Here is a 97,087-nt window from a genome sequence, read left to right on the forward strand (position 1 = left end):
CGGGCCGGGCGGCCACATGACGGCGCCCGCAGCCGCACACGACCCGGTAAAGATCATGCTGGGTCACCCCGACCCGGACCGGGGTGAGATCGTGGGACTGGTGTGAGCGGGCAACCCCGGCCGCCGCACCCTCGGCCAGCAACGCCCCACAGTCACAGGCCCCGACCGGGAAATGCGCCTCCACCCGGTCCGGGACCTCCCGCCACGCCAACGTCCGCCCGTCCTGCCCCGGCTGCTTCCCGCGCTTCTTCATCCCACCCCCAACGGCACGGCGCTCCGCCCGGTTCGGCCCAACCCGACCTGGCAGCACCCCGTCCGACGACGGCGGCAACGACGAGTTCCCCGAATTCCGCGAACCCGCCCGCCTCAACCGATCCACCTCGGCCGCCAGCTCCTCGACCCGACGTTCCTGCCCAGCCAGCAGCTCATCCCGCTCGGCGATCCCGGCCCGCAACTGCTCGATCACGCCCGCCTGCGCCACCACGAGAGCGACCAGCTCCTCGCGTGACATCTCCTCCGGCGGCACCCAGCCACACCACCACACCCCGAACGCACCGTCACGGGCAACACACTCGAACAGCGAACAACATCCACACCCGACTCCAACACCAACCACTCACCGCAAGATCACGCAACCACGTGAATGTTTACAACCATGATCGCTGTGACCAGCCGGATGGCCGGCACCGGCGCCTCCGCCGGCCCTCCCCCGCCGGCCATCAGAGCTTCCCGCCTTCACGACCGGCCACGAGAGAATCACGGTCAAGATCGCCACGGCGACCCATCTGGATCGCCGTCCGAGCGGTCACAATCAGTTCAGATCGCTCACCAAGCCGTGTGGATGTCGAACGAGCCTCACCCGGGGTACACAAGAAGTGTTCACATTGCCGCACAGAGCCACAACCACCGAGATCGCCCGGGCTGCCCTCCCGCCTCACGCCCTCGCGCGGCGGAGCATCGGTTCGGCCACCGAGGCGCCCGACAGCGGGGCCGAGCGGAAGACCAGCGTTCTCGCCACCGCAGATTCCGCCGACGTGCCCATGAGACGCGGCGCCACGCCTCGAAACCATGGCCGCGGTTCGTGACACCTCTTCCGAAAGCCTCGGATATGCATGATGCATATTTGCCACCGTGGGGGCAAGAATGGTTCTGGCTTCGGGAAGTGAGCGACAGGGGCCGGGCAGGAGTGGACGGGAGTCAGATGATCGGGTGGCGCCGGGTTACGGAAGACGACTTTCCGTTGTTGGGGACGTGGCTGGAGCAACCGCACGTCGCCCGCTGGTGGAACCACGAGACCACGCCCGAGGCCGTCCGGCGTGACTTCGGCCCGACGGCCCGCGGCGAGGAGCCGGCACAGGACTTCCTCGCGCTGCTGGACGATCAGCCGTTCGGCCTGGTGCAACGATGTCGTCTGATCGACTACTCGGAGTACCTCGACGAGTTGAGACCAGTCATCGAGGTGCCTGTGGGCGCGATGAGCCTCGACTATCTCATCGGCGACCGCGGCCAGACCGGGCGCGGCCTCGGACCTGCCATGCTCACGTCAATGGTCGCCAGGACGTGGTCCGACCATCCCGAATCCGACTGTGTGATTGTTCCGGTGGTCGCGGCGAACCGGGCGTCCTGGCGAGCGCTGGAAAAGGCCCGCTTCCGCCGGGCCGCCCAGGGGCACCTCACCCCGGACAACCCAATTGACGATCCGCTGCATTACGTTTACCGGCTGGACCGCGAAGTCTGAAAGCCCGTCATGCCGACAGGCCGCTGCCCGCCGGGCCGAAAGGCTCAGCGGGCAGCGGCCGTGGCATATCGTCAGCGAAAATCAGTAGCGGGCGCCGGCCGCCGAGCGGTTACGCGAGCGCCGACGCAGACGTCGGAGACCTCGGGCAGCCGACCGGTCGGCCGCGTTCACGTCATGCCGGGCCTCACCGCGGAGCCTGCGCAGCACCTTCATCGTGACCTCCTCGAGCTGTCTGTCGTCCAACCGGCGGCCGTTGCGCCGGCATGGTTCGCAACGTGCCCGTCATGTCGGCCTTAACACGCCAACCTCCGACGAGATTCGAAACGGCGGTCGCGCGGCTCGGCGGCTCAGCGGTCGGGGAGCAGGTCTGCGGGGGGCGGGCCGAAGCGTCCGCGGACGAAGTCGACGAGCCCCCGCAGGCGTCCTCTGGGATGCCAGTAGGGGCCGCGGCGGGATGGGGCCACCGCGCCGGCGGCGAGCTGCCACAGGGCGATACAGAAGCGGATGAACGTGTGGTAGCGACCCGAGTGATCCCGGACCAGCAGCAGGGTGTTGCGCAGCTGCAGGTAGTCGATGGCCGCGGAGGTCGAACTGATGTGTGGGTTCTTCACCATCGCGCCCCGGACAAGGCCGCATTCCCAGCCGGCGTCGCGGGCACGCAGAGCCAGGTCGGCCTCCTCGCAGTAGGCGAAGTAGCGCTCGTCGAAGACACCGATCTCGTCGAGGCAGGCGCGGCGGGCGAACATCAGCGTGCCGTGCGGGTGGCCGGCGGGCTCCCAGCCCTCGTGGACACGCGCCGGGATGAGGATGCCACCGAAGTACGGGTCGGTGACCGGTGTGGCGCCGTCGCCCACATCGGCGCAGGCCAGACCCGCCCGCGGTCGTTGGGCGAGGGCCGCCAGGATGCCGCTGAGGCAGCTCGGCGCGGGCAGCGCGTCGTGGGGCGCCAGGACCACCCACTCACCGGCGGTCGGGTCCTCGAGGAACCGGCGGTAGCCGATGTTCGCGGCCGGGCCGAATCCCACGTTGCCGCCGGCGGGCACCACCGTGACATCGTCGGCCTCGACCGGTGGCACCGTCGCCGAGCCGTTGTCGACGACGGTGATGACGACGGGGACGTCCTGGGCGCGAAAGGCGTCGATCGTGTCCACCAGCCGCTCGGGCTGGTTTCGGTACACGAGGACGACCGGAAGGGGCTGCACATCCACAGTGCTATCGCGGCGGGCGCTACCGGGGCGCCCTGATGTGCGCGGGCTGCTCGACGGTGCGGGCCAGGATGCCCAGCGTCGCCCGCAGGCCCGCCTCGGGGATCACCGGGAAGATCCCCTTCCCCCGATACGCCTCGTCGATCTCGCTCCAGTCGTAGTACGACGTGACCAGAGTGCCGGACTCGACGGGCTGCAGTTGGTAGCCGTACAGGTGCCGCAGCGGTGGATTGACGATCCCGCCGCCGATCGTCCACTCGAGGAGGGCGTCCGACTCGAACTTGGTGATCTTCACCGTGACGTCGTACTTGCCGAGGGGATAGTCGTTGAGCGACTCCCGGTCCATGTGGACGACAAACGTGTCACCCACCTGGGTCACTCGCTGCCCCTGGGTGGACTGCAACATTCCTGAACTGTCGATCGCGACATGTCCCGCCGGATCGGTCAGCACCGCGAAAATCACGTCGGGCGTCGCCGCGACCGTGCGCTGTACCTCGAACCGTTCAACCGTCGTCATGCCGGGCATCCTCGCATCGCGGGGTGCCCGGGCGCCAACGCGCCGGGACATCCGGCCGGCACGGCCCATCGCGGCCGCGCCGGCTGATTCCACCCGTTGCCAGTCGGGGCTGGCCGCCTTCACGGCGGGACCCCGGAAGTGGCCCCGATCTCGGGCCACCGCGCTGGTGTCAGCGGGAGCCAGCGGCTCCCTGGAGGACACGCAGGCCGGGCTTGCTGCTCCGCTGCGCCCCGCTCCGCTGCGCCGGAACCGCGATCTGGGCGGCCCGCTCGCTGTTGGCGCGCAGGACGATCGTGGCCATCTCCTGGCGGGCGGACGGCGACAGGTCGGGGTCGGCGAACAGCAGTGCGATCTCACGGCGCTGGGCACGCAGGGCACGCTGGGTACGGAACGCGGCGAACGCCTCCCGCAGCGAGGAAGCGGAATTCTGGTGGGCGCTCATAAGAAACTCCTTCAGTCACAACCGGGGAGGACGGGCCACTGTCATCTCCCACCGTCATTCTGCACCCGGAAGGACCACTACGGGGTGACCGGACAACGTGATGTGGACTGCAGTCCGGCGCATTCGTCGACCTATATGAGCTGGCCCACAGTAATGGCGCTCACAATCCCGCCTGAACGGTAACCGCGGTCACACGATGTTCCCTCGCTATTGCCGTTCCACGTAGCGGCCGTCACATTCCCATGGCCGCGGCCGATGCCGCATCCCTCCCACCACCCCGCATGCCCCGGCGCACCAGCCACCACCAGATGCCCATGTGACGCACAGCACCCACCGTCGCACCCCGCCGTCCATCCTCCGCCGTACGCCGCACGCGAAATCGGGTGCGTCGGCGATATGTCCGAAGAACGGTCGGGCACCCGAGGAACAGCCGGGTTCCGTCAGAATGTCACCGGAAGGCTTTGCAGACCGTATACGACGGTGTCGGCCCGGAAAACCACGTCCTCGAAGGGTATGGCGAGCGCGAGGTCGGGGAAACGGCGCAACAACGCCGGCAGGCCGATGCGCAGCTCCATCCGGGCCAGCGGCGCACCGAGGCAGTGGTGGCGACCGAAACCAAAGGCGACATGACCGATGGCTCCCCGGGTGATGTCGAGGCGGTCGGGATCGTCGATGAAGGCCGGGTCCCGGTTGGCCGCGGCCAGCGAAACCACGAGGGGGTCTTCGGGCGCCACCTCCCGTCCGCCGAACGTCGCACCCGCGTCGCGAGCGATACGCGGGACGGCGGCGTGCACGATCGACAGCCAGCGCAGCAGTTCCTCCACCGCGGGCAGGGTCATCGCGGGATCGTCACGCACGGCGGCGAGCTGCTCGGGGTGGCGCAGCAGCGCCAGCGTGCCGAGGGCGAACATGTTCGCGGTCGTCTCGTGCCCGGCGATCAGCAGCAGGTTCGCGGCTCCGACCAGTTCGGCGGTGCTCAGCTCGTCGCCATGTTCACGGACCAGCATGCTCAGGGTGTCCTCCCCCGGCTCACGGCGAGCCCGCTCGACCAGGGTGGCCATGTAGGCCCGGCTCTCGGCCAGCACCGCGAACCGCTCGTCGACGGGCAGGGTCACATCGGTCTGACGGGCGGCGCGCTGGTGGAAGGCGTCCCGGTCGGCGTAGGGCACGCCGAGCAGCTCGCAGATCACCAGGGACGGCACCGCGAGCGCGAAGGTGGGCACCAGATCCACGGGACTCCCGGCCCGCTCGACGTCGTCGAGGGCATCCTCGATGATCTCGGTGACCCGCGCCTGGAGCCGCCGCATCCGGGCGCCGGTGAACTCCGGGGTGAGCATGCGGCGCAACCGGGTGTGGTCGGGTGGATTGAGGACGAGCAGGTTGCCGACCCGAAGGTCAGCCAGGGTGGCCACATGCGGGCCACCGGCGGCGGTGGCATCGGTGGCACTGGCGGGGGACACGAGGAAACCACCGGGGAAGCTGCCGAACCGGTCGGCGTCTCCAAGGATGGCCCGGACCTCGTCGTAGCGGGTCACGATCCGCGCGTTCAGCCCGAAGGGGGTGGTCACCGGAAGCAGCCGCCCCTCCCGTTGAGCTTCGAGGAGCTCCTGACCGGGCCCGAACAGCGTCCGCCGCATGTACTCGGGGGTCGTCCACACATCCGTCATGATCCATCCAAATAGTCACGGAGGGCATGTACTCTGTCGACGTTTAGTCAGCGTAGCATCGACGGCGGCGCCTCGATCACTCCCGCCGTCCAACCCCCGCGGCTCGACCTGGTACGCCTTCCATGAGCATCCGTGGACAGCGGGCCAGCCCGACCCGGCGAAGCACGGCGACACGGTGCGAGGACGGCACGGCGCGAGGACGGCACGGCGGCCCGCCCCTCCCCCGCCGACGGCAGCCGGGGAAGACACCGGCCGCTCGACCAGAAAGTGCGCGATTCCGGGAACTGTCGTCACACTCGGCTGGCCGGGGGTATACCCGCACCAGAGACGGACACGGGACCGGAACGAAGCCGGCGCGATAATGCCATGATATCCATCAGGGCAACATCCGCGGACAACGGCAGCAGGCACCGCCAGCTGCCCCGACGACCGCGGGCTAGACTTCCTGAAAGCCAATATAAAAGACTTTGAAAGCGGCGAGAAAATAGCAGAGGTGTGGCCGAGTTGTCAATAGAGGATCTGGATTCCGAGCAGGCCTACGTCTCGGCTCTCTACGATCGGCTTGACGCTCTGCGTCGGCGTGCCTCGACGCGGCTGCGTGGGGTTCTGCTGCGCTCCGAGAGCCTGCCGCGGGCCCGGTTCGAGCGTGAGGTCGCCAGTGCCGACTGCGCCGCCACCCTGGCGCGGCTGCGGGCCGCCGAGATCGGCCTGTGCTTTGGCCGGCTGGATTTCGACGGCGGCGAACGCCGCTATGTCGGCCGGATGGGCATCTTCGACGACGATGCCGACTACGAGCCGCTCCTGATCGACTGGCGGACTCCGGCGGCCCGGCCGTTCTACGCGGCGACCGGGGCCGAGCGCCTTGGCGTGCGCCGACGCCGGCACATCGCCACCCGGCAGCGCGCGGTGACCGGTGTGGAGGACGACATCTTCGAGATGGCCGACTCCCCTGGTCCGGACGCACCTGGTCCGGACGCACCTGGTTCCCACGTCGGCGCCGACGGCGACTCCCCCGATCGGGCCGCCCCGCTGACCGGCGAGCCGGGGCTGTTCGCCACCCTCAACGCCGCCCGCACCGGCCGCATGAGTGACATCGTCGCGACCATCCAGGCCGAGCAGGATCGCATCATCCGGTCGGATCAGCGGGGTGTCCTGGTCGTGCAGGGCGGGCCGGGGACGGGGAAGACCGCCGTGGCCCTGCACCGGGCCGCCTATCTGCTCTACACCCACCGGGAGAAGCTGGCCCGCAGTGGGGTGCTCGTGCTCGGGCCGCATCCGGCGTTCCTGCGTTACATCGAGAACGTGCTGCCTTCCCTCGGGGAGACCAGCGTGGTCAGCGCGACGGTCGACGCGCTCTATCCGGGGGTGGCGGCGCGCCGCCTGGAGGATGCGGCCACCGCCGAGCTCAAGGGACGGGCCGCGCTCGCCGAGATCCTCGCCGCGACCGTGCGCCACCGCCAGCGGCTGCCGCAGGGTCACACCCTGGAGATCCACACCGAGGAGCGGCTGCTCCTGCTCGAACGGTCCACCTGCGAACGCGCCCGGGCGCTCGCCCGGGAGTCCGGTGAGCTGCACAACGACGCCCGACCACTGTTCGTGCGAGCGGTGATCGAGGCGCTGGCCCGTCAGGTCGCGGACGGCTACGCCGCCGAGACGATCACCGCGGCGGTGCTGGAGGCCGACCCGGAGGCGCTCGACCTGCTCGCCCCCGCCGGGTCGGGTGGTTCGAGCCTGCTCGACGACGAGGACCTCGCCCAGTTGCGCCGTGAGCTGCGCGGCGATCCGGCCGTGCGGACCGTCCTCGACGAACTGTGGCCGGCGCTGACCCCCGAGCAGCTCGTCGCCGAGCTGTTCGCCGACCCGGGCACGCTCGCCGCGGTCGCACCGCAGCTGTCCGCCCAGCAGCGTCAGTTGTTGCACCGGCCCCTGGCCGAGGACGACGCCGACGGCAACGACTGGCTACGCGAGCTGCGCGCCGTGACCGACGGTGACGCTGGCAGCGGCGGCGGGGCCGACCTCGAGCCCGACAACGACCGGGACGCGGACGGCCAGGCCGGCGGCGAGGACTCGGGCGTGCCCGCGCGGCCGAGGCCGGTCGGTGGGTGGAGCGCGGCGGACATCCCGCTGCTGGACGAGGCCGCCGAGCTGATCGGCGACGACGACCAGGCGGCGAAGGCGGCCGCGTTGCGCGAACGCGTGGCCCGGGTCGCCTACGCCCAGGGTGTGCTCGACATCCTCTCCCGGGACATCGAGGACGACCCGGAGATCATGATGGCCGTCGACCTGATCGACGCCGGCCGACTCGCCGAGCGGCACGAGGACGCCGATCCGCGCACGATCGCGCAGCGGGCACTCGCCGATCGGACCTGGGTGTTCGGGCATGTGGTCGTCGACGAGGCGCAGGAGCTGTCCGAGATGGCGTGGCGGATGGTGATGCGCCGCTGTCCGACCCGCTCGATGACGATCGTCGGTGACGTCGCGCAGACCAGCGACCCGGCTGGCACCACGTCCTGGGACCGGGTTCTGGCGCCCTACCCGGCGGCGGGCACGCCCGCCCGCTGGGAGACCCTGACGGTGAACTACCGGACGCCGGCGGAGATCATGGCGGTGGCCGTGGACGTGCTGGCGACCCTGTCTCCCCCGCAGGAACCACCGCGCTCGGTGCGTACGGTCGGGCATCACCCGTGGCGGCTGCGCGTCGCCGACGAGGATCTCGGCCCGCAGGTGGCCCGATCCGTCGTCCGCGAGCTGGAACGTCTGGCCCTCCGCACCCGGGACGTCGCCCCGACAGCCCCCGACGCCGCGTCCGCGTCCGCGTCGAAGGCCGGTGGGGCTGGCGCGTCGGCATCCGGCGGGACGGGTGGAGCGGGTGGGGCTGGCGGGGCGGGGCGGGTGGCGGTGCTGGTGCCGACGTCGAGGCTGGCGGAGGTGACCGCCGCGGTCCGCACGGTCGTGCCCGAGGTGGATGCCGGGCCGCGGGCGAGGCTGACCGCCGCGGTCGTGGTGCTCGGGGTGCGGGAGGCCAAGGGGCTGGAGTTCGACACGGTCCTGGTGGTCGACCCGGACGCGGTGCTCGCCGAGTCGCCACGCGGTGCCCATGACCTGTATGTCGCGCTCACCCGGGCGACCCACCACCTCGGTGTGCTGCACACCGGCGACATCCCGCCGATGCTCGCCCGACTCGTCCCCAGAGCGGGGTGACGGGACGGGCGAGGGCGGGATGGACCCGTTGCCCGCGGTGGGCCTGGACCAGGGCCTAGCCCAGGGCCTGCAGCCGGGGCGGGGTCAGCGGGGTGTGCGCGTCCGCCGGGTCGACGAACCGGCCGCTGACCTGGTCGAGCACGGAGATGCGGGCATCGGCGATGTCGAAGTACATGCCGACCAGGCGTAGCGAGCCGGCTTCCAGGGCGCGGCGCACGGTCGGCTGCTCGCGCAGGTTCTCCAGCTGCTGGGCGACGTTGGCCCGGCCGAGCCGTTCGACGGGCGCCAGGTGTTCGGTGCCGGGCGGCGGGGTGCGTGTCAGCGACGCCGCGGCGTGCGCCAGCCAGCCGGCGAGCGCGGAGTCGAGCGGACCGGACCCGGCCAGCAGCGCCTTCATCGCGCCGCAGGACGAGTGCCCGCACACGACGATCGCCGGTACCTGCAGTACCTCCACGGCGTAGTCCACCGCCGCGGTGACGGACAGTTCGGTGGAGAACGGCACGCTGGGCGGTGGCCCGGTCGCGGCGCCGATGCCCACCCCGGCGGCCATGCCGCGCCCACGGGCCATGCCCGTCCCGTGCCCGGCGGGCCGTCCGATGATGAGCTGCGAGGCTGCGCCGGACGACGCGGCCGCGCTGCGCGGCACGATGTTGCCGACGTTGCGCACCGTGAACAGGTCACCTGGGCCGCTGCTGGTGAGAATGTTCGGCACGATCCGCGAGTCGGCACAGGTCAGGAACAGCGCGCCGGGCTGTTGCGCGGCAGCGAGACCGTCGAAGGTGTCCCGCAGCAGGGGGGCCGCCCGGCGGTGGAACTCCCGAACCCCGACCATGATCGTCCCGACGTGGTCGAGTTCGGCCTGCGCCTGGGCACCGGAGGGCACCTGGTCCTCGGCGGGCGGCGCGCCGGTCGTGCCCGCGGCGGCTCCCGCCGCGTCGGTCTCCGACGTGGTCCGGGTACCGGTCAGGCTGGTGGACGAGGCGGTGGTCACCGACCCGGCCGACGTACCGCTCGCCGCCGGGACGTCCGCGGTGGAGGAGCTGTTCTGGGCGGAGGGGGCGTCCTGGGTGGAGGGGCTGTCCTGCCACTGTGACCAGGGGGCGAACCAGCGGGGCAGGTGGGGGACGACCGAACGACGGCGCTGGCTCAGGTCGGCGCGACCCAGCCAGACCCGACCGATCTCGTCGATCTGGACGGAGCCACCGGATGCCTCGTGGTTGGCGCACCAGCCGCGAAGGTGGTCGTAGACGGCGTGGTCAAGGTAGTCGACGATGAGCTCGATCGACACCGGGGCACCGGCGGGAATCCGGGCGAGGACCCGGGCAAGGCGTGGCAGCGCGAGGAAGCTGAGCGTCCCCTCGACCTCCACCTGCCACAGCTCACCGTCACGGCGCAGGTGCACGCTGGACCACAGCACCCGGCGCAGCACCAGCACGAGCGCGGTGAGCAGACCGAGACCCACCCCCTTGAGCAGGTCCAGGCCGACGACACCGGCCAGGGTCACCGCGTAGACCGGCAGTTCCCCGTGGCGGCGGACGTGGCGCAGGTGGGAGATGTTGACCAGCCGCATGCCGACGACCACCAGCAGCCCGGCGAGAGCCGCCAGCGGAATCCACTCGACGGCGAAACCGAGGAACAGCGCGAAGCCGAGCATCCAGACGCCGTGCAGGATCGCCGAGGAGCGGGTGCGGGCACCGGCGGCGACGTTCGTCGAGCTGCGCACGATGACGCCGGTGACCGGCAGACCACCGATGACACCGGAGAGCAGGTTGGCCGAACCCTGGCCGATGAGTTCGCGATCAAGGTTGACCCGGGGGCCGCGCCAGCCGCGGGAGGTGGCCAGCTGATCCACGGCCACCGCGGACAGCAACGACTCGACGCTGGCCACGATCGCGACGGTGACGATCCCCAGGATCACCCCGGACCAGTCGTGATCGGGCAGCTCGGGCAGGGCGACCGCGTCGAACAGCGAGGCGGGAAGGTCGACGCGGGGCACGTCGAAGCCGGCGATCCCGGCGAAGGCGGTACCCACGACGACCGCGACCAGGTAGGCGGGCATCCGCCGCAGGGCGCCGGGCACCGCCTCCGGCAGCCGTGGCCAGAGCAGGATCACGGCGATGGTCACCAGGCCGACCACGGTCGCGCCACTGTGCGGATCGAGGATCGCCCGCGGGATGTCCTTGATGTTCTCCCAGGCATGGCTCTCGGCCGTCCCGCCGAGCACCACGTGGATCTGGCCGAGCACGATCGTCAGACCGATACCGCCGAGCATGCCGTGCACGATCGCGGGCGACACGGCCAGGGATGCTCGCGCGACCCGGCCGAGGCCGAGCAGAATCTGCAGCAGGCCCGCGGCGGCCGTGATCAGGCAGGTGGTCCGCCAGCCGTAGCTGTTGATCAGGTTGGCGACGATGACGGTCAGACCCGCGGCCGGGCCGCTGACCTGCAACGGGGCACCGCCAAGCGCACCGGCGACGATGCCGCCGACCACCGCGGCCAGCAGGCCGGCGGCCACGGGTGCGCCCGAGGCCACCGCGATGCCGAGGGAAAGTGGCAGCGCGACGACGAACACGACCAGCGAAGCCTGAAGGTCAGGGCGCCAGGACGCGCGTACGCCCGGCGGCGAGTGGTTCTGCCGCGACGGGTTCGACGCGGGCAGGGGTTTCCCGGGCGGCGTCGCCGGTGGGATGGGTGAACTCACGTCATCTCCTCGCGATCGGGGCTCAAGGAAGCGAATCGGTGGGATGGCCTGGAACGGCGCCGATCAGGCGGTCATGGTCTGATCACACGGTGGCACCGCTGATCGACCGCTGGTCGCCCGCCTCGTCTCCACCTTTCCGCCACCTGCGGTGACGGATGTCGCACCCTGTTGAACGAACCGATCGGCCAACAAGTTTCGATGCGTGAGGACTAATGGTCGCCGCGTAATCATTCGACCGCATCGGCCAGCTTCGTCCCAGGACCCATCCGGCCGAAAATACCGGACAAAAACGACTATAAACGCAGAAACCATCGCCTCCCTGGTGTGGGCCGATGGACCCGTGTGCGCGCGGCCGCCCTGACGGTTCCGTCGGAGCCGGGTCGTACCGTCCACGAAGGTGCGGGATAGCCCGATGTTCCGCATATCCTGATGCCCGTCCTACTTTGCGTAGCATCACGATCGCCCAGCCACGATCCCGCAGCCCCGACTCCGCGGCCACGACCACTCGGCCACGTTCGCGTGGTCAGCCGGCGCGGAGCCCCTCTGCCTCGGGGGAGACGCACTGTCCCGCATGCATCGGCGCGCCCGACCGGCGTCGCGCCGCGCGCCCGGTGGCCGCCTGGTCCTGGCACTGCTGATGGCCGGTTTCTCCCTGCTGTTGTCCGTCTGGGTGGGCAGCAACGCGCCGGGGTTCGGACCGGACGAACCGGCCAACTTCATCAAGGAGGTCGGCGCCGGCACCGGCCAGTGGACGGGCGTCGCGGGCCGACTGGCGCATCCGGCGTTCGGCGACCAGCCCGGTGCGCCGGAGCGCATCGACTGGATCAACCGCAACAGTCGGGTGTTCGAGCTACCGGCCGGCGTCGACCCGGGCGCCGCCCACTTCTCCTGCGACCTGTTCCACAACGACCGTTCCGTCCGCTGCCTGGACCGGCCGCCCACCCGGGCGCCGGCCACCCGGGCGTTGAGCTACGTCGGCACCTACGAGCCGTATGTGTATGCCGTCCCCGGGGCGGCGATGGCGCGCACCCACACCGCGCGGGCCGCGCTCTACACCGGACGGGCGGTGACGGCCGCCCTCGTCGCCCTGCTGCTCGCGGTCGCGCTCGGCGCCGCCTGGGACCGCCGGGCCGGGCCGGTGTCGCTGTCCGGCGTGCTGCTGGCCGCGTCCCCGATGGTGCTGTTCCTCGGCTCGGTGCTCGGCACGAACGGCCTCGAGATCGCCGGCACGCTCGCTCTGTGTTCCCTTGCGCTGCGGATGGGTCGGGCGGGCGCCGCGCCCCTGTGGACGTGGCCGGCGGCGGGTCTCGTCGGGGCGCTGGTGGCGCTGTCGCGGCCCACCGGCCCCGCCTGGGTGCTGCTCGCGGCCGTGGTCGGCGGTGTGCTCGCCGCCGGCCGCCCCCAGCACCGGGCGGGCCGGGAGGGCAGGGAGGGCCGGGAGGGCCGGCACGCCCGACCCGCGGTGGGCTGGGCGGCGGCCTGGCCGGTGCTCTGGCGCTCGCTCGCGCTCGCGCCGGCGGCCGTGGGCATCGTGGCGACGCTGCTGTGGGAACGCGCCGTGCAGCCGCATCCGGGCATCCACCGTCCGGTGGTCATCGAAGGACTGCACCGGCTCGGTTTCGACGCCCAGGCCTGGGTGCGCCAGTGGGTGGGGGTGTTCGGCTGGGCGAGCCTGCCGATGCCGGACTTCGCCTACTGGATGTGGTGGGTCGGCGCGCTCGTCCTCGTCGGGCTGGCCGTCGCGCTCGGGTCGCGGCGGACCCGGGTCGGGCTGGCGCTGGTCCTGGTGGGCGCGGCGGCGGTGGCCGTCGGCCTGGACGTGCTCGTCCTGCGCCAGACCCGTTTCCCGGTGTACGGGCGCTATCTGCTGCCGCTGGCGCTGCTGGTGCCGCTGGTCGCCGGGGAGATCGTCACCCGCCACGCCGACCGGCTGGCGCCCTGGGCCCGCCAGAGCCTGCGGATCACGGTGCCCTCGCTGGTCACCGCGGTGCACCTGGTGGCGCTGTGGGCCAATGGACGTCGCTATGCCGTCAGTGTCAACGGCCCACGGTGGTACGTCGACTCCGCCCAGTGGACGCCGCCAGGTGGCTGGTCACTGTGGGGCGCGCTGGCCGGCGCCGGCGCCGCCTGCATCCTCGGTGCCGTCCTGGCCGGTTCCCTGACCGGGCGGTCACCCACACCTCATCCACCGGACGGAGCCGCGCGCGTCAGCGGACCTGTTCGGTAGGCCGGATCAGCAGTTCGTTGATGGCCACCCGGCGTGGCCGGGTCACGATGTAGGCGACGCCGTCCGCGATGTCCTCGGCCACCAGACTCTCCACCCCGGCGAACGCCGAGCGGGCGTACTCACGGATCTCGGGACGCAGGTGGTCGGTGAGTTCGGTGGTGACCGCGCCCGGCTCGACGACACTGACCCGCACGTGCCGGGCGGTGATCTCCTGGCGCAACGCCTCGGTGAACGCGTTCACGCCGAACTTGGTCAGGTTGTAGATGCCGCTCATCGACATCGCCCGCCGGCCCGCGACCGAGCTGATGTTGACCAGGTCCGCGACCTCCCGGGGGCCCGTCTCGGCCGCGGCGACCAGATGCGGCAACGCCGCGTGCGAGACGTACAGCAACCCCTGCAGGTTCAGGGAGATCATCCGGTCCCACTCGCTGGTGGGCGCGTCGAGGATAGGCCCGAGCAGCATCACCCCCGCGTTGTTGACGACCGTGTCAAGCCGGCCGAGTTCGGCCACGGCCCGTTCGACCGCGCCGATCGCCTCCTCCTGCTCGGTGAGGTCGGCGGCGAGCGCGATCGCCCGCCCGCCGTCCGCCTCGATCTCGCCGACAAGCCGCTCAAGCCGGTCCTTACGCCGGGCGACCAGCGCGACGGCCGCCCCCTGCCGTGCCAGTTCCCGCCCGGTCGCGGCTCCGATACCGCTGCTCGCGCCGGTCACCAACGCCACGGTCCCGCTCAGCGTCCCCGCCGAGCCGGTTCCCGTCGCATTGCTCCCCACCGTGCTGGCCCCCACCGTGTTGGCCCGAGCCGGATGTGCCTCTGTCATGGTGCGCCCTTTCGCTGTAACGAGAGATCGGACGGCGACGGGCCCACTCGTCCGCCCTGTCCGCTCGCCGCACGCTATGACTTCGAGCGCACCCGAGGTCAAAGAAGATCGTGCTCCAACGACGCGGCCGCGTTCGCGGTGCCCGGCCCTATGCCGCACCGGTTCCGTCGTCCACGGCTGCCCCGTCGGCCGAGCCCTGCCATTCACGCAGGTTCTGCACGACCTCTTCGTAGAAACGCTCGAGCGTTTCTACGACGGAGGTCACGAAGGTTCCCTTGCCCACGCCTCGTTTGGTTCCCAGCGGCGCGCTCAGCGAGCCCCGGAAAGCCCGGATGTCACGCGCCGAGTCGGAGATCATGATTTCGGGTTTCTGTCGCACGAGCGCCAGCAGTTCCGCGCGTACCGCATCCCGCGCGCCAGTTTCGAAGGACTCGAGCCGAAGGTTGCCGTTGGCCTCGCCCAGTTGCCTCAGGATCCAACGGACCCTTGTCATCGGACGGCCCTGCCGGGGAGCCTCGACGGTGACCGAACACACCACCCGTCCAGCCCGTAGATCAGCGCTGACCACCAACGGCGCCACCGCACCGGGAATCCGCAGGGTCGCCGACAGGGTCCCGGTTCGACACAGCTCGTCGGCCAGGGCCTGACGGCGGCTCAGCGCGTCCGAGCGGCGGCCGGACTGGGGCATCGCCTCCACCCCGAGCAGACCACCGAGGTGCAGGCACAGGAAGTGCGCCAGCTGATCGAACCGGCCGGCCACCGCGGACAGCCCGCGGTCGGAGGGACGAAGGGTGCCCGCCGCGACGCTGTCCCGCACCGTCACCCAGGTGGGGCCCATGTCCTCGAAGGTCTGGGCGCCGGAACGTCCGTGCTCGAGATAGCGCAGGAACTCGGCGAGGATGTACCCCTGGGTTCGGTCGGCCACCATGTCGTTCTCCAGCAGGAGCTGGCAGCGAAACCGGATGTCAGCCCAGGAGAGATGGTGCACCGCCACCTTTTTGGTCCGGCGGCCGTCGATACCGACCGGGTGCCGCTCGTCCGCGGTGGTGATCAGGTTGGATATCGTGATCACGGCATCGAACTGCTGGTCGCGTGCGATGTCGAGGTAGGCGCCGACCTGCTCGGCCGTAAGCTCACCCGAACCCGTCTTCACCTCGACCAGCGCGGTCCAGGTCCGCTGCCCCCGCGTGACCCGGATCAGGCCGTCCGGAATGTAGGGACGTTCCTCGAGATTGAACGGGACCTCGAGGAACGTTTCGATCTGGCCGGCCGGCGCGCCGAACCGGGTCGTCAGGGAACGACCGAACTCGCGTACCGCGCCAAGGGTGGCCAGCAGCGCGGAGGTCGCCCGACGTTCCTGTTCGGCGGCCCCGCCGATACCCGCGACCGGGAAGAGCCGGGCGGCCTGCCACTGCGATTCCGTCTCCACCGCCAGGGCACGCCGCCCCCTCGACGCGGACAGGCGCCGCGCCGCCACCCGCTTTCTGGTGGTGACCGCGTGTGCGCGTCGGACGCCCGTGGCCTGACGGCCCGACCCGGCCGTCCCGGATGCCGCGCCCACACCGTCCGCCGCGCCGGCTCCGCTCCTGGCCGCGGGCGATGCCACCGTCGGCCCGGACGTCTCCGCGGTCGTACCCCGCGGATCCCGCGGATCGGTGCCACCCGTCAGGTCGCCCGCCACGACGGACCCGGCGGGTGTTGTCCCACCGGCACTGTTCGCGTTCGCATCGACCGGACCCGGGCGACCCGCCCCGGTGTCCGTGGTCTCGCCGATGGTGGCGTCATCGTCGAGACCCGCGGCGGGATCCGTGTCGTCCGCGTCGACCTCGACGCCGTATTCGGTGACGAGGGTCCCGAGCCCGCTGTCGTAGCCCTGGCCCACAGCCCGGAACTTCCACTGACCGGCGCGGCGATAGACCTCCCCGAGAACGAAGGCCGTCTCCTGTTGTGTCGCGGCGACGTCAAACCGCAGCAGTTCGACCGCGTCCGATCCCCGGAGCAGGCGAAGACCCAGGTACTTCAGGTCCGCCAACGAACCCAGATCGCCATCCAGGCTCGCCGCCAGCAGGACTCGTTCGACACTGTCCGGAACATCGTCCATATCGAGATCAATGATGTCCGTGTACACGACGGACTCATCGTCGGGCGTACGCGTCTTACCCCGTAGGCGAACCGCGCCGCCGGCACCCGACGGCTGGTTGTAGAAGATCAGATCATCGTTGGAACGCACCCTACCGTCATCGCCGAGAAGCAGCACACTGACATCGGCGTCAAGTGGTTGTTCCGGGCCGGCCGCCCACTCGAGGATGACCGAGATGGAACCAAGATCGTCGGCCAACGCACTGAGGACAACATTTTCCCCCTTGTGCATGGCCGCGGTTGTCGCAGCGCACATGACAGGACCATATCGCTGGTGAACAACGAGGTACCGGCCGCCAACCGGCGGTGATCCGCCGGGACGGTGGCGTCAGCGGGTGCGGCGGGCCTCGATGAGAAAGCGGGTGGCGCGGGCGGTGAACGGGCCAGTGTCACGGATCTGGCGGTGCAGGTCGACGAGGCGCTCGCGGTAACGGTCGACGGTGAAGCCGGGCACGATCCAGATCACCATGCGCAGGAAGTAGATGACGGCGCCGACGTCGCGGAACTCGGTGTGCAGGGTCTCGGCGCGCAGGTCGACGACGTCGAGCCCGCTGGCCCGCGCGGCGGCGCGCGCCGCGGCGGGATCGCGCCGGTGACGCACCCGCGCCGGCTGCGGGCCGAGGAAGAACTCGGTCAGCTCGGCCACGCTGGCCGGCCCGACCTGCTGGGACAGGTAGCTTCCGCCTGGTCGCAGCACCCGGGCGATGTCCGGCCAGCAGGTGGCCACGGGATGCCGACTCACCACGAGGTCGAAGGTGGCATCGGCGAACGGCAGGCCGCGGTCCCCATCCGCCGCCACCACGGCGACCCCACGCGGACGGAGCAGCGCGGCGGCGCGGGCGATGTTCGGCGGCCAGGACTCCACCGCCGCCGTGCGCCGGGCGAGTCGCGGCACGGACGCGAGGACTTCTCCCCCGCCGGTCTGCACGTCGAGCGCCGTGTCGGCCTGAGCCATCCGCTGCCCCAGCAACCGGGCGTAGCCCCAGGACGGTCGTTGCTCGCTCGCCCGACCCTCCAGCCAGGAGAAGTCCCAGCCCTGCACCGGGGCGGCCGCCGCCTGCGTCACCAGGTCGTCGAACCCGGTCTCCCGCGGTGCGGCTCCCGCGCGCCCATCGATCGCCACCGCTTCATCGTCCCAGCGCCGCCCTCCCCCGCCCACCGAATTTCCGTGCGCCCGCAAGGCCCACGCGGCGGCGCACCCACACCGCGGGACGTGCGCGCCCGCGGCGGTTTCCCACCGCGTGGGACGGACGCGGTCGTTCAGGTGCCGCGTAGGGCGGCGATCACCGGGGCGAAGGACTCCAGGGCTGGCTGCAGGATGGTGATGTAGGTGATGCCGAACCGGTCGCGCAGCTGCCGTATCTGCGCGGTGATCTGCTCGACGCTGCCGACCAGCAGGGTCGGGACGGTGGCGCGCTCGGCGGCGCTCAGGTGCGGCATGCGCCCGGCCCGCGCGGCCAGGGCCGCCTCCCGGTCGTCGGTGATCTGCACGTCCTGCACCAGCAGGTTGCGTTCGATCACACCGGCCCGCGCCCCGGCGGCCCGCTCGAAGAAGGCGACCCGTTCGGCGAACCCGTCCGCGGTCAGAATCCGGAAGGCGCTCGGATCGTCCGGGGCCGGCGCCGCGCCGGTGAAGGCCACGATGTCGGCGCGCTCGCCGGCGAGTGTGAGCAACCGGTTGCCGTTGCCACCGATCAGCAGCGGCACCCGCGGCTGCGTCGGGCGCGGCGCGACCCCGGGGTCGGCCAGCCGGGCGTAGACAGTGTCGACAACGGCCACGAGACGGTCCAGCCGGTCGCGGGCGGTGCCGTACGCGAGCCCCGCGGTTTCGAACTCCTCGGCCACATAGCCCGCGCCGATGCCGAGCTCGAACCGCCCACCGGTCAGCACATCCGTGGACGCGACCTCCCGGGCCAGCAGCGCGGGGTTGTGAAACGCCGCGTTCAGAACGAAGGTGCCCAGCCGCAGATCCGCGGTGGCACCCGCGGCGACCAGCGTGGGAAACGGCGCCGGAAAGCCCAGATGGTCGGGTACGAGCAGAACGTCGTAGTCGAGCTCGGCGACCCGCCGAGCCAGTGCCGCCACCTCGAGCGGCCCCGTGAGCTCCATGACGTTCAACCCGAACCGGAACGGCCGCTCGCTCATCCAACCTCCTCGGGTTGTCCTCCTCGGATCGTCCTCCTCGGATTATCTGATCTTGATCCTACCGATCGGCTGTGACACTTCCGGACGGCCGTGGCGTCCAGCCACGGTGTTGGATGGCAGTGTGCCCGCACGCAGCCATACCCTCCCGCCGACATGGGCGGGGCCGTCTGCCCGGGCCGTCCGACCTGCACGAACGCCGGAGGTAGCCCCACTCGCCCGGGCGGCGGGCGAGCGCCGAGAAGCGCGTGGTCCGCGCGGGACGTGGGGTCGCCGAAAAGCATCGGGCCCGCGGGCGGTGGCCGCGGCGGTCGCCGTCGCGGCGATCCCGATCGGACTGGCCGAGATGCTGCACTGGCGGGCGTCCCGGCGGTTGTACGGGGAGCACGCCCGCCTCCGGCGCGGGGAGCGTGGGGCGCAGGTCGTGCTGGTGCTGGGCTTTCCGGCGACACGGCACGGTGAGCTGCATCCGTTGCAGCGATGGCGTACCGAGATGGGGGTCCGATCGCTGCGCGCGGGCGCGGACAGTCGACTGATCTTCAGCGGCGGTGGACCGCCGGGCATACCCACCGAGGCCGAGACGATGGCGGCGTACGCGCGTGACGTCCTCGGGGTGCCCGCGGCTCAGATCCTGGTGGAGACGGCGGCGACCAGCACCTGGGAGAACGTCGGCTTCTCGGTGCCGTGGCTGGAGTCGGCGCGCACCATCGCGATCGTCTCGGACCCGCTGCACGCCGCCCGTGGACGTCGCTACCTGCACCGGCAGCGTCCCGACCTCGCCGCCCGGCTGGTCCCGGCGGACGACTACCGGCCGTTCGAACGGCTGCGGCTGAAGGTGCCGACCGCGGTCTACGCCGTGACCCGTCCTGCGATGCGTCGTCTGCGGGCCCGGCTCTCGGGGACGCCCCTCGCCGCGCGGGAGGTCGCCGGCGGCACCGCCGCCGTTGCCGGGCAGGAGGGAAAACCGATCGCGGCGGCCGAGCCCGGTTCGTAGAGTTACCCCATGGCGTCACCGCAGGACTCCGCCCGTCTCGACACGTGGATCTGGTGCGTGCGGCTGACGAAGACCCGCTCGCAGGCCACCATCGCCTGCCGGGCCGGGCACGTGAAACTCAACGGTGAGCGGGCGAAGCCCGCCCACCTGGTGCACCCCGGGGACGAGATCCGCGTGCGGCTGGCCGGCCGGGAACGCGTCGTCGTCATCACCCGGGTGCTGCGCCAGCGGGTCGGCCCGCCCGTCGCCGCCGAGTGCTACACCGACCACAGCCCGCCCGTCGTACGGGACGCGACGGCCCCGGTCGCCCTGCGCGACCGGGGCGCCGGCCGTCCCACCAAACGGGACCGCCGCGCATGGGAACGTCTACATGGCACCGGCACCGGCGCACCACCTCGCTGATCCCGCACTCACCCTCGGCGGGGCGAGGTCATCTGTCGACGCCCACGGTGGGGACGCTGACCTCCGGCACGCCAGCGGACGAGACACCGGCGGCGCCGCGGACGAGATGCTGGGCGGCGCGGACCAGGCGGGCGTCGCTGACGGAGTCGTCGTCGTGGCGCAGCGGGCGGACGAAGGCGTGCAGGGCGGTGAAGAAGAGCAGCGCGGTGGCCTCGACGTCGTCGACGCGGTAGGCACCGGCGGCGACGCCGGCGTGCAGCAGGCCGCCGATCACCTCGACCAGGTGCTGGTGGGCGGCCTTGTGGCCGGAGGAGCCAGGGCCGCGTGGGTCGGCGATCTCGCCGGGCAGGTGCTGGAACAACGATCCGCCGTGGGTGGATCCGCCGGTGAAGTGCTCGAAGCAGACCAGGACCATCGCGTCGAGTTTGCCGGGCCAGTCGGCGCGGGCGGCGGCCGCGGCGCTGACGCGGGCGGCGAACTCGCGGGAGGCCTTCTCCTGCAGGGCGAACACGAGCCCTTCCTTGGAAGGGAAGTACTGGTAGAACAGCCCCTTCGACACGCCGGCACTGCGGGTGATGTCATCGAGCGTGGTGGCGCTGTAGCCCTTGGTCGCGAACAGCTCCGAGCCCGCGGCCATCAGCTGCGACCTGCGTTCGTCGGCCGACCGGTACCTGGACACGCCACCTCCCAGAACGTTGAACCTACCGCCCGGGAACCTGCGACGAACCCGGATGGGACACGACTCGTGGACGCCGCCCCAGGCCGCACGACCGCGCCGGGCACCCTCGAGTCGTCCACATCCTAACGCCATCGACTGACCGTCAGTCAGTGCATTGACCGACGGTCAGTCGATCCCTACGCTGGTTCCGACACCGCCCGCCACGGCACCGGCCAGACCACGGCATCAGCCAGACCACGGCATCGGCGAGAACGCGGGTGCCGGCCAGGCACGGCGACGGACAACAGCGAAACCGGGGAGATCCATGGAACGGAAATGGTGGACGCTGCTCGTCGTCTGCAGCGCCACGTTCATGTTGCTGCTGGACGTGACGATCGTGATCGTCGCCCTGCCGGAGATCCAGACCGGACTGCATGCCGGTTTCGCGGATGTGCAGTGGGTCATCGATGCCTACGCGCTGACCCTGGCGTCGCTGTTGTTGACCGCAGGTTCACTCGCAGACCTGTATGGACGGCGGCTGCTGTTCACCGTCGGATTCGGTATCTTCACCCTTGGGTCACTGCTGTGCGGGGTGTCCCAGTCGGCGCTGATGCTGATTGTCTCCCGGGGAGTGCAGGGTGTCGGTGGCGCGATTCTGTTCGCCACGTCGCTGGCCCTGCTGGCACATAGTTTCCGAGGCCGCGACCGGGGGGTGGCGTTCGGCATCTGGGGAGCGGTCACCGGTATCGCGACCTCGCTGGGGCCGATCCTCGGTGGGCTGATCATCACGGGTATCAGCTGGCGGGGCATCTTCCTGGTGAACGTGCCGATCGGCGTCGCCGCGATCGCGTTGACGCTGCGGAAGGTGGAGGAGTCCCGTCCGCCGGTGGCCCATCGGCCGGACTGGGCCGGATTCGCCACACTCACCGCGGGCCTGGTGGGGCTGGTCTACGGGCTCATCCGCGCCGGCGAGGCCGGGTGGACGGAGACGGCGGTACTGGCCTGCATCATCGGCGGGGCGGTGATGATCGTGGTGTTCGCGTTGGTGGAGAAGCGGGTTGCCCACCCGATGTTCGATCTTTCACTGCTGCGCACGCCCACGTTCCTCGGCGGATCGGTCGCGGCGATGGCGATCAACGGCTCGCTGTACGCGATGTTCGTCTACCTGGTGCTTTTCCTGCAGAACGACCTGGGCTATTCGGCGCTGGGCACCGGTCTTCGGATGCTCGTGATCAGTGTGGTGGCGCTGGTCGCCTCGACCGCCGCGGGCCGGTTGAGCGGCGTGGTGCCCACCAGGTTCCTCGTCGGCCCGGGTCTGCTGCTCACCGGCGCCGGTCTGCTGCTGATGACCGGGCTGGACGCCGGCAGCGACTGGACGCATCTCGTTCCCGGTTTCCTGGTCGCCGGATTCGGCAGTGGGATGGTGAATCCGCCGCTGGCGTCCACCGCCGTGGGAGTCGTTCCGCCGGCTCGCACGGGAATGGCGTCCGGTGCGAACACGACCTTCCGCCAGATCGGCATGGCGGTCAGTATCGCCGCCCTCGGGTCGATTTTCTCCGCGCGGCTCACCAGCGGCATCAACGACACGTTGGACACCGTCCCGGCGCTGCGCGGTCAGGGTGAGCGCATCGCCGACAGCCTGCGCCAGGGAGAGGCCGACAGCCTGTTCGCGAACACGGCCCCGAACAGCCGTGCGGCGCTGGGCAACGCGATCCATTCCGGTTTCGCCGATGCGATCAACGACCTGCTGATCGTCGCCGGCGGCATCGCGCTCGTCGGCGGGGTTCTCGCCCTGGCCCTCATCCGTCGCAAGGACTTCATCAACCAGGCACCGCCGTCCGGCCAGCCCACCGGCTCGGTTCCCACCGCGGGGCCGCAACCCGACGGACCGGCCCAGCCTGCCGTCCAGGCACAGCCAGGCGCGCGGGCACAGCCAGGCGCGCAGCCGCCGGCCGCCGCGCCGCGGCTCGGCGGCTGAGCCGCGGGTGGACGTCCCCGAAGCCGACCTGACGGCGCTCGTGGCGGCCCTGCGCGCGGCGCCGCCACGAGCCGGTCACGTGCGGGTCCTCGCCCTCGACGGACGCTCCGGCGCCGGCAAGACCACCCTCGCTGGCCGGTTGGGCCGGCTGCTGGCCGCACCGTGCGTGAGCCTCGAGGATCTCTACGGCGGCTGGGACGGCCTCGCCGCCGGCATCGAACGGCTGGTCGCTGACGTCCTCGTCCCGCTCGCCGCCGGCGGCACGCCCCGCGTCCCCCGCTACGACTGGACGGCGCGGGCCTGGCGGGAACCGCGTCCACTGTCGGTGGACGGGGGGCTGCTCGTCGTCGAGGGAGTCGGGGCCGGTGCGCGGGCGGCGGCACCGTACCTGAGCCTGCTGGTCTGGTTGGAGGCGTCTACCGCGCTGCGTCGCACCCGCGCCCTCGCCCGCGACGGGGACGTCCACGTCGGGCACTGGGACACCTGGGCCGCCCAGGAAGCCGCACTGCTCGTCCAGGACGACACCCGCTCCCGCGCCGACATCATCCTGCGTACCGACACCGACTCGCCGCACGCCGGCCTCCCTGACGCCTGACACCGACACCGGGCTCCCCGGACGTCACACGCCGGGCGCCTCGGGCCACGGGCGCGGGTACCGGATCGCCACCCCCCGCGCGGGCCAGCCCGGGCGGGGGGTCAGTCGCAAGGACCTGGGCGGGCGGGCCGTAGGTCCCTGGGCAGGGCGGCCGACCAGGCCGAGGATCGCAGAGGAGGATTACAGGGCTGCGGTGACCATGGGGCTGCGGTGACCATGGGGCTGCGGTGACCATGGTGGATGGCGGACAGGAGGCCAGGCGATGCCGACGACCGACGACTGGCCGTCGCGCCCCGCGCATCCCGACCACCGCACCGACCACGAGGTCGGCCCGCACACCACGGAGGCGGTCTCCCCACCCGCGGAGCATCCCGGCGGGCCCGGCAGGGCGGGCGGGGGCGGGGCGAAGGCGGCTCCGGGTGAGCTGATCTTTCCGGCGGTCGCCCGGCTCGAACTTGACGAACTGCTGGCCCAGCTGGTCGACCGGGCGCAGGACGTGCTGGCCACCCAGGGTCGGCTGCGCGGGCTGCTGCGGGCGAACCGCATGATCACCGCGGACCTCAGCCTCGACGTGGTGCTGCGGCGCATCGTGGAGTCCGCCTGCGAGCTCGTCGACGCCCGTTACGGGGCCCTCGGGGTGATCGCCCGCGACGGCCATCTGGAGCAGTTCATCCACGTGGGCATGGACCCGGGTGTGGTCGAGGCGATCGGGCGCACCCCCCGGGGCGACGGTGTGCTGGGGCTGCTCATCGCCGAGCCGGCGACGGTCCGTCTCGACGACATCGCCGATCATCCTGGTGCGGTGGGCTTCCCGGCGGGTCATCCGCCGATGGAGGGGTTCCTCGGCGTCCCGATCCGCGTGCGCAACGAGATCTTCGGCAATCTGTACCTGACCGAGAAACGCGGCGGGCGGGTGTTCACCACCGAGGACGAGGAGCTCGTGCAGGCCCTGGCCGCCAACGCCGGGGTGGCCATCGACAACGCCCGGCTGTTCGGCGAGACACAGCACCGCCAGCTGTGGTCGCAGGCGTCCGCGGACATCACCCGGCATCTGCTCGCCGACGGCGAGGACCCGCTGGAGCTGATCGTCGCGCGGGCGGGCGCCGTCGCCCGCGCGGACACCACCGCGCTCGCGCTGTGCGATCCGGCGGCCGGAGCGCTCACCTACGACGTCGCCGGCGGACATGACGCGGACCTGCTGCGCACCCGGCAGGTCCTGATGGACGCGTCACTGGCCGGCCAGGCGGTGCGCAACCGGGCGCCGCTGGTCGCCGCGGACGTACGCACGCTCGGCGGGTCGGAACTCGACGCCCTCGACATCGGCCCGATCATGATCGTGCCGCTGATCGCCAGCCAGGTCACGTCCGGGGCGCTGGTGCTGGGTCGCCGACGTGGCAGCGGCCTGTTCACCGACGAGGATCTGGAGCTCGCCGCCGCCTTCGCCGCCCATGTCGCGCTCGCGCTGGAGCTGGCCCGCTCCCGCGCCGCCCGCGGGCGACTGTCGTTGCTGGAGGACCGCGACCGGATCGCCCGGGACCTGCACGACCATGTGATGCAACGGCTGTTCGCGGTGGCGATGGGCCTACAGGGTCTGGCCGCGAGCGAGGAACGCTCCGAACGCGCCGAGCGGATGAACACCTACGTCGAGGATCTCGACGAGACCGTCCGGGAGATCCGCCAGACCATCTTCGAACTACGGGGACGTTCCACCCCGGCCACCGGCAGCGGCCTGCGCGCGAGGATCCTCGGCATCATCGACGACATGGCGGACGCGTTCGGCTTCACCCCCCGGCTGCATCTGGACGGCCCGGTCGACAGCGCGATCGACGCGACCGTCGGTGACCATCTGACCGCCGTGGTGCGCGAGACCCTGTCCAACGCCGCCCGGCACGCCGCCGCCCACACCGTCGAGGTGACCGTGCGGGCGGCGGACGGGCAGGTCACCGTCGATGTCGTGGACGACGGCGTCGGCCTCGGGGAGACCACCCGGCGCAGTGGCCTGGCGAACCTGCGCAGCCGGGCCGAGGGCCTCGGTGGCACGTTTCGCCTGGACTGCCCGCCCGGTGGCGGCACCCGGGTGCACTGGTCCGTGCCCACCGGCTGACCGCACCACCTGACCGCAGCGCCGCCCCAGGTGGGCACCCCCGGAGACGGTCCGAATGGCCGACTCCGGGGCGCCTGGCCGGGGTGGTTGTCAAGACCCGTCGGGGCCGGTGCATCGTGTCCGTTACGCGGAAAGAATGGCGCACCCCCAATGGGAGTCTTCCGCCCATACGTGTTACTTTCCGCACTACGTCGGACCCTGCCCGCAGGGTCCCTCGAGGAAAGGCGGGATGTGACCACACCGCAGCTGCAGCGTGACACGCGAGTACTTCCACCCCGGTTGGATCCACGGGGTTCCGGGCCGGGCCGGGCCGGTCGACCCGCCCCGGGCGGAGGGCGTCCACCCAGGCGTCGACGCGGCCTGGTGGCGGCTCTCGCGTTCCTGTCCTGCTGCGTACTGCTGGTCACCGTCGGCGGATGGGCGACCTACTCGTGGATCAACGGGAAGGTGAGCCGGATCGACCTCGGCCTGGGGTCCTCGAACGGATCGGGTGGCGTCAACAAGGCGAACTACCTGATCGTGGGCACCGACAGCCGGGAGGGCACCGGCGGCGCGTACGGCGACGTCGAGGGGCAGCGCTCCGACACGACGATCCTCGCGCACCTTGACGAGAACGGCACCACGACCATGATCTCGTTTCCGCGGGACATGTACGTCACGATTCCCGAATACACCGACTCGAACGGCAAGCACTATTCCACCCGTAAGGACAAGTTCAACTCGGCGATCTCCTCGGGTGGCCCGGCGCTGCTGGTCAAGACCGTGCAGAGCCTGACCGGCATGGAGGTCGACCACTACATCTCGATGGACCTCCAGGGATTCAAGAAGATCACCGATGCGATCGGTGGCGTCGAGGTGTGCATCAAGCCGTTCACCGGTCCGGCGCAGCGCTTCCAGGACGACAACGGCCGCTGGCGCACGAGCACGAACACCAACGACCCCATGAGCGGCTTCCGGGGCGGCCCGGGAACCGTCCAGGTCAACGGCGACCAGGCGCTGGCCTTCGTCCGCCAGCGCCATGGTCTGCCGGCCGGCGACACCGACCGCATCGCCCGTCAGCAGCAGTTCATCGGCGCCATGTTCCACAAGATCATGAGCGGTGACACGCTGACGAACCCGGTCAAGAGCCAGCGTCTGGTGTCCGCCGCCGCGGGTGCGCTCACCCTCGACGAACACACCGACCTGACCGATCTGCCGGCCCTGGCGACCCGCATCCGCGGGCTGACCAACGGCGGCATCAAGATGCAGACCGTGCCCACCCACGCGCCGACCCGGGCCGAGGGCGCCGTCGACGATCTCGGCGACATCCTGCTGCACGGCAACCGCGCCTCGGTGCAGTTCTACCGCCCGGACGACCTCGCCCGCCTCGTCAGCCCGCTGGGTGGTCATGTCGAAGGCGCCACTGTCAGCGACGATTCCGGTGCCGCCGGCCCGGCGCTCAGCCCCGGCGCCACCGCGTCACCGTCCCAGGTCCGCGTCTCGGTCTACAACGGCTCCTCGCGCGCCGGGCTCGCCGCGAAGGTCACGACCCAGCTGACCGCCAAGGGCTTCCGCGCCCGCAACGCCGGCAACGCCTCGGTGCTGACCCACGAGACGTCCCGGGTCAGCTACGGCCCCGGTCAGGAGGCCGAGGCACGCACCGTGGCCGCCGCCGTGCCGGGCGCGGGGCTGATCGCCGACTCGTCCATCACCGGTGTCCAGCTCGTCCTGGGCTCCGACTTCACCGCCGTCGTGACCCCGACCCTCACACCCGCCCCCGCCCCCGCCCCCGCGCCCGGGACCGCTGGCGGTTCCGCCGGCGCTGGTGCTGGTGCTGGTGCGACCACCGGCGCCAGCGCGGCACCGGATGGCGCCGGCGCTCCCGCCGACCCGCCGGACGCTCCGTCCTGCACCTACTGATCGCGCCCTGATCGCGGCGCCCGGGCCCGGCCGTCCGACCGGCTGGTCACCCGGTCGGCGCTCGACGTCTCAGCCCAGGCCGGCGGCCGCGGGGGGAACCTCGGAGGGGGCGAAGACCCGGCCGCGTTCGGCGGCGGTGTGCAGGGTGAGGACGCCGTCGCGCCACACCGGGCGGACGTGGTTGCGGGTGCGCAACAGGTCCGAACGTCGGGGCGCGGCCTGGCCGACCGGGGCGACCACCCGGCCGACGGCGGTCTGACCGAGCACCGTCTCGACGGACACCGTGCCGCGCAGCCGGCTGACTCCCGGGTACACCACCGCCCGGCCGCCCTGACGCTCGGTGTGGTCGGCGACGGCCTGGGCGGCGCCGTCCGCGAGGATCGGTGGGCCGATGCGCTCGGCCGCCGTGGCCACCCCCACCGGGCCGGCGATGAGGGCCTCCACCTCGACGAAGCCGGTCAGGGCCAGATCGGCCGCCGCGGCACCGAGGCCACGGCCCAGCCCCGCCGCGGCCCTTCTGGCCGCCGTCAGCTCGGCGGCGGCCAGGTCACCGGCGAGGTAGGCCACCCGGCGCCAGGACGCCCGGTCCTGCCAGTCCCGGGGCAGGGCGAACGACAGTGCGACGTGACCGGTGCCCGCCCCGACCGTGTGGGTGCAGGCGACGGTGTCGGCGGGCAGGTCCAGAGCCTCGACCAGCCGGTGCACGAGCAGGTCGGCGTCATGCAGGGTGACACAGCCGGCGTCCACGCCGACGATCAGCGGGCCCCGGGCCGGGCCGGGCGTCGCACCCGTGGCAGTCCCCGCGCCCGCGCCCGCACTCGCACTCGCACTCGCGGCTGGTCCTGGTCCGCCCATCTCGATCCCTTCACTGACGTTCTGCCGGACACGGCCATCCGGTGCGCCGAGCCGAGGGTGGCAGCGCGGCGTGAACGGCCGGTCAACATCTGCGGGCCAGCTTGCTCCAGCCACGCCTTTTATAGTCAGAATTGGCTGGTAAGAGGATCGCAGCTAGCCCTTTACGGTGATGTCTCTACCCCCGTTCGGTTACCCAACGGCTCACCCCGGCCGCCGCCGGCAACCGTCGATGTCACGGCGACGCGCGCCGGACGATCGCCTCGCCGCGGTGCCGACCCCCGCGACCGCGACTGCCTGCGCAGCGGCGCCGCGGCACCCGGGCCACCCTGCGGTGTCACCCACCTCAGGCTCGCATCCGCCGCCCGCCCCGGCCAGGAACTCGCCAGGCCAGGTCGCCATCCACATCGCCCCCTCCAGAAAGCGTCCGCCAGGCCAGCGCGGATGTCATCCTCGCAGCAAACAAAAGCACCGGAACACCACCACCGACGGGCCCGGTGGCCGCACCATCCGGCCCACTCGACCAGCGCGGGGGCTGCATTGTGCCACGTGCGGCGCGGAAAGTTCGGGGACCAGGTGGCCGTAGTCGACGGACTTCCGGCCCTTCCCGAAACCCCTCCGGTCAGGGACAATTTCGTGGGTCATTGACCGGCCGCCGCCACCAGGTGTTCTCGCCCACATTCCAGGATTTTCACCGGGATGAACCATCCCCAGGTGAGACACACTGCCGGGGCGGCCCACCATCACCTGGCCATGACCAGGTCATGGCCTTCGTGGTGGCATCGTGCTCGAACAACCAGAAAAGGATGTACGCGTGAGCGACACTGCGACACCCGACCAGCCCCTGCACGTGCAGGGTCGGGAGGCGGTCATCGCCGCCTCGGCCGACGCGGTCTGGCGGGACGGCGCACCGCCGGACTACCACCTGTCCCATCAGGACATGCCGGCGCAACGCACCTCGCAGCACGCGCCCGGTTCCCTCGCGGACATCGTCGAGCGAGTCGTCCAGGTGTTCGAGATGGAGCTGTCGCACAAGAAGAATCCCGCCGACTGGGTCAGCATGGTGGCGGACAAGGTCGTGATCAGCGTCAACGGCGGGCAGCCCGTCGGTAGCGCGGAACTGGCCGAGCGGGGCAGCTACAACGTCCTGATCGGGGAGAACCCGTACTACTCGGCCGAGCAGGAGACGTTCGAGTCGTCCCATGACGTGTTCCACGAGGCGTTCCCGGGCGGTTTCTTCTGGGAGGTGCTGGAGGTCTACTCGCCGCCGCCCACGATCACGTTCAAGTGGCGGCACTGGGGGACGTTCAGCGGGCCGTACAAGGGGGTGGAGCCGACCGGTGAGCGCATCGAGATGTTCGGCATCACCGTCGCGAAGGTGACCGACGACCTGCGAATCACCGAAACACACCACTACTACGACAACACCGACTTCCTCGGTCAGCTCGCCCGCGGCCAGCTCACACCGAACCCCCACGCGCACGGCTGACCAGCCGCTGAGCATCCGCCGACCGGCCGCTGAGTGCCCGCTGACGATCCGCTCAGCAGGTCCTGGCCGGGTGGCGGGCGCCGGGGCCGACCCGGCTCCCAGCCTGCGGCGGCCCCGGGGCTTCGCCGTCCTCGGGGGCGGGTATGCGCCCTGCCATGAGGCGCCCGAGCAGCGCCCCTGACCAGGCCAGAATCGGCGGCGGCCGGGTTCGGTGGTTCATCCGGGCACTACCGCTGCTGATGCTCGGGCTGATCTCGGGGCTGCAGCTGGCCAACCGGGAGTGGACCGTGCTGGAGCTGGCGGTTCTCGCCCCGATGCTCGCCGCCACCTTCGCCGGACCGGCGCTGACCGCGCTCTACGGCGTGCTGGCGGTGCTCGACGGGCTCCTGCTCGGCCTGCATGACGGCCTGTTCGAGCAGAACGGCGGCGGACCGCCGGCGCAGGCCGTCCGGCTCGGCGGGGTGGCCCTGGGCGGGGTGCTCGCGGTGCTGGCGAGCCGCTACAACACCCGCAGGGAGACGAAACTGGCGAACGTCAGCCGGGTCGCCGAGGTGGCCCAGCAGTCGATCCTCACCCCGCTGGCCCCGTCGGCGGGGCCGTTACGCCTCGCCGTCCGATATGCCAGCGCCACCGCCGAGGCACGCGTCGGCGGTGATCTCTACGAGGTGCTGGACACCCCGTGGGGCACCCGTCTGATCATCGGGGACGTGCGGGGCAAGGGGCTGGACGCGGTTCGGGTCGCCAGCCGGGTGCTCGGCTGCTTCCGGTTGGCCGCCCGCCAGGTGGACGACCTGTTCGACCTGCTCACCGCCCTGGACGCCGAAGCCGCCACGGTCTGCGGGCTGGACGACTTCGTCACCGCCGTCGTCGGCCAGGTCGACGACGATCGGCTCACCCTGGTCAACGCCGGCCATCCCGACCCGCTGCTGGTGCGCGCGGGCCGTGTCCGTCCGATGGAGGTCGCGATCCGCCTGCCACCGCTGGCGCTGCTGGCCGGCGCGAACAACGAGGTGACGATCATGCTGCGCCCCGGCGACCGGATGCTCTTCTACACCGACGGCGTCAGCGAGGCCCGACACCCCGCCACCGGCGAGTTCTTCCCGTTGCAGGCACAGGTGCAGGCCGCCTTCGCCGGGCGCGGCGGCCGCGATCTGGACGACTCGCTGGCCGATCTCGCCCGGCGCGTCCGCGCCTGGACGCATGACACCCTCAGCGACGATGTGGCGCTGCTGGCGGTCGAGCTCGCCCCGACTCCGCCGGGACCGCCGACGCCCCCGGGCCCGTCGGGCCCGTCGGCTCCGGCGGGACCGTTGTGACCGCTTCGGCCGCTTCGGCCGCTTCGGCCGGGTCGGTGGCGGTCCGGGCGTGCACGACGGCGGAGCGCACCTGCTTGTTCCTGGCGAGCCGTTCGTCCAGTTCACCGCGGAAGGCCTCGAGCCGCCTGATCTTGTCGCTGACCTCGCCGCGTAGCCGCTCGTAGGTCTGCTGCGCCTCGATCAGCAGCCGCATCCGGTCGCCGTCGTCGGAGGTGGCCCGGTATTCGACCCGGACCTGGACGAGCCGGTCCTCGCTGGCCAGGATCAGCCGGATCTCGTCCAGGTTGAAGCCGAGCAACGTCTGGAGTTCCCGGATGCGGCGGACCCGGTCAAGGTCCTCCTCGGCGTAGAGCCGGTTGCCCCCGGCGGTCCGTCCGGACGGGGTGATCAGGCCCATCTCCTGGTAGTAACGCAGCGCCCGGATGGACACGCCGAGCTCCTGGGCGGCCTGCCCGATCCCGCGCAGATCCCGCCCCGGTCCGGACGGCGTGGTCGCCGCCGCTGACCGGGCCGGCGTTGAGGTTGTCGCGTCCGGCGCCGTGCCTGTGTCACCCACCCGGCGATTGTTCCGCACCGCGCCGCGCGACGACGCGGTCACGGTGTCACCCGAGGGCAACGGCACGGTCTCACCGCCCGCGGGAGGTGTCGGGGGCCGTGGAGCGCAGCAGCCCGCCGGCCCCGTCCTCGAGGGAGGCGACGTCACCGACGTCGGCCAGGGCCAGCCCCACACCCTCGTGGACGACCGAACCCTCCTCGCTGGCCGAACCCTCCTGGCTGGCCGAACCGCCCGCGGCGGAGCGTCGTGCGGTGTCGGGGCCACGCAGCCAGGACAGGGCGGCGGCGAGCAGGCAGATCGCGGCGGCGAAGCCGAAGGCCAGGTGCAGGCCGTCGCCGAACGGGCCGGCGATGAGGTTGGGGAAGAAGGTGTGGCCGGTGAGGAAGTCCGCCCTGTCCGGGGGCAGGGAGTTCAGGACGTCCGGGCCGAGCACCTGCCGGGTGGGGTTGAAGCCGAGGAAGGCGGCGAACAGGCTGCCGATCGGCGGCAGGTCCGCGGCCTGGTGCGCCGCGGTGGGGTCGACGCCCTGGCCGACCAGCCCGGAGAACATCGACCCGGGTAGCGAGGACGCCAGCCCCAGCGCGATGATCGTGAAGAACACGCCGATCGACAGGACGCTGGCGGCGTTCTGGAAGGTGTTCAGCATGCCGGCGCCGGCGCCACGCCCGTCCGCGGGCAGCGAACCCATCACGGCGCTGGTGTTCGGCGCGGCGAACAGGCCCATCGTGAGGCCCATCAGCAGCAGAACCGCGGCGAACGCGACATAGTTGAAGTCGATCGGCAGCACGTCGAACAGCAGGAACGCGGCGGCCATCAGGACGAGCCCCAGGGTGGCGAACGGGCGGGCACCGAAACGGTCGGAGAGGCGTCCGGCCAGCGGCCCGGCGAGCAGGAAACCGACCGTCAGCGGAATCATGTAGATGCCGGCCCACAGCGGGGTCCGCTCGAAGCTGTAACCGTGCAGCGGCAGCCAGATCCCCTGCAGCCAGATGATCAGCATGAACTGCAGACCACCGCGGGCGAGCGAACTGAGCAGTCCGGTGAGACTGCCCATCAGGAAGCCACGGCGGCGGAACAGGTCCAGTCGGAACATCGGGTCCGGCGAGCGCAGTTCGATGAACACGAAGCCGACCAGCACCGCGAGCCCACCGAACATGCAGATCAGCACGAACGGCTTCGTCCAGCCCATCGTGTGCCCGCCGTAGGGCTGCAGGCCGTAGATGATGCCGGTGAGGATCGCGATCAGACCCACGGCGAAGGTGATGTTGCCGGCCCAGTCGATACGGGCGGGATGGCGTTCTCCGTTGTCCTTGAGCTTCAGGTAGGCCCAGACCGTCCCGAACACCCCGAACGGCACCGACACCAGGAACACCAGGTGCCATTCCACCGGGGCGAGCAGACCGCCGATGAGCAGCCCGAGGAAGGACCCGCCGATCGCCGCGACACCGTTGATACCGAGCGCGAGACCGCGTTCGTTCTCCGGGAAGGCGTCGGTGATGATCGCGCTCGAGTTGGCGTAGAGGAACGCGCCGCCCACACCCTGCCCGACCCGCATGATGATGATCCACAGGGCGGCGGTGGTGCCGTGCATCCACGTCACCGCCAGCAGGATCGAGAACACCGTGAAGATCGCGAAGCCGAGGTTGTACATCCGGACCCGGCCGTACATGTCGCCGACCCGCCCGAGACTGACCACCAGCACCGCGGTGACCAGCAGGAATCCCATCAGGATCCACAGGAAGTAGGACGTGTTCCCCGGCGCCAACGGGTCGATCCTGATCCCCCGGAAGATGTCCGGCAGCGCGATGAGCAGGATCGACGAGTTGATCGTCGCCATCAGGATGCCGACTGTCGTGTTCGACAGCGCGATCCACTTGTAGTTGCCGCTGCCGCTCGCCGCGGCGGAGTCGGGAGTCGTCACGGCACGGACGCTAGCCCCTCCATCTCACGTCAGCGGTAGATGTGACGGAATTCATCGCACCCGATCGCCGTGTGCTGACATCTTTGGGTGGTTCCGCCACCTTCATCCGGGATGTCATGACAACTGTCATGGTCAACCGGTGACGGTCATGACTGGGGCGAAGCATCACCGCCGAGGAAGATCGTGGTCATGACCAGTGACCCTTACGCGGTGGGCGGGCCGTCCGGCGTGGTGGCGTCGAGTGTGGCGCTGCGTGGCGTGCGCAAGCGGTACGGCGGCGTCCAGGCCGTCGACGGCGTGGACCTCACCATCGCCGCCGGTGAGATCGTGGCGCTGCTCGGGCCCAACGGCGCCGGCAAGTCCACCACGATCGACATGCTGCTGGGCCTGACCCGCCCGGACGACGGTGAGGTGCGGCTGTTCGACCGAAGCCCCCGCCAGGCCTGCGTCGCCGGCAGGGTCGGCGCGATGCTGCAGAACGGCGGCCTGCTCCCGGAGATCACCGTCGGCCGGATGCTCGCGTCGGTGCGCGACCTGTACCCGAACGCCCTGACCGTGGACGACGTGCTGGCCCGCGCCGGCGTGACCGACCTCGCCGGCGCCCGCACCGACCGGCTCTCCGGCGGGCAGCGCCAGCGGATCCGCTTCGCCCTCGCCCTGCTGCCCGACCCCGACCTCATCGTCCTGGACGAACCGACGGCCGCCATGGACGTGGAGAGCCGCCGCGCCTTCTGGTCGTCGATGCGCGCCTGGGCCGCCACCGGACGCACCGTCCTGTTCGCCACGCACTACCTCGAGGAGGCCGACGACTTCGCCGACCGCATCGTCCTGCTGCGCCGCGGCCGGGTCATCGCGGACGGCCCCACCACCGAGGTGAAGGCCCTCGTCGGTGGACGCGGCATCCGCGCGACCCTGCCCGGCCTGGACGCCGCCGCGCTGTCGGCGCTCGCCGCCCTGCCCGGTGTCGCCCGGGTCGAGCACCGCGGCGAATCGATCGCCCTGACCTGCCCCGACAGCGACAGCGCCCTGCGCGCCCTGCTCACCGCCTTTCCCACCGCCCGCGACCTCGAAGTGGTCGGCGCCGGCCTCGAGGACGCCTTCGTCGCCCTCACCACCGACCTCCCCACCGACATCCCCACCCCCGCTGACCCCGAGGGCCGCACATCCCGCACTGACCGCGCAGCCGCCGCGGGCCCCGCGGACCGGACGGAGGCATACCGATGACCGCCGGTGAGATGTACGGCCAGGCCCAGGCGGACGAGCCGGATGTGGCGTGGAGCGCCACGGCGCCGGCGCTGACCACCTATCTGCGCTACGTCCGCACGGAGGTGCGGCGGGCGTGGCGCAACCCGCGGGTGCTCATCTTCATGCTGGTGCTGCCGATCATCCTGTTCGCGGCGTTCAGCTCGTCCAGCGGTGATGATCGGCTCGGTGGACTCACCGTCGCGCCCTACATCATGATCAGCATGGCGTCCTTCGGGGCGATGAACGCGGTGCTCGGGACGGCCGGGCGGATCTCGCTGGAACGGTCGATCGGGTGGAACCGGCAGCTGCGGCTCACCGCACTGTCCGGCCCGCAGTACGTGCTCGGCAAGCTCGGGGTCGGGTTCAGCCTCGCGGTGCTGCCGATCGTGGCGGTCTACGTCGCGGGCGCGTCGATGCGGGGCGTCCACCTGTCGGTCGGGACCTACGTCGGTGCGGGCGTGTCGATCCTGCTCGGCCTGGTGCCCCTGGGTGCCTTCGCGATCTGGCTGGGCTATCTCGTCCGGCCGGAGAACATGCAGGCCATCATCGGTGGACTGTTCAGTCTGCTGGCCCTGGCCGGCGGGATCTGGGTGCCAGTGGAGAACTTCCCCGACTGGCTGGCCGATATCGTGAAACTGCTGCCGATGTTCTGGTCGGCGCAGGCCGGCCGGGCGGTGCTCGAGGGCGGCTGGGTCGGCGCACGCGGCCTGATCACCCTGGTGGTGTGGACGCTGCTGCTCGGCGCCGCCGCCGGGCGGGCCTACCTGCGCGACCAGCTGCGCACCTGATGCCACCCCGAGCCACCGGCGGCGCGCCCGGCAGATCCGACGCGCCGGGCACGTCCGGCACATCTGGTGGGCTCGGCACATCCGGCGGGCTCGGTGGGCTTGGCGCGCGCGGCGGGGAGGCGGCGATGACGATGGGTGACGGGCTGCGCCGCTGGCTGTTCTCGCCCGTGCCGGTGCCCCGCCCGGGCGAGCGCGGGATGGGTGCCTGGCGCTGGCGGCGGGTCGGCGGCGTCTTCCTCATCTACCTCGGTTACGCCGTCAGCGACATGACCACGCTGCACGACGACGCCGCCACCGTCGTCTTCGGCTGCGTCGTGCTGACCGGATTCAGCGCCGTCTACCTGTGGGCGCTGCCGCTGGCCGTCTTCGAGGGCCGCCGGGGCTACCGTTACCCGCTGATCCTCGGGATGACCGCCTGCATCGCCGTCTACCTGCCGATCGTCGGTGGCGGCGGCCTGGTCATGACCGTCTACCTCGCCGTCGCGCTCACCCTGCTGCTGCGTCCGGTCGTGTCCATCCCGCTGGTGGTCGCGATCGCCGCCGTCGACACCTGGCTGCCCGCGCACATCGCCTGGTGGCAGGTCACCGGCCCGCAGTGGTCGACGTCCACACCGGTGCTGTTCGCCGCGATCGCCATGCACGGCCTCCGCGCCGGCACCCGTAACCAGGCCGAACTGCGCCGCGCCAACCAGGAGATCGAACGCCTCGCCAAGGAGCAGGAACGCCTGCGGATCGCCCGTGACCTGCACGACCTGCTCGGCCATGCGCTCACCACCATCACGGTCAAGGCCGAACTCGCCTCGAAGCTCGCCGCCCGCGACCCCACCCGCGCCGCCGACGAGATGGCCCAGGTCGCCACCCTCGGCCGCCAGGCCCTCGCCGACGTGCGCGCCACCGTCGCCGGCTACCGCGAGGTCAGCCTCGTCACCGAACTCGCCGCCGCCCGCCAGGTGCTCGCCGCCGCCGGCATCCGCGCCCAGCTCCCCGCCTCCGGTGACGAGGTCCCCGGCCAGCTGCGGGAACTGTTCGGCTGGGTGGTCCGCGAAGGTGTCACCAACGCGGTCCGCCACTCCGGCGCCGACCACCTGCGGGTCACCCTGGGCCCCTGCTCCATCGAGATCGCCGACGACGGCCGCGGCCGATCCCACGGCCCACCCACGTCCCGCGGGACGCCCACGTCCGGTGGGATCGTTCGCGCGGGTACGGGGCTCGCGGGCCTGACCGAACGGGTCCGGGCCGCCGGCGGGCAGCTGCGGGCAGGGCCTGCGCATCCGGGCGAACCGCGGCCCGGCTTCCGGCTGCGCGTCGACGTCGACACCATGGACGTCGACACCGTGGACGTCGACACCATGGACGTCGACACCGTGGACGTCGACACCATGGACGTCGACACCGTGGACGTCGACACCATGGTGGTCGACGCCATGGACGTCGGCGCCGCGATGGTCGGCCCTGTCGCGGGCCAGCCCGTCCACGTCCAGCCCGTCGAGCTCCAGCTCGAGGATGTGGTCACGAGTCGTCAGGAGCGGGGGAACCCGGGATGATCAAGGTGTTGCTGGCGGATGACCAGCATCTCGTGCGGGGAGCGCTCGCGGCGTTGCTGGCGCTCGAGGAGGACATCGAGGTCGTCGGCCAGGTCGGCCGCGGCGACGAGGTGGTAGCGCAGGTCACAGCGCTGCATCCGGATGTCGTCCTGATGGACGTCGAGATGCCCGGCATCGACGGCCTCGCCGCCGCCGCGGCCGTGCGCGCCACCGCGCCCCACACCCAGGTGCTCGTGGTGACCACCTTCGGCCGCACCGGCTACCTGCGCCGCGCCATGGAGGCCGGCGCGCTCGGCTTCGTGGTCAAGGACGCGCCGGCGGAGGCCCTCGCCGACGCCATCCGCCGGGTCGCCCGCGGCGAACGCGTCGTCGACCCGACCCTGGCCGCCGCCACCCTCGCCGGCGGTGCCAGTCCCCTGACCGGACGTGAACGTGACGTCCTGGTCGCCGCCCGCGACGGCGCCACGGTCGCCGACATCGCCGGACGCCTCTTCCTCTCCGAGGGCACCGTGCGCAACTACCTCTCCGCCGTGATCGCGAAGACCAGCACCCGCAACCGCATGGAGGCCCTGCGCACCGCCGAAGAGGCCGGCTGGCTCTGACCCCTCCCCCACCGACGACCACCAGGCGCCGCGACAGGCTGGGTGCGGGGGCGCCAGGGGGTGTCCGGGAGGCGACGGACGATTGCCACGGCGAAGGGTGGGCATGATCCTCGGACTTCTGACCCGCGTCGAGCGGACGATCACGAGGGGGCGCCATGTTGCTCGCCGAGGAACTGTTGCTGCTGGCACTTGACCCGGAGCGCGGCACGGCGGTGAACAGTTCCCGCTCGCCGCTGAACGTCGCGCTCGGCGGTGCGCTGGTCGCGGAACTCGGGTTGGACGGGCTCGTCGTCGAGGACGGGCGGCGCCTCGCCCCGGCGGGTCCCGCGCCGAGCCATCCGCTGCTCGCGGACGCGCATTCCCTGCTCGGCACGCTGCGTGGCCGCCGCGCCGCCGACCAGCTGCGTCGGATGGACAAGGGGCTCGGCGGGGCGTGGTCGCGGGTGGTCGACGGACTGGTGGAGGAAGGGGTGCTGGGACGGCGACGGGACCGGGTGCTGCTGGTACCGGTCACGCGCCATCCGGTGCTGTATCCCAAGGCCCGGGACGAGGTCGTCGAGCGGATGCGGGCGGCGGCGGCCAGCGACTGGCCGCTCGACCCGCGCACGGCGACGGTGCTCGCGCTGTCGGGGCCATCCCGGCTGTTGGAGGTGGTCGCGCCGGCGCGTGCCGACCGCAGGCAGGCCAAGGAGCGGATCAGAACGGCGACGGACCAGACGCCGATCGCGCCCATCGTGCGCAAGGTCATCCAGGAGGCCCAGCAGGCGGCGGCCCCCGGCGCCCCCCCCCCCGCCCCCCCCCCCCCCCCCCGGAGCCACCTCCGGCTGAGACCACGACCCGAGACCACGGTCGTGCTACATCGAGGCGCGCAGGTCGTCGGCGACACACCACGATGATCCCCTAGGGTGACGGGCTGAGTACTGCACGAAACAGCCCTCGACGGGGAGACGCCGGATGATGTCCGCACGCGATTCAATGGCCACGAAGCGCCATCCCGATGGTCGGGTGCGGGAGCCGCAGGCCGGTGTCCGAGGTGGGGCGCTGGCCGCCCGGATCGCCGCCGCCGCCGTCCTCGGCGCCCAGATCGTCGCGTTCCTGCTGGTCGGAACGTATGCCCGCCGCGATCCGCAGCTGTGGGGGCTGCCGTTCTTCTACTGGTACACGCTGCTGTGGCTACCCGTGGGCGCGATCACCATGGCGGCCTGCGTCTGGCTGCTGGGACGCTTCCCCGCCCACCCCGACCAGGGGGCGGCCCAGGCCACCAGGCCCGGCCGGCCCGGGCCGGCCCGTCGGCTGGGCGAACATCCCCACCACGACCGGGCCGTGCTCGCCGAGCAGCGCGGGCGGGACGCCGCGGACGGACAGGACCGGTGAGCGCCCTCGAAGCGGGATCGGCGCCGGCCGTGGCCACGGCGACGAAGGTGATGGCAGCGGCCGTGGCCGCGGCGGACGCGCAGCCGGGGGCGACGTTTCACGGGGAGCAGTTCGCCGTGTTCGCGGTGTTGTTCGCCGTGGTCGTGGTGCTCGGCTTCTGGGCGTCACGGTGGCGGCGCGGTGGGAAGGAACTCAACAGCCTGGACGAGTGGGGGCTGGGCGGACGGCGGTTCGGCGGGTTCGTCGCGTGGTTCCTGATCGGCGGGGACGTGTTCACCGCGTACACGTTCGTGGCGGTGCCAGGGGCGATGTACGCGTCGGGGGCGGTGTCCGGGTGGTATGCCGTCGCCTTCACCACGATGATCTGGCCGATCTTCTTCGTGGTCATGCCACGCCTGTGGGACGTCTCGCGCCGCCATGGCTATGTGACGCCGGCGGATCTCGTCCGTGGCCGGTACGGCTCGCAGACCCTGGCGCTCGCGGTCGCCGTCACCGGGGTGGTCGCGACCATGCCGTACATCGCGTTGCAGCTGGTCGGGATGCAGGCGGTGCTCGAGGTGATGGGGGTCGGGGCGGGGGCGACCAGCGGGTTCGTCCGGGACCTGCCGGTGATCGTCGCGTTCGGTGTGCTGGCCGTGTGCACCTACACGGCGGGGCTGCGGGCACCGGCGCTGCTCGCGTTCGTCAAGGATTTCCTGATCTATCTGGTGGTGGCGGTGGCCATCGTGGTGCTCCCCCACCGCTTCGGCGGATTCGGGCACATCTTCGACGCGGCCCAGCACAAGTTCGACACGGCGAACGCGGCCGCCGTCGCCGCCGGACGCAAGCCGAGCGCCACCCTCATCCCGGGTTCGAAGGACCTGCTCGCCTATGCCACGCTCGCCCTCGGTTCGGCGATGGCGCTGTTCCTCTACCCGCATTCGATCACCGGGGTGCTGTCGACCCGCTCCCGGAACGTGATTCGGCGCAACGCCGTCGTCCTGCCGCTGTACGCGGTGCTGCTGGCTTTCATCGCACTGCTCGGATATGTCGCGATCGCCGCCGGGGTGCACACCACGAACCCGAGGCTCGCGATTCCGCTGCTGTTCGACCACGAGTTCCCCGCCTGGTTCGCCGGGGTGGCGTTCGCGGCGATCGCCGTCGGCGCGCTCGTACCGGCGGCCATCATGTCGATCGCCGCGGCGAACCTGTTCACCCGCACCATCTACGTCGGGTATCTGCGCCGGGAGGCGTCCGCCGCCGAACAGACCCGGGTGTCGAAGGTCGCCTCGCTGCTGGTGAAGTTCGGCGCGCTGGTGTTCGTCCTTGGCCTTGACACCCAGAACTCGATCAACCTGCAACTCCTCGGCGGCGTGTGGATGCTGCAGACCTTCCCCGCCGTCGTCCTCGGCCTGTGGCGCCCCCGCCTGCACCGCTACGCGCTGCTCACCGGCTGGGCGGTTGGCATGACCTACGGCACCGTGCAGGCCTACCACCAGCACAGCCTGGTCGCGAAGCACTTCGGCGGCGCGCTGGCCGTGGTCCCGGGCCTGGGCCGCACCGGCTACATCGCCCTGACCGCCTTCACCCTCAACCTGGCCATCGCCATCGCCGGCACCCTGCTGCTCCGCGCCCTGCGCGTCCCCAACGGCCAGGACCTCACCTTGGCCCCCACCCCCACCGTGGACGACCATCCCACGCGCCCCGGCACCCTGGTGGGCGCCCAGGCGTCGCCGCGGACCGCCGCCCCGCTCCCAGCCGCCATTCCCACCACCCGGCCCGGCCAGCCCACGACCGTCATCCGCCCCGCCAGCACCCCGCCTTCCGCCGCGGGCACCACCCACCACACCGGCGACCGAGAGCAACCCGACCAGTAGCCCGCCACCCAGACCAGCGTGGCCTGCGCCATCCCACCCTTCAGAGCCCACGCCCGGCCGATCCGACCCGTGGATGGTGGCTGTCCGCGACCGGATGGGCGCCGCGCACACTGGAGGTGAGGGCCGGCCCGCTGGCTGGCGCGCACAGGGGGAGGACGGGCATGGCCGCGGTGGAGGACAGGAGCGCATCCGACGGCCTGGCACTCGACGATCGGCTGGTCGGGGACGCGCAGGCGATGGCGGACGACCTCGTGGGGCTGCGTCGACGGCTGCACCGGGAGCCGGAGATCGGGCTGGCGCTGCCCCGCACGCAGGAGAAGGTGCTCGCCGCACTCGACGGGCTGCCTCTGGAGATCACCCTCGGTCGGGATCTGACCTCGGTGACCGCCGTCCTGCGCGGCGGCGCGCTCGCCCCGGACGAGGCGCCGGTGGTGTTGCTGCGTGGCGACATGGATGCGCTGCCGGTGCAGGAGGGGACGGGGCTCGCGGGGGCGTCCGGTGTGGCGGGGGTGATGCATGCCTGCGGGCATGATCTGCACACGGCGATGCTGGTGGGGGCGGCCCGGTTGCTGTGTGCGCACCGGGAGCGACTCGCCGGCGATGTGGTGCTCATGTTCCAGCCGGGCGAGGAGGGCTGGGAGGGCGCGCAGCACATGATCGACGAGGGTGTGCTGGTGGCGGCGGGACGGCCGGTGACGGCGGCGTACGCGCTGCACGTGTTCTCCGGGGTGCTGCCGGCTGGCAGCTTCGGGGCGCGGGCGGGGGCGATCACGTCCGCGTCGGCGATGCTGCGGGTGCAGGTGCGGGGGCAGGGTGGGCACGGGTCGATGCCGCATCTGGCCGCCGATCCGGTGACGGCGGCGGCCGAGATGGTGCTCGGGCTGCAGACGATGGTGACCCGGCAGTTCGACGTGTTCGACCCGGTGGTGATCACCGTGGGGGTGCTGCGGGCGGGGACGCGGCGCACGGTCATCCCGGACGAGGCGATGTTCGAGGCGACGGTGCGGACGTTCACCCCGGCGACCGCCGACCGGGTGGAGGTCTGCGCGCGGCGGCTGCTGGCCGGGATCGCCGCGGCGCACGGCGTCGAGGTGGACGTGGCGTTCGTGCCCGAACGGCCGGCGACGGTCAACGATCCGGTGCGGGCGGCCCTGGCCGCGCGGGCGGTCACGGAGACGTTCGGCGCCCAGCGTTACGTGGAGCTGGCCCATCCGCTGGCCTGCTCGGAGGACTTCTCCCGGGTCCTCGCGCACGTGCCGGGCAGTCTGATCGCCCTGGGCGCCACCCCGCCCGGTGTCGATCCGCGCACGGCGCCGATGAACCACAGCCCCCGCGCACAGTTCGACGAGGCTGTCCTGCCCGACGGCGCCGCGCTGTACGCGGAACTCGCCCTGCGCACCCTCGGCGCCACCGCCACCAGTGCCGCCAGCAGCGGCAACGGCATTGTGGGCACCGGCGGCTGACCTGGGAACGGCTCGGACGGCGCGCCGGTACACCCGGAAAAGGGCTGCGGCCATGCCATCATGAGACGGTCGCCGCTCTTGCTGTACGGGCCGGCGAAAAACCGTTGACAGCCGACCACCGACGAATAAGGAAGACAGATTGAACGATCAGGTGATCTCCCTGGTCCGGGACTATCTGGTCGCCTATCCCAGGGAGGCCGAGACGCTGGCCCCGCTGCTCGAGCTAGCGGCCACCGATGTGCCCGTCACCTCCCGCGGCACCCTGCCTGGCCACGTGACCTGCGGGGCGATCGCGGTGGACATGACCTACCGGGTGCTGCAGATCCACCACCGGGTGCTGGACCGCTGGCTGTTCCCCGGCGGGCACGTCGAGGCCGAGGACGAAACCCTCGAGGCCGCGGCACTGCGGGAGCTCTCCGAGGAGACCGGTGTGCAGCCCAGCGCCGTCCGGCCACTACGCGGTCTGCCCATGGACATCGACGTGCACACAATTCCCGAGAACGCGACCCGCGCCGAACCGGAACACACCCATTACGACTTCCAGTTCGTTTTCCAGATACAGCGGTCAACCGGGCCGGGAACGGTGGACCTGCGCCTCGACGAGGTCATCGACCACCGCTGGATTCCCGTCTCCGACCTGCACCATCCCGCCAGCCGACGCATCACCGCCATGCTCGCCGGCTGAGCGCCCACCCGGCGGCCACACCACCGACCAGCCGACGCCGATACCGACCTCGGCCTACCGTGCCTCGGCGTGCGGCGCCTCGGCCCGCGCGCCTCAGCCGGTGGTGAAGGCGGTGGCGTGCTCGGCGGCCCAGTCGGCGAAGGTCAGGGACGGGCGGCCGAGGATGGCCGGCACGACATCGTGCACGGGAGCCGGGATGCCGTCGGTCGCGGCCTGGTAGCCGAGCAACGTGTCGGCGAGACCGGGCCAGGCGCCCGCGCCCATCGCGGCGAGCATCCGCTCCTTCGCCTGCGCCGGTGACTCGACCGCGAGCTGCACGGGACGACCGATGGCCACGGCGATCAGCTCGAGCTGATGCCGCCGGGTCAACGACGCGGGACCGGTCATCGCGTGGATGGCGCCGTCATGCCCGGGCGTGAGCAGCGCGGCGGCGGACACCGCGGCGATGTCACGCTCGTGGACCGGCGCCGAGTGCGACTCGGGATACGCCTCCCACACCGGCTGGTTGGCCCGGATCGCCGCCGCCCAGCCGAGCGCGTTGGTCGCGAACGTGCCGGGGCGCACGAACGTCCAGGAAAGACCGCTGGCGGCGATCGCCTCCTCCACCGCGGTGTGCCGCCGGGTCAGCACGTTCTGCTCACCACCCGGCCCGGCCGCCCGCTGCGCCGACAACGACGACAGCAGCACGATCCGCTCCACCTTCGACGCCAGCGCCGCCGCCAGGAACCCGTCGATACCGGCGGGCTCCGCGTACAGGAACACCGCACGCACACCCTCGAGCGCGGCCGGCACCGTCTCGGGTCGAGCCAGATCGAGCGGGACGACCGGCACCTCGCCGACCCCGGCCACCCGCCCCGGCTCACGACTGGCGATGCGCGGCGCCTCACCCGCGGCGACCAGTTCCCGCACCAGTGCCCGGGCCACTGCGCCGCGCCCACCCGTTACCAGAATCGTCATGGCATGCAGCCTTCCATCGACCTCTGACAGTTTTCTCCGGCCGCGGCTCTCTCCGTCCGCGGGCCGGCGCGCGACGTGACGCCCGCACGTGCCAGCGTGGCAGTTGATGTCCACTTCAGGTCAACGGACACGGACCGGCAGCCAGGACACGCCGGCCCCTGTCTGCACCCCGCTCCCACCAGCTTCCGCCGACGCGGGGGGCACCACCGGGCTGGCAACTACCTCTCATATCCGATTGAACTCTCCTTTGACGGTCATAACGGACGGACGTCCGAGAAGCCTCGGGGTCGAGGAGATGATCTGGTGGGTGTCCGCAAGGTGCGCAAGGTTGTCGATCGCGGTCGGGAGGTCGTGCAGCCGTCGGTCCGGGTGATCCGGCCGGGGCTCGCGGGCTTCCGGAAGTTCCTGATGCGCGGGAACGTCATCGACCTGGCCGTCGCGGTGATCATCGGTACGGCGTTCACCGCGGTGGTCAGGGCGATGGTCGACGATCTGCTCACGCCGCTGATCGCCGCGGTCGGTGGGAAACCGGACTTCGCCAACCTGTCGTTCACGATCCATCACAGCAGGTTCCGCTACGGACTGTTCCTCAACAGCCTGGTGACCTTCCTGTTCGTGGCCTCGACGGTGTACTTCGTCGTGGTCCTGCCGATGACCAGGGCGGCCAAGCTGCGCAGGCGCGGCAGGTCCGAGCCCGAGGCGACACCGGTGATCAGTGACGAGGCCCGGCTGCTCGCCGAGATCCGGGACCTGCTCACCACCACCGCGACCCCCCAGACCACGCGGGCCGCCCAGGTCACCCGCGTCCCCGAGCCCGCCTCGTCCATCGGATCCGGGGAGGGGCAGCGGGCACGCGGCGGAATCGGCGAGGATGGGTAGGTGTCGCATCCGTTGGACAATCCCGTTCGGGCCGCACTGCTCGGGCCGCAGGCGCATCTCGCCGAGGGTCACGGCGCGGTCCTGCGTTTCCCGCCCGACGTCTGCCCCTTCCTCGGCCTGCCGGACGAACCGGACCTCGCCGCCTGGCATGACGCCGCGCACCTGCTCGGCCCCGGCGCCCTGATCCTCTACACCCTGGACGCGACGCCACCCCCGGGCTGGGAGGTCAACGACATCGGCGCCGGGGTGCAGATGATCGACGTCTCGATGCGGGCGGCGCCCGATCCCGAGGCCGTCCGGCTCACCGCGGCCGACGTTCCCGAGATGCTCGACCTGGTGGCCCGCGCCAAGCCCGGCCCGTTCCTGCCCCGCACCATCGAGATGGGCACCTATCTGGGTATTCGCCAGGGCGGCACGCTGGTGGCGATGGCCGGTGAGCGGATGCATCCACCGGGGTGGACGGAGATCAGCGCCGTGTGCACCGATCCCGCCCAGCGGGGCCAGGGGCTCGCGGGCCGGCTGGTCCGCGCGGTCGCCGCCGGCATCCGGGCCCGCGGCGAACGTCCGTTCCTGCACACCCTGGCCGACAACACCAACGCGATCCGGCTGTACGAGCGGCTCGGTTTCGAGATCCGCCGCACCGTCGCCTTCCGCGCCGTCCGCATCCCCGTCGGCGCACCGGCGCCACGTCCCAGCGAGGCGGACGAGCCGGTCGCCTGAGCCCGGCCACGCCCGCCCGGACGGGCCGGCCAGCGCCGCCCCGCGGGTAACGCTGCCACGCGGGTGGCGCGGTGGTGGCCCACGGACGGGTCCAACCGTGCCGGACAGCCCGGGTGGTGGACGACCATCGGCCCCTGACCGGTGGGCCGGTCCCGCCTTACGGTCGAACCGGACGTCGTCGAACGGCCCCACCGCCCCACCGCCCCGCCGTCCTGGCGCGAGGCGGCGTGGCGCCGGTCGGCGTCGGGGGTGGTGCGGATGCCCACCCAGCGGACGAGGGGAACACGCGATGACATCGGCGAACGCGGGCGGACGCGGTACCACGGCGAGCAACGGCGAGATCATCACGAGTGGTCGGGACAGTACGGCCGTCACCCTCGACCATGCCGGCGGTGGGGTCCTGCCGACCTCGACCTGCCTGTGGCTGCTCTCCGGGGAGCAGGTGGGGCGGGTGGCGTTCCGCGCGAACGGCGAGATCCTCGTGCTGCCGGTCAACTACGTGCTCGACGGCGACGCGATCGCGTTCCGCACGGCGACCGGGTCGAAGCTCGCCGTGGCCCTCGACGAGGACGCGGTCGGCTTCGAGGTCGACGGGCATGACGCGGCGGCCCGCGCCGGCTGGAGCGTTCTGATCAACGGGCGTGCGGTGCAGGTCAAGGACCCCGACACCCTGGCCCGGCTCGAGGCCACCGGACTCACCCCCTGGGCGGACCGGATCGATCATCCGCACTGGGTGCGAATCCACCCCGAGACGATGACCGGACGCGTCGTCGCGCACTCCTAGCCTCCTGGGTAAAACCGCAGAAAGCGGACGATCATGGGCACTTTCGGTGGTTTGTCAGAACAGGGACGTACCCGCACCCCGTTCGCTCCCATCCGCCCGATCCGGTTCCGGATGGACGGCCGGATTCACCCATCAGAATCCGCTGACCGCTGACACCACTTCCACGCCGGGCGACGATAGCGCCCGGCCGCTCCGATCCCTCGGCGGGTATCCGCCGATGTCCGAGCCGCCCGCCGCGGCGCCGCCCGCGGTACGCGCGTCCCGGCACCGCGCTCCGCGATGCGCGCACCTCGCCCGACGGCTCCCCCGTGCCCGCCCGGGCGGCCCGGGTCACCCGCGGGACGCACCACGGCCCGCATCTCACACCCGCGCGACATCCGCGCGCCGCGACTCGTCCGCCACCACCCACGCGCCACGGACCACCCATCGAACACCATGGAACATCCACCCAACGCCACCCGCCCACCTTCCACCCGGTATGGACCCACGGTTCACCCACCGTGTCGAGGTGGGCCCCGGTCGGGTTTCCTGGCCCGCGGACGTCACCCGTGCAGACACCGCCAGGTCAGCCGCCCGCTCAGGCCGCTTCGACGAGCATGCGCGAACCGGATTTCGGAGCACGGAACGCCCACAGAAACATAACAACACAAAGGGCATTCCACGCGAATCTCCGGCCGCGAACCGACATCGTCGAACGACGGCCAGCGACCGGCCCGTACCCCTTGCCCGCGCACCACGCGGCACTTTCTCCGCATACCTCCCGGCACCTTGTGCAAAATTTTGTTCGGCCATTCACGGTGCTTCTCGCACCATGCTGTCCGCATTGCCGGTACCGACGGTTCGGCGCCGTGTTGGCCGGCCGCACCCCATCGTCGCCGGATAACCCGCTGACGGGCCTTCGCGAGTTCGGTATACCGCCGTCGGAAACGGGCCGTCCACAGCCATGGCCATACTCGGACCTGGCTGGGATCCGCACCGCCACCCGTCCCACATGGCACCGCTTCGCGCCTGACCGGCACCGCTCCCGAACGGCCGGACGCCAGCCAGGCGGCCCAGAAGCGCCAGAGCGCGCCGACTGGACCCGATGGTCAGACGTCCATGCCCACCGGGCATGGAGACCGTGACGGTACAGCCAGGGGCCCTGCTCGGGCTACGCCGTCCACCACTGGGCATCCACCGGACGGGATTCGGTCCCAGGTGAGCCCCGACCGGCGGGCGCGGGCCGCGCGCACCGTGGACGCACGCCGGATTCCCGTGCAGACGACCGGGCGTATGCCGACTGCCGAATGAATGCGCATCCGCCGTCCGCCGATACTCCCGGGCAGCGAATTACAATCCAGTTCCAGGTCACCGGCAATCCGCCGGCCGATGGTGGCGGCGTCCGGCTCGCACATCCGGGCAGGTCGAGCGGGAGTCGCCGTTGGGGGGACCATCCCACGGTTCATCGGCGGTCGGCGTCTGTTCTCGCACATCGCCGGTTCGGCCATTGACGAAACGACCGGAGCGCGGGATAACCTTTTCGATGTAGCCGACCGCGGTGGACCGGCGATGCACGCTCAACCGGAAGGAGTGGGAGTGCCAGGACGCCCACTTCTGCGGCGGGCCGGTCCAGCCGCGGTCACCCACAAAGGTGGTGTACGGCTGATCTTAAGTCCGGTCCCCGGACGAATCCGCCGGCAGGGCTACGACGGCCTGCCGGCGGCAGGCGGCCAAAGGGGCCGGGTACTCCGGAGTGGACAGGGAGAGGAGCACGATGGCCCCAGTGGTATCGGATCCAGCAGCGATTCATGCCCGCCCGCCGCGGGCGATGAGCGCCGCCGGCTTCGACCGAGCGTCGGGTCCACTGACCGCTGACGAGCTGCCGACCGACGCACGATCCCAGAAGGAGCGGGTCCGACTGGCCCAGCTCGAACTGCTCGAGCTCAGCGCCCAGCTCACCACACCGCACCTACGACGGCGGATCCTGCGCATCTACTCGCTGCTGCGCACCGAGCCGACCGCGCCGACCCCCGCCAAGCCACCGCCCTTCCGACTCACCCTGCGGGAGATGGAAGTGCTCACGCTGGTGGCGACGGGCTGTTCCAACGGCGAGGCCGCCGAGCAGCTCACCATCCAGGCCGAGACCGTGAAAACCTACATGCGCAGCATCATGCGCAAAATGGGCGTGCGCAACCGAACCGCGGCCGTGCACACCGCCCGCCAGATCGGCCTCCTCGACTGAACCACGGCTGGGTCCCTGAACCACGGCTGGGTCCCGGCCGCGCGCACGCTCCGGCACACCCTCCATGCCGGATCGTCCACCACCACGCACCCTCGCACCCGGACCGCCCGCGCACTCACCACCCCGGCCAGGCGCGGGCGCTCCGGCGCGGCGCGGGCGAGCCCTCGCCCGCTCACCCGAGTCACCCCGGCCGCGTGAGGCGGCCTCCCTGGACCAGGCGGAGCCGTCTGGTCCAGGGGGAACCCGGTCTAGTCCAGGGGGGTGAGGCCGAGGTGCTCGCGCAGGGTCGAGCCGGTGTACTCGGTGCGGAACACCCCCCACTCCTGTAGCAGCGGCACGACCGTGTCGGCGAACTCGTCCAACCCGCCGGGGGTGATGTGCGGGACGAGGATGAAGCCGTCGCTGGCATCCGACTGGACGAAATGGTTGATCGTCTGCGCGACCGTGTGCGGTGAGCCGACGAACTGCTGGCGGCCGCTGACCTCGATCACCACCTCCCGCAGCGAGAGCTTCTTGGCCTCGGCGAGTTCCCGCCAGGCCCGCACCGTCGCGACCCGGTCATCGAACATCCGCACGCTCGCCCGCCCCTTGGAGACGGTGTTCTCCCCGGGCAGCGGGTCGACCGACGGGAGCGGTCCCTCCGGGTCGAAGCTGGTCAGGTCCCGGTTCCAGAGCTGCTCGGCGTACATGATCGCGGTGGCGCCGCTGACCTGCTGGCGGCGGATCAGCGCGGCCCGCTCGCGTGCCTCGGCGTCGGTGTCGGCCAGGACGAACGTGGCCGCCGGCAGGACGACCAGATCCCGCGGCGAACGGCCGTACCTGGCCAGCCGACCCTTGATGTCGGCGTAGAACTCCTGGCCCGCCTCGAACGCGCTGTGCCGGCTGAAGATCGCGTCGGCGCTCGCGGCGGCGAACTCCCGTCCGGCGTCGGAGTCACCCGCCTGGAAGATCACCGGACGGCCCTGGGGGCTGCGCGGGACGTTGAAGTGACCCTCGATGTCGAAGAACGCGTCGTGACGCGAGAAGGCCCCCGGCCCGGGTTCGCGCAGGAACCGTCCCGCGCTGGCGTCGGCGAGCACCTCGTCGCGCCGCCAGGAGTCGAACAGTTCCAGCGCCGTGCTCAGGAAGCTGCGGGCCCGCTCGTAGCGGTCGGACTCCGCCAGGTAGCCGCCGCGGCGGAAGTTCTCACCGGTGAACGCGTCCCAGGAGGTGACGACGTTCCACGCCGCCCGTCCGGCCGACAGGTGGTCCAGGCTCGCGAACTGGCGGGCCACCTCGTACGGTTCGTTGAACGTCGAGTTGATGGTGCCGGCGAGCCCGAGATGCTCGGTGACGGCGGCGAGCGCGGCGAGCACGGTGAAGGTGTCCGGTCGGCCCATGACATCAAGGTCGTGGATGCGGCCGTTCTGCTCCCGCAGCCGCAGCCCCTCGGCGAGGAAGAAGAAGTCGAAGCGGGCCCGCTCCGCGGTACGGGCCAGGTGCACGAACGAGTCGAACTCGATCTGGCTGCCGGCGGCGGGATCGGCCCACACCGTCGTGTTGTTCACCCCGGGGAAGTGCGCCGCCAGATGGATCTGCTTGGTCGGCCGGCTCATGAGGGTCCTCCGCGGTCGGTCGTGGGTGACTACCGGACGGCCGGTCAGCCCCGGCCAGGCGGGCGGACGCGGGGTGGCGCGCCAGCCCGGAACGACCGGGCCCAGCCCGGACGGCGAGACGCCATCGTGGACGGCGTGGACCCGCGCCCCTGCGATCAGTGGCGACAGCGGCTGGTGGAGGTTCGGCAGTAGTCGATGCAACGGCGGCACGTCAGAACGGCGGAGGCGCGCACACATTCGACTCTGCGAGGCCGTCCGGATACGGTCAACCCCTCCCCCTGTGAGCTGTGCCACGGGGAAAACCCGGATGAGCATCGCTCCGCATCCCACCTGACCTGCGGTTAATTCACCCAGGCCACATCAATATGTGAGATGTGACACTTGGACTGCCGGTTGGCGGGGTGGGTGCCGCCGTGTTTCGGTTCGTGCATGCCGGCTCTGCCGCCGCTCGTCCAGCGACGCCACATCGACCTGCTCCTGGTCGCGGCCTCGCTGTGTCCCGGCGGTCACCCCGGCCACGCCGGCCGCTGAGGCCCGCGGCTTCCCCGCGCACGTCGTCCACCCGGTACGTCGTCCCACCCGGTACGTCGTCCACACCCAAAGCGGCGTGGCCGCCAGGACGCGCCTGGTTCGGGCGCCGCCGCAGCACGTCCACTCGAACGCCGCGTCGTGCCGTGCCCCGGTGTGTCCGCGGCGTGGACCCGCCTGGAGGCGAGATGACCACCAGCACCGACACCCTGCTCGACAACGCCACCCACTACGCGCAGGTCTTCACCGCCGGCGAGCTGCCGCTGCCCCCGAGGCTCGGCGTCGCCGTCGTGGCCTGCATGGACGCCCGGCTCAACGTCTACGGTCTGCTCGGCCTCCAGGAGGGGGACGCGCACGTCATCCGCAACGCCGGCGGTGCGGTCACCGACGACGAGATCCGCTCGCTGGCGATCAGCCAGCGCCTGCTCGGCACCCGCGAGATCATCCTGATCCACCACACCGACTGCGGCATGCTGACCTTCACCGACGAGCAGTTCAAGGCGCAGATCGCCGAGGACACCGGCATCCGCCCGGCCTGGTCCGTCGAGACCTTCACCAACCTCGAGGACGACGTCCGCCAGTCGATCGCGCGCATCACGGCCAGCCCCTTCATCCCGCACCGGGACAAGGTCCGCGGCTTCGTCTACTCGGTCGAGAAGGGCACCCTGACCGAGGTGCGCTGACCCCCACCCCGCGCTGCCGACGCACGTGTCAGAACCGCGGGCAGGGGCCGCGGGCAGGGCCGCGCGACATCCGTCCTCGTCGGTCATTCGATCGAGGCGCGGCGTCGCGCGGCCTATACTTGTCCAATGAGTGAGACGTCAATCTCATATTCTGAGACACAGATCTGGGATCCTTCGACCTACGACGCGCAGCGCCGTCGGCTCGTCCCGTCCTTCGACCTGCTCTACGGCACAGTCGGCGAGCTGGTCGCCCACGCCGACGAGGTCCGGGCCACCGCCGTCGGCCAGATCCCGGACCAGGCCGACGGCGCGGAACGCGAGGCGCCCGGCCCCGTGGTGCTCGATCTCGGCTGCGGCACCGGGCTGCTGGCCGCCGCTGTCCTCGAGGCCGCACCCACCGCCCGGCTGCACCTGTTCGACGGTGCCGCGCCGATGCTGGCCAGGGCGAAGGCCCGGCTGGCGGCCGACCGCGTCGTGGGAGTGACGGCGGGCGACCTCACCGGCGCCCTGCCGGCCGGTCCGTTCGACGCGGTCGTGTCAGCCCTGGCCATCCACCACCTCGACGACGGCGGCAAAGTCGACCTGTTCCGGCGGATCGCCCAGGTGCTGCGTCCGGGCGGGCTGTTCGTCAACCTCGAGCAGGTCGACGGCCCGGTGCCGGCGCTCACCCGGTTGTACGAAGGCCGCCATGAGCGGTTCGCCCGGGCCGCCGGCTCGGACGACGCCGAATGGCAGGCGGCCCTGGGCCGGATGGCCTTCGACCGGTGCGCTCCGCTGGCCGACCAGCTCACCTGGCTCGCCGACGCCGGCTTCGCCCCGGTCGACTGCGTGGTACGCGACGGCCGGTTCGCCGTCTACGCCGGCTGGCGCGCCTGAGCCGCACACCCCGCCGCGGAACTCAGGTGCGGGAAGTGATCAGGGTGCCGCGGCAAGGAGGCTCTGCGCCCCTGGTGCCACCGGCGATCGCGGTGGCACCAGGGGTTGCGGTGGCACCAGAGGTCGCGGTGGCACCGTCGATGGAGGTGGCAGCGGGGGCAGCGGACGACCGAGAGCGACGGCGACATCCCGGCGCAGGCCGGGAAGCAGGGCGAACAGGGCGTCACCGGGGCAGGCCGTCCCCATCCAGTCCCGATGCCCACTGATCGTCGGGATCTGCCGACGCGCGCCGCTGGTCGGGTTGATGTAGGTGGCCATACCGGTCGGGTCAAGCTGATGCCTGCCGGCGAGCGCGAGCAGCACCAGCGCGAGCGACCGCCGCGCCTGCGGCGTCGGCGGACGCGTACGCAGGTCACCCATCAACGCCACCCCGATGTTCCCGGCGTTGTTCCCCTGCACATGCGCGCCGGTGACCGCCCGACCATCGGCTTCGTAGACCGGGACGGTGTCGGCTCCCGACCTGCGCCCCTCGTAGACGGCACCGGCGTTGTCGATGAGCAGGTGGTACCCGATGTCGGCCCAGCCCCGGTCCTTCGTGTGCCCGCGGTAGATGGCCCGCACCGACGCGGCCGGGTCGGCGTCGTTCACCGCGATAGCCGTGTGATGAACGGTGATCACCTGTCCGGGTGCGAACTCCACCGGCCACGGCTGGCCCGTACGCCGGTTGATCCGCCACGATTCATCGGCGCCCCAGCCGGCCCGTGGGACGTAGCGCACCCCTGCCACCCCGGAGGGCACCACCGCCGCTCCAGCCACCACCGCCCCGGCCCCGGCCGCCCCCACCCCGGCCGCCTCGGCCCGGGTGGGCACCAGGCCGAACGTGGCGGCGAGCATCCCACCGGTTCCGGCACCGGCGAGACGTAGTGCGGCCCGGCGACTCAACCCAGACCGGTTCGAACTGATGGACAGATCAGCCACGATGCATCCTCCGAGCCACAGGATGGAAAGTGGGCACGCTACGTCACCGAGTCGCTCGCTTTCGGCGACGACACTCGGCAGCCATGCCTTCGCACGTCACACCTTTGCGCGGCGCCGCCCGTCGACCATGGTGACTTTCCGTGACAGCCCTGTCCGGGCATTCTCTTGCCGGGGCATGTCCGGGCCCGCGGCGGATGTCCTCTCCACACGCGGCCTGAGCGACAGTCGTGTGCTCGCGGCCGCCGCACCGCGGCCGGAGACCTTCGTGGACGGCGGGCTAGCTGTACGAGTCCGCCTCGATGATCAGGCGGGGGTCGGTGCCGGGCGACGCGGGGGCACCAGGGTGGCCGGGGGCGGCGGACCGCTCGAAGATGAAACCTCGGGCACCGGCGATCGCCGGAGGTGGCGTGGCTTCGCCATCGCCGTCTGGACGCGGGTGAAAATGCCAGGTCAGGGAGCCGTCCCGAGTGGACGGACCGCCCATCGGTGGCTGCCGGCGACGTCGCCGGTAGCTGATCTCCATCGTCGGTCGGGTACCGCCGCGCTCCCGGCGACCACCCGCCCTGGGATCGCCCACCACCACATAGCGGCCAACGGCGGAATCGCCGCGCGGCCAACGTCCGGCGTCGGTCGTCCCGACCTCGTTGTGGCCACGGACTCCGCCGGGAGCCCGACCGATTCCGGTGGCTGACCCGACACCGGGCGCACCAACCTGAGACCCGTCACCGACAGTGATACCCGCTGAGGTCGTGATACCCGCCGCGGTCGTGGGACCAGCCGAGATCGCAAGACCAGCGGACGCCACGGGAAGGGCGGACGTCACTCGACCAGCGGGCAGCGCGGGAAGCGCGACCGGCCCGGCCAAGGATGCCGCCTCGGCCGGGTGGGTGGGCCCGTCCTCGGTGTGGCTGCGGCGGCGGACGGTGTCCGCGGGCAGGCCGTAGGGGGCCCGGCGGCGCGCCTCGCCGCGGACGCGGCCGCCGACGGGGCGCGGGGCGGCGAGGCCGGGCGGGCCGGCGGGTACGGAGGCGCCGGGCATCCCGAAGGCGAAGGAGGCTCCGTGGGGGCCGGACGTCGGCGCGGGGGTGTCGTAGGGGCGTCCGCGGGGCTCGTCGGCGTTCTCACGCAGGCCGAAGCGGTCGTGCAGGCGGCGCAGGGGGGCGGGGGCCCACCAGTTGTACCTGCCGGCCAGGGCCATGAACGCCGGCACCAGGATCGCGCGCACGACGGTCACGTCCAGGGTGATGGCGATGGTGAGGCCCACCCCGACCAGTTTGATCATGCTGATGTGCGAGGTGGACAGGGCCACCATCACCACGACCAGGGCCAGCGCGACGCTGGTGATCAGTGGGCCGGTGGCACCGAGGCCGACGGCGACGGCCTCGGTGTTGTCGTCGGTGCGCTGGTACTCCTCCCGGATGCGGGCGAGCAGGAAGATCTCGTAATCCATGCTCAGCCCGAACGCGATGAAGAACATGAGTACCGGACTGGTCATCTCCAACGACCCGGACACCTGGAAGTCACCGACCAGCCAGCGCAGATGGCCGTCCTGGAAGATGAACGTCAGCAGTCCGATGGTGGCCGCCAGGTTCAGCGTGTTGAGCAGCATCGCCTTGATCGGGAGCAGCAGGCTGCCGGTGAACAGGAACAGCAGGACGAACGTCGCGACCATCACGATGGCGAACGCGGCGGGCAGGCTGCGCAGGATCGTGCGCGAGGTGTCGAGGAAATGCGGCGCGAGGCCACCCATCAGGATCGCGAAGGGGGCGGGTGTCGCCTGGATCGCGCGCACGAGCGCCCGGGCCCCGTCGGAGACCGGGGACGTGTCGGTCTGCCACACCGACAGCCACGCGCCACCGTGGATGCCGACATAGCCCACCTGGGCGGTGGGCGCCGCGGCCGTGACCATCTTGCCCTGCATGAACGCGCCGGTGACGGTGTCGATCCGGGCGACACCGGGCAGGGTGGACAGCCGCCGGGCGTAGTCGGAGAGCTTCGCCGCGTTGGCCGGGTCGCGGGCGTCCAGCCCGGGCACGACGACCGGGATCTGACAGGGCAGGCAGGCCACGAACTCGGTGCGCATCGCGTCGTTGACGACATGGGATTCGGAGGCCGCGGGCAGCACCGTGTCGTCGGCGAGGGACAGGTTCAGACCACGCAACGGCAGCGCGCACAGCAACAGGATCAGCACCGCCGCCCCACCGAAGACCACCGGTCGGGCCAGCACCCGCCGGGCCAGCGCCGTCCAGCCACGGCCGGCCCCGGACAGCTCCGCCGACCCGCTGGCGTGCCGGCCCTGGACCTGGGCCTGCGCTCGGGCCAGGCGGCGGGCCCGGCGCCGCCTGGCGAAGCCGGAGCCGGCGATCATCGCGCGGATGTCGCCGCGGTCGAGCCGGTCGCCGAGCACCATCAACGCGGCCGGCAGCACCAGCAGCGCCGCGACCTCGGAGGTGATGACGACGATGCCACCGGCGAAGGCGAACGAACGCAGGTAGTCCAGCGGGAAGGCGAGCGCGGCGGTCAGCGACAGCGCCACCGTCATCCCGGAGAAGAACACCGTGCGTCCGGCGGTCTCCAGGGTGCGCCGCAGCGCCGCGCCGGGGAACAGACCTCTGGCCTGTTCCTCTCGAAACCGTCTCAGGATGAACAGGCTGTAGTCGACGGCGAGCCCGAAGCCCAGTGCCGTCGTCAGGTTCACCGAGAACACCGAGATGTCGGTGACCGTCCCCGCCAGCCGCAGCAGGGCAAGACTGGACACCACCGCGACCACGCCGACGAGCACCGGCAGCAGCGCCGCCGCGACCGTCCCGAACGCGTAGAGCAGCACCAGGAACACCAGCGGCGCCGCCGACAGTTCGCCGCGCTCAAGGTCGGCCCGGCTGTGCTCGGTGACATCACGCATGACGGCGGGGGCACCCCCGAACCGCACCTGGACACCGGGGCCGATGTGCGCGTACCGCTTGTGCAGCGCCTCGAGGCGATCCTGGATGTGGTCCTCGGTGCCGGTGAGGCGGAACACGATCAGCGCCGACCGGCCGGCCCTGGAGCGCAGCAGTGGATTACCGGAGATCCCGTTGCCCGGCCAGTAGGAGGCGACCGAGGTGACGTCCTGCTCGGCGGCGATCTGCCCGGTGAGCTCCCGGCCGAGATGGTTCGGGGTCGGCCCGTCGATGCCCTCCTCGGCGGTGACCAGGACGCCGATGTTCGGCGGCGCGTCCGGGAACTCCTCGTCCAGCAACTGCTCGGCACGGGTGGACGGGTCGGACTTCGCGTAGAAACCGCCGGTGGCCAACTGGTGGTAGACGCCGGCGTTCCACGGCAGCAGCACCACGACCAGCAGGCAGGCGGCGGCCAGCAGCCGACCACGGTGCAGGACCGCGATGTCCGCCGCCATCGTGAACATGGAGCGCCGCCGGACCGGCACACCCGCCATCGTGGCCATGGTCGCCATGACCCGTTCCGGGGAGGTGTGGCCGCCTCGGGCCGCCCGTCCCATCCGCCCGCCACGCCCGGTCTGGCCCAGTCGCCTGACCGGCACGGTCCGTCCCGTCACCCCGGACGCCTCGATCCGCCCCGGCTGCTGTGCCCGTCCGGACGGCTGTGCCCGTCCGGACGGCTGTGCCCGTCCGGACGGTTCGGGGATGACGAGGGGCTCGGTGTGGATGGACGCGTGGTCCGGCGCCATGCCGTCCGCGACAGGCGAACGCGTCACCGGCGCGGACGCCTCCCGATCGATGGTCTCTCGATCGGCTCGGGGTTCGCGCTGCGACGCGGAATCGGCGAACAACGGCATGACGCTCCCTTCGAGCAGCCCCGCCTCCGTGGATGTCCTCGTGGGCGGTGCGGTTCAGACACCGTCGCCGATCGCTGCGCCGACGAGCAGCGCGGCGCGACATGAAACATCCCGGGTCGCATTTCGACGCTAGACCCGCACGACCAGCCCGAACCTGAAATACCCCCGTTTGAGGGAGGTAACAGGTGGGGTCCGCCGACCCGGGGCAATCAGTGTCCGGAAATCCCCCGGCAACAGGGAGGACGGCCGAGGGAGCTCAGGCCGACCGGCGTATCACTGGCGGGAGGTAATACCGGCGGGGCAATCTCGAAGGTGGTACGGCAATGCTCGGTACCCGTGCACCGCGCGGTCCGGTCGCACATGATCGGCGACACTGACGCGCGTTCCGCCCGGGATGTGGCCGGCGTTACGGTACAACCGACCTCCGAGCGGCGGTTCACCTGACCGGTTGACCACCGGGCGAAAAGCACGGTCCTGGTCGGGCCGGTTCCTACCCGGGCCAGATGTCGAAAGTCTCGACTGTAATCCGGCTCATGGCCCGGTCGAATCCTTCCGGAAACCCCGCAGGAACTTCCGGAACAGCGTCGGCGCAGGAACTTCATCGGTTCCCGCCGACGAACGGGACGTCCCCGCGCCGCCGGCGAATGCGCGCCGCGGCGTGGGGAGGACAGCGGGGTCGGTGCGGCGGAGCGGGTCGCACCGGCCCCGTGCTTGTCCACGCCGGGGGCGTAACGGCCCTGGCCGTGCGGTACCCCCGGCACTTCACTGATCTCCCGCGCGTCCGCGGGTCACCGTGTGCCGCCCGACGCCGCCATCGACGGGCCACAGTCATCGTCGCGACCGGGCCAGCTGAGCCGGACGGCGGGCACCACGGCGGGCCGGTCGGCCCGCGGCGGCACGGACACCGAGGTCATCCGAGCGGCGGGCCTGGTAGCGAGAGGGACACCAGCCTGGAACGGACACCGTGCGTAACAGCGGGCACGGAACCGGGCTGGGTCACGTACGTCCTGGGTCAGGTACCGGGTTGGGTCACGTACCGGACTGGGTCACGTACCGGACTGGGAGTTGTACGGAGGCGGGTGGCCGGCGTGACTCGAACCCGCGCGTTCGGATGTCGGAACAGCTTTGGTCCGGCACCCGAATGCGCGGGGCGCGCCCCGCCGGCTCCACACCGTTGTGTCCGCTCTCCACCAATCCGTTGATCAACCCATCGATCACGGCTGGTGACGGCCGGTCTGGCAGATCAGCCTGTCACGGCTGGCCCGCCCAGCAGCGGCCAAGCCGCTGTCAGGGCAGCATGCCCAGCTGGCGCGCGGCGTGCACGGCGGCCGTGCGGTTGCGAACACCCAGCTTGCGCATGATGCTGCGGAGATAGGCCTTCACCGTCTCCGGTGAGACCGTCAGCCGCCGGGCGGTCTCGACGTTGGACAGGCCGAGTGCCACCTGTGACAACACCTCGAGCTCACGCGGAGTGAGTGCGAGTCGACCGCCGACCTTCGTGTCCTGATCGAGCAGGCCACGCAGCAGCTCCGAGACGCCGCCGATCCGACCCCGAAGCAGCGGGTCGGCCACGTGCTCGGTGACCTCCTGTAGCTCCCGATAGGCCAGGCGCAGACTTTCCTGCGGCTGACCGGGTGAGCGCGGCAGCGGTACCGCGCCCACCGGGCGTGCGGCGGTGAGCGGACGACGCCCTGGTGGCATCGCCTGCGCCATCGCATCCCCGTGTGTGGCAGCTACACCCAGCTCACGTTCCATCAGACGAGCCGTCGCAATGGCCGCACGAACGGCGGCCTCGGTGAACGGAACCTCTGTCCGCATGGCTCCATAGAGCACGGCCACAACCGCGCCCCCCATGCTGACCGGAACCGCGAGAATTGCTCCGAACTCACTGCCCTCGAACGGAACGGCAGTCGAGCGAAGAACCCTTCTCGTCGCCGCCGGGTCGTTGATGACGACCGGGCGACTGTGTCGCACCACCTGACCGCCGATTCCCGTACCCGGTGGGACGGAGACACCGAGCAGACCGCTCGGTGCTGGCCCGTCCACGTTGGTGACGGTCAATCGGCCGGAATGCGGTGCAACTATTCCACCGAATGTGAGATGGGCTCCCGATGAAGCGCGCAGCCGGGCGAGTGCCCGCGGCAGTACCGTCTGCACGCGACTTGGGGCCGACACGTCCACTGTCACGAGCGTCCCCTTCCCCGACTTGGTTAGATCGAGCGAATCGTAGCACCCGTTTTACGTTAAGCACAGATAAGTGCACAAACGGCATGCCGGCAAAATTCGTGCGAGGGGGGTTGCCATCGAGCGCGTAACAGGCTACTCAACCAGGCATCGGGATCATCATCGGACCCCTGCGGAGCGACCCGAGGGCTCCGGCCCCGATTCCGACTCCAGCTCCAGCCCCGGCAGCGTCTCCTGCTTCGGCCGCGCCCCCGACACCGGCGGCGTCTGCCGCCGCGCTGACGCGAGCGGTGGGGACGCGAGCGGTCGCGGTCGCTGTTCGGGGTCAGGCTCGCACAGCGCCGGGGGCGCAGGCACAGCCGGGGGTTCGATCCACGGGTCAGCACGGTGTTCGACCGGTGGGACCGACGGGGACGCGTCGCTGATCGCCATCGCGCGCAGACGCGCGAGCCCCGCGAGCAGCCGCAGCTCAGCGATGCTGCGCGGCGCGCTGTCCAGCAGCGCCGGCGACATCACCAGCACCGCGAGCACCTGGGCCCGCGACAGCGCCACGTTGAGCCGGTTGCGGGAGAGCAGGAAGTCCAGCCCACGTGGTGCCTCGGCGGCGCTGGACGTGGTCAGGGAGGTGATCACGACCGGGGCCTCCTGGCCCTGGAAGCGGTCGACGGTGCCGACCCGCACCCCGGTGAGTCCGGCGGCGCGCAGCGCCTGTCCGATCGCCCGGACCTGCCGGTTGTACGGGGCGACGACCAGGACGTCCGCCGGTGCCAGTGGGCGCCGGTGCGCACCGTCGACGAAGGTGCGTCCGACCAGGTCGGCCACTCGTACGCAGACCGCGTCGGCCTCGGCGTCGCAGCGTGTGGTGGCCCCCTCATGGGCGACGTCGACCAGGTGCAGACCGGGGGCGACCCCCTCCACCGCCCGTCCGGCAGCCACCGGATGGGCGTGCAACCGTCCGTTGTAGGCCAACGCCGACACCGGCGCGCAGACCGCGGGGTGCAGCCGCCGGGTACGGTCGAGGAAGTAGCCGAACTCCGGGGGCAGGATCTCGTTCTCCCCGAGCTGGCCAGGCCCGCCGTCGTCGCGGCCAAGCAGATGCGACAGCGCGGAGGCGTCCGCCCCGTCGGGGTGGATACCCGCCACCACCTGCGGCAACTGCTGCGGGTCGCCGAGCAGCACCAGGTTGCGTGCCGCCCCGGCGACCGCGAGGGTGTCGGCCAGCGCGAACTGGCCGGCCTCGTCGATGATCAGCACGTCGAACGGCTCGGCCGCCAGCTGCGGATTGGCGAACGCCCAGGCCGTGTCGCCGACGAGATGGCCCCGCGGGTGCTCCCGCCGCCAGGCCACCAGTGCCTTGAGGTCCCGCGGCACGTCCCACGGCGGTGTGTCCGGGCGCTGCGAGGCGGATCGTTTCGCCTTCTTGGCCGCCGGCAGCCGGGTGCCGGGCACCGGCCCGGCGTCCTCGAGGGCGGCGAGCATGGCGTTCTCGATGGCCTTGTGGCTGGTCGAGCAGATGCCCACCGACGCGCCCCGCGCGACGAGATCACGGATGAGACGCCCGGCCAGGTAGGTCTTGCCGGCCCCAGGCGGGCCCTGGACGGCCAGATAGGACCGGTCGAGGGTGCTGACCGCGGCGAGCACCGCCGCCACCTGGTCGTCGCCGTGGGCGGCGGCGTCCGGCAGCGGTCCGCCGCGTCCACGGCGGCGGGGCGGCACCCGGCGCAGCAGGTCGAGGCCGGCCTCGGCGGGCAGCGCGGGCAGGGTCGCCGCGACCCGCTCGGCCAGCAGACGGATGGCCGCGGGTTTGGGCCTGGGTGACACCGGATCACCGGGTAGCACCGCCAGCGGCATCGCCCGGGTGGTCCGATCGGGGGGTGCGCTCTCGAGCAGGACCAGTTCGTTCGGCGCGGCCAGTTCCACGGTCGCACCGCTGGTCACGCCCAGCGCACCGGGTGGCCCCGGGTAGAGCAGACGGACCTTGTCCCCCCGCTCGAACGGGTGCGGGCGGCGCGGGTCGATCCGGGCGCGCAGCTCGCGGCGGGCCCTGCTGCGCCGCCCGGACGGCTCATCCCAGTCCGCGTCGACCTGCCAGCCGGTCGGCACACTGCAGTCATCGGCGGACTCCAGGGTCTCCCGGTCGGCCGCCAACGCGGCGAAGTACGTCCACCAGGCCGGCTTGTTCTCCCGCCGGTGGTAGCCGACGGCGGCGGCCAGCAGGGCCCGGGCCCGTTCGTCGTCCGACCACCTCGCCTGGTCCACCGACAGGCCCGCGAGCAGGGCGTTCACCACGGCCTCGGCCTCGGCCTCACCGTCGAGGGTGGCCTGCCCCGGCAGCTGCGTGTCGGCGTCGTCCACCGCCGCGGGAGCGGTCGCGGCGCGTTCGGCGGCGGACTCGTCCTGGTGGGCGGGCACCCCCGCGGCCTGTCGCCGCGCCAACAACCAGCGGTGCAGCCGGTGGGTGGAGACACAGTCCACCCGGTTGTAGTCCGCGATCTCGGCGAGCAGCCGCTCGGCCTGCGCGTTCTCGCCCGCGGCCCGGTGCGCCAGGACCGACTCGTACGCGACGATGCTGTCCGCCGCGGTGGTGACCGCCGCCGTGCGCGCCCCCGGGTAGAACAGCGGCTCCAGGTACTTGATCGAGTAGGACGGTTGCGACACCCGCAGGCTGCGCCGGACCACCGTGTGCAGGTCGACCAGGCGATGGGCCCGCAGCAGCTCGTCGACCTGGTGTTCCCGGGTGCCGTGGCGGGCGGCCAGGCGGCGCAGCGCGTTCGGTTCGTACGGCGCGTAGTGGTAGATGTGGGCGCGCGGATGATCCCGCAACCGGGCCGTCGTCCAGTCGACGAACTCCTCCAGCGCGCGCCGTTCGCCGGCGCGGTCGTGCGCCCAGAACGTCCGGAACTCCTCCCCCACCTGGTCCGTCCCGTCCGGGTGGGCGGACTCGTGCGGCTGCCGCGTCCCGTCCGGCCTTCGCACGCCGTCCGGGTGGGCGGACTCGTTCGGGGGATGGGTGAGGGTCACGGCTCCGAAGAGGTACTCCAGGCCGGATGCCTCCAACGCGTACGGATCACCTTCCATATCGAAGTAGATGTCGCCCGGGTCCGGCGCCGGCAGCATCGCGAGACCCGCGACGTCGACCATCCGCACGCTCACCGTGCCGAGTGGATCCTCCGTGCTGCGCGACGCGTCCTGGGCGGACTGCAACTCCGCCTGCAGCCGCAGCCCGGCGAACGTGGTCGTGGAGATCTCCGCGGGACGCCGCTCGTCGGCGGCGACCGCCAGCTCCTCGACGGTGGTGATCCCCACACCGCGCAACGCCTGCCGCTGCTGCCCGCGCAGGCCCGCGACCAGGGACAGATCGCGGGCCTGTGCCCGGCCGGTGGCGCAGTGCCCGTTGAAGGCGCAGCTCGCGCACTGCGGCCGGGCCTGCGCCCAGCTTGGCGCGGGCACCCGCGCCGGCCGGTCCAGCCGCGCCGTCAGCCGGGCCCGCGCGTGCGTCACCAGCGGCGCGAAGTCATCCACCCGCAACGATCGCACCAGCCCCGCCGCCACGTCCGGTCGGCTGCCTGGATGGACTCGGCTGCCTGGATGGACTCGGCTGCCTGGATGGACTCGGCTGCCTGGATGGACGAGGTGCATCAGGTGCGGGACGGGGACGCCGACCGAGGGCAGCGCGAGCGCGTACGCGGCGAGCTGCAGCACCGCGGCGGGCGTGGCCGCGCGGGCGAGCTTGGCGTCGACCGGCTCGTAGCGGCCGGGCTCGGCCGGACCACGACTCGCCCCGGTGGACGGGTCCAGATGCGCGGCGATCAGGAAGTCGGGGCGGCCCTGGAAGCTCCCGTCGAACAGAACCCCCTGGTAGACGACCGGGACGCCGCGGGCAAGCGCCGCACGGGTCCGGGTGAGGGCGGTGGCCAGGCCCTCCGCCGTCGGTACCGGCCGGGGGATCTCCACCACCGCGTCCACGCCGAACGTCCGGCGCAGATGACCAAGCCATCGCCGTTCGTGCGCCTCCCCGTGGCGCACCGCGGTGCGATCGGGTGGGCTCAGCCGCACCACCCCGGCGTCCGGGCCGGTCCCGCCGTCCGGGGCCACCCCGGAGCCCCCCGGGGTGGCCTGGTCGGCCTCGGCGGTCAGGCGGCCGTCCGCCATCGCCTGGGTGAGCTCCGTGCGGTGTCCGCATTCGACGACGTCCACGAGGTCACCCGCGGAGATGATCCAACGGCCGTCGAGCCTGTACACCGCACCCTCCCCGTCCGCTCCCGCGCGGGCCGCCAGGCGCGACCCGGGCTAGAGACTGTCACCGGTCAGCCATCGGCCACGCCGGGGGTCCGTCCGGGCCAGGGCGCGGGGAGACGGCCGGAGCGACCGGCACCTTCGGGCCAGGATCCGCGGTCATGATGTGACACGGCGACATCCTCCCATCGGGCCACTTCTATCGGGTGTTCCTGCCCGGGCGAACCGCGCGGGCGGCAGAAAGAACTGTGTGTGGCTCTCGCCACAACCCACTTCCGAGCCCCCCGCGTGCGACATGACATTGCGACTTGATGTGACATTGCGACCAGGTTTACCCGAATCGGTGCGTAACGCGCGGAGACCGTTCGGTATTACGATGAACACAAAGGTCTACGGGAGGCACGGCGTGCGCAGCATCGATCGCCTGCTGCATCCGCGGGTCGTCGCCGTCGTCGGGGCGAGCCGCGAGCCGGGCACGGTTGGTCACGAAGTGTTCCGTCGCCTGGTGGCCAGCGGCTTCACCGGCACCGTCTATCCGGTCAACGCCGCGGCGAGTCACGTCGCGTCCGTGTACGCCTACCAGGATCTCGCCGATGTACCCGAACGGGTCGATCTGGTCGTGATCGCGGTGCCGGCGCCGCGGGTCGCGGCGGTCCTGCGCACCTGTGCCGCGCGGGGGGTGCGGTCGGTGATCGTGGTCTCCTCCGGTTTCGCCGACGGCGGCCCCGCGGGGCAGGTGCTGCTGGCCGAGGTGTGTCAGATCGCCCGTGACGCCGGCATCCGTCTGCTCGGCCCGAACGCGATGGGTGTCATCAACACCGCGTCCACCTCGCGTCTGCACGCGACGTTCGCCGTGGGTAACCCCCCGCCGGGGCGGGTCGGCGCCTTCACCCAGTCCGGCGCGCTGGCCGGCACCTTCCTCACCGACGCGGCACGCCGGGCGATCGGGTTCTCCACCTTCGTCTCCGCCGGCGACCGGTCGGACGTCTCGACCAACGACCTGCTCGAGTACTGGCAGACCGACCCACGTACCGAGCTCGTCCTGCTGCACCTGCAGAACTTCGGTAACCCGCGCCGGTTCGCCCGGATCACCCGCCGGCTCGGGCGGACCAAGCCGGTGGTGGCGCTCAAAAGCGGCCAGGACTCCTCGGGCGGTGCCGCCGACGCGCTGTTCGCCGGCACCGGGGTGATCCGGGTCGACACCCTCAACCAGCTGTTCGACACCGCGGCGCTGCTGGCCCATCAGCCGCTGCCGGCCGGGCGGCGGGTCGGCGTGGTGGGTACGTCCAGCGCGTTGGCGGCGCTGGCCACCGACGCCTGCCACAGCTACTCGCTGGCGGTGCCTGGCCTGTCCGCGACGACCCGCGCGGCGCTCGCGCGGATCGTCGGCCATGACGGCGCCGACAATCCCGTCGACCTCGGCCCGCTCGCCGACCCCGACCGGTTCGACGCGGCGCTGCGCCTGGTGGCCGGCAGCGGCGAGGTCGACGCGCTGCTCACCCTGGTCACCCCGCATGCCCAGGTCGACCGGCTCGGCGCGGCCGTGCTGACCGCCTCCCGCGATCATGGACTGCCGGTGCTGGCCTCCTACCTGGGTCAGGACGGCATGCCGGCGCCCCTGGCCGTTCCCGACGCGGTGGGTTCACCCGGACGCGGCTCGGTGCCGTCCTACTCGTCGCCGGAGTCCGCGGCGCTGGCACTCTCCCGCGCCGCCGATCACGCCGCCTGGCGGGCCCGGGCGCAGGGCCAGGTCCCGTCGCTGTCCGGCATCGACACCGCGCACGCCCGCGCCGTGACCGCCCGCGCCGTGACCGGGCACGCCGTGGTCGACGACGCGTGGCTCCCGGAGCCGGTGGTGCACAGCCTGCTCGCCGACGTCGGCCTGCGGCTCTGGCCCAGCACCCGGGTCGCCGACGCCGACTCGGCGCTCGCCGCCGCGCACCGGGTCGGCTGGCCGGTCGCCATCAAGATCGCCGAGGAGCGGTTCCGCAGCCGCCTGGACGTCGGCGCCGTGCAGCTCGGGGTGGGTGACCCCGCCGAACTCACCGCCGCCTGGCAGGCCGTGCGCGCCGCGGTCGGCCCCGGCGACATGCTCGTCCAACCGATGGCACCGGGCGGCGTGTCCACCGTCGTGCGGATGCACCACGATCCCAACGTCGGCCCGCTGGTGTCGCTGCGCCTCGGTGGCGCCGTGGCCGACCTGCTCACCGACCCCGTCGCCCGCACCCTGCCGCTGACCGACGCCGATGCCGCCGAGCTCATCGCCGCCGTGCGCGGCAGCGTGCTGCTGCTCGGCGGCTCCGGCGCGCCCGCCGCCGACACCGACGCCCTCGCCGACCTGCTGCACCGGGTCGCCCGGCTCGCCGACGACGTCCCGCGGATCACCGAGATCCTGCTCGACCCGGTACTCGTGGGCCGACGTGGCGTGGTGCTGCTCCACGCCGGCATCCGCCTCGCCCCACCAGTGGACGCGCCACCGCCAGCGACAGCGGTAACAGCACCGGCGACAGCGGCGGCGGGTGACAGCGCGGCCGGCTAGCCCGGTACGTTCGTAGTATGACGGCACGCCAGCGGATCGCGTTCCAGGGTGAGCGGGGCGCGAACTCCCACATCGCCTGCCGGGACGTGTACCCCGACTTCGACGCGGTTCCCTACCCGACCTTCGACGAGTGCTTCTCCGCGCTCGAGGAGCAGGCGGTGGACCTCGCGATGATCCCGGTGGAGAACTCCACCGCCGGCCGGGTCGCCGACATCCACCTGCTGCTGCCGCGCCCCACCGTGCACATCATCGGCGAGTACTTCCTGCCGATCCGCCACCAGCTGCTCGGTCTCGTCGGCGCCACCCTGGACGACATCAAGACCGTGCACAGTCACCCGCAGGCCCTCGCGCAGTGCCGGGCGGGGCTGCGCGCGCTGGGGCTGGTCGCTGTCACCGCCGGTGACACCGCCGGTGCCGCCCGCGAGATCGCCGAGGCGGGCGACCCGAGCCGGGCCGCGATCGCCTCCCGGCTGGCCGCCGAGGCGTACGGCCTCGAGGTCCTGCGCGCCGACCTCGAGGACGAGGCGCACAACACCACCCGCTTCCTCATCCTGTCGACCGAGAACCTGCGCGCCGCCGCCGGTATCGGCCCGCTGGTCACGACGTTCGTGTTCAAGGTGCACAACCGGCCGTCCGCGCTCTACAAGGCGCTCGGCGGGTTCGCCACCGGCGGCGTCAACATGACGAAGCTGGAGAGCTACATGGTGGGCGGCCACTTCGTCGCCACCCAGTTCCTCGCCGACATCGAGGGCAGCCCGGAGGACCCCGCGGTCGCGCAGGCCTTCGAGGAACTGTCGTTCTACGCCGACCACCGCATCCTCGGCGTCTACCGGGCCAGCCGTTACCGCGAGCGTCAGCGCCTCGAGCCCGCCCCGGTGGCCATGGCCGCCGCGCCCGAGGTCGCTCCGTACGCCGCGAACCGTCCCGCCGTGGACCGCCTCGCCGTGGACCGTCCCGCTCTGGACCGCCCCGCCGCGTCCCGGTGACCGCGCCGACCGCGCCGCCTCGGCCCGGGCCGGCACTGCGCATCCGACTGCCGCAGGTCGCGCCGTCCATGCGGGAGTTCCTCGCCACCGAGGCCGGTGGCGCGGTGCTGCTGCTGGTCGCCGCCGTCATCGCGCTGATCTGGGCGAACTCGCCCTGGTCACACGGGTACGAAGCACTGTGGACGGCGACCGCCCAGGTGCGTCTCGGCGACGCCGACCTCACCCTGAGCCTGCACCACTGGGTCAACGACGGGGCGATGGCGCTGTTCTTCACCGTCGTCGGTCTGGAGATCAGCCGCGAGTTCACCGCCGGTGAGCTGCGCGACCGGCGCATCGCCGCCGTCCCCGCTCTCGGTGCGATCGGCGGGCTGACCCTGCCCGCCGTCATCTACCTGCTGTTCAACCCCTCCGGGCCGGCGGCGCACGGGTGGGGCATCCCGATGTCCACCGACACCGCGTTCGTCATCGGCATCCTGGCGCTGTTCGGACCCGCCTGCCCGGACCGGCTGCGACTGTTCCTGCTCACCCTCGCCATCGTGGACGACATCGGCGCCATCACCGTCGTCGGGATCTTCTACACCGAGCACGTCCGGTTCGGGGCGCTCGCCCTCGCCGGTGGGCTGGTGCTGGTCATGCTGGTACTGCGCTGGCTCGGCGTGTGGCGGCTGCTGCCGTACGCGCTGGTCGCCGTCGTGCTCTGGGGTGCGATCCACGCCTCCGGGGTGCACGCCACCCTCGCCGGGGTGATCACCGGGCTGCTGATTCCCGCTGTCCCGCCCCGACCCGACCAGGCGGCGCAGGTGCCGGTGTACGTGCGGGCGCTGGCCGAGGAGTCGAACGCCGCCCGGGCGAGCCTCGCCGTGATCGCGGCGAAGGCCACCGTGTCGGCGAACGAACGGCTGCAACGGGTGCTGCATCCGTTCAGCGCGTTCGTCGTCGTTCCCCTGTTCGGTCTGGCCAACGCCGGGGTGCACCTGGACGAGCACACCCTGCGGGCGGCGGCGTCGTCCCCGGTGACCTGGGGGGTGACGCTCGCACTGCTGCTCGGCAACGCGGTCGGCATCACCGTGGCGAGCCTGGCGGCGATGCGCACCGGCCTCGGCCAGCTGCCCGGGCAGGTCCGCTACGGCCATCTGGTCGGCGCGGCCACCCTGGCCGGGATCGGCTTCACGATCTCGCTGTTCATCACCGAGCTCGCGTTCACCGACACCGAGCTGCGCGACCAGGCGAAGATCGGCATCCTGGCCGGTTCGTTCAGCGCCGCCGTGCTCGGCACCATCCTGTTGCGCACACTCGGCGAACGGATGCCGCTGTGCTCACCGCTGACCGACGAGCCGGTGCCGACGCTGCCCCCACGCCCCTGGCGCCCACCGACACCTTTTCTCCCACCACTGCCACCCCCGGCTTCGACCCAGCCCTCAGGTGCGACGTAGCCCGCGGCTTCGACGCATCGTGTCCTGGCCGGCGCCCCTACCCGCGACGCCGCCGACGCTGACCTGACGGTGCGCGACGCAGCGACAGGGCCATCGCCTTACGCAGCGGGGCGATCTCCGCCCGACCCCGGTACGGCGTGCCGCCCAGGAAGATACTCGGCGTTCCCCGCACCCCCTGCTCGATGGCGAGGCCGTAGTCGGCCTCGACCGCGTCGCCGTAGGGCTGGGCCGCGTCGCCGATCACCAGGTCGCCGTCCACACCGAGCGCACCCGCGTAGGCCCGCAGGAACTTGTCGGCCAGCCGGTCCTGCCCGGCGAACAGCCGGTCGTGCATCTCCCAGAACTGCCCCTGGGCCCCGGCGGCCTCCGCCGCGAGCGCCGCCGTCAGCGCGTACGGATGGACGTCATACACCGGAAAATGGCGGAACACCAGCCGAACCTGCCCGTCGGAGGTGTCCACCAGCTCCCGCAGCACCGGCGCCGCCTGCGCACAGTACGGACACTCGAAGTCCCCGTACTCCACCACCAGGATCGGCGCGTCCGCCGGCCCGTACCCGTGCCGACACGGCGCGGTGTCCACCGCGACGACCACCGCACCCGACCCGCCCGCACCGGCGGCGCCCCCTGCCGGGCCGTTCGTACCGCCTGCGCCGTTCGTCCCGGCTCTACCGGATGCACTGGCTGTACCGGCTGTACCGGCTGAACGTCCAGGAACCAGCTTCACACCAGCGATTATGCCGCCCGCCCGCGTCCCGGCCCCTGCCACGACCAGCTCCCGTGACCGCCGCTACCAGCCATCTGTGACTCTCAGTAGCGGACCCTCCGGGCTCGGGCCGCCGTCGGGCCCTCGGGGTGAGGGAGAATCGGTGGTATGAGCTCCCAGGACGGCGACCCCGCCACGACCACGGGCGCCTCGGACGCCGCGACGCCGGTGTGGGATCTCAACGCCGATCTCGGCGAGGGGTTCGGGGTGTGGCGACTCACCGAGGACGACGCGCTGCTCCCGCTGGTCACCAGCGCGAACGTGGCCTGCGGCTTCCATGCCGGGGACCCTTCGACGATGCGGCGGGTGTGCGAACGGGCCGTCGAACACGGGGTGCGCATCGGTGCGCAGGTCAGCTACCGCGACCTGGCCGGTTTCGGGCGCCGCGCCATCGACATGGACCCCACCGACCTGCGTGACGACCTCACCTACCAGCTCGGCGCGCTGGACGCGTTCGCCCGCATCGCCGGCGACCGGGTGCGCTACGTCAAACCACACGGTGCGCTCTACAACCGGGTGGTGGCGGACGAGGAGCAGGCCGCGGCGGTCGTCGAGGCGGTCCACGGATACGACCCGGGTCTGCCCGTGCTCGGCCTGCCCGGATCGGCGCTGCTACGCCGGGCCGCGGCGGCCGGACTGCCCTGTGTCGGCGAGGCGTTCGCCGACCGGGCCTACACCGACGCCGGCACCCTGGTCTCCCGGCGCGAACCCGGTGCTGTCCTGCACGACCCCGAAGCCGTGATCCACCGCACGGTGCGACTCGCGACGACCGGCACCCTGGACTCCGCGCACGGCGTCCCGGTACGGGTGGCGGCCAGGTCGATCTGCGTGCACGGCGACACCCCCGGCGCCGTCGACCTCATCCGACGCCTGCGCACCGCGCTCCACGAGGCCGGAGTCACCGTGGTGCCGTTCTGCTGACCGCGCCGCGCCTGCCCGAACCACATCGCCGATGTCGTCTGGGGGCCCCATGCGGGTACTGACCTGCGGCGCGGACGCGCTGCTCGTGGAGGTCGCCGATCTGGACGCGGCCGGCCAGCTCTACGCGCACCTTCGGACGGCACCCCCACCGGGCGTCGTCGCGCTCGTCCCAGCAGCCCGCACCGTCCTGGTCCGCTTCGACCCGACTCGCACCGACCTCCACCGCCTACGCCGCCTGCTCGCCGACCCGCCGCCGCCCACCACCACCACCACCACCCGCGTTGGCACTGGGCCGTCCGATGCGGTGCGCCTGGACGGGGCGGCGGGCGAGGCCGGGGACCTGCCGACGGTCACGGTGCCCGTCCGCTATGACGGGCCGGACCTCGCCGAGGTCGCGCGCCTGAGCGGGCTGACCCCCGCGCAGGTGATCGACCGGCACATCCGCGGCACGCATCGGGTGGCGTTCTGCGGTTTCGCCCCCGGTTTCGCCTATGTCTCGGGGCTCGACCCCGACCTGCACCTGCCGCGGCGCGACTCACCGCGCACCCGCGTCCCCGCCGGTGCGGTCGCGATCGCCGACCAGTTCACCGGTATCTACCCTCGGACGTCACCGGGCGGCTGGCATCTGATCGGACGAACCGACCTGGCCGTCTTCGACCTTGACCGCGAGCAGCCCGCGCTGCTCCCCCCGGGCACCCCCGTCCGCTTCGTCGCCGTGGACCTCCCTGCCACCACCCTCGCCGCCCCCGTCCCCCCCACCACCGCCGTCCCCGTGGATGACTCAAGGGCCGCGAGTACGGGGTCGACCGGGGTGGGGATCGCGCGGGCGAGGTCGGCGACGATCACCGTGGTCTCGCCCGGTCCGCTCGCCACCATCCAGGATCTCGGCCGGACCGGCCTCGCGCATCTGGGCGTCACCGCGGCGGGCGCGCTCGATCGTCCCAGCCTGCGCCTGGCCAATCGGCTGGTCGGTAACCGGGCGTCCGCCGCCGGCATCGAGTGCACCTACGGCGGTCTGGTGGTCACCTTCGACACGTCCGGACTGATCGCCGTCACCGGTGCGCCCTGCCCCATGACCCTCGCCGGACGAGCGATCGGCATGAACAGTCCCGTCGAGGTGCCCGCCGGCGCCCAGCTGCGCATCGGCCCGCCCGGGCAGGACGCGCGCACGGGCGGCCTCGCGGATCCGCGGGCGGCCGGCGTGCGGACGTACCTGGCGATCCGCGGCGGTCTGGACGTACCACCCGTGCTCGGCTCCCGCTCCCGGGACACCCTCGCCGGACTCGGACCAGCTCCCCTGGCGGCCGGCGACGTACTCCCCCTCGGTCCCGCGCACGCCGCGCCACCGGTGGTCGACCTGGCGCCGCAGGCCCGCTACCGGGCCACACCGACACTTCGCGTCATCCCCGGTCCGCGTGACGACTGGTTCACCCCTGATGCTCTGGCCACCCTGTGGGCGTCCACCTACGAGGTCAGCGCGGACAGCGACCGCATCGGCATCCGGCTGCGGGGACCCGCCCTGGCTCGGCATGTCACCGGCGAACTACCGTCGGAGGGCATGGTCGTCGGCGGCATCCAGATCCCCCCGGACGGCCAGCCGGTCGTGTTCCTCGCCGACCATCCGGTCACCGGCGGCTACCCGGTGATCGGCGTTCTCACCCCGGACGACCTTCCCCTGGCCGCCCAGTGTCGTCCGGGCCAGCACCTGCGCTTCACCCGCGCTCAGTGAGGAGCGCGATGCCGATGACGGCGGTGACCGAAAGCACCCGTGTTCTCGTCCTGCGCAGTGGCGCCGTCCTGATCCACGGCCTGACCGTCGGGCGTCGCTCCTGGACGATCGCTCGGGTAGACCTCTGACTCCGCGATGGCCGCCGGGACATCCCCGGTGGGCCCCTGCGCACCCCGCGCGCCATACGGCTGCGCCCCCTGATCCGCGTGGCCCTGGGTGGCATACGGCTGCGCGCCCTGACCGGTGTAGCCCTGGGTGCCGTATGGCTGCGCGCCCTGGTCGGCGTAACCCTGGGTGCCGTACGGCTGCGCCCCCTGGTCGGTATAGCCCTGGGTGCCGTACTGCTGCGCGCCCTGGTCGGTATAGCCCTGGGTGCCGTACTGCTGCGCGCCCTGGTCGGCGTATGGCTGCGCGCCCTGACCGGTGTAGCCCTGGGAGGCGCCGTAGCCCTGGGCGCCGTAGGCCTGGTTGGGGTCGTAGCTCTGGGCGTCGCGGTCCGCGGCTTCACGCTGGGTGCGTTGCAGGCGGCGTTCACGGTGCTGGCGGGCGGCGGCGACATCGCGCACGCCGCGCACGCTGAGCCGCCCCCAGGCGGTCGCACCGAGGAACACGATCACCGCGCCGAGACCGTAGAAGAAGGTCAGCCACTCGAAGGCCTGGCGCACCGAACCGCCGCGTGGGAAGCCCAGCGCACCCAGATGCAGGGGGCCGGCGAGGGTCGGACCGACGATGAACCAGGTGCCGGCCGCGATGGCGAGCCAGGCGCCCAGGGCCGCGGTGGCGCGGTTGGCGCTCAGCAGCAGCAGGAGTCCGCCGGCGAAGGCCGCGAGGCCAGGCAGCAGCTCCAGCCAGAAACGTGCCGAGCTCCACGTCCAGGCGGAATCCTGGGTGAAGCCGAAGTCGAAGGCCGGGCCGATGAACGGGATCAGCGCCCCCCAGATCCCAAGCAGCATCAGCAGCACTCCGCTGAGCGCCCCACGGCTACGCGGGATGCGCCATCTGCCCAGGCCTCGGCTACCTGTGTCGGTGACCGGTGCGGCCATAACCCGCTCCCTCCCTGCGCTGGTGGTGGCGGTGGCTGTGACGCCAGGCCATATCAGCAGGGTGCCCCGCAGGAACGGACCAAACCAGCAGGTCAGAGACGATGTGGCGGCGGACGGCGAACCCGAATAACGATCATGGACGGAGGGTGCGAACCAGTCGCGACAGCCGACGACCACATATCACGGACCATATTTAAGTGATATATATCACACAAATAATCGAACCTGATGACCGCATGGCCATCGCCGCACGTCGCGTGCGGGTTTCGCCACCGTAGCCACCCGATCATTCCGGGGTGAACTACGCCTGTTAGCATAAACAGCCCTCAGGGTCCACCGTTATAGTGATCTTCACCGGAACGATCGTCGCGCGCTGCCGCTGGAGGACCGCTCATGGTCGATGTCCGCTCGATTGCCGCGCGGCCGCCCGTCGCCACCGCCCGCGGGGGCAAGCTGGTTGCGCCTCCCTCCGCGCAGGTGGAAGCACCGCTGCCGGCGAGGGCGCCGCTGCCAGTGGGGGCGTCACCGATCGGGCGGCAGGTCCGGGTGCCGAAGACCGCCGAGCTCGTGGCCGGCCAGCTGCGGCGCCGGATCATCCGGGGCGAACTCGCCGAAGGTGACGCGCTGCCCCCCGAGCCGACGTTGATGACGCAGTTCGGGGTGTCGCGGCCCACGTTGCGCGAGGCGTTCCGGGTCCTCGAGGCGGAGGCGCTGATCTCCGTGCGCCGAGGAGCACACGGTGGGGCGCGGGTGCATGCGCCGAGTCCGGCGGTGGCCGCCCGTTACGCCGGGCTCGTCCTCGAGCATCGAGGTGCGACCCTGGGTGACGTCCACCAGGCCAGCGGTGTTCTCGAGCCGCCGTGCGCCGCCCAGCTCGCCGAACGCCGCGACCCCACGGACGCGGCGGAACTGCGCCGCTGCCTGGCCCAGGCCGACGCCGCCGTCGACTGCGATGCCCTCGCCGCGGCCCAGGCCGAGTTCCACCTCACACTGGTCCGGCTCACCGGCAACCACTCGCTGGCCCTCGTCACGGACATGCTGCAGCACCTGGTCGAGATCGCCAACGCGCAGCAGGCCACCCATCCCGTCGGTCCCGAACCGCACGCCGACGCCACCCGTGTGACGCACGCGCGGCTCATCGAGCTGATCGAGGCCGGAGACGCCGCGGCGGCGGCCGACCACTGGCGCTCCCATCTGGCCGCGCCGGAGCACGCCATCCCCGGCGGTCCCGCCGACAGCTGCCTGCTCGACCTCCTCGGCTGATCGCGGCCCCCGCGGGCGATCAGCTCACGGGACGGTGGGCGGCGGGCCAGACCGTCCACTGGGTGACGGGCATCGCTGGCCGCCAACCGGTGAACCCACCTACCGGCGAGGCGCGGCTCACCGCGAGCCGGACCAGTTCCCCACCACAACGCGCGTACCACTGGGCGAGCACGGTCTCCGACTCGAGAGTGACCGCGTTGACGACGAGCCGGCGACGGTCCCGGCGACCCCGGCCACCGCCCTCGTCGCGGTCATGGTCCTCGTTGTTGTCGGCGTGCAGGGCGGTCCAACAGGCCTCGAGCACGCCGGGGGCGCTCACTCCGCCACCCACGAAGATCGCGTCCGGGGTGGGCAGGGCGGCCAGGTCCCGCGGGGCACGTCCGTCCACGACACGCAGGTGCGGGACGCCGAGCCGGGCCGCGTTGCGCCGAATCCGCTCGGCTCGCTCCGGTCGCGGCTCGATCGCGATCGCCCGCGCGTGGGCGTGTGTGCGCAGCCACTCGATCGCGACGCTGCCGCTGCCCGCACCCACATCCCACAGCAGTTCGCCCGGCGCGGGGGCGAGCCGGGCGAGGGTCAGCGCACGGATCTCCCACTTGGTGATCTGCCCGTCATGCTCGAACGCGTCATCCGGGAGCCCCGGTACTCGGGGAAGGTACCTACCGTCCGGTTCCAGCACGGCCTCGACCGCGATGATGTTGAGATCCGCCACCGCGGCGGAGTCGGCGCTGGCCCAGTGACGCGCGCCGGCCACCTGACGGTCCTCGTCGGACGCGCCAAGCCGGGACAGCACCGTCAACGCGCTGGCGCCGTATCCGCTGTCGACCAGCAGCGCCGCCACCGCCGCCGGTGTCGATCGATCGGCGCTGAGGACCAGCATCCGCCGCCCCGGTGCGAGGACGAGTCGGAGCTGATCCAGGGCGCGGCCGACGACGCTGACCACGTCGACGTCCTGCGACGCCCAGCCCAGCCGCGCGCACGCCAGGCTGACCGACGACGGATGCGCCACCACCCGCACCCGCGCCGCCCCCAGCAGCCGTACCAGTGTCACCCCGATGCCGTAGTACATCGGATCGCCGCTGGCCAGTACGCACACCCCGCCGGGCGCGGCCCCCTCGACATGCTCCGCCAGCAGCCCCGGCAGCGCCGGCAGCAACGGCGAGGGCCATTCGATCCGCCGAGCACCGGGCGGCAGTCCGTCATCGGTCACCGAGGTGGACGTCCGCACGGGCAGGTCGGCGAGCTGGCGGCGGGATCCGAACACGACCGGCGCCACCCGTAGCACCCCGCGCGCCTCAGGCGACAGCCCGGCCCAGCCGTCCGCCCCGATACCGACGACGGTCACGCTCCCTCGCGGAACAGCCCCGTGCGGAACAGCCCCGTGCGGATCCGAACGTCGCGGCTCCGCACGCGCAGGGGTGGACACAACACGCCACAGTAGCCGGGCCGGCGGGCAGCCACGATCCATCGACGCGGACGGGCGGAGGTGGACGGAGGGCCGGCGGTGAGCGGCGGTGGGTGTGATGGCGCAACCGCAGGCCGCGGGCGGTGTCTTCCGGGAGGATGCTGGGGTGAGCCTGAGCCTGTTTCCCCCGCTGGACATCGATCATGACGCTCCGTCGGTGCGGGTGGGTGATGTCGTGCTGTCACGTGCCGAGCTGTTCGGCGCGGCCGGAGCCGTCGCCCGCCGGGTCGCCGGTGCGTCCGCGGCGGCGGTGTACGGGGAGGCGTCGGCGGCCACGATCGTGGCGATCCTCGGCTGTCTGCTGGCCGGGGTGCCGGCGGTTCCCGTCCCACCGGATTCGGGGCCGCGGGAGCGGGAGCACTTCCTTCGCGACAGCGGCGCGGTGCTGATGCTGGGCGACCCGCCCTGGGCGGACCTGCCGGTGCCGGTGATCCCCGTCGACGTGCGTGCCCGCGCCGACTTCGCCGCGCCGAACCCGACCGTGGACCAGTCGGCGGGCGGGTCTTCGGCGGCCCCGCCAGCGCTGGTTCTCTACACGTCAGGGACGACGGGCGCGCCCAAGGGGGTCATGGTGCCCGCGGCCGCGATCGCCGCCGATCTCGACGCGCTCGCCGACGCCTGGGCGTGGACGCCGCAGGACACCCTCGTCCACGGCCTGCCGATCTTCCATGTCCATGGGCTGGTGCTCGGGGTGTTCGGGCCGCTGCGGGTCGGGAGCCGGCTCATCCACACGGTGCGCCCGACACCGACGGCATACGCGGCGGCGGGGGGCAGCCTGTACTTCGGTGTGCCGACGGTGTGGTCGAGGGTCTGCGAGGATCCGAGCAGCGCGCGGGCGCTGCGGGCGGCGAGGCTGCTCGTCTCGGGGAGCGCGCCCCTGCCCGTGCCGGTGATCGAGCGGATGCGGGAACTCACCGGCGTCGCGCCGGTCGAGCGGTACGGCATGACCGAGACGCTGATCACCACCAGTGCCCGGTGTGCGCACCCGGCTCGTCGACGACGAGACGGGCGAGCCGCTGCCGCACGACGCGCACAGCATCGGCGAACTGCAGATCCAGGGCTCGACCCTGTTCGACGGCTACCTCAACCGTCCGGAGGCCACCGCCGGCTCCTTCACCGCGGACGGCTGGTTCCGCACCGGGGACGCCGCCGTGATCGACGCCGACGGTAACCATCGCATCGTCGGACGACGCTCCACCGACCTGATCAAGTCCGGTGGTTACCGGATCGGCGCCGGTGAGGTCGAAGCGGTGTTGCTGGCGCATCCGGCGGTCCGGGAGGCGGCGGTGGTCGGGCTGCCGGATGCCGATCTCGGCCAGCGCATCGCCGCGTTCGTCGTGGCGGCCGGCGGCGAGGCGGGTGGCGAGGAGGGTGGCGAGGTCGCCCCCGAACGCGCCGAACTCGTCGACTTCGTCGCCCGGGAGCTGTCGGTGCACAAACGGCCGCGGGAGATCTACTTCGTCGCGGAGCTGCCCCGTAACGCGATCGGCAAGGTCCGCAAGTCGGCGCTGACCCCGCCGTCCACCACCTGAGCCACCGTCGACCGGCGGTCGGCCGGCCGGCGGTCGGCCGACCCGCTGCTGGACGCGGCGAGACGCCGGTAGAACGGGCTGGTCGCCATCAGTTCGTCGTGCGAGCCCTGGGCGCGGACCCGTCCGGCGTCCAGGACGACGATGTGGTCGGCGGCCCGGACGGTGGAGATACGGTGCGCGATGACCAGCAGGGCTCGTTCGGCGGCGATCCGGCGCATCACCCGCGTCAGGGCGTGTTCGTTGACGCTGTCAAGCTGCGAGGTCGGTTCGTCGAGCAGGAGCACGGCGGGGCGCGGGAGCAGCGCGCGGGCGATCGCGACGCGCTGACGTTCGCCGCCGGAGAGCAGGACACCGTGGTCACCGACGGGTGTGGCGAGCCCGTCGGGTAGCCGGGCGACCAGGTCGCGCAGGCCGGCCGCGGCGACGACCTCGTCGACATCCGCCTCGGTGGCCTCCGGCGCGGCGTAGGTGATGTTGTCCCGCAGGGTGCCGTGCAACACCGGTGTGCTCTGTTCGACGAGGTTGACCCGGGCGCGGGCGCGGTGGCGCGGGATCGAGCGGACGTCGTGCCCGTCCACCAGCAACTGACCGGCATCCGGCTCGTAGAACCGTTCGACCAGTTCAAGGATGGTGGACTTGCCCGCCCCGGACGGTCCGACGAGGGCCACCTGTCCGCACCGCGGCACCTCGAACGACACCCCGCGCAGCACCGGTTGCGTTCCGTAGGCGAACCAGACGTCCCGCAGCTCCAACGCCAGCGCGGACGAATCCGCGTCCACCCTGGTGGGACGGCCCACGGTCGTGGGACGGTTCGGGCGGGCGGGCGGCCTGGGCACCGTGGTCCAGCCCGACAGTGCCGTGGCTGGCGCGGCCCGCTTCGGCGCGCGCACGGCGACGGTGCTCAGGGGGCCGATCTCGGTGGGCTCGTCGGTCTCCCGCGGCAGGGTGAACACCGCGTTGACCCGGCTCAGCGCGCCGAGTCCGCGTTGGATGGTCGCGGCGGACTCGACCAGCTGGCCCAGCGGCATCACCAGGTAGGTGGCGTACAGCAGGAACGCGACCAGGCTGCCCAGCGTCGCCGACCCGCGGGCCACCAGCACCCCGCCGACGAGCAGGACGACGAGCACGCTGCCCTGCACCGCGAGCTGCATCGCCGGCGCGATGATCGAGTCCAGCGTCGCCATCCGCAGACCGGCCTGGTAGGCGGAGTCGGCGTGCGCGCCGATGCGGGCGGCCTCGCGGCCCTCCGCCTGGTTCGCCCGGACGGTGCGCACCGCGGTCAGGGCGCGTTCGAGGTCGGCCGTCATCGCGCCGACGCTGGCCTGGCCGCGTTCGGACACCGACCGGATGCGTGACAACGCGGCCAGCACGACCGTCCCGGCGACCAGGACGACCGCGAGGACCAGCAGGAACAGCCAGGCGTTGAGCCAGACCATCAGCGCGATCGCGCCGACGACGCCGATGGTGCTCGTGACGAGCGCGGTGAAGCTGAAGGCGACCGCCTCACGTACCACGGTCGTATCGGTGTTCGCCCGAGAGATCAGGTCACCCATCCGGCGGGTGTCGAGCACCCTGATCCGCAGCCGCAGCACCTGGTCGATCAGGCGTTGCCGCAGGCTGAGCAGAATCGACTGGCCGGTGCGTTCCAGCAGGTAGTGCCCGGCGGTGTCGGCGATCGCCTGCCCGACGAACAGGCCGAGCAGCGCACCGATGACCCACAGCGGTATGCCGCCGGCCTGGGCGTCGTCGATCACCCGCATCACCAGCAGCGGCTGGAGCACACCGATCCCGGTGCCGATGATCGTCAGCCCCGTGGCCACCCCGATCGGACGGCCATGCCCGCGCAGCAGCACCCACAGCTCCCCCAGCCCGCCGCGCATCAGCTCACCTCGCTGTGACCGGCGGCCCGGCCGACGCTCAGCAGGGTGCGCAGATACCCCGGCGGGACGGACTCGCCGACCATGACGCCGTCCACCTCGACCCAGGCGTGCGCGGCGAACGGGGCGAGCGAACGCACCCCCACGCACCAGGTCGGCACGGTTCCGGACAGCCGGCACATCAGCATCGTCGCGATCGAACGGGGCACGCAGCCGCGGGCACCGCGGCAGGTCAGGCTCACCGCCATCACCGCCTGGCGGGCCGCGAGGGCCTGGTCGTAGTCGGCGGGCCGGGCGCCGCGGGCCAGCCGGGCCAGTACCCGGCGGATGCGCGCGGGCTGCTGGGTGGCGAGCACCCGTGCCGCGCCGACGGCCACCCTCGCACCGACCCACCGCAGCGGACCGAGGGTGACCTCCGGACGTTCCAGGGTCATCGGCGTGCTCATCGGTGTCGCCGTAGCCTCGAGCGCAGCCTCGCCCCGGGACCTGTGGCGGAACGAGGCCGGTCCCCGCTCGGACGCGCGTGGTCGCTGCTGGGACGCGACGGCCGGGCCGTCGCGGGCCGGGTCGTTCGGCTGGCCGGGGGGCGCCGCGGCCGTCCCCCGGCCATGCCGTCGCCGACCGGACGTTCCCCCGCCGCGGGACCAGGCAGCTCGACGTCGCGGTGGTCGTCGGCGTCGTCGATCAGGCCGACGTCGGTGAGCTGCGCCAGCAGGCCCTCCACGTCCCGGCGGGCGGTGTCCGGGTCGACATCGCCCGTGGCGCACAACCGCCGGGTCGCGGCCGTCACGTCCCCACCGGCCAGTAACATCCCCAGGACGAGATCGCCGGACGGGTTGAGCGTCCAGTACTGCCCGTTGTTGGTGTGCAGCAACACCGCGCCGTACTCGGTCGGCGCCCGTACGACGTCGGAACGCAACCTCACCATGTCGGCTCCCCCCCGGTCGGTCAGCTGGCGGCCTGGGCACGTAGCCAGGCGTCGGTGGCGATGGTCGGCTGCAACGCCTCGGCCCGATGGTCGGGGACGGCCCCGGCGCGGCACGCCTGGCGCAGCAGGTCCACCTCGATCAGCCCGAGTTCGGCCAGCGGCGACTCGTCGCACAGCTTCACCAGCGCGCCACGGTTGGCGCGCAGTCCCTGGTCCTCCTCGGTCGAGGCGTCCGCCTTGGTCCGCCGACGCAGGCATTCGGCCGGCACCACCGGGCGCATCGCCTCCTTGAGCAGCGGCTTGTACTCCCAGGGCGAGGCGCGCAGCTCGGGCCGCACCGCCAGCGCCGCGTACACGACCCGCTCGTCGTAGAACGGCGCGGCCAACGGCGGTCCCGTGGCCTGCGCGATCTGGTCGAAGCCGCGGAACACCGCGGCGCCGGCCCGCAGCGTGAACAGGTCGAGGTGCCCGGCCCGCGTCTCGGCCAGAGGCAGGGCCTGCTCGGCCGCTGTCGCGAAGGCCCGCGCGACGAGTTCGAGGGCGTCCGCGGTGAGCCAGCCTGGCACCACCGGCGGCGACGTCCAGTCCAGCGCCGTGACATACGGCCAGGTCCGTCGTCCGACCGGCGGGGTCGGGTAGCCCGCCCGGGCGGCGTTCAGCACGCGGGACATGTCGCGCAGGCAGTCGCGGTAGCCGCGGCCGCGCATCATCCGCAGGCTCGCCGCCCACGGCCAACCCTCCTGGGCCCGGTAGCCCCGCAGCTGACGCAGCGCCAGCGTCGGGCGACGCCGCAGCAGGGCCGGCAGATGGTTCGGTGTCCCGCCCACCAGTTCGTCGCCGCCGAAACCGGTCAGGTGCAGCCGGGGCGCGTACAGCGCGAGCCGATCAAGCCCGGCCAGCAGCTTCGCCCGGTCGACGAGGCCGACGAACGGTCGGTCGGTGGCGGGGCCGGGTTCGCCGACGCGGTCGTAGACCAGCGGCAGGTCGGCGGCGGGCAGGGTCTCCCGGGTCAGGTTCGGCAGGGACGCGGCCAGGCGCGCGGCCCACACCGGATCATCATCGCCGGGATCGCGGGCGAGGCCGGTCAGGGCGACGATGTCGGCCGGCCCGCGAGCCGCCAGCGCGCACACCGCACTCGAGTCCAGGCCGCCGGAAAGGTCGGCGCTGACGGTCCGGCCCCCCGCGACCCGTACCGCCACCGCCTCGGCCAGCGCCGTACGCAGCACCGCCGCGCCCTCCGCGCGGGAACGCACCGCGGCCGGCGCCCGCCACCAGCGAGCCGTGCGCGACCGGCCGTCGCGGTCGATGCAGAGATACTCCTGTGGCGCCACGGCTGTCACACCGGTGAACGCCACCAGGTCGTCGAGCGGATGCGGCGGGGACGGGTCGAGCAGCGCCAACGCCAGCACCATGCGATCGAGTCCGGCCCCGCACAGCCCGGCCAGCACATCGGCGCGGTCCGCGGCCAGCAGGTCGGCACCGACCCGCGCGGTGAAGATCCGCCGGGTGCCGCTCGCCGTTCCCTGGAGGCGCTGCTGCCCGTCGATCTCGGCGATCAGATGGTAGTCACCGGCGATCTCGCGGCCAAGGTCGAGACTGTGCACGTCGCGCGCGGCGACCAGCAGCCCCAGCAACCGGGCGGGCCGCACCGCCGCGTAGCCGACCAGCGCGACCTGGCGGCGGCCGGCCATGACACTGACCATGGCCGCCGCCGGCCACTCCCCGACGATCCAGGGTCGACCTGAGCGGTGTCGCACCATCTGATGCGCCCCCGCTGGCATCGCCACCCGCTCACGGTCGGGCAGGACGACGAACCAGCAGGCCGGACGGCGCAGCGATGCGGATGTCGTCACCTCGCGCTCCGCCGCGCTCAGAAGAAGAATCCGCCGGCGACGAATCCCCCGCCACCGCCGAATCCCGCCCCGCCGAAACCACCTCCACCGTCACAGCCGCCACCGCAGCCGTAGGAGTAGCCGAAGCGGCGGTAGAAGTAGTCGTGCCCCCAGCCCCAACGGCCCCGGGTGACCTCCGTGAACCGGCCGGCGGTTGACAGCCGCGGGTGCTCGTAGGCCTGCTCACAGATCTGATCATGGTTCGGCTCGTACGTTCGCTCGTGGGTGACAGTCATGTCCGTTACCCCTTCCCGATGCGTGTTTCCCCCGATGTCCCACGCGAAGGGGTGCCCCGGACGGGTTCAGCGCCGGTTCACCGTGGCGACCGGAGCCGTGTCGCTGGGCGATGCGGACTCCAGCACCTGCCGGTGGACGCGGCGCAGCTCCGCACCAGGCTCGATGCCCAGTTCGGTGACCAGCCGGCGGTACACCTCCCGGTACTCGTGCAGCGCCTCGGCCCGCCGCCCGGTGCGTTCCAGGGCGGTCAGCAGCTGCGCCCACAACCGTTCCCGAGTGGGAAACTCGACGGTCAGCGCCCGCAGCGCCGGCAGGACCGCATCGGTCTCGCCGAGGGCCAGGCGCGCGTCGATGAGCTCCTCGCGGGCCGCCCAGCGCGCCTCGTCCAGACGCAGGCTCTCCGCGCCGCCCACCTCCGCCGGCAGCTCGTCGAACGCGTTGCCGCGCCACCAGCCCAGGGCCTGCTCGAACAGTTCCGCGGCCGGACGCCACCGGCCCTCACGCGCCTCCTGGCGACCCGCGGCGACGTCCCGATCGAAGCGCAGCACGTCGAACTCGTCCGCGTCGACGAGCAGCCGGTACTCCCCCGGCCGGCTTTCGATCCGTCCCGGCCCGACGGGACGACGCAGCACCGATGCCCGCGGCCCGACCACCGTGACCGCCTCCCGTTCCTCGGCGACACCGCCCGGCGGTGGCAGGGTGTGCCGCAGCTCCGAGAGATAGGTCTTGATGTTGCCCATCGCCGAGCGAGGCGGCGCGTCCTGCCACAGGGCCAGCCGCAGCTGTTCGACGGACGTCCAGCGCCCCGGGTGCACCAGCATGGCCAGCAGCAGCACCCGTTTCTTCTGCTGGTCGACGCGTATCCGCTCGCCCGAGGCCCGCCACACCTCCAACGGCCCGAGCGCGGCGAACAGCATCCCGACCCCCGGCTCCGCCTGTCCACCGGCACGGGTGTCACCACGGTCGCCCACCCGACCCGCTGGCCGGGCCGCGGACCCGAGGGCCCAACCGTTCCTGGGCACCGGACCGTTCCCCGACGCCGGACTTCCGCGCAGCGCCGGGCTGCTCGTGGGCGCCGAGCTACCGCCCGACGCCCACCTGCCACCGTCGACCATGATGATCCTCGTCGGTCGGAGACCCTCCGTAAACGGACGATCCACACCGGACGGACCCCGCTGTCGCGCCATCGCCCGGGGACCGGCGGCCCCGCTGGGCCGGTGCAGGAATACCCAGCCTGGACGTGGGGTAGTCCATCACCGACACCGGATCAGCCCAGGTCCGAGCCCAGGTCCGAGCCCAGGTCCGAGCCCAGGTCCGAGCCCAGGCCCGAGCGGGAGGTCCGGACGCGGCGTCCGGATCTAGAGTCCGAGTCGGGCCCGGGTCTGCGGACCGACCACGCCGTCGGCGATCAGGCCATGCTTGAGCTGGTAGTCCTTGACCATGTGGTTGGTCTGGTAGCCGAACTGGCCGTCCACGGCGATCGGGTAGCCGAGGTTCGCCAGCCGCTGCTGGATCTGCCGGACGTCCAGGCGGAAGCCCCGTCCGCTGGCCAGCGACGGGTAACCGCTCGTCGTCGCGGCCACCGACGTGGCCGTCGACGCCTTCGGTGACGGCGTGTAGGCAATGGTGCGGACGCTCAGCCCGCCGGACACCGCCGCCGCGGCCGAGGCGCCGCGGGACTGGAACCGGGCGTACATGCCATTGGTGTACGTGCTCCAGGCCCGAACCCCCTGGTTGACGCAGACCGTGCGCGCCGCCCAGGCGTTGGTGCTCGGGTCGTACAGGTTGCGCCCACCGACCCAGCCGCCGTGTGCCCGCATGTTGATCTGCCACAGACCGCGGGAGTCCTCACCGACGGTGGCGTGCGCGTAGGGGTTGCCGCCGGACTCGGCCAGGGCCACCGCGACCCAGGTCCCCAGCGACGCTCCGCCGCAGCCCGCCAGGCCCGCGTTCGCCGCCAGCCGGGCGATCTGCACATCCGAGACCGTGCTGGTCGTCGCCGCGCTGGCCGGGTTCGCCGTGGCGAGCATGCTCGCGCCCGCGCCGAGCACCCCGATCGCCGCGACGGTGGCGCCGCGACGCCGGTTCGAAGCCTTCCGATGCTTTCCCTTGGCCATTCTCTGACATCTCGTTTCGGTGTCGTGGAGCACGGTGGTGGAAATAGAGTTCGACTTCCATCGGAAGCCAGCCGGACGGCTTCACCGCCCATCAATGGGCAGCACTGAACATCGGGCTGGTATGAGCCCTAAATGGAAACAGAAAAGGCTGTGGACGAGTGCTTTCGTGACAGGTTCCAGCCCGCATCGCACTCGCAAGGGAAATCCCGCACCGACTACGGCGACCGCCAACGACGACGACGGAGCGGTCAGGACTCCGGTTCGACCCCGGTTCGAGGTCGGTTCGAGGTCACAGCGACGCGGCGAAAGGGCCAGCCCCGTTCCTCCCGGCCCGGCCGCCAACCAGCCCGACCGGAATCCGGCTGAGGACACAGGTGGCGGCCAGGAACCCGAAACGCGGCCGACTGGACGGCCGACGGTCAGCGCACGCGACTACGCGCTCGCCACTGGCCGTGCCACCAGGAATGCTGCGGCACCGACAGTGTCGCGGCGCACCGGAGCGTGGATCACTCGTCCGGGATAACGGACCGACGTCAGGCGCGGCGCGTCAGGCCAATGCGCACAGCGGCATCATGGCCGGCCCCGCACGCGTCGACCCAGGCGTATGGATGGTGGAGAATCCCGGTATCCGGGCATGCCTGATCCTTCCCGTACGCCTACGGAGTTAGCTGTCGGGTGCGGGCCGGGAAGCCCGGTCATCCGCGCACGGATGACTTAACCCCGAGGGCGACCAGCGACTCTGGTCACCCGGTGGAACCTGGTTCCCCCGCTTCTGCCCTGAATGGTCTGGAGGGAGCTTCGAACCGTGGGCAGAACTCGGCGTCGGCTCGAAGCTTGCGTGGTGCTCCGCCACCGTAGCGAACTACTCAGGGTAGTGACAAGTACCAGTTCGGCCCGAAACTGGCCACCCAGTCGTGACGTTCCGTGCAGAGAGCTGCGACACAGCAACAATCAGACATCGATTCGGGCGGCTCTTCGCCCACCGCACCAGAAATACTCGCCCGAGTGACAGCCGGCCACGCCCCAGACGCGACAGACGGGCCCGCCCCCAGCGCCCAGGACCCGAGGGTTCGCCACACTCCGCGGCAGGTCACCGAAGCGGGCCACAACGCCCGATCATGACACGACACCAGATCTTGACATCGGACCTCGACTCTTCACCGCACCCAAGAAGATCAGATCAAGGCACACCGAACGGCGAACGGCGGCCCGCGGCGGACAACTGTCCGTCCGTGGGCCGCCGTCGGTGTGCGAGAGCAGCAGTCATGCCCGTACTGGTTCAGCACGTGCGGTGGATCAGTGCCAGCCGTGGATCCGTGCCAGCCGTGGATCCGTGCCACCCGTGGATCGCAGGTGGCACGGATCGGGTTCGCGGCAGAGCCGCGAGGCCCGGTCAGGCCGCGGCACCGGCCATGGCGGTGCAGCTGTCCATGCACGACCGGCAGGCCCGGGCAAGCCGGGTGAGCTGCGCGTCGCGCGGCATCTTCTCGCACATGTCGGCGGTGGCGCCGCAGATGCGTGCGCACATCGCGCACATGTCAGCACGCATCGGCGACATACGGCACATCATGTCGGCGCAGGTCCGGGTGATGGCGGCGCAGTCCATCATCAGACGCAGGTCCGCGGCGTCCATCATCGAGCCGGGCATGTCCATACAGTACGAGATTGTCTCCTCGCATAGGGTTGAGCACGACATGCACTCATCAATGGCCTTGCGCATGGTCTCGCTGATTTTCTCGGCGTGCTGCATGGGACACCTCCGATATGCGGGCGGCAACACTGGCGCCGCCTCGGAAACCCGCCGCTGGCGGGTGTTCGGGCATCCCTGACGATAGCTCTGGTCAACGAAACCGCATCCCGGGCCGGCGACATTTCCGGCCCGATGGAATCGGGGCTGAAAAGTGGTGGAAAACGATGATCTGACTGCGGAGGTCAGCAGGCTCGGGCCAGCGCCGGTGGCAGTCGAGGATGCGCGAGCACGGGCCGTCCGGCGGTGAAGACGCCGCGCACGAAGTCCCGGCGTTCGAACAGGCTCAGGTCACCCGGATCCGTGTCCAGAACGATCGCGTCGAACACGTTGCCGGGGGCGAGCCGGCCGCGCCGCCCGCCCGTCCCACCCTGGCCGGACCCGACCACACCGTGATCCGGTGCGTCCGGCGCCGGCGACTCTGCATACGGCCAGCCATGACCCGGGGAGCACAGTGTGGCGCCGTTGCTGGTGGCGGCGAGCAGGGCTTCCGGCGGGGTCAGGCCGGCCCGGCGTAGATGGCTGATCTCGGCGAGGTTGCCGCCGTGCCGGCTGCGGTGGCGGGCGTCGCTGCCGAGGGCGATGCGCACCCCGGCCGCACGGGCCACCGCGATGGTCTCGGTGAGTGCGGCGGCGGTCGACTCGGCGCGTTCCACGGCCCAGCCAGGAAGCACACCTGTGCGGGCAAGGGCTGCGAGGTCCAGATAGGAGGACAGGGTCGGGACCAGCGTCACCCCACGGGCGGCCATCGCGGCGGCGGCCCGTTCACCCAGACCGATCCCGTGCTCGATGGAACGCGCCCCCGCGGCGACCGCGGCCTCGACCGCCCGCGCGCCCAGAGCGTGCATCATCACCGGCCGACCGTAACGGCCGGCCTCGGCGACCGCGGCGGCCAACTCGGCCGGGGCGAACGGCAACTCGGTGAAGCCGGGTCGGGTGGACATCACCCCGCCACTGGCGTAGATCATCACCCAGTCGGCGCCGGCACGTAGCACCCCGCGCACAGCGGTGGGCAGGTCACCGGCGACGCTCGCGCTGTGCGCCGGACGGTCCGGGTAGACAGGACCGAGCACATCCTGGGTGGACTCGAGGCCCGGCCCGAGGATGGCGCCGTCGCCGTGACGCCCGTTGCGGCTCAGCGCCACCACCGACACGCCGAGTCTCGGCCCGGGGACGGTGCCCGCGGCGAGCGCGTCACGCACCCCGGCGTCGGCCCCACCGGCATCGCGCACCCAGGTCACCCCGGCCCGCAACGTTGCCCGCAGGGCCTCGGCGGTCTGCAGGAACCTGGTGGACAGCGGCGCCGTGACCAGTTCGAACGGATCATAGGTGGACTGGGTGAGGTGCGCGTGGCAGTCGACCACGCCGGGCATGACGAACAATCCGCGCGCGTCGACGTCGATCGCCTCGGGGTCGATCGGCAGGGCACGGCCGACGGCCCGCACGATCCCGTCACGCACCGCGAGGTCGCAGGGCTCGCTGAAGCGTCCCGTCCGGTCCAGCACATGGCACTCACGCAGGGTGAACGCCCGCCCGCCGCGCCCTTCGCGCCGCGGAACGACGTCCGCACCGGGGGCGGTCTCCGTACCGGAGACGGAGTCAGTACCGGAGACGGAGTCAGTACCGGAGACGGAGTCAGTACCGGGGGTGGAGTCAGTGCCGGGGGCGGTACCGGTGCCGGGGGCGGTCTCGCCGCCGAGGTCACGGGACTCCGAGGAACGCGGAGGCGTCGCGGATGCGGGAGTCGACGGCGGGGTCGAGGATGAGGACGCACGAGATTCGGACAAGGCAGCGCCGTTCCTGCTGGGTGGAATGGACGACCGTGGTCGCCGACCGGAGGAACCCGTGGCGACGGTGTGCCGCGGACCGACGGTGCTCTCCACGACCGGGAGGACCGAAAGCCAGGACTGCCCACCGAAAGGCGGGACGATCCGCAGGCGGGACGGCCCGCGACCGCGATGGTCAGCGGGCGTACGGAACCGCGGGGGTCAGCGGGGACAGGCCGCCGTGCACACCCGGCAGGTGTCGATATGACGGCGGTGGGTGAGCGCACGAGCCAGGTCCACCCGCGACCGCGGCATCACCGTGGCCAGCGACCTGCCCATGATCCCCATGCCTCCCGCCGGCGACCCAGGGGCGACACTCGCCCGACCTCACGGTAACCAATGCCCGGCAGCGACGCAAAGCCGTCGACGCACCGGCCGTCGACCAGGTGCGTCTTCTGTCGTCCACCGTGGGCGGGCGGGGACACCCGTCCGATCGGGATCTGGATCACTGGGGGTGACAACGATCGGGGTAGCTGGTCAGACTGGACCTGATGACCACATCACCGCCTCCCCGGCGACCAGTCGCGCGATCCCGCGACGCGCTGGGCCGGCCGTTGCCACCGGGCGTCGTCGGTGTCGCGCCGTTGGAGCTGCCCGACACGCTGCCGGCGCCAGCCGCGCTCGCCGCTGCCCAGCATCTGCTCGACACCGGTCTGCCGTTCCAGGCGCACGAGGTGCTCGAGGCGTCCTGGAAGGCCGCCGAGGACGACGACCGGGGACTGTGGCGGGCGCTCACCCAGCTGGCCGTGGGGCTGACCCAGCTGGCCCGGGGCAACGTCCCGGGCGGCGTCGCGGTGCTCGCCCGCGCCGCCGAGGGCCTCACCCCCTATGTCGGGCGGCACCCGCACGGGGTGGATGCCGCCGCGCTCATCGACTGGTGCGAGCGGACCGCCCGCGCCGCCGTCCAGAGCCGCGCGGCGACCACGGCTTCGGCTTCGGCTTCGGCGGCTGACTCTCGCTCGGTAACGGTTGCGCTGCGTCCACCTCGACTGGTGGGGTGAGTCCACAAAGGCGCTGCGACCGGATCAGTCCTGTGAACGTACCCACCGGAATTCTCACGCACTGACACTCGTTGGTCAGTCAAGAGCGCCGGAGGTAAGTGGGCGACCGGCCCCCGGCGGCCTGGGCGATCCGAGGAGATCCGATGGAAGACGCAGTCATCGTCGACGCGGTCCGCACGGCATCGGGGCGGGGCAAGCCGGGCGGAGCGCTCAACGCGCTGCATCCGGCGCAGCTGCTGGCCACCGTGCTCAGCTCCCTGGTCAGCCGCAACGATCTCGACCCGGCACTGGTCGATGACGTCATCGCCGGCTGTGTGGGTCAGATCGGCGAGCAGTCGTCGAACATCGCCCGCACCGCGGTGCTGTCCGCCGGCTTCCCCGAGACGGTGCCCGCCACGACCGTCGACCGGCAGTGCGGTTCGAGTCAGCAGGCCGCCCACTTCGCCGCCCAGGGCGTGATCGCCGGGGCCTATGACGTGGTCATCGCCTGCGGTGTGGAGTCGATGAGCCGGGTGCCGATGGGTTCGTCGGTCGCCGGCCAGGACGCCGAAGGTCCCGGGCTGCGAGCCCGCTACCCCGAGGGGCTCGCCTCCCAGGGGATCGGCGCGGAACTGATCGCTGCCCGCTGGAAGCTCGACCGCGACGAGCTGGACACCTTCGCCGCGCGCTCGCACGAACTCGCCGCCGCCGCGACGGCCGCCGGCGACTTCACACGTGAGATCATCCCCGTCCCGCTGCCGCAGGCCGACGGGAGCGTCCACTCCCACCTGGTCGACGAGACCGTGCGGGCCGGGACCACCGTGGCCAGGCTGGGGTCGCTGCGGCCGTCGTTCCACACCGAGGCCTGGGCGCGACGGTTCCCCGAGATCGGCTGGAACATCACCCCGGGCAACGCCTCCCCGCTGACCGACGGGGCGTCCGCCGTCCTGATCATGAGTGCGTCGAAGGCGGCGGAACTCGGCCTGCGCCCCCGCGCCCGCTTCCACGCGTTCGCCCTCGCCGGGGATGACCCGCTGCTCATGCTCACCGCCCCCATCCCCGCCACCCGCAGAATCCTCGCGCGCACCGGACTGTCCCTGGACGACATCGACGCCTACGAGGTGAACGAGGCCTTCGCGCCGGTCCCACTGGCCTGGGCCCGTGAGCTGGGCGCCGACCCGGCCCGGCTCAACCCCCGCGGCGGCGCCATCGCGCTCGGCCACGCCCTGGGCGGCTCGGGCACCCGCCTGCTCGCCACCCTGGTGAACCACCTGGAGGCCACCGGCGGACGCTACGGACTACAGACGATGTGCGAGGGCGGGGGCATGGCCAACGCCACCATCATCGAGCGCCTCTGACCGCATCCCCACCCGCGGTCAGCCGGTGAGCGCGGTGACGGACAGCTGCTGGACGGATGTCGAGGCGCAGGCCGACGTGTCCGACAGGGGCTGGCGCAGCGCCGTGTGCGATCCGGGCGGGTAGACCCGCAGCGCCGTCACCGCGGTGATCTGCCCGGCGTCCAGGCATCCTTCCTGGATGCCCGGGTGGACGATGCGCAGGACGGCGGACGCGGACCCACCCGGGGCCAGGCTCACCGTCGTCGCGGCGGCGCCGGTGCGGGTCGCGGCGGCGCCGACCTGCGCCCCCGCGGCGTCCAGGTACGACACGCCGGGGAAACCCCGCAGCGCACAGGTCACGGTGCCGGTGTTGGTCAGCACGAGCCGCTCGTAGGTACTGCCGGCCGCACCCTCCGGGTCGGCGACCCGCAGTGACAGCGCCGAGGCCGGGCAGATCCCGGACGATCCGGCGCCCGGGGCCGGCACCGTCGCGTTCGAGACCGGCGCCGTCGGGTTCGTGGCCGCGGGCGGGTTCGTAGCCGGAGCGGTCGAGGCCGCCGCGGTGGCCGTCGCGGGCGGCGGTGAGGTGCTCACAGCGGGCGGGCCGCCGGCCGGCGCGATCGTCGTCGCGGCGGGTCCGGCGTCCGAGGCGCATCCCGCGAGCGCGCCGACCGCCAACGCGCCGACCGCCGCCAGCATCATCGCCCGACCCGCCAGCGTCCCCCCGGCCGGCCGCTCGATCGCCCGTCCCTCCCACGCACGACGGTGCCGCCGGGACGGTTGTCCTGACCGCGACCCCTCCTCCCCGGCACCGTCGCGCTCCCCGGCACGGTCGCGCCGGTCAGGTCGGGGGTGCTGATCCGGCGGAGCCTGCTGGCCAGGGCTGTGCGGCTGGCCAGGGCTGTGCGGCTGGCCAGGGCTGTGCGGCTGGTGCCCGTACATGGCGACCTCCCCAGTCCGGCACCGGCAAGCGGGCGATGCCGGGGTACTCGGACGGCGCCGCGTCGATGCTGCGACGCCACCGCTGGCAACGACTTTCCGTTCTCGTCCTCGTCCTACGGCCGCTGTCCTCTATCCCCTGCCCAAAGTCACGATGCGTGACACCCGATCGGTGGGCTGGCCCGCGCCGCGGGATGGGGCTGGCCCGATCGAGTGATCCACCTTCGTGGCCGGCCGGTGCCGCGGTCGTCGGCGTGGCGGCGGACCGTGCTGCTGGACGACATGTCCACACCGTGATCTTTTACCGATGGGCGGCACGGGTATGGACCGTCCGGCAACGACGGGTCATCGTGAAACGAACGGGCCAGCCGGCGCGTTGATACCCCGGATACGGGGTATGGCCTGCGCCAGGTCGTCCCGCACCGACCGGAAGGGATCATGACAGACTCCGCCGACGCCGGATGTAGTTCCGGCCGACCCACGTACGCGCCGACGGGGGTCGACCGTTGATCGAGGCGCTCTTGCTGATAGCCGGGTTGGCGCTTGTCGCCGCCTGTGGGATCTTCGTCGCCGCCGAATTCGCCCTCGTCACGGCCGACCGGCCCTCCATCGAGCGGGCCGCCGAACGCGGCGAACGCGGGGCCCGCGGGGTGCTGGCCGCCCTGCGCAGCCTGTCCACCCAGCTCTCGGGTGCCCAGCTGGGCATCACCGTGACGAACCTGGCCATCGGTTTCCTCACCGAACCCGCCATCGCCGACCTGTTGCGGGGTCCGCTGCGCGGCATCGGAGTCAGTGGCGGCGCGGTCGACGCACTGTCGGTGACGATCGCGATGGTGCTGGCGACCGCCGTCACCATGATCTTCGGTGAACTGATCCCGAAGAACCTGGCCCTGTCCAGCCCGCTGCCCACTGCCAAGCTGGTGCAGGGGCCGCAGCGGGCGTTCACCCGGCTGGCCGGGCTGCCCATCCGGTCGCTGAACGCCTCCGCCAACGCGCTGCTGCACCCCCTCGGTATCACCCCGCAGGAGGAGCTCGCCTCCGCCCGCTCGGCGCAGGAGCTGTTCTCCCTGGTGGGACGCTCGGCCGAGCACGGCACGCTGTCGCAGGAGACCGCGACACTGGTCCAACGGTCGCTGCTGTTCGGTGACCGCACCGCCGAGGATGTGATGACCCCCCGGATGCGGATGCGCACCGTGCACGCGGACGAGCCGATCAGTGAGGTCATCACGCTCACCCGACGCACCGGGCATTCCCGCTTCCCTGTGCTCGGCGCGGACAGCGACGACGTCGTCGGCGTCATCCACATCAAGAACGCCGTGGGCGTTCCCGAGGAGGCCCGCGACCACACGCCGGTGCGTGAGGTCATGGTCACGCCGGTGACCGTGCCGTCCACGTTGTTGTTGGAACCGCTGCTGGAGACACTGCGAGCCGGTGGACTCCAGATGGCCATCGTCGTCGACGAGTTCGGCGGGACGGACGGCCTGGTCACCGCCGAGGACCTGATCGAGGAGATCGTCGGCGATGTCGTCGACGAACACGACCGGGTCTCCCCCCGCGCGCTGCGCCGTCACGACGGCACCTGGCTGCTCTCCGGTCTGCTACGCCCCGAGGAGGCTGGCAACATCACCGGGATAGAGATCCCCACCGACGACACCTACCAGACGCTCGGCGGGCTGATGGCCCGTGCGCTCGGCCGCATCCCCCACGGCGGCGACAGCACCCTCGTGGACGGTGTGCGTTACACCGTCGAACGCATGGACGGCCGTCGGGTCGACCGCGTCCGCCTCGACGGAGCCGGCCGGCCCGGTGCTGCCAGCGACGCCCGTGAGCCAGAGGCGACGGCCCGATGAGCCCCCTGCTCGCGGTCTCGGCGACCATCGCGCTGCTCCTGCTCAACGCCCTGTTCGTCGGCGCCGAGTTCGCGTTGATCTCAGCCCGGCGGACCAGCATCGAACCGCTCGCCGAGTCCGGCAACCGGCTGGCGAAGATCACGCTGGGGGCGATGGAGCACGTCTCGCTGATGCTCGCCGGCGCGCAGCTGGGCATCACCGTCTGCACCCTGGGACTTGGTGCCCTCGGTGAGCCGGCGGTCGCGGATCTGCTACACGGCCCGTTCGAGGCGATCTCCCTGCCTGCGGCGCTGCTGCATCCGCTGTCGTTCGCCGTCGCCCTGGCGCTGGTCACCTTTCTGCACGTCGTCATCGGCGAGATGGTCCCGAAGAACATCGCGCTGACGATGCCGGACAAGGCCGTGCTGCTGCTCGCGCCGATGCTCGTCGGCTTCGTCCGACTGGGCAAGCCGCTGATCATCGCGCTGAACAAGGTGGCGAACCTGTCGCTGCGCGCCGTCGGCGTCGAACCGAAGGACGAGGTCGCCAGCACCTTCACCCGCGACGAGGTGGCCGGACTCGTCGAGGAGTCCCACCGCGAGGGCCTGCTCGCCCAGGACGAGCACGAACTGCTCACCGGCGCGTTGTCGTTCGAGGAACGCACCGCCCGTGGTGTGCTGCTCGCACCCGGCAGCCTCGTCACCGTGCCACCGACGATCACTCCCCGGGAGGTCGAGCAGCTGGCCGCCCGCACCGGCTACACCCGCTTCCCGGTCTGCGACACCAGCGGTGAGATGACCGGCTACCTGCACCTCAAGGACGTGCTGGAGACCCGTTCGACCAAGCGGACGAGTCCGGTGGCCGCCAAGTGGGTCCGTCCACTGGCACATGTCGCCGCGGACGACAGCCTGCGCACGGCGTTGGCCACCATGCAGCACTCCGGCGCCCACCTCGCCCGTGTCACCGACGACGCCGGTGCGGTGCTTGGCCTGGTCGCCCTCGAGGACATCCTCGAGGAACTGGTCGGCGAGATCCGCGACGACGCCGGACGTGGCCGGCTACGCCAGGAGCCCCAACCCGCCTGAGCGGCTGTGTCCCTCCCGACACCGTCTGACCCGTCCGCGCGCCCTGGACTGGCAGGCGGTGTCCGGACCTGGCCGGCGGTGTCGGGGTGGAGACAAAGCACCGGGCTACTGGGCCCTATCACCTGCTGGTATGAAGAACAGGTCAGAGCGATACCGCCGGGGCGGGCGGACGTCGCCGAAGCAGGGGGTTTGCGGGGCGCGCGGCGCCGCCGCGGGAGTGGGGCACGGTGACGGGGTCGGCACAACCGCCGCTGACCGGGAGCACCGCACGGCCGTTGCAGCCCGGCGATCCGCGCAGCCTCGGGGCGTACCAGGTCATCGGGCGGCTCGGGCAGGGCGGGATGGGCACGGTCTTCCTCGGCCGGGCGCCCGACGGCAGCGCGGTGGCGATCAAGGTGATCCGCCCGGAGCTTGCCCAACGAGCCGAGTTCCGCGCCCGGTTCGCCCGCGAGGCCGAAAGCGCCCGGCGGGTGCGCCGCTTCACCACCGCCGCCGTTCTCGACGCCGACCCGCACGGCCAGCAGCCCTACCTGGTGACCGAGTTCGTCGAAGGCCCCACGCTGTCACGTCACGTGTCGATCCGTGGGCCGCTGCGCCCCGCCGACCTGGAGCAGCTCGCGGTCAGCACCACCACGGCGCTGACCGCCATCCACGCCGCCGGTATCGTGCACCGCGATCTGACCCCCGGCAACGTGCTGCTCTCCCCGGTCGGCCCGAAGGTCATCGACTTCGGCCTGGCCCGTGAGTTCAACGCGGACACCGAGCTGTCCCGCAACGTCCGCCAGGCCATCGGCACCCCCGGCTACATGTCACCGGAGCAGATCCTCGACTCCCCGATCACCTCGGCGGTCGACATCTTCTCCTGGGGCGCCGTGATGATTTTCGCCGCCACCGGTCAGCCGCCGTTCGGCACCGGCCGGATGGAGGCGATTCTCTACCGGATCGTCAACGAGTCGCCCAGGCTCGACAGCCTCAACCCGGAGCTGCGCGCACTCGTCGAGGCGGCGATGGCCAAGGAACCCGCGGCCCGACCCACCGCGGAGGAGCTGCGTGGCGCGCTGACGGCCGGCGGACCCGTGCCGGTCCACCTGGTGGGACCGCTCGCCGACGCCACGGACGTCGACCCGCCCGCCGCCGAACCCGGCTCGCCACGACGCCGCTGGGGCCGACGCGGACGCACCGACTCCACCCCCACCAGCGCACCCCCCATCACCGCCGGTACCGCCACCCCGGTCACGCCTGCCACTGCGGCCACACCTGCCACTGCGGCCACACCTGGCACCCCGGTCACACCTGCCGCCGCTGCTCCAGCCGTTCCCGTTACCTCGGAGTCGGCGGGCTTCGCCGCGGGTGGTGGTACCGGTGCCGCCCGGCCATGGCCCACGCAGGCGGCGCAGACCCAGCTCTCGCCACCACCGGTCACCTCGCCACCACCGGTCGCCGCGCGCCCTACGGCAGGCCCGGCGGGCCCACCATCACCCGCACCGGCAGTACCAGCAGAGGCCCCGCCCTCTCCTCGTCCGCTGGGGCCATCCACCTATGGGACGCCGCCCGCTGGCGGACCATCCACGTCCACGCGGGTCGCGGCCAGTGCGGACGAGCAGGACGGGTCACACGGTCGGCGGCGGCGCGCGCTGCTGGTCGGCGCCGGATTCGCGGTGTTGCTGGCAGCGGCGGTGGCCGTCCCGATCGTCGTGCTGGGAGGCGGGAAGGGTGACCAGCCCACCGCGGCCGAACGGACGAAGGCGTCGACCGGGCTGGCCGCGCGGGCAGCGCTCGTGCGGCCCGACGATCCGAAGCTCGCCGGCCAGCTGAGCCTCGCCGCCTACGCTGTCGCCCCGACCGACCCGGCGCGCGACGCGCTCATCCTGTCGTTCGCCCAGTCGACCGCGGCTCAGGTCGACTCGAGCGGCACCGTCTACTCCGATCTCGCGCTGAGCGCGGACGGGCAGACCCTGGCCGCCACCGACAACGCCGGACGGCTGCGTCTGTGGCGTCTCACCACCGGTCAGCGGCCGACCGTCGCGACCAGGGGCAATGATGACGACCAGGCCAACGGGGTCGTCTTCGCCGACGACGGCCGGACGCTCGCGACCGGCGGAGCCAGCGACGCGGGACGCCTCTGGGACGTCACCGACCCGAGCCGGCCGGTCAGACACGGCTCCCTCGGCACCCAGGCGACCGCGGTGCACCGGTTGGCGTTGTCGTCCGCCGCGCATCTGCTGGCCACCGCCGGCGGCGACTCGTCCGTGGGACTGTGGGACGTCACCGACCCGAACCAACCGCGCTCGCGCTTCCTGCTCGTGGGACGAGGGCCCGTGACGGGGGTGGCGCTGCGACCCGACGGCGCGGTGCTCGCGATCGCCGGGGTTGGCGGTTCCGTGCAGCTGTGGAACGTGCGCGACCCGGCCGACCCCAGCCAGCTCGGCCTGGTGACCGGGCATACCGGCGCGGTGAACAGTGTCGCCTTCAGCCCGGACGGCACCCGGCTCGCGACCGGCGGTGACGACCGGGTGGTGCAGCTGACCGACGTCAGCGACCCGGCCAGACCGCGGGGGCCGCACCGCCTCACCGGCCACGGCAGCGCCGTCGCGACCGTCGCCTACACCGGCGCTGACCAGCTGCTGAGCGCCGACACCACCGGCACGGTCGCCTACTGGAACCTCGACGGCCTCGCCCAGGCCCCCGCCGGGACGTCCCCGCCGTTCACGCGGCTGGGCGACCTGGACGGCCCGATCCAGGCGATCAGCACCGCCAGAACGGGCGCCGTCGCGGTCACCACCCAGAAGGGCCAGACCTTCGTCGGCACCCTGGACCCCGCCCGGCTACGCCGGTTGGCCTGCGCGACGGCGTCGGCGGCCCCGGACCGCGACGAGTGGAACCACGAGGTGCCCGGCATCCCCTACACCGACGTCTGCGCTCCCTGATCACCCGGGCCGCCCTGCCCGGAGCCGGCTCGTCCCGCGGCAGCGTCCTGCTCGGTGGCACCGTCCTGCTCGGTGGCACCGTCCTGCTCGGTGGCACCGTCCTGCTCGGTGGCACCGTCCTGCTCGGTGGCACCGTCC

General features: G+C 72.0%; 71 protein-coding genes, 1 pseudogene and 1 riboswitch. Of the genes and pseudogenes, 38 read left to right on the forward strand and 34 right to left on the reverse strand.

Features of this window, described 5'->3' with window-relative positions; translation table 11 throughout:
* Nucleotides 1–526: DUF6444 domain-containing protein (locus tag MXD61_RS23270; protein ID WP_374629441.1), on the reverse strand; the 526-nt coding region annotated here is incomplete at its 3' end.
* A gap of 675 nt (nucleotides 527–1,201) precedes the next feature.
* On the opposite strand from MXD61_RS23270, the gene MXD61_RS23275 reads away from it, so the two are divergent.
* Nucleotides 1,202–1,738 carry a GNAT family N-acetyltransferase gene (locus MXD61_RS23275; protein ID WP_248815553.1) on the forward strand — a complete coding sequence of 179 codons (537 nt, stop codon included), beginning with the start codon at nucleotides 1,202–1,204 and terminating at the stop codon, nucleotides 1,736–1,738.
* An 81-nt stretch (nucleotides 1,739–1,819) separates the two neighbouring features.
* On the opposite strand, the gene MXD61_RS23280 is transcribed toward MXD61_RS23275, so the two are convergent.
* The 5 genes from MXD61_RS23280 to MXD61_RS23300 all read right to left on the reverse strand — a co-directional run bounded on the left by MXD61_RS23280 (nucleotide 1,820) and on the right by MXD61_RS23300 (nucleotide 5,569).
* A complete protein-coding gene (locus MXD61_RS23280) occupies nucleotides 1,820–1,981 on the reverse strand; it encodes a hypothetical protein (protein ID WP_248815554.1) in 162 nt (53 codons plus the stop codon).
* Nucleotides 1,982–2,085: 104 nt separating this feature from the next.
* On the reverse strand, nucleotides 2,086–2,940 hold the full coding sequence (locus tag MXD61_RS23285; protein ID WP_248815636.1) for a glycosyltransferase: 855 nt from the start codon (nucleotides 2,938–2,940) through the stop codon (nucleotides 2,086–2,088).
* A 25-nt stretch (nucleotides 2,941–2,965) separates the two neighbouring features.
* The gene (locus tag MXD61_RS23290) at nucleotides 2,966–3,460 is read right to left on the reverse strand and encodes an SRPBCC family protein (RefSeq protein ID WP_248815555.1); all 495 of its coding nucleotides are present in this window, start codon (nucleotides 3,458–3,460) and stop codon (nucleotides 2,966–2,968) included.
* A 169-nt stretch (nucleotides 3,461–3,629) separates the two neighbouring features.
* Nucleotides 3,630–3,902, reverse strand: a complete 273-nt coding sequence (locus MXD61_RS23295) for a hypothetical protein (protein ID WP_248815556.1) — start codon at nucleotides 3,900–3,902, stop codon at nucleotides 3,630–3,632.
* Nucleotides 3,903–4,342: 440 nt separating this feature from the next.
* The gene (locus MXD61_RS23300; RefSeq protein WP_248815557.1) at nucleotides 4,343–5,569 is read right to left on the reverse strand and encodes a cytochrome P450; all 1,227 of its coding nucleotides are present in this window, start codon (nucleotides 5,567–5,569) and stop codon (nucleotides 4,343–4,345) included.
* Between the two features lie 495 nt (nucleotides 5,570–6,064).
* Between MXD61_RS23300 and MXD61_RS23305 the strand changes: the two genes are divergently transcribed.
* Nucleotides 6,065–8,770, forward strand: a complete 2,706-nt coding sequence (locus MXD61_RS23305; protein WP_374629444.1) for an ATP-binding domain-containing protein — start codon at nucleotides 6,065–6,067, stop codon at nucleotides 8,768–8,770.
* A 55-nt stretch (nucleotides 8,771–8,825) separates the two neighbouring features.
* Here MXD61_RS23305 and MXD61_RS23310 read toward each other — a convergent pair whose 3' ends face one another.
* On the reverse strand, nucleotides 8,826–11,471 hold the full coding sequence (locus MXD61_RS23310) for a bifunctional SulP family inorganic anion transporter/carbonic anhydrase (RefSeq protein WP_248815558.1): 2,646 nt from the start codon (nucleotides 11,469–11,471) through the stop codon (nucleotides 8,826–8,828).
* A 571-nt stretch (nucleotides 11,472–12,042) separates the two neighbouring features.
* Between MXD61_RS23310 and MXD61_RS23315 the strand changes: the two genes are divergently transcribed.
* On the forward strand, nucleotides 12,043–13,698 hold the full coding sequence (locus MXD61_RS23315; protein ID WP_248815559.1) for a DUF2142 domain-containing protein: 1,656 nt from the start codon (nucleotides 12,043–12,045) through the stop codon (nucleotides 13,696–13,698).
* On the opposite strand, the gene MXD61_RS23320 is transcribed toward MXD61_RS23315, so the two are convergent.
* The 4 genes from MXD61_RS23320 to MXD61_RS23335 all read right to left on the reverse strand — a co-directional run bounded on the left by MXD61_RS23320 (nucleotide 13,679) and on the right by MXD61_RS23335 (nucleotide 18,802).
* Nucleotides 13,679–14,518 (reverse strand): SDR family NAD(P)-dependent oxidoreductase, encoded by an 840-nt coding sequence (locus MXD61_RS23320; protein ID WP_248815560.1) that lies wholly within the window; start codon nucleotides 14,516–14,518, stop codon nucleotides 13,679–13,681. The genes MXD61_RS23315 and MXD61_RS23320 overlap by 20 nt on opposite strands.
* 148 nt (nucleotides 14,519–14,666) lie before the next feature.
* A complete protein-coding gene (locus MXD61_RS23325) occupies nucleotides 14,667–16,913 on the reverse strand; it encodes a TerD family protein (RefSeq protein WP_248815561.1) in 2,247 nt (748 codons plus the stop codon).
* A gap of 72 nt (nucleotides 16,914–16,985) precedes the next feature.
* On the reverse strand, nucleotides 16,986–17,780 hold the full coding sequence (locus MXD61_RS23330) for a class I SAM-dependent methyltransferase (protein WP_248815562.1): 795 nt from the start codon (nucleotides 17,778–17,780) through the stop codon (nucleotides 16,986–16,988).
* A gap of 137 nt (nucleotides 17,781–17,917) precedes the next feature.
* Entirely contained in the window at nucleotides 17,918–18,802 is an 885-nt protein-coding gene (locus tag MXD61_RS23335) for a TIGR03621 family F420-dependent LLM class oxidoreductase (protein ID WP_248815563.1), read from the reverse strand.
* A 295-nt stretch (nucleotides 18,803–19,097) separates the two neighbouring features.
* Between MXD61_RS23335 and MXD61_RS23340 the strand changes: the two genes are divergently transcribed.
* Together MXD61_RS23340 and MXD61_RS23345 are read left to right on the forward strand one after the other, a co-directional pair.
* Nucleotides 19,098–19,793 (forward strand): YdcF family protein, encoded by a 696-nt coding sequence (locus MXD61_RS23340; protein ID WP_248815564.1) that lies wholly within the window; start codon nucleotides 19,098–19,100, stop codon nucleotides 19,791–19,793.
* A 9-nt stretch (nucleotides 19,794–19,802) separates the two neighbouring features.
* Nucleotides 19,803–20,195, forward strand: a complete 393-nt coding sequence (locus MXD61_RS23345) for an RNA-binding S4 domain-containing protein (protein ID WP_248815565.1) — start codon at nucleotides 19,803–19,805, stop codon at nucleotides 20,193–20,195.
* Nucleotides 20,196–20,223: 28 nt separating this feature from the next.
* Here MXD61_RS23345 and MXD61_RS23350 read toward each other — a convergent pair whose 3' ends face one another.
* The gene (locus MXD61_RS23350; protein ID WP_248815566.1) at nucleotides 20,224–20,874 is read right to left on the reverse strand and encodes a TetR/AcrR family transcriptional regulator; all 651 of its coding nucleotides are present in this window, start codon (nucleotides 20,872–20,874) and stop codon (nucleotides 20,224–20,226) included.
* A 304-nt stretch (nucleotides 20,875–21,178) separates the two neighbouring features.
* On the opposite strand from MXD61_RS23350, the gene MXD61_RS23355 reads away from it, so the two are divergent.
* The 4 genes from MXD61_RS23355 to MXD61_RS23370 all read left to right on the forward strand — a co-directional run bounded on the left by MXD61_RS23355 (nucleotide 21,179) and on the right by MXD61_RS23370 (nucleotide 27,429).
* Nucleotides 21,179–22,831, forward strand: coding sequence for an MFS transporter (locus MXD61_RS23355; RefSeq protein ID WP_248815567.1), 1,653 nt, complete (start codon nucleotides 21,179–21,181; stop codon nucleotides 22,829–22,831).
* Between the two features lie 7 nt (nucleotides 22,832–22,838).
* Nucleotides 22,839–23,426, forward strand: coding sequence for a dephospho-CoA kinase (locus tag MXD61_RS23360; protein WP_248815568.1), 588 nt, complete (start codon nucleotides 22,839–22,841; stop codon nucleotides 23,424–23,426).
* Between the two features lie 262 nt (nucleotides 23,427–23,688).
* Nucleotides 23,689–25,530, forward strand: a complete 1,842-nt coding sequence (locus tag MXD61_RS23365) for a GAF domain-containing protein (RefSeq protein ID WP_248815569.1) — start codon at nucleotides 23,689–23,691, stop codon at nucleotides 25,528–25,530.
* A 360-nt stretch (nucleotides 25,531–25,890) separates the two neighbouring features.
* Nucleotides 25,891–27,429 (forward strand): LCP family protein, encoded by a 1,539-nt coding sequence (locus MXD61_RS23370; RefSeq protein WP_251080493.1) that lies wholly within the window; start codon nucleotides 25,891–25,893, stop codon nucleotides 27,427–27,429.
* A gap of 69 nt (nucleotides 27,430–27,498) precedes the next feature.
* Here the strand turns inward: MXD61_RS23370 and MXD61_RS23375 are convergent, their stop codons facing one another.
* Nucleotides 27,499–28,284 (reverse strand): hypothetical protein, encoded by a 786-nt coding sequence (locus MXD61_RS23375; RefSeq protein WP_248815571.1) that lies wholly within the window; start codon nucleotides 28,282–28,284, stop codon nucleotides 27,499–27,501.
* 811 nt (nucleotides 28,285–29,095) lie between these two features.
* Between MXD61_RS23375 and MXD61_RS23380 the strand changes: the two genes are divergently transcribed.
* Together MXD61_RS23380 and MXD61_RS23385 are read left to right on the forward strand one after the other, a co-directional pair.
* On the forward strand, nucleotides 29,096–29,770 hold the full coding sequence (locus MXD61_RS23380) for an ester cyclase (protein ID WP_248815572.1): 675 nt from the start codon (nucleotides 29,096–29,098) through the stop codon (nucleotides 29,768–29,770).
* A 155-nt stretch (nucleotides 29,771–29,925) separates the two neighbouring features.
* A complete protein-coding gene (locus tag MXD61_RS23385; RefSeq protein WP_248815573.1) occupies nucleotides 29,926–31,086 on the forward strand; it encodes a PP2C family protein-serine/threonine phosphatase in 1,161 nt (386 codons plus the stop codon).
* Here MXD61_RS23385 and MXD61_RS23390 read toward each other — a convergent pair.
* On the reverse strand, nucleotides 30,980–31,642 hold the full coding sequence (locus MXD61_RS23390) for a MerR family transcriptional regulator (RefSeq protein ID WP_248815574.1): 663 nt from the start codon (nucleotides 31,640–31,642) through the stop codon (nucleotides 30,980–30,982). The genes MXD61_RS23385 and MXD61_RS23390 overlap by 107 nt on opposite strands.
* A gap of 70 nt (nucleotides 31,643–31,712) precedes the next feature.
* Complete coding sequence (locus tag MXD61_RS23395) at nucleotides 31,713–33,479, reverse strand: MFS transporter (RefSeq protein ID WP_374629466.1); 1,767 nt, start codon at nucleotides 33,477–33,479, stop codon at nucleotides 31,713–31,715.
* A 273-nt stretch (nucleotides 33,480–33,752) separates the two neighbouring features.
* Here MXD61_RS23395 and MXD61_RS23400 point away from each other — a divergent pair, with 273 nt between their 5' ends.
* From MXD61_RS23400 to MXD61_RS23440, 9 genes are all read left to right on the forward strand, one after another.
* Entirely contained in the window at nucleotides 33,753–34,787 is a 1,035-nt protein-coding gene (locus MXD61_RS23400; protein ID WP_248815576.1) for an ABC transporter ATP-binding protein, read from the forward strand.
* Entirely contained in the window at nucleotides 34,784–35,596 is an 813-nt protein-coding gene (locus MXD61_RS23405; RefSeq protein WP_248815577.1) for an ABC transporter permease, read from the forward strand. The genes MXD61_RS23400 and MXD61_RS23405 overlap by 4 nt, the downstream gene beginning before the upstream one ends.
* On the forward strand, nucleotides 35,596–37,140 hold the full coding sequence (locus tag MXD61_RS23410) for a sensor histidine kinase (protein ID WP_248815578.1): 1,545 nt from the start codon (nucleotides 35,596–35,598) through the stop codon (nucleotides 37,138–37,140). The genes MXD61_RS23405 and MXD61_RS23410 overlap by 1 nt, the downstream gene beginning before the upstream one ends.
* The gene (locus MXD61_RS23415) at nucleotides 37,137–37,742 is read left to right on the forward strand and encodes a response regulator (RefSeq protein ID WP_248815579.1); all 606 of its coding nucleotides are present in this window, start codon (nucleotides 37,137–37,139) and stop codon (nucleotides 37,740–37,742) included. The genes MXD61_RS23410 and MXD61_RS23415 overlap by 4 nt, the downstream gene beginning before the upstream one ends.
* 155 nt (nucleotides 37,743–37,897) lie before the next feature.
* Nucleotides 37,898–38,638, forward strand: coding sequence for a GPP34 family phosphoprotein (locus tag MXD61_RS23420; protein WP_248815580.1), 741 nt, complete (start codon nucleotides 37,898–37,900; stop codon nucleotides 38,636–38,638).
* A gap of 79 nt (nucleotides 38,639–38,717) precedes the next feature.
* Complete coding sequence (locus MXD61_RS23425; protein ID WP_248815581.1) at nucleotides 38,718–39,116, forward strand: DUF3311 domain-containing protein; 399 nt, start codon at nucleotides 38,718–38,720, stop codon at nucleotides 39,114–39,116.
* Between the two features lie 50 nt (nucleotides 39,117–39,166).
* Complete coding sequence (gene mctP, locus MXD61_RS23430) at nucleotides 39,167–40,972, forward strand: monocarboxylate uptake permease MctP (protein WP_251080497.1); 1,806 nt, start codon at nucleotides 39,167–39,169, stop codon at nucleotides 40,970–40,972.
* Between the two features lie 236 nt (nucleotides 40,973–41,208).
* Nucleotides 41,209–42,435 (forward strand): M20 family metallopeptidase, encoded by a 1,227-nt coding sequence (locus tag MXD61_RS23435; protein ID WP_374629468.1) that lies wholly within the window; start codon nucleotides 41,209–41,211, stop codon nucleotides 42,433–42,435.
* A 139-nt stretch (nucleotides 42,436–42,574) separates the two neighbouring features.
* On the forward strand, nucleotides 42,575–43,120 hold the full coding sequence (locus MXD61_RS23440) for an NUDIX hydrolase (protein ID WP_248815584.1): 546 nt from the start codon (nucleotides 42,575–42,577) through the stop codon (nucleotides 43,118–43,120).
* Nucleotides 43,121–43,213: 93 nt separating this feature from the next.
* On the opposite strand, the gene MXD61_RS23445 is transcribed toward MXD61_RS23440, so the two are convergent.
* Nucleotides 43,214–44,077 carry an NAD(P)H-binding protein gene (locus MXD61_RS23445; RefSeq protein WP_248815585.1) on the reverse strand — a complete coding sequence of 288 codons (864 nt, stop codon included), beginning with the start codon at nucleotides 44,075–44,077 and terminating at the stop codon, nucleotides 43,214–43,216.
* A gap of 303 nt (nucleotides 44,078–44,380) precedes the next feature.
* On the opposite strand from MXD61_RS23445, the gene mscL reads away from it, so the two are divergent.
* From mscL to MXD61_RS23465, 4 genes are all read left to right on the forward strand, one after another.
* Nucleotides 44,381–44,956, forward strand: coding sequence for a large conductance mechanosensitive channel protein MscL (mscL, locus tag MXD61_RS23450; protein ID WP_308222829.1), 576 nt, complete (start codon nucleotides 44,381–44,383; stop codon nucleotides 44,954–44,956).
* Complete coding sequence (locus MXD61_RS23455) at nucleotides 44,957–45,676, forward strand: GNAT family N-acetyltransferase (RefSeq protein WP_248815586.1); 720 nt, start codon at nucleotides 44,957–44,959, stop codon at nucleotides 45,674–45,676.
* A 289-nt stretch (nucleotides 45,677–45,965) separates the two neighbouring features.
* A complete protein-coding gene (locus tag MXD61_RS23460) occupies nucleotides 45,966–46,460 on the forward strand; it encodes a pyridoxamine 5'-phosphate oxidase family protein (protein WP_248815587.1) in 495 nt (164 codons plus the stop codon).
* Between the two features lie 1,753 nt (nucleotides 46,461–48,213).
* On the forward strand, nucleotides 48,214–48,681 hold the full coding sequence (locus tag MXD61_RS23465) for a LuxR C-terminal-related transcriptional regulator (RefSeq protein WP_248815588.1): 468 nt from the start codon (nucleotides 48,214–48,216) through the stop codon (nucleotides 48,679–48,681).
* 248 nt (nucleotides 48,682–48,929) lie between these two features.
* Here the strand turns inward: MXD61_RS23465 and MXD61_RS23470 are convergent, their stop codons facing one another.
* The gene (locus tag MXD61_RS23470) at nucleotides 48,930–50,276 is read right to left on the reverse strand and encodes an NtaA/DmoA family FMN-dependent monooxygenase (RefSeq protein WP_248815589.1); all 1,347 of its coding nucleotides are present in this window, start codon (nucleotides 50,274–50,276) and stop codon (nucleotides 48,930–48,932) included.
* Between the two features lie 716 nt (nucleotides 50,277–50,992).
* Between MXD61_RS23470 and MXD61_RS23475 the strand changes: the two genes are divergently transcribed.
* On the forward strand, nucleotides 50,993–51,487 hold the full coding sequence (locus MXD61_RS23475) for a carbonic anhydrase (RefSeq protein WP_248815590.1): 495 nt from the start codon (nucleotides 50,993–50,995) through the stop codon (nucleotides 51,485–51,487).
* A gap of 126 nt (nucleotides 51,488–51,613) precedes the next feature.
* Nucleotides 51,614–52,363, forward strand: coding sequence for a trans-aconitate 2-methyltransferase (locus MXD61_RS23480; protein WP_248815591.1), 750 nt, complete (start codon nucleotides 51,614–51,616; stop codon nucleotides 52,361–52,363).
* A gap of 39 nt (nucleotides 52,364–52,402) precedes the next feature.
* Here MXD61_RS23480 and MXD61_RS23485 read toward each other — a convergent pair whose 3' ends face one another.
* The 4 genes from MXD61_RS23485 to MXD61_RS23500 all read right to left on the reverse strand — a co-directional run bounded on the left by MXD61_RS23485 (nucleotide 52,403) and on the right by MXD61_RS23500 (nucleotide 63,560).
* Nucleotides 52,403–53,341, reverse strand: coding sequence for an N-acetylmuramoyl-L-alanine amidase (locus MXD61_RS23485; protein WP_248815592.1), 939 nt, complete (start codon nucleotides 53,339–53,341; stop codon nucleotides 52,403–52,405).
* Nucleotides 53,342–53,618: 277 nt separating this feature from the next.
* Entirely contained in the window at nucleotides 53,619–57,053 is a 3,435-nt protein-coding gene (locus MXD61_RS23490; protein WP_248815593.1) for an MMPL family transporter, read from the reverse strand.
* A gap of 1,368 nt (nucleotides 57,054–58,421) precedes the next feature.
* Nucleotides 58,422–59,321, reverse strand: coding sequence for a LuxR C-terminal-related transcriptional regulator (locus tag MXD61_RS23495; RefSeq protein ID WP_248815594.1), 900 nt, complete (start codon nucleotides 59,319–59,321; stop codon nucleotides 58,422–58,424).
* A 156-nt stretch (nucleotides 59,322–59,477) separates the two neighbouring features.
* Entirely contained in the window at nucleotides 59,478–63,560 is a 4,083-nt protein-coding gene (locus MXD61_RS23500) for a TM0106 family RecB-like putative nuclease (RefSeq protein ID WP_248815595.1), read from the reverse strand.
* A gap of 370 nt (nucleotides 63,561–63,930) precedes the next feature.
* Between MXD61_RS23500 and MXD61_RS23505 the strand changes: the two genes are divergently transcribed.
* From MXD61_RS23505 to nhaA, 3 genes are all read left to right on the forward strand, one after another.
* On the forward strand, nucleotides 63,931–66,093 hold the full coding sequence (locus MXD61_RS23505) for an acetate--CoA ligase family protein (protein ID WP_374629454.1): 2,163 nt from the start codon (nucleotides 63,931–63,933) through the stop codon (nucleotides 66,091–66,093).
* A 17-nt stretch (nucleotides 66,094–66,110) separates the two neighbouring features.
* Nucleotides 66,111–67,079: a prephenate dehydratase gene (locus MXD61_RS23510; protein WP_248815597.1), complete on the forward strand. Its 969-nt coding sequence runs from the start codon at nucleotides 66,111–66,113 to the stop codon at nucleotides 67,077–67,079.
* 68 nt (nucleotides 67,080–67,147) lie between these two features.
* Nucleotides 67,148–68,512, forward strand: coding sequence for a Na+/H+ antiporter NhaA (nhaA, locus tag MXD61_RS23515; RefSeq protein ID WP_374629470.1), 1,365 nt, complete (start codon nucleotides 67,148–67,150; stop codon nucleotides 68,510–68,512).
* Nucleotides 68,513–68,549: 37 nt separating this feature from the next.
* On the opposite strand, the gene MXD61_RS23520 is transcribed toward nhaA, so the two are convergent.
* On the reverse strand, nucleotides 68,550–69,092 hold the full coding sequence (locus MXD61_RS23520) for a DsbA family protein (protein WP_248815599.1): 543 nt from the start codon (nucleotides 69,090–69,092) through the stop codon (nucleotides 68,550–68,552).
* Between the two features lie 291 nt (nucleotides 69,093–69,383).
* Here MXD61_RS23520 and MXD61_RS23525 point away from each other — a divergent pair, with 291 nt between their 5' ends.
* Nucleotides 69,384–70,196, forward strand: coding sequence for a LamB/YcsF family protein (locus MXD61_RS23525; RefSeq protein WP_248815600.1), 813 nt, complete (start codon nucleotides 69,384–69,386; stop codon nucleotides 70,194–70,196).
* Nucleotides 70,197–70,245: 49 nt separating this feature from the next.
* The gene (locus MXD61_RS23530; protein ID WP_248815601.1) at nucleotides 70,246–71,925 is read left to right on the forward strand and encodes an urea amidolyase family protein; all 1,680 of its coding nucleotides are present in this window, start codon (nucleotides 70,246–70,248) and stop codon (nucleotides 71,923–71,925) included.
* Here MXD61_RS23530 and MXD61_RS23535 read toward each other — a convergent pair.
* The gene (locus MXD61_RS23535) at nucleotides 71,919–72,968 is read right to left on the reverse strand and encodes an MFS transporter (protein ID WP_248815642.1); all 1,050 of its coding nucleotides are present in this window, start codon (nucleotides 72,966–72,968) and stop codon (nucleotides 71,919–71,921) included. The genes MXD61_RS23530 and MXD61_RS23535 overlap by 7 nt on opposite strands.
* A 393-nt stretch (nucleotides 72,969–73,361) precedes the next feature.
* On the opposite strand from MXD61_RS23535, the gene MXD61_RS23540 reads away from it, so the two are divergent.
* Nucleotides 73,362–74,231: a FadR/GntR family transcriptional regulator gene (locus tag MXD61_RS23540; RefSeq protein WP_248815602.1), complete on the forward strand. Its 870-nt coding sequence runs from the start codon at nucleotides 73,362–73,364 to the stop codon at nucleotides 74,229–74,231.
* Nucleotides 74,232–74,250: 19 nt separating this feature from the next.
* Here the strand turns inward: MXD61_RS23540 and cbiE are convergent, their stop codons facing one another.
* Nucleotides 74,251–75,576, reverse strand: a complete 1,326-nt coding sequence (gene cbiE, locus MXD61_RS23545) for a precorrin-6y C5,15-methyltransferase (decarboxylating) subunit CbiE (protein WP_248815603.1) — start codon at nucleotides 75,574–75,576, stop codon at nucleotides 74,251–74,253.
* A 178-nt stretch (nucleotides 75,577–75,754) separates the two neighbouring features.
* Here cbiE and MXD61_RS23550 point away from each other — a divergent pair.
* Nucleotides 75,755–77,228: pseudogene (locus MXD61_RS23550) on the forward strand (AMP-binding protein).
* Here MXD61_RS23550 and MXD61_RS23560 read toward each other — a convergent pair.
* The 9 genes from MXD61_RS23560 to MXD61_RS23600 form a co-directional block, all read right to left on the reverse strand.
* A complete protein-coding gene (locus MXD61_RS23560; protein WP_248815604.1) occupies nucleotides 77,150–79,108 on the reverse strand; it encodes an ABC transporter ATP-binding protein in 1,959 nt (652 codons plus the stop codon). The pseudogene MXD61_RS23550 and the gene MXD61_RS23560 sit on opposite strands and share 79 nt — an antisense overlap.
* Nucleotides 79,108–79,551 (reverse strand): lasso peptide biosynthesis B2 protein, encoded by a 444-nt coding sequence (locus tag MXD61_RS23565; protein WP_248815605.1) that lies wholly within the window; start codon nucleotides 79,549–79,551, stop codon nucleotides 79,108–79,110. The genes MXD61_RS23560 and MXD61_RS23565 overlap by 1 nt, the downstream gene beginning before the upstream one ends.
* Complete coding sequence (locus MXD61_RS23570) at nucleotides 79,548–80,033, reverse strand: lasso peptide biosynthesis PqqD family chaperone (protein WP_248815606.1); 486 nt, start codon at nucleotides 80,031–80,033, stop codon at nucleotides 79,548–79,550. The genes MXD61_RS23565 and MXD61_RS23570 overlap by 4 nt, the downstream gene beginning before the upstream one ends.
* A 20-nt stretch (nucleotides 80,034–80,053) precedes the next feature.
* Nucleotides 80,054–81,886: an asparagine synthase-related protein gene (locus tag MXD61_RS23575; RefSeq protein ID WP_248815607.1), complete on the reverse strand. Its 1,833-nt coding sequence runs from the start codon at nucleotides 81,884–81,886 to the stop codon at nucleotides 80,054–80,056.
* Nucleotides 81,887–81,903: 17 nt separating this feature from the next.
* Entirely contained in the window at nucleotides 81,904–82,161 is a 258-nt protein-coding gene (locus MXD61_RS23580) for a lasso RiPP family leader peptide-containing protein (RefSeq protein ID WP_248815608.1), read from the reverse strand.
* Nucleotides 82,162–82,227: 66 nt separating this feature from the next.
* On the reverse strand, nucleotides 82,228–83,184 hold the full coding sequence (locus MXD61_RS23585; RefSeq protein WP_248815609.1) for an AfsR/SARP family transcriptional regulator: 957 nt from the start codon (nucleotides 83,182–83,184) through the stop codon (nucleotides 82,228–82,230).
* Nucleotides 83,185–83,520: 336 nt separating this feature from the next.
* Nucleotides 83,521–84,279: a peptidoglycan-binding protein gene (locus MXD61_RS23590; protein WP_248815610.1), complete on the reverse strand. Its 759-nt coding sequence runs from the start codon at nucleotides 84,277–84,279 to the stop codon at nucleotides 83,521–83,523.
* Between the two features lie 639 nt (nucleotides 84,280–84,918).
* Nucleotides 84,919–85,111, reverse strand: a riboswitch (cyclic di-AMP (ydaO/yuaA leader).
* Between the two features lie 561 nt (nucleotides 85,112–85,672).
* Nucleotides 85,673–86,029: a four-helix bundle copper-binding protein gene (locus MXD61_RS23595; protein ID WP_163548035.1), complete on the reverse strand. Its 357-nt coding sequence runs from the start codon at nucleotides 86,027–86,029 to the stop codon at nucleotides 85,673–85,675.
* Nucleotides 86,030–86,211: 182 nt separating this feature from the next.
* Nucleotides 86,212–87,813, reverse strand: a complete 1,602-nt coding sequence (locus MXD61_RS23600; protein WP_248815611.1) for an amidohydrolase family protein — start codon at nucleotides 87,811–87,813, stop codon at nucleotides 86,212–86,214.
* Nucleotides 87,814–88,343: 530 nt separating this feature from the next.
* On the opposite strand from MXD61_RS23600, the gene MXD61_RS23605 reads away from it, so the two are divergent.
* Nucleotides 88,344–88,853: a DUF309 domain-containing protein gene (locus tag MXD61_RS23605; protein ID WP_248815612.1), complete on the forward strand. Its 510-nt coding sequence runs from the start codon at nucleotides 88,344–88,346 to the stop codon at nucleotides 88,851–88,853.
* Between the two features lie 143 nt (nucleotides 88,854–88,996).
* The gene (locus tag MXD61_RS23610) at nucleotides 88,997–90,190 is read left to right on the forward strand and encodes an acetyl-CoA C-acyltransferase (protein ID WP_248815613.1); all 1,194 of its coding nucleotides are present in this window, start codon (nucleotides 88,997–88,999) and stop codon (nucleotides 90,188–90,190) included.
* A gap of 18 nt (nucleotides 90,191–90,208) precedes the next feature.
* Here MXD61_RS23610 and MXD61_RS23615 read toward each other — a convergent pair whose 3' ends face one another.
* Complete coding sequence (locus tag MXD61_RS23615; protein WP_248815614.1) at nucleotides 90,209–90,871, reverse strand: DUF4232 domain-containing protein; 663 nt, start codon at nucleotides 90,869–90,871, stop codon at nucleotides 90,209–90,211.
* A 743-nt stretch (nucleotides 90,872–91,614) separates the two neighbouring features.
* On the opposite strand from MXD61_RS23615, the gene MXD61_RS23620 reads away from it, so the two are divergent.
* The 3 genes from MXD61_RS23620 to MXD61_RS23630 all read left to right on the forward strand — a co-directional run bounded on the left by MXD61_RS23620 (nucleotide 91,615) and on the right by MXD61_RS23630 (nucleotide 96,949).
* On the forward strand, nucleotides 91,615–92,958 hold the full coding sequence (locus MXD61_RS23620; protein ID WP_248815615.1) for a hemolysin family protein: 1,344 nt from the start codon (nucleotides 91,615–91,617) through the stop codon (nucleotides 92,956–92,958).
* A complete protein-coding gene (locus MXD61_RS23625; RefSeq protein ID WP_163548039.1) occupies nucleotides 92,955–94,022 on the forward strand; it encodes a hemolysin family protein in 1,068 nt (355 codons plus the stop codon). The genes MXD61_RS23620 and MXD61_RS23625 overlap by 4 nt, the downstream gene beginning before the upstream one ends.
* Before the next feature lie 227 nt (nucleotides 94,023–94,249).
* Nucleotides 94,250–96,949, forward strand: a complete 2,700-nt coding sequence (locus MXD61_RS23630) for a WD40 repeat domain-containing serine/threonine protein kinase (protein ID WP_248815616.1) — start codon at nucleotides 94,250–94,252, stop codon at nucleotides 96,947–96,949.
* Nucleotides 96,950–97,087 lie beyond the last annotated feature (138 nt).

Source organism: Frankia sp. AgPm24, from assembly GCF_023243055.1.
Lineage (GTDB): Bacteria > Actinomycetota > Actinomycetes > Frankiales > Frankiaceae > Frankia > Frankia umida.

Bases quoted from the DNA above. Each gene is read 5' to 3' on its own strand.
- MXD61_RS23275 (WP_248815553.1), top strand. From the start codon at position 1,202: ATGATCGGGTGGCGCCGGGTTACGGAAGACGACTTTCCGTTGTTGGGG.
- MXD61_RS23290 (WP_248815555.1), bottom strand. From the start codon at position 3,460: ATGACGACGGTTGAACGGTTCGAGGTACAGCGCACGGTCGCGGCGACG.
- MXD61_RS23295 (WP_248815556.1), bottom strand. From the start codon at position 3,902: ATGAGCGCCCACCAGAATTCCGCTTCCTCGCTGCGGGAGGCGTTCGCC.
- MXD61_RS23300 (WP_248815557.1), bottom strand. From the start codon at position 5,569: ATGACGGATGTGTGGACGACCCCCGAGTACATGCGGCGGACGCTGTTC.
- MXD61_RS23315 (WP_248815559.1), top strand. From the start codon at position 12,043: ATGCATCGGCGCGCCCGACCGGCGTCGCGCCGCGCGCCCGGTGGCCGC.
- MXD61_RS23320 (WP_248815560.1), bottom strand. From the start codon at position 14,518: ATGACAGAGGCACATCCGGCTCGGGCCAACACGGTGGGGGCCAGCACG.
- MXD61_RS23325 (WP_248815561.1), bottom strand. From the start codon at position 16,913: ATGTGCGCTGCGACAACCGCGGCCATGCACAAGGGGGAAAATGTTGTC.
- MXD61_RS23335 (WP_248815563.1), bottom strand. From the start codon at position 18,802: ATGAGCGAGCGGCCGTTCCGGTTCGGGTTGAACGTCATGGAGCTCACG.
- MXD61_RS23345 (WP_248815565.1), top strand. From the start codon at position 19,803: ATGGCGTCACCGCAGGACTCCGCCCGTCTCGACACGTGGATCTGGTGC.
- MXD61_RS23355 (WP_248815567.1), top strand. From the start codon at position 21,179: ATGGAACGGAAATGGTGGACGCTGCTCGTCGTCTGCAGCGCCACGTTC.
- MXD61_RS23365 (WP_248815569.1), top strand. From the start codon at position 23,689: ATGCCGACGACCGACGACTGGCCGTCGCGCCCCGCGCATCCCGACCAC.
- MXD61_RS23375 (WP_248815571.1), bottom strand. From the start codon at position 28,284: ATGGGCGGACCAGGACCAGCCGCGAGTGCGAGTGCGAGTGCGGGCGCG.
- MXD61_RS23385 (WP_248815573.1), top strand. From the start codon at position 29,926: ATGAGGCGCCCGAGCAGCGCCCCTGACCAGGCCAGAATCGGCGGCGGC.
- MXD61_RS23395 (WP_374629466.1), bottom strand. From the start codon at position 33,479: ATGGCGACGATCAACTCGTCGATCCTGCTCATCGCGCTGCCGGACATC.
- MXD61_RS23400 (WP_248815576.1), top strand. From the start codon at position 33,753: ATGACCAGTGACCCTTACGCGGTGGGCGGGCCGTCCGGCGTGGTGGCG.
- MXD61_RS23405 (WP_248815577.1), top strand. From the start codon at position 34,784: ATGACCGCCGGTGAGATGTACGGCCAGGCCCAGGCGGACGAGCCGGAT.
- MXD61_RS23410 (WP_248815578.1), top strand. From the start codon at position 35,596: ATGCCACCCCGAGCCACCGGCGGCGCGCCCGGCAGATCCGACGCGCCG.
- MXD61_RS23415 (WP_248815579.1), top strand. From the start codon at position 37,137: ATGATCAAGGTGTTGCTGGCGGATGACCAGCATCTCGTGCGGGGAGCG.
- MXD61_RS23420 (WP_248815580.1), top strand. From the start codon at position 37,898: ATGTTGCTCGCCGAGGAACTGTTGCTGCTGGCACTTGACCCGGAGCGC.
- MXD61_RS23425 (WP_248815581.1), top strand. From the start codon at position 38,718: ATGGCCACGAAGCGCCATCCCGATGGTCGGGTGCGGGAGCCGCAGGCC.
- mctP (WP_251080497.1), top strand. From the start codon at position 39,167: ATGGCAGCGGCCGTGGCCGCGGCGGACGCGCAGCCGGGGGCGACGTTT.
- MXD61_RS23435 (WP_374629468.1), top strand. From the start codon at position 41,209: ATGGCGGACGACCTCGTGGGGCTGCGTCGACGGCTGCACCGGGAGCCG.
- MXD61_RS23445 (WP_248815585.1), bottom strand. From the start codon at position 44,077: ATGACGATTCTGGTAACGGGTGGGCGCGGCGCAGTGGCCCGGGCACTG.
- MXD61_RS23460 (WP_248815587.1), top strand. From the start codon at position 45,966: ATGACATCGGCGAACGCGGGCGGACGCGGTACCACGGCGAGCAACGGC.
- MXD61_RS23465 (WP_248815588.1), top strand. From the start codon at position 48,214: ATGGCCCCAGTGGTATCGGATCCAGCAGCGATTCATGCCCGCCCGCCG.
- MXD61_RS23470 (WP_248815589.1), bottom strand. From the start codon at position 50,276: ATGAGCCGGCCGACCAAGCAGATCCATCTGGCGGCGCACTTCCCCGGG.
- MXD61_RS23475 (WP_248815590.1), top strand. From the start codon at position 50,993: ATGACCACCAGCACCGACACCCTGCTCGACAACGCCACCCACTACGCG.
- MXD61_RS23480 (WP_248815591.1), top strand. From the start codon at position 51,614: ATGAGTGAGACGTCAATCTCATATTCTGAGACACAGATCTGGGATCCT.
- MXD61_RS23505 (WP_374629454.1), top strand. From the start codon at position 63,931: ATGAACACAAAGGTCTACGGGAGGCACGGCGTGCGCAGCATCGATCGC.
- MXD61_RS23510 (WP_248815597.1), top strand. From the start codon at position 66,111: ATGACGGCACGCCAGCGGATCGCGTTCCAGGGTGAGCGGGGCGCGAAC.
- nhaA (WP_374629470.1), top strand. From the start codon at position 67,148: ATGCGGGAGTTCCTCGCCACCGAGGCCGGTGGCGCGGTGCTGCTGCTG.
- MXD61_RS23525 (WP_248815600.1), top strand. From the start codon at position 69,384: ATGAGCTCCCAGGACGGCGACCCCGCCACGACCACGGGCGCCTCGGAC.
- MXD61_RS23530 (WP_248815601.1), top strand. From the start codon at position 70,246: ATGCGGGTACTGACCTGCGGCGCGGACGCGCTGCTCGTGGAGGTCGCC.
- MXD61_RS23535 (WP_248815642.1), bottom strand. From the start codon at position 72,968: ATGGCCGCACCGGTCACCGACACAGGTAGCCGAGGCCTGGGCAGATGG.
- MXD61_RS23540 (WP_248815602.1), top strand. From the start codon at position 73,362: ATGGTCGATGTCCGCTCGATTGCCGCGCGGCCGCCCGTCGCCACCGCC.
- MXD61_RS23560 (WP_248815604.1), bottom strand. From the start codon at position 79,108: ATGCGCGGCGGGCTGGGGGAGCTGTGGGTGCTGCTGCGCGGGCATGGC.
- MXD61_RS23565 (WP_248815605.1), bottom strand. From the start codon at position 79,551: ATGAGCACGCCGATGACCCTGGAACGTCCGGAGGTCACCCTCGGTCCG.
- MXD61_RS23570 (WP_248815606.1), bottom strand. From the start codon at position 80,033: ATGGTGAGGTTGCGTTCCGACGTCGTACGGGCGCCGACCGAGTACGGC.
- MXD61_RS23580 (WP_248815608.1), bottom strand. From the start codon at position 82,161: ATGACTGTCACCCACGAGCGAACGTACGAGCCGAACCATGATCAGATC.
- MXD61_RS23590 (WP_248815610.1), bottom strand. From the start codon at position 84,279: ATGGCCAAGGGAAAGCATCGGAAGGCTTCGAACCGGCGTCGCGGCGCC.
- MXD61_RS23595 (WP_163548035.1), bottom strand. From the start codon at position 86,029: ATGCAGCACGCCGAGAAAATCAGCGAGACCATGCGCAAGGCCATTGAT.
- MXD61_RS23605 (WP_248815612.1), top strand. From the start codon at position 88,344: ATGACCACATCACCGCCTCCCCGGCGACCAGTCGCGCGATCCCGCGAC.
- MXD61_RS23610 (WP_248815613.1), top strand. From the start codon at position 88,997: ATGGAAGACGCAGTCATCGTCGACGCGGTCCGCACGGCATCGGGGCGG.
- MXD61_RS23615 (WP_248815614.1), bottom strand. From the start codon at position 90,871: ATGATGCTGGCGGCGGTCGGCGCGTTGGCGGTCGGCGCGCTCGCGGGA.
- MXD61_RS23625 (WP_163548039.1), top strand. From the start codon at position 92,955: ATGAGCCCCCTGCTCGCGGTCTCGGCGACCATCGCGCTGCTCCTGCTC.